Raw genomic sequence first — 115,343 nt, forward strand, 5'->3', positions numbered from 1 at the left:
GTCGGTGCGCAGCTCCACCGTGTCGACCGGGAAGCCGTATTTGGGCAGCACGTTCCGGTTGGCCAGGTATCCGATCAGCTGGCGGCTGCGCAGGGTGGCGATGACCCGCTTGCACTGGCCCGCGAGGGCGTAGTTCGCCTCGGCCGCGGCGGTGCGTTCGCGTTCGGTGAAGTCCTCGACATCCTGCGCGAGCTGTTGCCCCGCCTGTTCGACGAGGTCCAGGAGGACCTCGGCCCAGGCGCCGGACTCGACGTCGATTTCAGCGGCGACGTCCGCGGGCAGGACCTCCAGCAGGCTGTCCCGGACCCGGCGGGGGACGGGGGTGAGGAACCGCCGCAGCTGGGCGACCGGGCCGACCCAGTCGGGCGGTGTGGGAACAGGCGGCAGGAAGAACTCGCCCGCGGTGGTCCACTCGCGGGCCAACTGCCGTTTCATCGTGCCGAAGAACGCGGCGATTGCCACGGAGTGGGCGTGCCTCCGGTCGATGCGCACGTTCGCCAGCGGCACGATCGGCGGACGCATCTCACCCGCGATCATCTTCTCCGGTTCGGCGAACCGGGTGAGGTCGTGCGACCGACGCTGAGCGTAGGTCAGCACGAGAGCGGCGGAGTCGGAGCGTCGGCCCGCCCGACCGGCGCGCTGGACATAGTTGGCGGTCGACGGCGGCATGTTGCGCAGCACCACCGCCTGCAGCTCGCCGACGTCCACGCCGAGCTCGAAGGTCGTCGAGCAGGAGAGCGCGTTGACCTCGCCCCGGACGAACTGCCCCTGGATCTCGGCGGCCTTCTGGCTCGTCCATTGGGCGGTGTGCTCCATGACCTTCATGGGCACCGGCTTGGCGTCGAGGTAGAGGTGCCGGTAGTGGTCGCGCTCCTCCGCGGCGCGGGGCCGGACCCACGGCTCGAGCATGCCGTCGCAGCGCAGCGTGGGGCAGACCCCGCGCACGGACACCCCGGTCATCCGACGGCACCGTTCGCACCGGAAGAGCTGCTCCTGTTCCTCGACCGGTCGGATTCGGAACCGTAGGTGGTTGAGCCTGCGCACGGGGCCGAGGTCCTTGGGCGAGACGACCGAGAACCAGCTGTGCGGGCCCTCCTTGCCCGGTGTGCCGACGGGGTCGAGCGCCATCCAAACCGCGTCGAGCAGCGCGCGCGGCGCCGCCGTCGATCCCACGGACTCCAGCACACGGGTGAGGTAGTCGATCCGCCGGTTGGTCCCCGTCGTCGGGAGCCAGCTCAGCACCTTCCGCTTGGCGTCGGAGCCGTCGCCGCGGACGTAGATGGGGCCGGTGCGCGGTTCGAAGATCGGCGAGTTGGGCGGTACCTCCTCGGGCATGTCGATGGCGCCCTGGAACCGTAGGGTGCGGACGAGCTCCTGCAGGAGGTCCCAGCCCTCCTCGTCGGGCAGGCCGAGGTCGGCCAGACAGCCCGGCAGCGCCCAAGAGGCCTTGCGGACCATCTCGACGCGCATCAGCCCGACGCCTTCGAGCGACTGGCGGTCGTCGAAGCTGATCGCCTCGTGGACCGTCCACTCGAGGGCCTCGCGGCGGGCGACGACGGAGGAAGCGTCCTCGTCGAAGACTCCCTCCCGCTTGGCAGCCAGGTAGGCGTAGTGGGCGAGGCCATCGAGCTTCGCCGGTTCTCGCTCCATCCGCTGGTGGTCGGCTAGCGCCATCGTGAGGATCCGGCGCTGTGCGAGTTTGCGGTGGGTGTCCTCCAGGTAGGGCGCGAAGTACGCGGCCGTCTGCCTGCTGTCGCTGAAGAACAGGAGCTTCCGACCGTTGCCGGGCAGATCCGACGAGGGCCCGTCCGCGGCGGGGAGTGCCTGATAGAGCGCGGAGCCGAGTACCGACGCCGAGGCCTCGCCGCCGCTCTCCAGGAGCCGGATCAACCGGGTGCCCCGCGCCCCGCACGCAGCACAGGAGCCGAGGGCCGCGGACTCGGACGACAGCAGCTGGACCGTCCGGAAGTCGCCGGCGGTGCAGTCGCCCGCACCACAGTTCAGCGGCTGGTCGAGGTGCACGGCTCCGCAGCCGGTGCAGAGGTAACGCCGGTCGCCCTCGGTGGCCTTCTCCTCCTCGAGTGCGGCGTCGTCCTCGTCGTGGGGCGTGCGATCGGTGCTGTCGCCGTCCTCCAGCAGTAGCCAGGCGTGGCGGCGGTGCCCGCCCGCCTTCCATGGGACGTGGCGGGGGACCGGGCCGCTGTCGTCGAGCGCGCCGTGCAGGTGGGCGGCACCGCAGCGCTGGCAGCCACCGAGCTCGAAGACGACCCGCTCGCACGTCTCGCAGCGTTCCCGACGGCTCAACCCGAGGTGGGGGCCGTCCGGGCCGAGGCAACTGAATGCGCCCTCGGTGGCGCGCACGAAGAGGTGGAACCGCGACGAGAGCGCCGGGGACCGGTCGGGGGCCCGTAGCGCCCCCGCCAGGCGGACGAGGTCGGTCAGGTGCCGCTCCTGCTCGACGTCCTCACCGAAGACCGTGCGGGCGACGTCGGCGAACGGGCGTGGTCCCGTGGACAGCGCGGTGCGGAACGCGGTCAGCCGGGACTCCGAGCGGAGGGCGGCGACCGCGTCATCGGGCCCGTCCCAGCCGTGGTCGCGGGCGGCCTTCAGCACGTCGGTGTGATCGACGTGCGCACCCAGCCGGGCGTAGTCGCCGGCGGGGAGCGGCCCCCACGTCGGTCGGTCCGGGGCCGCGACGACGGTCGAGGTCACGAGGTCCTGCCTGCCCGGTGTGTCGTCGTTCCACTCGAAGGGCAGGTCGAAGAGGTCGGTCGCGAAGCGGGTCACCGCGGCCGGGGAGTCCTTGGCCCCGACCGTCGCGCTCGTCGCGATCGCCTGCAGGTCCCGGCCCGACGACACCCGGTCGCGGAGCCTGCGCAGGAGCATCGCGAGCTCCGCCCCCTTGGCTCCGTCGTAGACGTGGGCCTCGTCGACGACGACGAACCGCCACTGCCCGGCGTGGTCGCCCTCGAAGAGATCGAGGTCCTTCGGCCGGAGCAGGAGGTACTCGAGCATCGCGTAGTTGGTCAGCAGGATGTGCGGCGGCGTGGCGCGCATCTCGGCGCGGCTGAGCAGCTCGTTGGGCAGCCGGCGTTCGTGTGGATGGAGCTGGGCGAAGGTCGCCTCCGCGTCCCGCACGGAGTCACGGGTCTCGCCGGTGTAGCGGCCGAAGGTGATCTCCGGCGAGTCCGCGAGCAGGTGCCGGAGCCGCTTCATCTGGTCGTTGGCCAGCGCGTTCATGGGGTAGAGCAGCAGCGCTCGCACACCCGGCCCGAGCCGACCGGCGGCGGACTCCTCGGCGAGGTGGCCGAGGATCGGCAGCAGAAAGCTCTCGGTTTTGCCCGAGCCGGTGCCGGTGGCGACCACGACGTTGCGTCCGGCCCGGACCTTGCGGATCGCCTGCTCCTGATGCCGGTAGAGCGGGCGGTCCGCGGGGAGCTCGGGCCCGGTGAGGGATATGAACCTCTCCGGGAGCACTCCCTCGGCCACGAGCTCCGCGAGGGTCGCGCCGGGCATATAGGCGGGCGTCGCCTCCAGCAGCGGTCCCTTGGTCAGCAGCGGGCTCGTGTCGATCATGTGCTCCAGCGCCGAGGCCAGGGAGGCGTCGCGCAGGGGAAGCAGGGAACGCAGGTATCGGCGGTAGCCGAGGGTGATCTCCCGGCTGGACTCCAGCGGATCGAACGTCACCGTTGCTCCTTCGCGGTGTCAGGCACGGTGGGCGTGCCAGTGGGAGACGAGGTACTCGGCCAAGGCGAGGTCGGAGGCGGCCGTGCCGGGGTCGGCGGCGACGACGGCGAGCCAGGCGACACGCAGGCCGGGCTCGGCCTCCGCCGCGTCCGGGTCCCCGTGCGCGGCGAGCCGGGCGACGATCGCGAATCCGAGCGAGACCTCCCGCGGGGAGGAGGCTCCGGGTGCGCGCACGTGCGTGAGCACCGAGAACAGCTCGCCGAACGCTGAGGCGTGCGCGAACGCGCGCAGCTCGTCCAGACCGGTGAGCGCGGTGGTGGCGGCAGGAGATGGAGCGTCCGTCACGTCGAGAAGCGGCTTCGGGGGCACGGGCCCGTCCCACCGTCGCTCGCCGGTCAGGATGTCCAACCCCGCGGGACTGGCATATCGTTCCGCGGCGTCGAGGAGCAGGGCCTCCTCCGTGCTCAGCTCAGCGGGAGACCAGTCCACGGCTCCGCTGCGGTAGGGCAGCAGCGGTGAGGTGAGGAGCAGCGACAGCAGGGGGCTGCTCTCCCAGAGCAGCGTGATCGCCTCGGGCCGGTCGACCCGGGCGAACCGGTGGGCGGCGAGCCCGGAGCGGACCAGGATGGGCACGGTTCGGTGCGCGGGCATCGCCGTACGGGCCCCGGCGACCAGCGCGGCGTACGGACGCTCGCCGAGGACCGCGGCGCACTCCTGGGTGACGAGCGCTCGGCTGCCCGCGTCGGTCGCGGGTCCGCCTGCGTCCGCAGCCGCCCAGAGGAGGCGGTAGGCGGCGATCCCGGTGGGCGGGGGCGCCTGGCCGGCCAGGTAAGCAGCCGCCTGGAATTCCACTCCGGACAGGGCGGTCGGCACCCGGTTCGGGTCGCCGATGCGGAAGGACCGGTCTGTCCGGCTGGCGAGGTGGGGTGCGCCAACCCGGACGTCCAGCAGCCCACCGTGGACATAACCCGGGCCGAGCGGCACGGCGGACTCGCCGGGCGCGACGGTGACCTCCCACGGCCGGAGCCATGGCGTAAGCGGCGACGTCACCCGCACGACGAGCTCCGGTGCGGGGTCCCGGTCGACCAGACGCAGCTCGTCGCCGCGGCGGAGCACCGCCTCGGCCACGGCGGAACCGCGGATCCGGGCGACCTGCGCGGTGAAGCCGTCGCCGAGCACGAGCGAGAGCGCGAGGCTGCCGTCGGAGCGCACAGAGTCGAGCAGCGCGGCGAGCCGGTACCGGTACACGCCGTCGGCCACTCGGGCTCCGCGGACCAGCTGGTCACGGCCGCCCGCGGGATCGGTGGCGACCAGCGCGGGGACGTGACCGAGCGCCTCGCGGAGGCGGGCGGGCAGCTGCACGTCGAGGCATGCGCCGTGGGCAAGGTCGTCGAGGGTGAAGGCCTCGGGCCGGACGCCCCAGACTCCGTTCTCTCCCGCCACCCGGCGCCGCAGCGCGCAGTGGGGGAGTTCGACCACGGCGTCCAGGCGGTGCGTCGAGTCCGCGGCACGGATCGTCACCGATGTCCGCATCTCGATGGACTTCAGCGACACGACGGAGGGGACCAGCACCCCGGCGGGGGCGCTGAGCTTGACGTCGGCGGAGGTGAGTCCGCCGTTCTCGCGAAGCAGCCGCAGCCGGCGCCTCGCCGTCAGCGAGACGCCCTGGGCGAGGGTTACCGATGCCCGCACCGGCGACTGCCCCGGCGCCGAGGCGGCGACGCGGAACCGCCCCACCAACGGCCCCGTCGACCCGTCCGCGAGTGAGACGACGGCACCACCGAAGGCGGTCCACCGCCGGGGGAGCGCCGCGCCGTCGCGGAGCAGCTCGATGGTCCAGGTCTGACTCGCGCCCCCGGGCAGACGGAGCCGCGGGGGCTCCCCGTGGACCGGCTCGCCGTCCGGCCCCAGGAGCCCCTCGATGGGTTCGCCGAGCAGCAGGTCGGCTTGTGCGGTGCTCTGCACCGGCCGCCAAGGACCCGGCGGCGGCCCGAAGTCCACCGCCGAGCGGATGGCAGCCGCGCCGGCGAGCGACACCCGCGCGAGCCACCACCGGGACCACCCGACGGGCGGCGTCGCGTGCTCCAGGACCTGCCAGGTCCCGTCGACCGCCTCCGCCGTGGGGGTACCGAGGTGGAGAACCCAGACCTCGCCTGCGGGTAGGGCGGCACCCGCGGGCAGCCGGGATCCTGTCTCGTCGAAGACGATGAGCGGGTCCGTGATGTCGACGACGTCGACGACGTGGACGCCACCGAGCACGTCCGTGCAGGTCGCGATCCGCGAGGGCCGCGCCAGCAGGAACCCGTTACCGGCGCGAGGACACTCGCCCCCGCCCACCAGGACGGAAGCCCCGTGGCGTTCGTCGGGGAAGGCGACGACGAGTGCGCCCCGTTCGAGATCAAGCCGTAGGAGTGGAGCACCCACCACCGACCCGACGGCGCCGCTGGCCCGCACAGCAGCGGTCAGGCCCGGCAAGTGAATGTGGCCTCGCAGTTCCGGGCGCATGTCCCATGCGTGAGCCCATCCTGCGAGCCAACCGGTCGCCGGACCGCCGAGCAGCGCCGCCAGGGAGGCCGTGAGATCCTCAGCGCGCCGGGCCAGCCACGCCGTCGCGACGAGAGTGCAGGCGGGCCACCTGGCGAAGACCGTGCCGGGATCCGAATCGGGCGCCTCGCGGAGACGGAGCCGCTCGTACGCCGCGAGCGCTTGGAGGAGGAGTTCACGGCGGTGGGCTTCGCCCGGGTCGGGGTCGGCGCCGATCGCGTCGACGAGATCCCCGTCGTACAGATGCTCGGAGTCGTCGAGCAGGTCACGAGGCCGAACGGACGCGGACGTGGGCGCTTCGTGATCACGAAGCGTCGGCAGCCTCATGCCCGTCCCCCTTGACCGTACCCCTACCGCGCCACGCATGATCGACCTAGCGCGGACGCGCGGCAGAGTGTGATCGTTCCACCCCTGCGGGTGACAGTCTTGTGCAGGGGCCATACGGGAACGGCGAGCCCTCGACGAAGGACCCGTCCCACTGTCTTGCGCTGAGCCGAACTGGCTCCGAGGGCGAGGGGCCCGACCACTGACGCCACGGGACGTCGGGGACCTCCACGGACCGGGATCGGCCACTCGAACCGCGTGACGGTGTCGAACCGGCAGACGTAGGCACCGGCTGGACTCCACATGGGTCGCGGTTCCGAACGCACCGAGTGGTCATCAGCCGACCTGCACGAGGGTGCCGGGGCGGCTGGACGAGGTCGGATCGGCTGCGTCGGCGAAGGACCACGAGGTGATCGTCGCCGAGGACGGAACGCGGTAGACGTAGGTCATGTCGGCCTCGAAGCCGGGCTGCACGGCGTCGCTGCAGTAGGGGTTGCCCTGGATCTTGTAGAGGCTGTCGAGCGCGTCGAACTTTCGTCCACGGTCGTCGATGAGCGCATTCGTGATCGCCGAGCCGCAGGCGAGGTCGATGCTCTGCTGTCCGTCATTGACGACGTGAGTCCGGACGGCGAAGTAGCGGGCGCCGTCGCCTGGTCCCTGAGGTGCGTAGGTCGCCGAGGCCGACCCTGCACTGTCGGACACCATGACGTCCGGCACGAACTCCGCGGAGGTCACGGTCACAGTGATGCCCACATCGGTCAGCTGGTCGCCCACCTCACCCTGCGCTGCGGGGGCGGCCGCGACCGGAGTGCCGCCTCCGCCGGTCGGGGACGAGGCCGACACCGTCGGGGCGGACGCCGTGGGACCTGCTGCTGGTGTGCCGGCAGGCGCCAGAGTCAGGGCGACGATCACCGCCGGCACGGTAGCGATCACCCCGCCGAGCGCCATGCCGCCGAGCAGCAGAGGCCACCGGCGTGGACGAATCGGGGCGGCGAGCGCCGCCGGTTCGTCGGGCCCCGAATTCTGCGGTGGGACTGTCGGCGCGACGTACCCTGTGACGAACGAGTCGGTGGAAGGCTGCTGGGTGGTCTCGGACATCCCGTGCTCCTTGGGCCTGGCGGCCGGACGTGCTGCGGCCGAATGGCCGGTTCACCCTCGTGTCGCGCGATACCGTTTGCCCGTTTCTACGTGGTCAAGTCCGCTGGCGTGGTGTGTGACGACTGCCGCGTGATCTTCTGTTCTGTCAGGCGCTGAGCGCCGGGATCGTGTGGGTGGGGGTCACCTCCTCGGTGCCGGTCGGGGTGTCGGGGACGGGTGTGACGCGGGCGCGGGCCAGGACGTCGAGGCCGAGGTAGCGGCGTCCTTCGGCCCATTCGTCGTGCTGTTCGGCCAGAACGGCGCCGACCAGGCGGATCAGGGAGTCGCGGTCGGGGAAGATCCCGACGACGTCGGTGCGGCGACGGATCTCGCGGTTGAGTCGCTCGCTGGGGTTGTTCGACCAGATCTGGCGCCAGACCTCCTTCGGGAAGCTGGTGAAGGCCAGGACGTCGGCACGCGCGGTGTCGAGGTGCTCGGAGACCTTCGGCAGCTTCTCGCAGAGTGCGTCGAGGACCCGGTCGAACTGTGCGTGGACGCTCGCGGCGTCGGGCTGGTCGTAGACCGAGTGCAGCAGCGCCCGCACCCACGGCCAGGAGGACTTCGGGGTCGCGGCCATCAGGTCGCCGCGTAGTGGGTCCTGCAGCGCTGCCAGGCCGCGCCGGGCAACGTCGCCCCGATCGCGGCGACAAGGCCCTGGTGGGCGTCGCTGGTGACGAGCTTGACCCCGGACATACCGCGGGCGGTCAGGTCGCGGAAGAACCCCAGCCAGCCGGCGCCGTCCTCGGCGGAGGTGACCTGCAGGCCGAGGATCTCCCGGTGCCCGTCACCGTTGACCCCGGTGGCGAGCAGGGCGTGGAGGTTGACCACCCGCCCGTCCTCGCGCACCTTCACGACCAGGGCGTCAGCGGCGACGAAGGTGTAGGGGCCCTGGTCGAGCGGGCGGGTCCGGAACTGCTCGACCTGGTCGTCGAGGTCGGCGGCCATGATCGAGACCTGGGACTTCGACAGCCGGGTGATGCCCAGGGACTCGACGAGCTTCTCCATGCGCCGGGTCGAGACCCCGAGCAGGTAGCAGGTCGCGACCACCGTCGTGAGCGCTCGCTCGGCGCGGCGGCGGCGTTCCAGTAACCAGTCGGGGAAGTAGGAGCCGTTGCGCAGCTTCGGGATTGCCACGTCGATGGTGCCGGCGCGGGTGTCGAAGTCGCGGTGGCGGTAGCCGTTGCGGGTGTTCGTCCGCTGCTCGGAGCGCTGGCCCCAGGCGGCTCCGCACACCGAGTCGGCATCGGCGGACATGAGGGTGTTGATGAACGTGGTCAACATCTGGCGCAGCAGGTCGGGACTCGCCTGGGACAGCTGCTCGTGCAGGAACTCGGTGGGGTCGATACTGGAGGGCGCGGTCATCGCGTGATCCATCTCCTGTTGGCTGTGAGAGGCGTTCAGAAGATCACGCGGTGGCCGCCCTACACGATGCCTCGCCCGTCACCGAGCCGGTCGCACACCACCTTGGTGGACGCCACTTTCTACGTTCATCACTTTCGATGACGGTCGCGCTCGTCTTCGGGCGAAGCCTCGCTGCGCCGCTTCCGGTGTGATAGCCCCGGTAGAGCACCCGCTGCAAGCCAGCGCCGCGTCGCGCCGAAAGGTGCTGGTCAGTTCAGTCCTGCTTCTGTTGGCGGTACTGAACGCCCGCCACGAGAACGGGTGTGGCGGGCCTGCTCGTAGCAGCGCGCTGCTGCTAGACCCCGCGCTGGATCACCGACAGCTCGTCACGGGCTCGGGTGGCGGCGACGTAGGTCAGGGAGCGGGTGCGGAGTTCGGCATCGTGGCGGCCGGACTCGTCGAGGACGGCAAGGCGGGCGGTTTCAGCGGCAGTACGCTGCCCGACGTCCGCGAGGACGACCTTGGTGAACTCCATGCCCTTGGCCCGGTGCATGGTCATGACCAGCGGCTTTCCCGCGGTGGGCTGCTCGCGGTCCACCGCGCGGACCGGGACGCCGCGTTCGGTGAGGCCGGTGACCACGCGTTCGCGCTGGAAGCGGTCCTGGACCAGGACCGCGATGGTCTCGGGGGCCTCGCCGGCCGCGAGCCAGCCCGTCAGCCGGGCGGCGATAGTGTCGAGCTCGCCGGTCAGCGACGTGACCTGGTCGATCCTCGGGTTCGGGCCGGAGCGGGCCGACCGGTAGCCCGTCGCCTCAGGCTCCTCCTCCAGGTCCACATAGGAGCCGCCGTCGAGGATCGAGAGCGCGAAATGCAGGTTCTGGGCGGTCGTGCGGTAGTTGAGCGTGAGCCGCCGAGAGCGGCCGACGATCTTGATGCCGTAGCGGCTCAGTACCGTCCGAGGACCGTAGATGCGCTGGTGGGAGTCCTCGGCGATGAACAGGTCGTCCGCTCCGTCGGCTGCCAGCGCGCGGAGTAGCTGCCAGTGGGCGGGGGAGAGGTCCTGGCCCTCGTCGACCAGGACGTGGTCGGCGAGCGGGCCGGTCTCCCGCAGGCGCGCGGCGGCGACGGCGGCGGCCTCGCCGAAGTCCAGCGTCCCGTCGATGCGGTTCTGGGCCCGGTAGGCGGAGATCAGCGACCAGACCGCGGACCGCTTGGCCCGGTCGAGCGCGACGCCGCGCCCGGGGCGCCGCACGCGGAGGTACTCGGCCTCGGTGCCCACGGCGTGGGGCAGGACGATCAGCGAGTACTCGGTGGCCAGGAACGTCTCGTTGGCGATCTCGGGCGGCAGGTCGGTGCCCGCCGTGTCGAGGACGGCCCGCCAGCGGGTGCCGGGGACGCGGCCGTTCGGGCTCGACCGCTCCTCTCCCAGCGCCGCCTGCACGGCCTTCGCCACGTCGCCGCCGCGGATCACCGCGGCGGCGAGAGCATCGACGCCCGCGACGAACACACCGGGATCGCCGAGCTTCGCGGCCTGTGGCACCCGCGGGTCGAGCTGCGCCAGGCTCTCGCGGAGGGCGTCGGCCAGGTTCGTGGTGAACGTCGTCAGAACGATGCGGGCCTGCGGGTTCTGCCGAGCCAGCCGCCGCGCGCGGTGGACGAGCACGACCGTCTTGCCGGTCCCCGCGCCGCCGGACAGCCGGAACGGCCCGTTGTAGTCCTTCGTGACGTAGGTGCGCTGCTCGGGATGCAGGAACACCCGCCACGCGCCGAAGTCCCTGTCCTCGATGACCCGACGCAGCTCGTCCTGGTCGTCGATGAAGGCGAACTGGGCCGCGGCGGCGGGCTTGCGCAGCGAGACGAGGAGCTGGTCGTCCTCGGTGCCGGTCGTCGGTGCCGGGTCGTCCAACTGGAGCTTGTCGTGGATCTCGTCGATCGAGTCCGTGCTGGTCAGGTCGACGAGCAGGAGCCCGATCCAGCCCTCGTGCCGCTGTGCGAGGGCGAGGACGGCGTCCTCGTCCGGCGCGGCCAGGGCGGCGTCGGCGATCTCCTCGGGCAGGCCGAGCCGGTCGACGAGTGCGGTCCGCGTCCGCCCGCGCCGAACCAGCAGAGGCTTATCGACGACCGGTTCGTCCGCCTGCACGACGGCCTCCGGTTCGGCGACCACAGTGGCGGCCGGCTCCCGCACCGTCGGTTCGGGCACGGCGGGTGCCTCCGTCCCCGCGGGCGTCTCCTCGATCTGCGGTAGCCCGTTGATCGGGTTGACTTTCAGCCGGACGCGTTCGGCGACCTTGTTCGCCTCGTCGTGTGGCCAGACGCCGTGGATGACGTAGTGCCGCTCCCCGTCGCCGTCGAGGCGGAACATGACCGCGCGCCAGAAGTCGTCCACCCGGCCGGTGCGCACCCGCGGGTCCGCGGACCCCTGGATCGGCTCGACGTGCAGCCCCGGGACGGTGTCGTCCGCCGACAGCTTCTGCAGGAAGGCCATCGCCTTCGACCGCACCGAGCCGTCGAGCTTCTTCGGCCACTTGGTCATGATGAGCGTGGGCACTTACGCCTCCCCGGCATTGCTGAGCTGCGCGATGATCGCCGCCGGATCGGGCGGGACGACGACCCAACCGGCCGCCGCCAGGTCCGTGCGGTCCTCGGCGGGCATGTCCTCGGTCTCGACGACGACGTTCAGGCTCGGCCAGGCGACGTCGATCATGATCCCCTCGGGGCTCTCCCCGCCGATCGCGGGCGCCAGCGGGGCGCCCGCCGCGGCGAGGGCGAGCACGAGCTCACGCTCCGAGCCGGCCCGCGCCTGGTCGGCCGCCCTCGCCCAGTCCTCGGGGAGCTCGGGAAGATCGGCCGAGGCTGCGGGCGCCGTCACCGGGACGGCGGCGGGCGTGGCGCCGAGCGTCGTCGTCGAGACAGCCGTGGGCCAGTCCCGCAGCGCGAGCGCGTTCGAGAGCCGCAGCCACTCCCGCCACGAGTCGCCGTGCGCGGCGTCCAGCACCTCGGCGCGGTCGTCGAGGACGAGCGCGGTGGCGACGAGCGCGCCGTCCAGCTCGATGGCGACTGCGCACGACCCGGAACGCCAGACCATCGCCTTGCGCGGACCCGAGGACGCCGCGTCCGTGCCCAGCAGCACCCTCCGGGCCGCCTCGGAGAGCTCGGCCTCCGCCGGGAGCAGGACGACCGTGGTCTGGGCCAGCAGGAACATCGGCACCGCCCGCGCAACCGACCGGACGTGCACCGGCTCGGGGGAGGACACCCAGCCGAGCAGCCAGTCGACCGGGCCCGAGCGCAGCGCCTGGTAGGCGGCGGGCGAGGCCATGAACTGCGCGTTCGCCATCAGCTGTCCGACGGTGGCGTCCGAGTACCAGGCCGGTGCAGTCACAGAGCCCTCTTCCGCCGCGACCACGTCCCGCGCCGACACCGAGATCACCACCCGCCCGGTGTCCCGCAGGATGTGCCGCTTGGCGGCGTCGTCCGCCAGCCGGTTGTGCGCCACGGTGGCGTGGAAGGTGAGCCCATCGGTGAAGATCGCGACCGTGGGCACCGACGTGTCGTTGGTCTCCAGCACGAAGTCCGGGCGCGAGTTCTCGACGTTCACCTGCGGCGTCAGCGTCCACTGCCGCGGCTGCCCCGGGATCGTGAACCGCACGGAGTTGCCGAACGGGCCGGGGACCTCCTGGGTCGCTGCGCCGATCTTCTTGAGCCGCTCCACGAACACCTTCCGGAAGCGCTGTTCGAGGTGGGACTCGGGATCCTCGGCCGGCGGGACCTCGGTGATCGTCCAAGCCGGCACGTCGTCGAGGCTGGAATCGTCAGGCCGAAACCCGAGCAGCGTGCGCAGGTGCCGCTCCGCCGACGCCCGAGATGCCCGTCGGACCTGGCCGGGCGCGATGAACGGGAGCAGGCAGCGGTGGCAGGCCAGACGAGGCTCGGTTCGGCACTCGCAGTCCCGCACCCGCTTCCACGCCGTCGCCAGCAGCGATCGCAGTACGTCAGACTGGACGAGCTCCGCCAGATAGCCCGTCCCACCGGGGACTGCGTCGTGCAGCAGGATCGCCTCGTGGTTGTCCGAGCCGTCGCTGAGCGTCGGGTCGACGACGTGTTCCACCCGGATGTGGTCCGGATGCCCTCCGAGCTGCTCACGTAGCCCGAGCAGCAGCGCGGCGGCCAGGCTGGGCGCGGCGAAGTCGTCCCCGATGGTCACCGCGCTGGGCAGCCGCAGCAGCAGGCCCTGCGTCCGTAGGGTCCGGGACAGGGCGACGGTGGTGGTGTGCTCGTCCGTCGAGGTCCGGTACCGACACCACGGCCGGTGCTCGTGGGCCTTGTTCTGGCCCGCGTCCGTGTCCAGCTTCCCGCAGCCCTCGCACACCCGGAACAGCGCGCCGGAGATGTCCTCGCCGGCGATCGTGCGGGTGGCGCCGTGCCCGGCGGTACCGAGGTTGACCCACCGGATCGTGAGCGCCTTCAGATACGTGCAGCCGAGCCCGATGTCCTCGGCGAACCACCGGTCCCCGAAGTCCGCCGGATCCACGTCCGCCGCCGTGACGACCTGGAAGTAGCGGTTGTCCCGCTGGTCGCGGCGGTCAGTGATCGTCGCCTCGTCCCGCCGGATCTCCGCGGTGACGTGCGCCAGCTCGACGACCCCGAGCCGCTGCCCCATGTCGCCGACCCCGCTGCTCCCGCACCGCGGGCACGTCGGCACAGACTTGGTCTTGCCCTCCGCGTCGACGTCCACGGCGTAGCCGCAGGCCGGGCAGAACACCCACGGTCGGATCGCCACCCCGTCCACCCCGAGGTCGACGGCGTCGATGGTGATCTCCAGCCCCCGCGCGTAGAAGCGGGCGCCGGGCGCGAACTCCCGGATGGCCTGCGCCGAGCCGCGCTGGATCCGGGCGTGGTCGGTCTGGAACTCCTTCGAGTCCGGGTTCATCCAGCTCAGCCCGACGTCGAGGGTGACGTTGTCGTCGAGCAACGTGTAGTTGGGCAGCAGCCCGTACTCCTCGAGCACCCCGATCCAGTACTCGCCCTGCAGGTGCGCGAGCTGCCCGGAGGTGAGCTTGCGCGCGGTCTCGGCCGAGCGCTGCGCGCGGCGGTCGTCCTCGGTGGCGGCGCTGGACTGGGCCTGCGCGATCAGCGCGGGCAGGGCGTCGTCGATCGCCTGCTGCCGGTGCTTCAGCTCCTCGACGGTGCTCTGCCAGCGGCCGCTCGCGGCGTGCACCTGGGCGGCGAACGCACTGGTCCCGGGCCCGTTCGGCGTGGCCAGCCACGCCCGCAGCGCTCCGACGACGTCGCCGGACAGTGCGCTGAACGCGCCGAGGAAGCGGTCGAGATGCGCCGCCGCGTGCGTCTCGGCGTGACTGATCAGGTCGCCGAGGAAGGTGCCGGGCTGACTCGACCCGATGGCGCTCCGGGCCCGACGGGGGTGGGGCCGGGTCTCGTCGCGAGCGAACTCGTCCGCCAGGTGTGCGGTGTACTGGCGGCGCAGGATCTCCTCGGCGCGCAGGTAGGTCGCGGGCGGCCGGACCTCGCCGTTGATCACCGACAGCGGGTCGCCGAGCTTGGGCAGCTGCTCGCCGCGCCCGGTGATGAACGCGAGGTTGAGCGCGTTGCCGGTGAGCCGGCCCGCGCGGCCGACGCGCTGCAGGTAGGAGGCGACGGTGCGGGGGAGCGAGGCCAGGACGACGGCGGAGAGATCGCCGATGTCGATGCCCATCTCCAGGGTCGGGGTCGCGACCAGGACGTTCGGCGCCGCTGGGCTGTCCTGCGCGCCCTTGAACCCGTTCTCGTAGGCCAGCCGGACCTCGTCTTCCAGCAGGCTCGTGTGCTCCCGCGCGACGACCCGCCGCATGTCCGGGGAGGCGTAGAGCCGCTGGTAGAAGTTCTCCGCGAGCGGGCTCGTTTGCAGCCGCCCGGTGCAGCTCACGAGCATGCACGGGGCGCCGGTGAGCTGCTCCACCGTGGTCGTCGACCCGGTGACCGGAGCCCGGCAGGTGCCGCAGACCAGCAGGTTCTGCCCCGCTGCGAGGTCGTCCGCGGACGTCGGGCTGACGACGACGCCGCCCGCCGGGATGGCGAACACCGCGGCCCCGGAGGTGCTGGTGATCGAGGTGAGCACCCCGTCGCGGGTCAGCTGTTCGAGCAGCAGACGGGCCAGCCGGCCGCCGTCGGTGGGGCTGACGTCGAGCACCCGGGAGGTCCACTGCGCGTACCAGGACTTGGGCGTGGTGACCGGCTCCAGCCCCTCGCCCGCGGGGTCCCCGCTCCCGCCGATCCGGGGGTAGCCGGGCGCCGGGCGGCCCCTGGGGAAGGCGGGCATCCCGTCGCCGCGCGGGCGGCCGCCGGAGACCCACCAGCGGTTGCCGTCCTCCTGGCGGTAGCGCTCGAACCACGGGTGCTCGACGGCGCCGAGCGATCGCATCCGGTCCAGCAGCCCGCGCACCCACTGCAGCAGCACGGCGTCCGGCTGCTCGCCGTCCGCGGTGTCCGATCGGGTCTGGACGGCGACGCCGGACAGCACCTTCCGCGCCGCAGCGATCATCTTGGGCGGCTGCCCGGCCTCGACGCCGACGGCCGCGGAGCCGGTGAGCTCCAGGGTGCGGCCGGTGCGTGAGTTGAGCCCGAACTCCAGCATCGCGTCCAGCGCGAGCCGCTTCTGCACCCGCGACCGCACGGCGATCGGGATCTGACGGTACTTCTCGGCCGTCCAGAAGGGAGTGAACGATTCGCGATCCGCGCAGTCTGGCGCGAGGAGGCGGTAGCGGGCCGAGGCCTTGTCTCCTGCGCTGCGCATGACCTCGTCGACCAGGCCGTCGAGCGTGAGCGGCCCGTCCGCGACGGCCTCGCGCAACACCGCACGCAGGGTCAACGTGTGCGAGCGGGCCTGCACGAACCCGGCGCGGTGCGCGGCGTCCTGTACGGAGTCGGTGAAGACCAGCGCCTTCTTCTCCCCGGGCGCCACCCGTGCCGACCCGAACAGCGTGGACAGCGACACCGACAGCAGCGTCGCGATCGCGCTGCCCAGGAACCGGATCCCGTCCTCCTGCCCGCAGGCGGGGCAGGTGTCCTTGCGGGAGTCCTCGTCCGCCTCCTGCCCGGCGTGGGTGAGCACGGGAAGCACCCACCCGTCCCGCAGGTCGGGATCGTCCTCGGCCGGGGTGGCGGTGAGCAGCTCGCGGGTGCGGACCGAGAACCAGGCCAGGCCGGCCGCGGGCGGCTCACCGCCAAACACCGCATCCGCCTCGGTGGCCGCGGACATGAGCGGCCGGAAGCGGCCTTCGCGGCTGGCGTGGTCGCGGCGAATGGAGTCGTCGTTCGCGGCGAGGCTGCCGCCGACCGGCGCCAGCCCGACGCCCCAGCCGGAACGCCCGCACCGCCGGCAGTACAGCGCGGGGAACGACGGCCGGACGTCCTCGGCGTCGTGCACCCCGGTCGGCGGGCCGTCGTCTCCCCACCGGAACACGGCGGTCGGGTCGGCGGCGCGGTCGATGCGGGTCAGCTCGCGCACCCACAGGTGCGCCTCCACGGACAGCGCGTCCCGCCCCATCGCGGCCCGAACGTGCCCGAGCGCAGCGACCACGCGGGACAGCAGGCTCTCCCACGCCCGGTCGCGCCCGGTCGCGGCGAGGCTCGGCGTGGCCGTCTGCCCCACGACCCGCTCGACGAGCGCGCTCAGGCTGAGTGCGTCCCCGGACTCGCGTGCCATGGCCGCGACGAGCGGATGGGCCTGGCTCAGCCGCAGCAGCAGGTCCGCGACCGCGGTGCCGAACTCACCGGGCTCCTTGCCGTACAGCAGTGCGAACACGGCCCGCGCGAGCTCGGCGCCGTCGGGATCCTCGCCGAGCAGGTCGAGCGCGGTGTTGATCTCGGCGACGCGCAGCTCGGATATGGCGGTGGGTTCGAGGCCCATCGCGGCGAGCACGGAGGCCGAGCCCTCGGCCCACTCGTCGTGGGTGAGCCGCGACTCCGTGACCACCGCGTCCGGCCCGAACGGCTCCCCGAACACGGTCTCGGCGAACCCGAGCATGACGCCGGGATCGCCCTTGTCTCCAAGGGTGGCGGAGGTGGCGACGGGGGTGATCCGGCCGAGCGGCCGCGCCCGGTCCTCGGCCGTGATGCGGGGGTCGGTGTCGCTCCAGTAGCTCTTGAGCGTCATCCCGAGCCGCCGCAGCAGCATCGCGACGTCCGTGCCCTGCGCGCCGTCGTAGGTGTGGAACTCGTCGAGCACCAGGTAGCGCAGGCTCGTCGCGGACGCGCGCCAGATGTTGCGGTCCGCATGCCGCAGCAGGAGCTGGTCGAGCATCTTGTAGTTGGTGAGCAGGATGTCCGGCGGCTCGTCCTGGATGATCCCGCGGTCGGTGATCAGCCCGTCCTCGGTGACCATGGTGCGGGGCGCGTCCTTCTGCCCGGTGTAGAGCGCAGCGGTGATCGAGCGCAGCGCGGAGTTCTGGGTGACGAAGCTGGTGAGGCGGGCGGCCTGGTCGTTGGCCAGGGCGTTCATCGGGTAGAGGATCAGTGCCTTCGTCCCGGTCACGCCCTCGCGCTTCGCCCGTAGGACGTGGTCGAGGAGCGGGTAGAGGAACGCCTCGGTCTTGCCGGACCCGGTGCCGGTGGTGACGAGGGTGGGCAGCGGTCTGGGGTTCGTGAGAGAGGAGAGCCGCGCGAACGCCGCCGCCTGATGCCCGTACGGCGTGTGCCCCTCGTACCACTCCAGGCTCTGCCGCCAGCCCTCGTCGGCTGGCCGGAACGGCAACCGCAGCCGCACATAGGGCCCCTTGAACATCCCGGACTCGGGATCGCCGAGGAAGCGATCCAGGGCGTCGCGCGCGCCGGGATCGGTGAGGCCAAACGTCGTGGTCAGGTAGTCGACCAGGCTGTGCCGGATGCTCCCGGCCTGGATCGTGGGGAGGAGCTCACTCATGAACGCTCCGCAAGCCGCCGCTCGAACTCCGCATACGCGACCCGCATGTCGTGCTCACGGTCGAGGGTCTGGAACGGGAGTTCGTAGATGTAGGTGTTGCCCGCCTGGTTGGTGGCGGTGCGCTCCTCCTCGGAGATCCGCTCACCCTTTCTGCGCCAGACGGTGAGCACGGAGTTCGGCACCAAGCGACCGTTCGCGTCGTAAAAGTAGGTGTTGCGGTCGTAGCCGTAGAGAACAGCGAACTGGGTGCGGTAGATGGTGCAGAGTTCGTCGGCGGTAAGGCCGAGAGTGAGTGCGACGATCGCGTCGATCTCGACGAGTGCCTGACGGCGGTCGGCGGCGATGCGGAGCGGGGTTTCGCCGGTCCACGTGGGGCCGGGGGTGCCCAACTGGTGACGGCGTGCGTGTGGAATCCCGCTAGCCCAGGAGTCACCCGAGAAGGCCGGATCCCAGCATTGCGCCCACAGTTCAGCGTAGGCGTCGGTTACCACGTTCAGGCGAAGAGTGCGCAAGATCAGACCGTTCTGAAGCGGGCCCGGTGACCAGGGCAACCTACTGACGGTGCTGGTGCTAATGCCTGACTTCGGTGCAACACGAACTGAAAAATCGCTAATTATTGAGCTGAGGAATCCGCTGGCTGCGACCAGGTCCTTCAATTCTCCGTCAGGTTTTCCGAGCGCTGAAACAGTGTGAATGTGTGCAGATCCCGGCGGAATTATCGCTGGTGCGAGAGTTCGCTCACCTGTGTTGGCCGCCATGGCGCGCCAGGCGATTCGATAGTAATCACGTGCAGGTTCGGGCTTGGTCGGATCGCCCCAGTCTGTATATTCGCGACTATAGCGGTTGCGGTCACCGGTCGGCTTATAGGCGGTGATCGGGATGGTTTCTGGGGAGGTGGCCTCGAAGTCTGTGTTTGACCAGTCTTGATTGTGCAGCATGGTCTTGTTAGGGACCTTGTAGAGCGGAGTGCCAACAAAGAAGTGTGGGCCTTGGAGAATTACGTCGTCCCAAGATTTGGGTGCCCCCCACTCGGTCTCGAAGCGTCCCTTCTTCCGGTCACCAGTCTCGTGCCAGCCTGTGGACACGCGCATCTCCAGATTTCCTATGCGGGGAGATTGGGCCAGCTTGTCGAGCGCGGACGCTACTGCTCGGTTGACTGCGTAGACCATTCGAGTTTGAGGTATTGGAGTCGAGGATGCTTCGAGGAACGCGTGCCAGGTCGCAAGAACCGCATCGGTGACGTGAGTAATCCGCCCACTGTGTGGACGAAGGTCCCATTCGTCAGCGTCATTCTTCATTCCAGGTTCGGGGCCGCTGCCATCGTGCATGAGTGACCGGATGGCGGTTTCTGGATGGTAGAGCCAGCAAGCTTGAAGGAAGCTCGACTCTTGCCTTCGGGCGCCGTGGACTGTGACGCCATAGATCTTTTCGTCTTTAATCTCAAACAGCATAAGTTTGTTCTGGAAGTGCCAATGCCTCCGTAGTCTTCGGTAAAGTTCGGCGCGAAGCGGGCCGGCTTTGTCGTCGGTGAAATGTGACTCAAGGTGAATCATTGCCATAGTGCCGGAGCGCGAGCCGTGCTGCCACATTCTAGCCATAAAGCAGCGATACAGGTCGGGCTGCAGGCCTTGGAGGTAGGGGTATTGAGTCAGTGAGCCAACAAAATCGGCTGTGGCGACAATGTCTGTCGTCCCTGCTAGCAATAGATCAATGGTCTCCGGGTGAGATAGTGACTCCTCGCGTTTGGCGGCAATTTGGGCCTGTGTCGGCTTCACCGTAAGCTTCCACCACGGATCGCTTTCCGCTAGCAGCCCGTCCACGTCGACGATAGGTCGCACCCACGGCGGGTTCCCCACCTGTAGGTCGAAGCCGCCGCCAGCAGCAAACACCGTGGCGAAGTCGATGTTCCAGTGAAAGAAGCCTTGCTGCTGCGCGACTCGCTCGCACACCACCAACCACGGGTGCTCGACCAGCAGCGCCTTGATCGGGCGGGCGCCGGCGAAGTCCAGGGCCAGTTCTTCGGCCTCGCCCAGCTCCTCCCAGCTCGTCGCCTCGCCGAGCGAGATCTGGCCAGCGGTCCGAGCTGCGCTCTTCGTGTGCTCCTTGCCGAACTCTGGGTTGCGGCCGATCAGCGCCTGGAGCCCCGCGATCCACTGGTCCACAGTGGGCGGTTGGACTCGCACACCGTCGACCGTGACCGCAGCGTCGGTGAGGGGCCAGAACCACAGGGCGGTCCAGGCGTCCATGACCCGCCGCAACCGGCGGTAGGCACCGGACTCGTCGGCGAGCGACGCTTCGATCTCCTCGCGCGTGACCTCACCACCAGCAGGGAGCGAGCCCGCGCCCCAGACCGGGATCGACCGGCGGATCTGCTGCTCGGCGATGTGCAGGCGTCGGTAGCTGATCTGCCACAACGCTTCCACCCGGTTCGCCAACTCCGCCAGGGCCGCGACCTGCGCCTTCGACGGCTTGGTCTTCGTGGACCCGCGCCAGGTCTTGAGCTTCTTCACCGCGTCCGGGACCAGGCTCGCGGCCTCCTTGGCGTCCGCGGCCGCGCCCCAGCCGTCGGCAGGCAACAAGAAGTGGTGGATGCCGTCGCCGAGGTCGGAGGCGATCCGGCCGGCCTCGATGTCCGCGGGCAGCGAGGTGAGCGGCAGATCCTTCGGGACTGCGGAGAGCCAGCTCTTGTCCGCGACCTGGCTGCGGCGATAGATCGCGCGGCGGGCGCCGATGAGGGAGTTGCCGCGTTTGAGGTGCAGGCCGAACCATGGGGCGGAGAGTCCGGAGACCATGGTGTCCAGCCACAGAGAGATCTCGGCGAGCTCGACCGCGGTGGCGTTGAGGTCTACGCCGTAGATGTTGTGCAGGGCCAGGTAGGCCTTGACCTCCTGCAACCGGCGCGGGTACTCGTCCGGGTCGATGCGCTCGCCGAGCTCCTCCTGTCGGCGCTTCAGGTACTGCTCGGCGAGCTGCCGTACCGCCTCGATGGCGAACGCGCCCGAGCCCAGCGCGGGCTCGCAGACCGTCAGCCCGAGGATCTCCTCGGCGCTGGTCCGCTCACCGTCCTGATCGAGCAGCTCCTCCAGCGCCTGGCCGACGGTGAAGCGGGTCAGCACCTCTGGCGTGTAATAGGAGGCGGACTGCTGGCGCTCCCGGCCCGCGAGCCGGAACACGAACGACCCTGCCTGGTGCAGGACCGGCTTCTTCTCGCCCGTCCGCGGGTCCTCGGCCTTCACGAAATCGTTGGCGGCGATGCCCTCGGACCGGCTCACCGGCACGACCCACGAGCCCTTGCTGCTGTCCCCGCCCTTCGCGACCTCGTAGAGATCGGTCTCGGCGAAGAAGCCGGTGTAGGACATCAGCCCCTCGTACACCGCGCCGAGCTGGTTGATGCCGAGCTCGGCGTAGGAGATGAAGCCGCGGTCCTTCCCGCTGCGCTCCTTGCTGAGCAGCAGATGGGCGAGCACCTTCTGCAACGCCGCGTTCCCCAGCCCGACGGCGTCGATGAACCGCGTGGCCTTGGGCAGGAACAGGTCCGCGCGAAGGGCATTGAAATGCAGCCCGTCGGAGGGGCCGGCGCCGTCCTCGTCGTCGGACTCGGACGTGACCACCACGGGTGCGTGCCCGGTGTCGACCAGCCCGAACAGCACCGACAGCGACTCGTAGAGGTGTGTGCCCGCCTGTGCCCGCGGGGTGGCGAGCTCGACCTGCACCAGCTCGCGGAGGCGGTCGAGGCTGTAGCCGGCGTCGTACTCCGCGGCACCGGCGGGCAGCACGCCCAGCTCGGGGGACGCCTCGGCGTAGAGCAGGAACAGCACGCGATAGAGGAAGCGCAGGGACTGCTTGGCCAGCTCGTTGGCGTCCGCACCCGGGAGCGGTTCGAGGCCCTGCGCCTTGCGCCGGGCCACCACCTCGTTCGCGATGATCTCGATGGACAGCCGCACACCCTCGCGGAGATCCTTGGACACCCCGACGGTGTGCTTGACCGACTTCTCGAGGGTCTCCAGCCACCAGAGCTTCCCGGCGGCGTCCGGCGCGACGGACTCGGCGGACAGGCAGGTCAGCGCGCGGTCGATCTCCCCGCCGCGCTTGGTCTCGTTCCGCTCGCAGATGAGCTGCAGGTCCACAGCGAGGTAGCGGCCCTCGGCCCACCGCTCCTGCTCCGCGAGGATGATCCATCGCCCGGCCAGGATCAGGGCGAGGTCCGGGGCGGCGGACTCGTCGACGAACAGCGCCGACACCAGCCGCGCGGCGGAGGTGAACTCCGGCCCGTCGTCGGTCAGGGCGAGCGGCTCCAGCAGCGTGGGCTGGTCCTTCGCCAGGGCGTCCTCGTGCGTGACCGCGGGGCGGGCGAGCACCACGGCCAGCGGCGCCCGCTCGGTGATGCCCGCCGCGGAGATCCGCCACAGCGGCCCGGTCTCGGCGACCTGCAGGCCGTGTTGGCGCAGCTCCAGGACCTGCACGATCTCGGCGTAGACGTCGCGGGCGGCCTTGGCGACGGTTTCGGCGTCGTGCACCACGGCGGACTCGCGGTCGGCGAGCTCGGCCAGCGCGGCGAGGTCGACCTCCAGCTTCTGCCGGACCTTCGTGAACCGGGTGCGCGGGGTGGGGCGGTCGGCCTTCTCCTCGGCATCCCACGTCTTGCGCCGGGCCAGGACCTCGGCGTGGAACGACTGGGCGGTGGCCTCGGAGCCGAAGTAGTGCTCGGAGATCCAGCTCTCGCCGACGAGGATCGCGTCCGAGCCGCTCACTGCTGCGCTCCCATCTCCGGAACGACGACGAGCAGCGGCCGCACCAGCTGCCGGTCCGGTCGCATCGCCTCCACCAGCTCCTTCTCCTGCGCCACCGTGACCCGGCGCTGCCGCAGGCCGGCGTTCTGGGTGGCCTTCTCCGCCTCGGCGTCCCAGCGGTCGAGGCGCTGCGACCAGGAGTCCACCCGGCGGGCGACGTCCGCCTCGTTGGCGGCGACCAGCGACCCCATCTGTGCCTGTGCCTTCTCGACGGCGGGAGTCACGAGCCGCTGGAGGTCCGCGACGTTCTCGACACCCCCGGGGTTGTCGCGCCTGCGGTCCCAGCCGACCGCCGCGAGCATCGCCGCCGCGGACTCGTGCGGGGTGAGCAGCGCGAAGTCCGGGACCGGGAAGGCCACGCTCAACCAGGTGGCGGCCACGATCTCGCCGCCGCGGTTGGTGAGGGTGCCGAGCAGCAGCACCGTCGGGTCGTCGACCTCGCCGCGCACGGCGAAGATCTCGTTGCGGCCCAAGGAGGACAGCGCCCGGTCCGCGGCCCAGCCGAGGACGGGGTGCAGCGGGCTGAGGTAGTGGGCGTCCGGCCAGTTCGAGCCGGTCTCGTCCTTCAGTGCGGCGGCCAGCCGGTCCTTCCCGCGGGAGGTCGTCGTCGCCAACATGAGCCGCGAGGTGACCTTGCGGTCGGTGAGGTAGGTCTGGGGGAGGACCTCCAGACGTTGGGCGAGATCGTCCGGCGGGACGAGGGACGCCGTGCCGAAGGTCGTGTCCGGCCGCCACTCCACGCCGTCGTTCGAGACGGGGTTGGTGGGATCGGTGAACGCGGCGGCGAGGGCGGTGTCGAGGTAGGCGAAGTCGTCCTCGAAGAGGCCGGTGCCCGCGGTCGGCACGACCGTCGGGGCCGGCTCGGGCGCGGAGGCGGCATTGCTGAGCTGGGCGAACAGGCTGGAGAGGTCGCTCCCGGCCTGGACCTGCGCGGGTGTGCGGACGACGTCGTCGAGAGACTTCTCCCGCGCCAGCACGCTGCGGATCTGCTCCTCCTCGGCCTTCACGTCGTAGGAGCCCATGAGGGAGGCCGCGTCACCGAGGGCGGTGTGCGCCTCGTTCTCCTTCTCCATGAGGCTGCGCAGGATGCGGACGTCCCCGGCGAAGCGCTCGCTCGCCGGGTCGAGGAGCAGGGCGGTGATCCGCGGTGGGTGCTTCTGGCCATAGCGGTCGATGCGGCCGTTGCGCTGCTCGATGCGGATCAGGCTCCACGGGATGTCGTAGTGCACCAGCTCGTGGCACTGGGCGTGCAGGTTCACGCCCTCCGAGGCGACGTCCCCGGTCACCAGGATCCGGACCTTCGCGCTCTCCTGCTTGAACTCGCGGACCACGCGCTGCTGCTCGTCGTCCGCCAGGCCGCCGTGCATGATCTCGACGGCATCGGCGGGGAGCCCGAGATCCTTCGGCAGCTTCTCGGCGAGCCAGCGGAGGGTCTTGACGCGTTCGGCGAACACGACGGCCCGCTTCGGGGAGTTCTTACCGACGCCGGTGCTCTTCAGGTGCTCGACGAGTGCCGTGTACTTCGCCGACGGCTGCGCGAGGGCGTCCTCGGTGAGATCCATGAGGCGCTGCAGTGCCGCGCGTTCGACGTCCGCATCCGGGCCAAGGCGGTTCGTGCGCTCCTTGATCGACTCCTGCAACGCCGCGGGGGAGGAGAGGAACGCCTTCGCCAGGGTCCAGGGGAACAGCGCGGAGTTCTTGCCGGAGTAGGGGCTCGCGTCCTGCGGCCACAGCCAGACGTCCTCGAGCTCGCGGGCGATCGCGTTCTCCGCGGGGTTCGCCGGCACCAGGACGTTGTGCGGGGGCTGCCGCTCGGCCCAGTCCGCGCCGACGACGGACTCCACCTCGGGGCTGTGCCGGTGGCGCCGGATGACGAGATGCTCGATTTCCTTGGCGTTCAGCTCGCCGGACGGCGGCACCGCGGAGGGGTCCAGTAGGCGGATGAGCTCGGAGAACGACTCCGCCTTGCCGTTATGCGGGGTGGCGGAGGCCAGGATCAGCGCCTCGGCGTTGCGGGCCAGGATGCGCGCGAGCCGGTTGTTCTGCGTGGCGTTGTTGGCGAGGTTGTGGGACTCGTCGATCACGACGGCGTCCCAACGCTGCTTCTTGAGGCTCGCGAGGTAGCGGTCCGACTTGAGCGTGTCGATGGAGATGATCACGCGCTTGAAGTACGTGAACGGATTGCGTGTGGCGGGCAGCTTCTGGCGCACTCGCTGGATGCCCGCCGAGTCCAGCCGGACGAAGGGCAGCGCGAACCGGGTCCACATCTCGTGCTGCATCTGCTCCAGCACGTGCCTCGGGGTGACGATCAGGATCCGCTCGCCCCGCCCGCGTCGGACCAGCTCGGAGAGGATCATGCCGATCTCGAGGGTCTTGCCGAGCCCGACGGCGTCCGCCAGGAGGATTCGGGGCCTCAGATTCTCTGGGTCTAAGGCTCGTCGGACGGCGGACTGCTGGTAGCTGAGCGCGTCCGCCAGACCCTGCGTCGCGACGGTGAGGGAGCGGTCGCCGAGCGGGATCGGGGTCTTGCGGAAGGTGGACTCCACCCACAGCCGCGCGGTGCGGTAGTGGGGGCTCGCGTCTGCGACGACCTGTGCCTGCGCGGGATCCAGCGGCTCGATCTTGTCGAGGCTCGCGTAGAAGCTGGCGGTGGTGTCCCGCACCAGCTCGGTGAGCCCGCGGACGTGGACCAAGAGCCCGTCCGCCGTCTGCTCGGTGGACTGGACGAACCAGTCCTCGTCCCGCACGACCACCACGGAACCGGGCGCGAGCGCCTGCCGGACCTGGGACTCACTGGTCGCTGTGATGGCGGCTCCCCCTTCGTGCGGAGAGACTTCTGGCGAGATACACCACCGAGCCCCCCAATATCGTCCGTGTCCAACTTAGTGGGGTCGTCACGTGATGCTCACGGGGGCTCACGATCGGGTGAACTCCACTCGTCGAGCGGAGTGACTTCCCCAGCTCCGGGCCGAATTCTGGAGGAATGGGGGGAAGCGGACATCGCTGCGGGGCCAGGAACAAGGAGGCCCCGGGTTACTGCCGGAGACGGGTGGTCGAGTCCTGGGACCGGTGCTACCAGCACCAGACCGCATGGTCGTGGGGAGTCGGCTGGTATCGGACGAGGCAGGCCGAGCGACGGCGTCAGCGCGCGGCCATGGCTCGCATTCCGCGACCGAGGGGGCCCGTTCCGGCCGGTCGGCTGACAGAACGGCAGAAGGCGGAGATCGCTCGTTCCGTGCTGACCGTCGGCTGGCAGCGGACGGTCGCCGACCAGCTCGCCACGGCGCTGAACGACGACGTATGGCGGTCCGCCCCGCGGTGGCGGGTCGGCCGAGTCGACTGTTCTGCCCTCGCCGACCTCGCGGACCAGGTGGACGACGCGAAGAATGCCGTGCACGACGCCGTCGGGACGGTGGCGGCACGAGCGGCGAAGCGCCTAGGCCGCGGCTCGCTCGAACGGGAGATTCTGGCGGCGTTCGCGCGACGAATCCCACTGCCCGGGGACGAGCAGGCGGACGCGGTCGTGCACGGGCTGCGTGTGACGGGCGTCTTCGTGTGCCTCGTCGGGAACGGTGACGTCCTCTCGTGCCCGTGCTTCCGGGCGTTGGCGAAGGACCGGACGAAAGAGGAGCTCACCGAGCTGCTGGAGCGGCGGCTAGACGAGATCGTGGCCGAATACCGAACCCGGTGGCAGCAGCCATGATCCGAGCTCTGCGAAGATCGAGGGATCGGTGATCGTCTGAGGGGGAGCTGATGGCGGACGCTCAGGCCACGGTGGCGGCCGCTCGCGACTTGGCCGCGCGCGGCACCGCCCTGCTCGGTCGGGCCGAAGAGCTTCGCGCTCGTGCCTCACACCAGTTGGACGCCCTGAAGGCGGACGAGGTTCAGCGGCGGCTCCAGGCCATGCCGGTGTCCGTGCTGAAGGAGGCGGCCGGCCGGGGCGTCCGATGGGCCGCGATCGAGCAGGCCGGGCTGCGCAGCGTCGCCGACGTGCAGAGCATGCGCCTCCTCGTCGGGGTGCCCGGCGTGGGGGAGCGGTCCGCGGAGCAGGTGACGCGCGCCGCGCGGGCCGCGGCGGTCGCGGTCCGGGCCGAGACCCGGTTCCGGTTCGATCCTGACCGCGCCACGCGGGCACAGGCCGAGCTCCTGGCCACCGTCGCCGCGTTGAGGGCCGCCGAGGAGGCGCAGACGCTCCGGCCGCACCTGGATCGGCTGCTGGACCGCACCGAGCCGCTCGCCGACCAGGCCGCGCTGCTCGGCAGCTGGTGGAAGCGGAACCTGGCCGGGCGGCGGCGGCGCGCCGAGGCCCAGCGTGCGCTCGACGACCTGGCGGGCCTCCTCGCCGAACCCTCGACGAGCGCGGTGGTCGCGGGCATCGCGGAGCACGAGCAGCGTGTGGATCCAGGCGCCTACCGGCAGCGGCAGCTGTGGGCGGACTACGGGCGGGACGCCGCGGCCGTCAACGCGCTGCTGTCCACGATGGACGACCGCGTGGACGAGGCGTCTGCGCAGGGGTTCGTGCCGGACGAGCTGCGGCAGCGGATCGTCGCCGTGCCGCTGGACACCTCGCTCCTGCGTGCGACCCTGCGCGGCTACCAGCAGTTCGGCGCCCAGTACGCCCTGCATCAGCAGCGGTCGATGCTCGGTGACGAGATGGGCCTCGGCAAGACGCTGCAGGCCCTGGCGACGATGTGTCACCTCGCCGCGAACGGGCAGCGCCAGTTCCTGGTCGTCTGCCCGGCCAGCGTGCTGGTCAACTGGCTCAAGGAGACCGAGCGGTTCACGACGCTGTCCGCGTACGTGCTGCACGGGCCCGAGCGGGAAGACGCGGGTGCCCGCTGGCTGCGGGACGGCGGGATCGGAGTGACGACGTTCGGCACCCTGGCGCGGCTGCCCGAGGCGGTGCGGGACGCCGAGACCGCCCTCCTCGTGGTCGACGAGGCGCACTACGCGAAGAACCCCGCCGCGGCACGTACCCGGGCGATCGCCGCCGCTGCGGGCCGCGCCCAGCGCGCCCTGTTCCTCACCGGCACCCCGATGGAGAACCGGGTCGAGGAGTTCCGGGCGCTCGTCGGGCACCTGCAGCCGCGGCTCGCCGCACGGATCGACGCCCGGGACGCGCTCGCCGGCGCCACGGCCTTCCGCCGCGCGGTCGCGGACGTCTACCTCCGACGCAACCAGGACGACGTCCTCGACGAGCTGCCGGAGCGCATCGAGACCGAGGCGTGGGTGCAGCTGACCGCGGACGACGCGGCGCGCTACCGGGCGGCGGTCGCCGCGGGCAACGTGATGGCGATGCGACGGGCTGCCCTGGAGTCGGCCCACTCAGCGAAACTCGAGCGGATCAAGGAGATCGTGGCCGAGGCGGCGGACGACGGGATGAAGGTCCTCGTTTTCAGCACGTTCCTCCCGGTGCTGGACCTACTGGCCCGGGAGCTGCCCGCGGTGTGCGGCCGCATCGACGGCTCGGTTGCGCCTGCAGCGCGCCAGGAGCTCGTTCAGGACTTCGCCGACCGCGCGGACCACGCCGTCCTGCTCAGCCAGATCGAGGCCGGCGGGGTGGGCCTGAACATCCAGGCCGCGTCCGTCGTCGTTCTGGCAGAGCCGCACTGGAAGCCGAGCGTGGAGGAGCAGGCGATCGCGCGCGCCCACCGGATGGGCCAGGTCCGGCCCGTCCATGTACACCGCGTCCTGGCCAAGGACTCCATCGACGAGCGGATCGTCGAGATCCAGCAGGGCAAGACCCAGCTGTTCGACGCCTTCGCTCGGCGCAGCGAGGCCAAGGAGCGCGACGATCGTGCGATCGACCCCGGCTCAGTGGAACGGCAGGTCGTAGCCGCTGAGCGCGAGCGTCTGAGGCTGTAGATGGTGACCGGTAGTCGTCCGGTCGATCAGGTCCGCCAAGAGAGCCTCCGCTTCATCGAGCGGGCGAGGCCGCTCAGCGTGGCCATCTCCGCAAGCGAACGTCCTTCAGGGGAGGGCGGCCGCCGAATGGGCACGCAGTATGACCCGGAGCCCCCGTTCGACGCCGGCACCCGGACACGGCGCCCCCGGAGGTGCTGGCCCGAGTGCGGGAGGCCCAGGGGGACCTCACCGCGCGCCGGGCCGCGGAGCGTCTCGGTGTCCGGCCCGTCCCGGCGGCCGGGGCTGAACCGCGCCCGGTCGCGGAAACCCGCTGGCCGCCATCCGCGGCCCGCACTACCGTTCTCGTAGCCGTGCACCGAACCGAGGAGGTGGGACCCGTGACCGCAGCAGACAGCCGGGTGCCCCCCTCCGGGGACACGGCCGGGCGGTAGGTCGCCCGGGAGCGCCCTCTCCCGAAGGGCACGACCATGCGACTTCTCACCGAACAGCGCCACGACGACCTGGTCGAGACGGCGTTCTCCCTCGACGACGACCCCGGCATCCTCTGGACGCCGACCACCCCGGCCGCAGCGACCACCCCGTCCCGCTGGTCCTCCTTGGCCACCCCGGCGGCCTGAGCCGGACGCACCCCCGGCTGCTCGCCCCGGCCCGATCCTGCGTGGCGGCCGGATTCGCCGCGGCGACCCTCGAACTGCCGGGAACCGGTGAGCGGCCCCGCCACCCCGACGCCGACCGGGCCCGGGTCGACCTGCGACGCGCGGTACGGGCCGGTGTGCCGGTGCCCGACGACGTCGTCGACCGGCTCGTCCTCCCGTTGGTCGAGCAGGCGGCCCCGGAGTGGCGGGCCGCGCTGGACGCGCTGCTCGCCCGGCCGGACCTGTGCGGGCCGGTCGCCTGGTCGGGCGGGATCATCTCGCTCGGCGTCCGGATGGCCGTGGTCGAGCCGCGCATCGCGGCCGCGGTCCTGTTCGCCGGGAGCTACGTGACCCGCGCGATCGTCGAGGAGGCCCGGACGGTCACCGTCCCGCTGCTGGTGCTGCTGCAGTGGGACGACGAGGGCAACGACCGGCAGCAGGCACTAGGCCTGTTCGACGCCCTCGGCAGCCGCGAGAGGACGCTGCACGCCAACACCGGTGGGCACACCGGCGTCCCCGCCTTCGAGGGCGACGACGCCGCCCGGTTCCTCACCCGGCACCTGAGACCCGGCGCCTGAGGTGAGTGGTCAGCCGACCTCGCTCGGGACCGGCCGCGGGAACCGACGGGCCGACACCCGGCACAACCTGGTGCTCTGCCCCGACGTGTCGGTGCTCGCCGTCGTACCGGGCCGCGGCGACGTCGTCCGGCTCACCGGCACCGCCCGGGTCGACGTGGACCCGGGGCTGCTCGCGACGATGGCACTGCGCGACACGGCGCCCGACGCGGCCGTCGTGCTGGGAAGCCGGGAGCGCCGAGCTCGTGCGGTGCCCCGGCCCCGCACCGGAACCGGTGCGGCTGGCCGTGCGCGGCTGGCTGTCGTTCCTCGTCGCCGTCTGCCTGGACTGGCTGGAGAACCCCGTCCTGGACCGGACCGCGGTCCGCGAGCTCTGTGCGGACACGCTGACCGGGGCGCTCGGTGCGAGCGGCCACGGGGCGCCGCCCACCGCGCCGGACCCGGACCTCCGCGCCGCGCCCCCCGACTAGTACGTGCCGGGTCAGCCGACCCGGGGGATCCCCAGGATCCGGCGGCGCAGCGCGTCCCGGTCGCCCTCGGCCGGTGCGGTCCCGTCGACGAAGTCCCGCAGCAGCCCCACGAACCGGTCCGGCTGCTCGGCGTGCGGGAAGTGCCCCGCACCGTCGAAGACCTCCAGCCGGCTGTCGGGCAGCCGGTCGTGCGCGGCGAGGGTGTGGGCGAGCGGGATGACCCGGTCGCGGTTCCCCCCGACCAGGAGCACGGGCACCTCCTCGAGCAGGTGCAGGCGTTGCGCCCCGTCGAGGCGCTGGCCGGACGGCTCCAGCGCACCCCGCGCGGTCTGGACGAACGCGCCGCGGGTGCCGCGGTCGGCGAAGGTCTCCAGCGCGGTGTGCACACCGTCGATGTCCGAGCGCGGTGCGGCCCCGACCCGGTGGGCCAGCCGGTGCGCGGCGCGGCGCATCCACGGCGGGGTCAGCGACGCCGCCGAGCGGAGCACCAGCTCGGTGCCCGGCAGGCTCGCCGCGCGCAGCGCGAGGGTCAGGTCGTGGCCGAGGCCGCCGGAGGACACGAGCACGACCCGCTCGGTGAACTCGGGGAACTGGTGCGCGAACTGCATCGCGATGCCGCCACCGAACGAGTGCCCCACGATCGTCGCCCGCTCGACGTCGAGCGCGGCCAGCAGGTCCCGCAGCCCGGTCGCGTACCCGCCGAGGGAGTAGTCGCCGCTGCGCGGGGCCTCGCTGGCGCCGTGGCCGAGCAGATCCGGCGCGATCACGTGCAGCCCGCCGCCCAGCGCGTCGAACACCGGGGCCCAGGTGCGTGAGCTCGCGGCGAGACCGTGCACGAGCAGGACCGTCGGGCCCTCGCCGCGGCCGGTCTCGCGGTAGCTCACACGCTGTCCGTGCAGCAGGATCTCGCGCTCCTGGGGGGACTGGTCCGCCACTGGGCACCTCCGTACGTCGACGTCTCCATGATCCCCTCCGGACGGGCCCCCGGCGGTGGGGTCCGCCGGTGTCCTGGAGGCGTCGGCGAGGGGGGCTGTCAGGGGGTGGCCGCGCCGTCGAACGACACCCCGGCCCGCTGCTGAGACAGCTCCCACACCCGGCGGGCGGCGTCGGCGTCGCGCAGTGGGCGGTAGAGCTCCTGCTCGGCGGGTGGTCCGCCCACCCGGCCGGGCCCCTTCGGCCCGTAGAACACGGCGTGCCCGGCGTCCGGTGCGGTCGCGGCGAGCAGCGCGGGCAGCCCCGCCGAGTCGGCGGTCCCGACCAGCAGACCGGCCCGGGACAGCGCCCCGATCACCCGTCGACCGGCGGACCGCCGTTCCCGGCCGAGATCGGGCCGAGCGTTCAGGAGGTTGGTCGGCGCGACTCCCGGGTGCGACAGGTTCGCGGTGATGCCCCAGCCCGCGGCGCGGCTGCGCCGGTCCAGCTCCAGGCCGAACAGCCCGAACGCGATCTTCGAGTGCCGGTAGGCGGCCATGCCGTCGTAGGACCGCTCGGAGTCCGGGTCGTCCCACAGCACCGTGCCGCGGGCCGCGGCGACGCTGATCTGGCAGACCACCCGGGCGCGGCCCTCGCGCAGCAGCGGCAGCAGGTGCGCGACGAGCGCGACGTGACCGAGGTGGTTGGTGCCGAACTGCAGCTCGAACCCGTCGGCGGTGGTGCGCCGCTCCGGCGGGGTCATCACGCCGGCGTTGTTGATCAGCAGGTGGACGGGGCGTCCCTCCGCGCGCAGGGTCTCCCCGAGCGCGGCGACCGAGGACAGCGAGGACAGGTCGAGCTCGCGCAGCGAGACGGCGGCACCGGGGTGCCGGTCGCGGATCCGGTCGGCGGCGGCGGCGCCCTTCGCGGCGTTGCGGACGGGCAGCACGACCTCGGCACCGGCGGCGGCGAGCCGGTCGGCGATGCCGAGCCCGACGCCGTCGCTGCCGCCGGTGACGACGGCGCGGCGCCCGGTCAGGTCGGGGAGGGTGAGGTCAGGGGTGCGTGGCATGGGGTCCAGCCTGGCCGGGTCGCGGCGCGGTATCCACGGATCGTCGATCCGTGGTTGCGGGCGCGGCGCGCGCGGTAGGACCGTCGGGAAGCCGCGGTCGCTGTCGGTGGCCGGGGACCGCGCGACACCGCGCTGCGGCCCCGGCCGTTCGCAGCCGCGAACGTCGGCAGACCTCCTCCGGGGTGCTGCGCGGACCCGCCGTACCCCGTTGTCACCTGCGGCAACACCTGTGGCGACAGGAGTCACACGTTAGGTGTGTGATCATGTCCCCCGATCGACGTGATACCGGCAACGTCGGTTGCAGAGGGTCCCTGCCTCGGTAGCGTTCGGACCGTGTCCACTCCGATCAGCCCGCGCAGTCGTCGTCGCGTCCTGCTCCCCGTCGCGAGGACGGCGACGTCGCTGTTCGTCGTCGGCGCGGTCGCCGCGGCCGGGTGCGTGGGCGCGGTGGGGGCCACGGCGACGCCGGTCGCACACGCCGCCTCCACGTCGGTCCCGGCGGCGGGCCTGTCCGTCGCGGCGACGGTGACCATCGACGGCACGCAGTACCCGAACCCGCTGCGCCTGCTCGACGGCACCGGGGTCACCGACGTGGCCCGGTGGGAGGGCACCCGGCGCGCGGAGCTGCTCACGGCATTCCGCGAGAACGTCTACGGGCAGCCGTTGCCCAGGCCGACGAAGCAGACCGCCGACGTGCAGACCACCGAGGACGGCGACGTGGTCAGCAAGAAGGTCACGATCGGCATCACCGGTCCGGAGGGCACCGGGTCCTTCCCACTGCGGCTGTTCGTGCCGAAGGGCCAGACCCCGCGCGGCACCTTCCTGATGATCGACCACCGAGGCTCGGTCTCCGACGACCCGGGGCAGTCCTCGGACTACGCACCGGTCTCGACGATCACGAAGGCCGGGTACGCCTTCGCCCAGATCGACGCCAACGACATCGCCCCGGACGACAGCGGCAGCTACCGCAGCAAGATGATCAACCTGTTCCACCCGTCCGGGAGCGACCTGCCCGACGACGCCGGCCGGGCCGTCGCCGCCTGGGCCTGGGGCGCGAGCCGGGCGATGGACTATCTCCAGACCGACAAGGACATCGACCCGTCGAAGATCGCGGTCATCGGGCACTCCCGCAGCGGCAAGGCCGCGCTCTGGGCCGGCGCCCAGGACCCGCGCTTCGCCGCGGTCATCTCCAACAACTCGGGGTCGACCGGCGCGAAGCTCGCCCGCCGCGGCGACGGGGGAGTGGGCGCCGAGACGGTGTCGCGGGTCAACAGCTCCTTCCCGTACTGGTTCCCGAAGACCTACCAGGCCTACGGGGACAAGGTCGACGAGCTGCCCGTCGACCAGCACGAGCTGATGGGGCTGGTCGCGCCGCGCAGGCTGGTGATCGCCAGCGCCAGCGACGACTCCAACGCCGACCCGGAGGGCGAGTTCCTCGCCTACGAGGCGGCGAGCGAGATCTACGACCTGTACGGCCTCGGCGACAACGGACTGGGCACGACGGGCTGGAAGCCCGCCACCGACACGGCCTTCTCCGGGCCGGCGATGAGCTACCACCTGCGTTCCGGTGGGCACGGCCTCAAGGCGGCCGACTGGAACATCTACCTGAAGGGCGATCTGTTCACGCAGGCGTCGCCGCGCTGACCGCCCATGATTGGTACGCCCGTACGTGAATGTCGTTTCAGGCGATCTTCCTGGAATGCACACGTCGAGCGTTTGACGTCCCGGAGAAGTGTGTCGCCGTCCCCGGAGGCGGGGACGGTCGGTCCGCGATCCCGCGGTCCCGCAGGTGGAGCGCACGCCGGCGGTGTCCGCGCCCCGTTTCCGATGCGATTCCGGTGCATTCTTCAGAGTTACCGGAAAACGGGTCCGTGCGCTGTCGGATTCGGTGTCCCGGGCTCGGTGGTTGTCGTCGCGATAACGACGGACATTCCGCGGGAAGACAGGCGGAGAATGCGCGCGGACGGTGGTTTCCTGCGCGACGGGTGGTCCCGCGTCGTGGCGATCGGGTTCCACGACGTGGGACGGTGCCCGACTCGCCGTCCGGTGTCGGTGCGTTTCCGTGAGGTGCCGTCGCTGCTCACGGGCTCGGACTGACTCGTAGATGTGGCACTCGTCACATACTCGACCGACTAATTGCGATGCGCAATGCAATGTTGCGTAGCGGAAGAATGCACCGGAATGCGTCCGACCTGCGCCGATGTGTTTTCCGTGAGGATCGGGCCGGACGGGACGTCGCGATCCGCTCACCGACCGTCGCGCGCAATTCCGTGTTGCTCGGCGCAATGGCGGCGGGCGCAATGGATTCGTAACCGGAGAACCGCGATGCTGTGGTTACCGTGCGACCCACCACCGAACCGCACCGGCCGCCTGCACACCACGCGGGGAGCGGCCGTCCCGGACAGACAGGACTCTGATGCGATCACCTCGAGTCGCGGCGCTGCTCGCGCTCTCCCTGACCTCCGCGCTGGTGCTCAGCGCCTGTGGCGGCGGGGGAGGCGGCACCACGGGCGACGCCCAGGGCGCCCCCACGATCTCGGTCTACGGCACCGAGCCGGAGAACGCCCTGCTGCCGGGTAACACCCGTGAGGTCGGCGGTAGCAAGATCCTGGATGCGCTGTGGTCCGGCCTGGTCGACTACAACCAGCAGGGCGAGCCGGAGAACAAGGTCGCCGAGTCCATCGAGTCCCCCGACTCGCAGAACTGGACGATCCGCCTGAAGGAGGGCTGGACCTTCCACGACGGCACGCCCGTCACGGCGAAGAGCTTCGTCGACGCGTGGAACTACGTGGCCCTGAAGACCAACGCGCAGTCCAGCTCGGAGTTCTTCTCCAACATCGCCGGGTTCGACCAGGTCAACCCGGACGAGGGTGAGCCCACGGCGCAGGCGATGTCAGGTCTGCAGGTCGTCGACGACCGTACCTTCACCGTCGCGCTGACCGCGCCGTCGCCGATCTTCGTGAACACCCTCGGCGACGTGGCGTTCTACCCGATGCCCGAGTCGTTCTTCGCCGACCCGGCCGCGTTCGAGGCGAACCCCGTCGGCAACGGCCCGTTCCGCTTCGAGGCCCGCGTCCCCGATCAGAACGTGACCGTGACCCGCTACGAGCAGTGGGGCGGCGAGCAGCCGGTCTCCGTCGGCGGCGTCGAGTTCCGCTTCTACGCCGACAGCGAGGCCGCCTACCAGGACGTCGTCAGCGGCAACCTGGACTTCCTCGAGTCGATCCCGGGCTCGTTCCTGATCGACAACCTGTACCAGCAGGACCTGGCCGACCGGAACGGCAACCAGCCCTACGCCGGCATCAACACGATGACCTTCCCGATCTACGACCAGCGCTACGCCGACCCGCAGCTGCGGCAGGCGATCTCCATGGCCGTCGACCGGCAGGCGATCATCGACAACGTCTACAACGGACTCGTCCAGCCGGCCACCGGGTTCATCCCGGAGGGCGTGCCCGGCAAGGTCGACGACCAGTGCGGCGAGCTGTGCACCTTCTCCCCGGAGCGGGCCAAGCAGCAGTTCGACGCCTCCGGCTTCACCGGCCCGATCGAGCTGATCTCGAACGTCGACTCGGCGATCAACCGCGAATGGATGCAGGCCGCCTGCGTCAGCATCAGCAACACCCTCGGCGTGCCCTGCAACTTCGTCCCGGTCCCGACCTTCTCGGAGTTCCTGGACCAGCGCCGGGCCGAGAACCTGACCGGGATCTTCCGCTCCGGCTGGGTCGCCTCGACCCCGACGATGGAGTACGTGCTGCGCCCGCAGTACACGACGGGAGCGGCGAACAACAACAGCGGCTACACCAACCCGCGCTTCGACGCCCTGGTGAACCAGGGTTCGACCGCGGCCACCGCCGAGGAGGCCTACGCGCTGTGGGCCGAGGCCGAGCGCGTCCTCATCCAGGACATGCCCGCCGTCGCGATCAACGACCAGTCCGCGCAGTTCGGCTGGTCGCCGCGTCTGCAGAACGTCGAGCTGACCTACGGTCGTGAGCTGGACCTGGAGAGCGTGACCGTCCAGGAGTGACGCCGTCCCACCACCACACCGGCGGCCGGGCGACCCCCGGCCGCCGGTGCACGTGCCCGGCGCGAACCGCCGGACCCCGAACCCGGAGGTGACCCGTGGGGCGCTATGTCCTGCGACGACTCCTGCAACTCGTGCCGGTGTTCCTCGGCACCACGTTCCTCATCTACTTCATGGTCTGGGCGCTGCCCGGCGACCCGCTCGCCGGCAAGTGCGGTGACCAGGCCTGCCCGCCCGCGTTCATCGAGCGCATGCGCGAGGAGTACGGGCTCGACCAGTCGATCTTCGTCCAGTACGTCACGTACCTGGGCAACCTGCTGCAGGGCGACTTCGGCGAGAACTTCCGCGGCCAGGAGGTCGCGACGCTGATCGCGAACGCCTACCCGGTCACGATCAAGCTCGCGGTCGTCGCGCTGGTCATCCAGGCGATCATCGGCCTGACCGCGGGCGTGCTCACCGGGCTGCGGCCCGGCGGGTTCCTCGACAACGTCGTGCTCACCGCGACGCTGTTCCTGGTCGCCGTGCCGGTCTTCGTGACCGGCTACGTGCTGCAGTCGGTCCTCGGGCTGCGGCTGGGCCTGATCCCGCCGACGGTCCCGGCGGACCCGGGGTTCCTGGACCTCGTCGTGCCCGGCTACGTGCTCGGCAGCCTGTCGCTGGCCTACGTGGCCCGGCTGACCCGGACGTCGATCGCGGAGAACCTGCGGGCCGACTACGTCCGTACGGCGACCGCGAAGGGCCTGACCCGGCGTCGCGTCGTCGGGGTCCACCTGACCCGCAACTCGGCGATCCCGGTGATCACCTTCCTCGGCGCGGACTTCGGCACGCTCATGGGCGGAGCGATCGTCACCGAGGGCATCTTCAACATCCGCGGGATCGGTGGGCTCATCTTCGGCTCCATCCAACGGCTCGACGGGGTGGTCGTCACCGGCGTCGTCGTCCTGCTGGTGATCGTCTACCTGCTCGCGAATCTCGTCGTGGACGTCACCTACGCGCTGCTCGACCCGAGGATCCGCCTTGACTGACCCCACCACCGCCACCGCCGACAAGCCCGTCGCCGCCGCCGGCCGCGCCGAGGCGACGGCCCGCACCCGCAGCCTCAGCGGCGACGCCTGGCACGACCTGCGTCGTCGCCCGCTGTTCCTCGTCGCGGCGGGCCTCATCACGTTCCTGCTGGTCATGGCCGCGTTCCCGCAGCTGTTCACCTCGGTCGACCCCACCCTCGGTAACCTGTCCCGGGCCCGCGAGGACCCGTCGGCCCAGGCCTGGTTCGGCTACGACCACCTCGGCCGTGACGTCTACGCGCGCACCGTCTACGGGACCCGCGTCTCGATCGTCGTCGGGGTGCTGGCGACGACGGCGGTCGTGGGAGTCGGCGCCGTCATGGGCCTGATCGCCGGGTTCGCCGGCGGCTGGGTCGACTCGCTGCTCGCCCGCGTCGCCGACGTCTTCTTCGGCGTGCCGTTCATCCTCGGCGCGATCGTCGTGCTCTCCACCTTCCGGGCGTCGGTCGGGCAGAGCGTGATCGGCATCAGCGGCCTGGTGATCGGCACGATCGGGCTGCTGTCCTGGCCGATCGTCATGCGGATCATGCGGTCCGCCGCGATCGCCGCCCGCAACCAGGACTACGTCAAGGCCGCCCGCGCGCTCGGTGCGAGCCCGTGGCGGATCATCCGGCGGCACATGCTGCCCAACACCATCGCCCCGGTGATGGTGTACGCGACGATCGCGCTCGGTGCGTTCATCGGGGCCGAGGCCACGCTGTCGTTCCTCGGCGTCGGCCTGCGCGACCCCGTCGTCTCGTGGGGCGTGATGATCAGCGAGGCGCAGAGCTATCTGCGGACCTCGCCGCACCTGCTCCTGTTCCCCGGCGCGTTCCTCGTCGTCACCGTGCTGGCCTTCGTGCTGCTCGGCGACGCCGTGCGCGACGCGTTCGACCCGAAGGGCCGGTCATGACCCCGCTGCTCGAGGTGGAGGGCCTGCACGTCGAGTTCGGCACCCGCGACGGCGTCGCCCGGGTGCTGAACGGCGTCGGCTACCAGGTGCACGCGGGGGAGACCCTCGCCGTCCTGGGGGAGTCGGGGTCGGGGAAGTCGGTCACCGCGAACACGGTGATGGGCATCCTGCCGACCCCGCCCGCGACCGTCACCGCGGGCTCGGTCCGCTACCGCGGCGAGGAGCTGCTCACCGCGACCGAGGAACGGCGCCGCGAGCTGCGCGGCGAGAACGTCGCGATGATCTTCCAGGACGCGCTGTCGGCGTTGAACCCGGTGTTCACCGTCGGGTTCCAGATCGGGGAGCAGCTGCGGACGCGGCGTGGGATGAGCAAGCGCGACGCGCGGGCCCGCGCCGTCGAGCTGCTCGACCTCGTCGGGATCCCCGGGGCGGCGCAGCGGGTCACGAACTTCCCGCACGAGTTCTCCGGCGGGATGCGCCAGCGCGTCATGATCGCGATGTCGCTGGCGCTGGACCCGGACGTGCTCATCGCCGACGAGCCGACGACCGCGCTCGACGTCACCGTGCAGGCCCAGATCATGGACCTGCTCGCCGAGATCCAGCGCGAACGGGAGATGGGACTGGTCCTCATCACCCACGACCTCGGCGTCGTCGCGGAGGTCGCCGACCGGATCGCGGTGATGTACGCGGGCCGCATCGTCGAGCAGGGCGACGTGCACCAGCTCTTCGCGAACCCGGCCCACCCGTACACCGAGGCGCTGCTCGCGTCGATCCCGCGGCTCGACAGCAAGGGCACCGAGCTGCGCGCGATCACCGGGCTCCCGCCGACGCTCACCGCCATCCCCGACGGCTGCCCGTTCCACCCGCGCTGCCCGCGCGCGGTGGAGCGCTGCCTCGGCACCGACCCGCCGCTGATCCCGCTGCCCGGAGCGCGGGCGTCGGCGTGCCTGTTCGCGGAGGACCTCGTATGAGCGAGCCCGTTCTCGAGGTCGACGACCTCGTCAAGCACTTCCCGGTGAAGGTCGGCGCGGTCGTCAAGCGCACCGTCGGCCACGTGCGCGCCGTAGACGGCGTCTCGTTCGCGCTGAACAAGGGCGAGACGCTGGGCATCGTCGGCGAGTCCGGCTGCGGGAAGTCGACCCTGGCCCAGGTGCTGATGCGGCTGGAGCCGCCGACGTCGGGCTCGGTGCGCTTCCACGGCGAGGACATCTTCGCCCGCCGCGGAGCGGAGCTGCGGGCGCTGCGCCGGCAGATGCAGATCGTGCTGCAGGACCCGTACACGTCGCTGAACCCGCGGATGACGGTCGCCGACATCGTCGGGGAGCCGTTCGAGATCCACCCCGAGGTCGCGCCGAAGGGGGAGCGACGGGCGAAGGTGCAGGAGCTGCTCGACGTCGTCGGGCTCAACCCCGACTTCGTCAACCGCTACCCGCACCAGTTCTCCGGCGGGCAGCGGCAGCGCATCGGGATCGCCCGCGCGCTCGCGCTGCGCCCGGAGATCATCGTGTGCGACGAGCCGGTGTCCGCGCTCGACGTGTCCATCCAGGCGCAGGTGATGAACCTGCTCGGGAACCTGCAGCGCGAGTTCGGGTTGTCCTACATCTTCATCGCCCACGACCTGTCCGTCGTGCGGCACCTGTCGGACCGGGTCGGCGTGATGTACCTGGGCAAGATGGTGGAGCTCGGGACCGAGCAGGAGATCTACACCCGGGCGTCGCACCCGTACACCCAGGCGCTGCTCTCCGCGGTGCCGGTGCCCGACCCGTCGGTCCGGGAGGGGCGCACGCGGATCCGGCTCACCGGTGACGTCCCGAGCCCGGTGGACCCGCCGAGCGGCTGCCGGTTCCGGACGCGCTGCTGGAAGGCCACCGACATCTGCGCGACCGAGGAGCCGCCCCTGGTGACGCGGCCGGGTGGGCACCATCCGAGCGCGTGCCACCACGCCAGCGAGGAGTACCTGCTGCCGACCTGAGACACCGAACGGAGCGGGCGGCGGCCGGACCCCCGCAGACGGGGGCCCGGTGTCCGCCCGGTGCCGCGGACACCGCCCCGGCACCGGGCGCGACCGGGTATGCCGCGATCAGTCCGGACCGCGGTAGGTGTGCCCGGTCGGAGTAGTGGTGACGACGGCCCCGTCGGGGGCGCGAGCCACGTGCCAGCCGGGTTGCTCGCGGACGTGGTTGTGGAACTCGCACACCCCGCGCCCGTTCTCCAGCTCAGTGCGTCCGCCGTCGGCACCCCGATGGATGTGGTCGAGGTGGCGGACGGGTGCGTCGCAGTAGGGCTCGGTGCACCGGTTCTGCGCCCGGGCTTTGACCAGGGTGGCGAGCAGTCCGGTGAAGATGCGCTGTCGGGAGTCGCCGCCGATGACCAGACCGTGGTCGGTGAGCAGGCGGCGAAGCGATTTGGTGCCCTCGGGATTGGCGAGCAGGTCGGCGGGAACGGGTCCGAGGCCGGGGATCTCGGCGGGTAGCGGGGACCGTGGGTCGAGCAGGGCCTGGATCGGGACGGTGACCTGGACTTCGAGGTTCACGGCGGTCGCGGTGGCCTGGCCGGTGACGCGTTCGACGAGGGTGTCGGCGAGGACCTGTCCGCGGGTGCGGGTCAGGGGCCGCGGGTCGACCTGGATCTCGACGAAGGCCTTCTGCAGCGCGGCCAGGCAGGCGGCGCCCTGTTCGACCGGGACGTAGGCGGTCAGGTAGCTCATCGCGTCCGGCGCGGGTCGCAGGGTGACCCGTCGTTCGGCCTTGGCGGCGTGGACGCGGGCGCGGAAGCGCTCCGGGGTGATCTCGGCGACCAGGCGGCGGGTCATCGCGCGCAGGCGCCCGATGCCGTACCGGGTCAGGTCTCGGTTGGTGGCGAGGCGGGCGTCGATCTGCGCCCGCTGGATCGTGTCGAGGTCGCGGCACTCGACGGCGATCGCCGTGGCCTTGGCGGCGCTGAGCTGTCCGGCTTCATGGAGGCGCCGGACGTCGTCGAGCCCGGCGTGCAGGTCGCGGGCGTCGGCGACGCGGGTGCGGGCCTCGGTGGTGGAGACCCGGCAGGCCAGTTGGATCTGGGCGACGACGCTGCGGTGGATCTTGTCGACGTCGATCCGGTCGTCGACGCGGTGGCTGTCGACATGGGCCTGGGCGAAGGCGCGGATCCGGTCCGTCTGGAGGGCGGCGAGGGAAGCCCGGAGAGTCTCGATCTCCTGGATCTGGTCGATCAGCTCGGTTTCGGACAACGTGGAGGTGTCGGCGGCGAGGGCGTGGTCGACGAAGAACCGGAGCAGCGTGAGATCACCGGACGGGAACCCACCCGCGTGCACGCCGGTGGCGTGGGCGGGCGGGTCCTGGGTCGCGGTCACGCCACCCATAGTACTCGAACTTATGTTCGAGTATCAAGTTTCCGCTTGCGATTGCGAACTGCTGAGCTGCGACGACGGTCCTGCCTCGGGTTGCGGCCTCGGGGTGGACGGCGGTGCTGCGCCTCGCCTGCCGGAGGGCGGGCCCCTCGCCGTCGCCGTGGACGTGGGCCACCCGGTGCGTCCACCCGTGCGACGGGGTGTGGAGCGGCATGGCGGTAGTAGAGGGAGTGCCGCCGTGTCGCGGGGGAGGCCGCTCCTCAGGCCCGCGCGCCGTACCGGCGGGCGTCGTCGCGGGACAGGGTCCGCCCCGCCCCGCACACGGGACACCGCATCTCGTAGCGGCTGCGCAGCGGCAGCACCGGCACGAAGAACAGCGTGAACCGGGTCCTCCGGTGCACCGCGGGCTGCGGACCCGCGTGACCGCAGGTCCCGCAGCCCAGCGCGACCAGGCCCAGCGGGCGCTCCTTGCGGGACAGCCCGAAGATGACCAGCACGACTCCAGGTTAGAGGCGTGCCACCTCCCGCAGCGCGGCGAGCGCCCCGGCCTCGACGAGGTCGGCGTTGATCGCGGCCCCCGCGAACGCCCCCGCGGCCGCCGCGGCCCCCACCTGCGCGCTCAGGTCGGTGATGTTGCCCGCGACCCACACGCCCTCGACCGTGCTGCGGCCCATCGCGTCGGCGACGAGGTGCTGCCCCATCCCGCTCGGGTGCTCGGCCGGGACGAGGCCCAGCTCGGCGAGGAAGCCGGCGCGGGCCTCCATCCGGGGCGCCACCGCGACGACCTCGCGCGCCAGCACGCCGGTCGGCGTGACCAGCCCGGTGATCGCGCCGCCGGACCGCACGACCTCGCTCACCGGCCCGTCGACGACGGCGATGCCGAGCGCGGCGAAGCGTTCCCGCTGCTCCGCGGTCGGCCCCGTCGAGTGCGACACGTAGACCACGTCCGCGCTGAGCTGCCGGAACAGCAACGCCTGGTGCGCGGAGCCGGGGGCGGTCCCGAGCACCGCGATCGGGCGGTCGCGCACCTCGTAGCCGTGGCAGTAGGGACAGTGGACGACGTCGGCGCCCCACCCCTGCGCGAGTCCCGGCACGTCGGGCAGCACGTCGACCAGTCCGGTCGTGACGAGCAGCCGCCGGGCGTCGAGGGTGGTGCCGTCGGCGAGGGTCACGGTGAAGCCGTCGCCGGTGCGGCGGGCGCCGACGACCTCGCCGTCGACGAGCGTGCCGCCGTAGCGGCGGACCTCCTCACGGCCGGTCGCGAGCAGCTCGGCCGGGGCGACGCCGTCGCGGGCGAACAGGCCGTGCGCGGCGGCGGCCGGGGCGTTGCGCGGCGAGCCGGAGTCGACGACGACCACCGACCGCAGGGAGCGGGCGAGCATCATGGCCCCGTTGAGTCCGGCCGGGCCGCCGCCGATCACGACGACGTCGTGGCGCTGTGCTGTGTCCATGTCCCCAGCCTGACGAGCAGCCGCACGCAACGGCAAGTTTCCTTGCTGAAACGGCAAACGTGCAGAATGGGTGCATGTCCCTGTACGTGCACCACGCCGGCGACCCCGCCGGGCCGCCGGTCCTCGCGGTCCACGGCGTGACCGGCCACGGTCTGCGCTGGCGGCCGCTGTTCGCGGCGCTGCCCCGGCTGCGCTGGATCGCCGTCGACGTCCGCGGCCACGGGCGGTCGCCGTGGGCGCCGCCGTGGAACCTGGAACGCCACGTCGCCGACCTGGTGGAGGTGCTGAACGCCGAGGGGGTCGGGCGCGCCGCCGTCGTCGGGCACTCCTTCGGCGGCGCCGTCGCCACGCACCTCGCGCGCACCGTTCCCGACCGCGTCGACCGGCTCGCGCTGCTCGACCCCGCACTCGGGCTGGACCCGCAGGACATGCTCGACGCGGCCGAGGACACCCGCGCCGACGTCACGTTCCCGACCCGCGACGCCGCCCGCGCGACCAAGGCCGAGAGCTGGGCCGACGTCCCCGGCGCGCTCGTCGACGCCGAGGTGGACGAGCACCTCGAACAGCGCGACGGCGCCTGGCGCTGGCGCCTGAGCCAGGCGTCCCTGGTGGCCGCGTGGGCGGAGATGGCGCGCCCGGCGGTCGTCCCACCGGCGGGTCTGCCGACGCTGGTCGTCCCCGCCGGCCGGGCCGACTACGTCTCCGACGACTGGATCGCCGCCTGCCGCGACGCGCTCGGCGCGGACCTGACCGTCGCCCCCGTCGACGCGGGCCACATGGTCTACCTGGAACGCCCGGCCGAGGTGGCGGCGCTGCTGCGGGAGTTCCTCGGGTGAGCGACCGCGACGACGGACACCTGCGCGAGCTCGTCCGGCTCCGCCGGGTCCGGGACCGGATCGACCGCGAGTACGCGCGTCCGCTCGACGTCGCCGAGCTCGCCCGCGCCGAGCACGTGTCGGCCGGGCACCTGTCGCGGGCGTTCCGCAGGGCCTACGGCGAGTCGCCCTACAGCTACCTCATGACCCGGCGGATCGAACGTGCCATGGCGCTGCTGCGACGCGGCGACCTCACCGTCACCGAGGTCTGCTTCGCCGTCGGCTGCTCCTCGCTCGGCACCTTCAGCACCCGCTTCACCGAGCTCGTCGGGATGCCGCCGTCGGCGTACAAGCGCGCCGCCCGGGACGGCACACCGGGGCTCCCGGCGTGCGTCGCCAAACAGGTCACCCGACCGGTCAGGAATCGAGAAGCACCGGGACCCGCGACCTCCCTAGCGTGAGCGTCATGACCGGACCCGCCATCACCATCCACGCCGGATTCCTCCCGCACACCGACCCCGAGGCCTCCCTCGCCTTCTACCGCGACGGCCTGGGCTTCGAGGTCCGCCTCGACGTCGGCCAGGGCACCATGCGCTGGCTCACCGTCGGCCCGCCCGACCAGCCCGACGTCTCGATCGTCCTCGCCCCGCCCGCGGCGGACCCCGGCGTCACCGACGACGAGCGCCGCACCATCACCGAGATGATGGCCAAGGGCACCTACACCGCCGTGCTGCTCGCCAGTAACGACCTCGACGCCGCGTTCGACAGGCTCCAGGCGAGCGGGGCCGAGGTCGTCCAGGAACCGGTCGACCAGCCGTACGGGGTGCGCGACTGTGCCTTCCGCGACCCCGCGGGCACGATGGTCCGCATCCAGCAGCGGCCCTGACACGGGCCGGACGGGGGATCCACCATGCACGCAGCCGACAGCCACGACCTCATCCGCGTGCACGGTGCGCGCGAGAACAACCTGCGCGACATCTCCGTCGAGCTGCCCAAACGGCGGCTCACGGTGTTCACCGGGGTGTCCGGCTCGGGCAAGAGCTCCCTGGTGTTCTCGACGATCGCCGCCGAGTCCCAGCGGATGATCAACGAGACCTACAGCGCGTTCGTCCAGGGCTTCATGCCGAACCTCGGCCGCCCCGACGTCGACGTCCTCGACGGCCTCACCACCGCGATCATCGTCGACCAGGAGCGCATGGGCGGGGACGTGCGCTCCACCGTCGGCACCGCCACCGACGTCGGTGCGCTGCTGCGGATCCTGTTCAGCCGGCTCGGGAAGCCCTACGCCGGCCCGGCGAAGGCGTTCTCGTTCAACGTCGCGACGATCAGCGGCTCCGGCGCGGTGACCGTCCGCAAGAACGGCCGGCAGGTCAAGGAGCGCCGCGAGTTCGAGATCGTCGGCGGTGCCTGCCCGCGGTGCGAGGGCCGCGGCTCGGTGTCCGACGTCGACCTCACGGCCCTGTACGACGACTCGAAGTCGATCGTCGAGGGCGCCCTGACGATCCCGAACTACTCCGTCGACGGCTGGTACGGCCGGATCTTCGCCAACTCCGGCTTCTTCCCCGGCGACAAGCCGATCAGCAGCTTCACGAAGCCCCAGCTGAACGCACTGCTCTACAAGGAGCCCACCCGGATCAAGGTCGACGGCATCAACGTCACCTTCGAGGGGCTGATCCCGCGGATCCAGAAGTCGTTCCTGGCCAAGGAGCGGGAGGCGATGCAGCCGCACATCCGGGCGTTCGTCGACCGGGCCATCGTGTTCCAGCGCTGCCCGGACTGCGACGGGACGCGGCTGTCCGAGCTCGCCCGCTCCTCGAAGATCAGGGGCATCTCCATCGCCGACGCCTGCGCGATGCAGATCTCCGACCTCGCCGACTGGGTCCGGCAGCTCGACGAGCCCTCGGTCGCGCCCTTGCTCGGCTCGCTGCGCCACACACTCGACTCGTTCGTCGAGATCGGGCTCGGCTACCTGTCCCTGGACCGGCCGTCCGGGTCGCTGTCCGGCGGCGAGGCCCAGCGCACCAAGATGATCAAGCATCTGGGGTCGTCGCTGACCGACGTCACCTACGTCTTCGACGAGCCGACCATCGGCCTGCACCCGCACGACATCGCCCGCATGAACGACCTGCTGCTGCGCCTGCGCGACAAGGGCAACACCGTGCTCGTCGTCGAGCACAAGCCGGAGACGATCGCGATCGCCGACCACGTCGTCGACCTGGGGCCGCGGGCGGGCGCCGACGGCGGGCACGTCGTCTACACCGGCGACCTCGACGGGCTGCGGGCCTCGGGCACGCTGACCGGCCGGCACCTGGAGTACCGGGCGTCACTCAAGCCGTCGGTGCGGACCCCGAGCGGGTACCTGGAGATCCGCGGGGCGGACCGGCACAACCTGCGCGGAGTCGACGTCGACGTCCCGCTCGGGGTGCTCACCGTCGTCACCGGGGTCGCCGGGTCGGGCAAGAGCTCGCTGATCCACGGCTCGATCGCCGGGCGCGACGGCGTGGTCGTCGTCGACCAGGGGGCGATCAAGGGGTCGCGGCGCAGCAACCCCGCCACCTACACCGGGCTGCTCGAACCGATCCGCAAGGCCTTCGCCAAGGCCAACGGCGTCAAGCCCGCCCTGTTCAGCGCCAACAGCGAGGGCGCCTGCCCGAACTGCAACGGCGCCGGCGTCGTCTACACCGACCTGGCGATGATGGCCGGCGTCGCCACCACCTGCGACGTCTGCGACGGCCGCCGCTTCGACGCCTCGGTACTCGGCTACACCTTCGGCGGGCGCGACATCAGCGAGGTCCTCGCCATGCCGGTGGCCGAGGCGGAGAAGTTCCTCGGGGCGGGCGAGGCCCGCACCCCGGCCGCGCACAGGATCCTGGAGCGCCTCGCCGACGTCGGGCTCGGCTACCTGACCCTGGGCCAGCCGCTGACCACGCTGTCCGGCGGCGAGCGCCAGCGGCTCAAGCTGGCGGTGCACCTGGGGGAGTCCGGCGGAACGTTCGTCCTCGACGAGCCGACGACCGGGCTGCACCTGGCCGACGTCGAGCAGCTCCTCGCGCTGCTCGACCGGATCGTCGACGGCGGCCGCTCGGTGATCGTCATCGAGCACCACCAGGCCGTGATGGCCCACGCCGACCGGATCATCGACCTGGGCCCCGGTGCCGGGCACGACGGCGGCGCGGTCGTCTTCGAGGGGACGCCCGCCGAGCTCGTCGCGGACCGGTCGACGCTGACGGGCGAGCACCTGGCGGCCTATGTCGGCGCCTGAGGACACCCCGCGGCACGAGGTCGCGGTGCTGGTCCGCCCGGGGGTGCGGCCGATGGAGCTCGGCCTGGTGCACCAGCCCTCGGCCGCACCCGGCCGGACCGGGAGTGGCCCGCGGGCCACCTCGCGAACGGATCGGGCCGTCCGGGGTCAGCCCCCGGTGCGTGCCCCGTTCCCCAACGCGTCCCGGATCTCGCGCAGCACCGCGGTCTGCTCCTGCACCGCGGAGATCAGCACTGCGAGCTGGTCGTCGCCGTGGCGCATCTCCTGGTACAGCGCGCTCACCGCGTAGGCGGTGGCGGCGGTGTGGCCGTCGGTCGCCTGGGGGTAGTCCTGCGCCTTGTCGGCCGCCTCCAGGAGGTCGAGCGCGTGCTCGATGACGTGCTGCCCGCTCTCGCGGTGGCTGTGCGGTTCCGGCATGTCCGAATCGTACTCATTCCGGGTGACGCGGCCCGGCGACTTCGGTCGCGCTGCGCACGACCTTCGGCGGGTGCGCCACCGTCGCGCCGCCCGGCAGGCTGACGGTCGATCCCGGGGGGTCGGGAGACGGGAGGGGACCGGTGGCCGTCCCGTTCGAGCGGAAACCTGCTGGACGGCGCCGGTCCGCCCCCTATGGTCGACGTGTGCCGGTCCGCCCCGCCGTGATCTCCGCCGTGCTGGTGGTCGCGGTGCTCACCGCCGGGCTCACCGTCGCCGAGACGCAGGCCACCGCCGGGGTGCTGCAGTGGACGCTGCTCGTCGTCGGGCTCGCGATGATCGGCTCGATCGCGGTGCGCTACCGGTCGCCGCGGGTGTTCGCGGTGCTGGCCGTACTCGGCCCGCTCGTCTCGCCCGTCGCCACCTACCTGCCGCTGGTCGGGGTGTTCGTGATCGCGACCCGGCGCCGCGCGGTCGAGACGCTGCCGGTGCTGGCCCTGGCGGTCGGGACCGCCGCGGTCACGCTGTACCGCAACGTCCCCGACGGGCCGACGGTGCTCGTGCTGCTCGGCGGGGCCGTGGCGTTCCAGGCCATCTCGGTGACCGCGGGCCTGCTGACCGGGATCCGCCGCGCGATGGTCGACGACCTGCGCGAGCGGCTCGCCCGCGCCGAGGCCGAGCGCGCGGTGCGCGAGGAGCAGGCCCGCGCCGACGAGCGGCGGAGGATCGCCGGGGAGATGCACGACCGGCTCGGGCACCGGCTGTCGTTGCTGTCGGTGCACGCCGGGGCGCTGGCGCTGCGCGGGGACCTGCCCGCCCGCACCGTCCGCGAGACCGCGCGGGTGCTGCGCGACACCACCCACCGCGCGATGGAGGACCTGCGCACGATCGTCCAGGTGCTGCACGAGCCCACCGGCGACGTACCCGACGAGGTCGACGACCTCGGTGCGGTCGAGGAGCTCGTCGCCGAGGCCCGCGCAGTCGGCGCGGACGTCCGCCTCCGGTCGACGGCGCTGTTGACGGTGTCCCCGCCGGGGCGTCCGCTGGCCGGCGTCGTGCACCGGGTGGTGCGCGAGGGCCTGACCAACGCCGCCCGGCACGCACCCGGGGCCCGGGTCGAGGTCGCCCTCGACGGGCGGCCCGGCCGGGACCTCACCGTCACCGTCACCTCCGGGCCGTCCGCGGCCGGTCCGACGCCCGAGGGTGCCGGGACCGGCCTGGTCGGGCTGCGCGAGCGCGTCGAGACCCTCGCCGGCGGGACGCTGACCCACGGCCCGACGCCGTCGGGGCACCTGCTGCGCGCGGTGCTGCCGTGGCGGGAGGAGACGGGATGACCGCGACCGCGATCCGGGTGCTGCTCGTCGACGACGACCCGCTCGTCCGCTCCGGGCTGCGGGTGATGCTCGACGGGCACGCGCTGCCCGGCGACGGCACCGGACCGGTACGGCGCATCCAGGTGGTCGGCGACGCCGGTGACGGTGACGAGGTGCCCGCCGCCGTCGCCGCGGGTCGGCCGCACGTGGTGCTGATGGACCTGCGGATGCGCCGCGTCGACGGCGTCGCCGCGACCCGGGAGGTGACCTCGCGGCCCGACGCCCCGACCGTCGTCGTGCTGACCACGTTCGACGCCGACGAGCACGTCGTGCGGGCGCTGCGCGCCGGGGCGAGCGGGTTCCTGCTCAAGGACGCCGCGCCCGAGGGGATCGTGGAGGCCGTCCGCGCCGCCGCCGACGGCGACGCCGTGCTGTCCCCGGCGATCACCCGGCGGCTGATCGGCATCGTCCGCGGCGACGGCGCCGGGCCGGTCGACCGCAGGCGCGCCGCCCGGGCCCGGCTCGACCGGCTCGCCGACCGCGAGCGCGACGTCGCCGAGGCCGTCGCCCGCGGCGGCTCCAACGCCGACATCGCCGCCGAGCTGCACATGTCGGTGGCGACGGTGAAGTCCTACGTGTCCCGGCTGCTGCGCGAGCTGGGCCTGGACAACCGGGTGCAGATCGCGCTGCTCGTCCGCGACGCGGCGGACTGACCCGCCCGGCGGACTAGCGTGGCCGGTGTGACGACGAGCGAGACGGTCGCCGCGGCGATGGCGGACGCGGCCGCGGCCTGGCTGGACACCCTGGACGACGACCGGCTCGCGACCGCCCGCGGCGACGGCCCGTCCGGCGACTCCCGGTCCGACGCCGAGCGTCGTCGCTGGTTCTACACCCCCACCGACCACGGCGGGCTGACGCTGCACGCGCAGACCCCGGTCCAGCAGCAGCGCGCGATGCGGCTGGTCGCGTCCGGTCTGTCCGAGGCCGGCTACGCCACCGTGGCGACGGTCATGGGGCTGGAGAACGTCCTGGACCGGGCGCAGGACTGGCCCACCCGGCCGCACCGGGAGCGGTTCCGGGACCCGGCGCTCTACCACCTGCGGATCTTCGGTGACCCGGGCGCGCGCACCTGGGGCTGGCGCTTCGGCGGGCACCACGTGTCGGTGAACGCACTCGTCGTCGACGGGCGGGTGGCCGCGGCCACGCCGTGCTTCCTCGGCGCGAACCCCGCGACGACACCGCTGCTCGGCGGGGGTGTCACGCGCCCGCTCGGCCCGACCGAGGACCTGGCCCGGGAGATCGTCCGCGGGCTCCCGCCCGAGCTCGCCGGGGTCGCGGTCCTCTCCGCCGGGGCGCCGCCGGACCTGGTGACGGCGAACCGGCCGCTGGTCGCGCCGGGCGACCGGCCGCTGCCGACCTCGGCGATCCGGCGGGAGAGCCCGCCCGGGCCGGTGGACCCGGTCGAGGGCACCGAGGCCGTCGCGCTCACCGGCGCGCCGCGCGGTGTCCCGGCGAGCGCGCTCGACGACCGTGGCCGCGACCTGCTGCGCCGCCTGCTCTCGGCCTACCTGGACCGGGCACCGGCCGGGGTCTCACCCGCCGCCCGGTACGACGACGACGCCGCCCTCGACGAGGTGCACCTGGCCTGGGCGGGGTCGCTGGAGGCGGGGGAGCCGCACTACCACCGGCTGCAGGGGCCGCGGCTGCTGCTGGAGTGGGACAACACCCAGGACGGCGCGGACCACGCCCACTCGGTGTGGCGCGACCCGGAGAACGACTTCGGCGTGGACCTGCTCGACGACCACCACCGGGCCTTCGCCCACCGGTGAGTCCCCTCACGACGACCTGCGCCGCGGGGGATCCGGCGGCGAGGATCGGGGCATGTACCCGCCCCCGCCCGAGCTCGCCGCGCACGCCAACGTCACCGCTGCGGCCTACGACGAGGCCGCCGCCGACCCGGAGGCGTTCTGGTGCGCGCAGGCCCGGCGCCTGGAGTGGGACCGCGCCCCCGCGCAGGGCTACGACGGCAGCCGCTGGCCCGAGGTCACCTGGTTCGCCGACGGCACGCTGAACGTCGCGCGCAACTGCGTCGACCGGCACGTCGAGGCCGGTGCCGGGGAGAAGGTCGCCCTGCACTGGGAGGGCGAGCCGGGGGACCGGCGCACCGTCACCTACGCCGACCTGCAGCGCGAGGTCGCCCGCTGCGCGCATGCGCTCACCGCGCTCGGGGTGGGGCGCGGCGACGTCGTCGTCGTGTACCTGCCGGTGCTGGTCGAGACCGTCGTCGTGATGCTCGCCTGCGCCCGGATCGGGGCGGTCCACTCGCTGGTCTTCGGCGGGTTCTCCGCCTCGGCACTGCGGTTCCGGCTCACCGACGGGTCGGCGAAGCTGCTCGTCACCACCGACGGCCAGTACCGGCGCGGGAAGGCCGTCCCGGTCAAGGTCAACGCCGACGAGGCCGCGTCCGGGGTGGACTCGCTGGAGCACGTGCTGGTCATCCGGCGGACCGGCTCGGAGGTCGACTGGACCCCCGGCCGCGACGTGTGGTGGCACGACGTCGTCGACACCGCACCCGAGGTCCACGAGGCGCAGGCGCACCCCGCCGAGAGTCCGCTCATGCTCGTCTACACCTCCGGCACCACCGGGACCCCCAAGGGTCTGCTGCACACCATGGGCGGCTACCTCACCCAGGCGTCGTGGACGGCGTGGGCCTGTTTCGACCACAAGCCCGACGACGTCTACTGGTGCACCGCCGACCTCGCCTGGGTCACCGCACACACCTACGAGGTCTACGGCCCGCTGTCCAACGGCGTCACGCAGGTGATCTACGAGGGCACCCCGGACACCCCCGAGCCCGGCCGGCACTTCGAGATCATCGCGCGGTACGGCGTCACCGTGTACTACACCGCGCCCACCCTGGTCCGGACGTACATGAAGTGGGGCCCGCAGGTGCCCGCGGCACACGACCTGTCGTCGCTGCGGCTGCTCGGCACGGTCGGTGAGGCGATCAACCCCGAGGCGTGGCGCTGGTTCCACACCGAGATCGGCGGCGGCCGCTGCCCGATCGTCGACACCTGGTGGCAGTCCGAGACCGGCGCGGCGATCTGCGCGCCGCTGCCCGGGGTGACGTCGCTGGTCCCGGGCTCGGCGACCCGGCCGCTGCCGGGGCTCTCGGTGCGGGTGGTCGACCGCGACGGGCGGACCTGCGACCCCGGCGAGGGCGGCATCCTGGTGATCGACCGGCCGTGGCCGTCGATGGCACGGACCGTGTGGGGCGACCCGGAGCGGTTCCGCGCGTCGTACTTCGCCGACTACGCCGAGCAGGGCTGGTACAAGGCGGGCGACGGCGCCGTCGTCGACGAGCACGGGTACGTGACGCTGCAGGGCCGGATCGACGACGTCATGAACGTGTCCGGACACCGGCTCGGCTCGATCGAGCTGGAGTCGGCGCTGGTGTCGCACCCGCGGGTCGCCGAGGCGGGCGTGGTCGGGGCACCGGACGCGACGACCGGGCAGGCCGTCGTCGCGTTCGTGACGGTCACCGACGGCCCGACCGAGGGCCTCGCCGACCAGCTGCGGGCACACGTGGCGCGTGAGATGGGGCCGGTCGCCCGGCCCCGTGAGGTCGTGCTCGTCGCGGAGCTGCCGAAGACCCGCTCGGGCAAGATCATGCGACGGCTGCTGCTCGACGTGACCGCCGGGCGGGAGCCCGGCGACACGACGTCGCTGGTGGACCCGGCCGCCTTCGCGGAGCTGGCGGCCGGGTACCGGCAGGGCTGAGCTCAGGCGATGCGGCGCAGCTTCTGGATCACGAGCTCGCCGTCGAGCAGGTCGCCCATGATCCCGACGAAGTGCACCAGGTGCGGGGTCTGCAGGTGCGCGTCGAGCTTCGCCTCGGACTCCCAGTTCTCGTAGAAGAAGAACACCGCGGGGTCGTCCCAGCCCTGGTGGAGGTCGTAGTTGACGTAGCCGTCCTCCTTCGACGTCGGCTCGATCAGCTTCTCGAGCTCCGCCTTCAGCTCCTCCTCCTTGCCCGGCTTCGCCCGCATCCGGGCGATCACGGTGAGCAGGTCGCGGTTGTCGTCGGTGGGAGTGGGCATCGTTGCCTCCGGCTCGATTGATTGTGCACAACGAGTATGGCGCATCCCGCCCCGCGGAGTCTGCCCGCAGTCGCTACCGTCGGCAGGATGATCGGTGCGGCGGACACCCGGGCGACGGCGGACGCGATGGCCGGGGCCGCGTCGGCCTGGCTGGACACCCTCGACCCGGCGCAGCGGGAGGTCGCCGTCGGGCACGCCCCGACCGGTGACGGCGACGCCGACGCCGAGCGCCGCCGCTGGTTCTACACCCCCACCGACCACGGCGGGCTCACCTTCCACGACCAGCTCCCGCCGCAGCAGCGCGCCGCGATGAAGCTGGTCGCGTCCGGGCTGTCCCGGGCCGCCTACGTCACCGTCGCGACCGTGATGGGGCTGGAGAACGTCCTCGACCACACCGAGGGCTTCGTGACCCTGTTCGACCGGACCCGTGGCCGGGACCCGCAGATGTACCACCTGCGCGTCTTCGGCGAGCCGGGGGACACCGGCACCTGGGGCTGGCGCTTCGGCGGGCACCACGTGTCGGTCAACCTCCTCGTCGTCGACGGCGTCGTGGTCGCCTCGACCCCGTGCTTCCTGGGCGCCGACCCCGCGACCTCCGAGCTGCTCGGCGACGCCGTGCTCCGCCCGCTCGGACGGGTCGAGGACCTCGCCCGCGACCTCGTCCGCTCGCTGCCCGCCGAGCTGCGCGAGCGTGCGGTGCTGCTGGACAAGGCCCCGCCGGACCTCGTCGCCGCGAACCGCACCGAGCCGCAGGAGGGCGACAACTGGATCCCGCTGGCCGGGATCTGGCGCACCGAGTCCTTCGCCGACCCCGAGCAGCAGCGCCGGCTCGACGACATGAGCGAGGCCATCGAGGAGCGGGCCGCGTTCACCGACGCGCAGAAGGAGACCGTCGCGCTGTCGCGCACCCCGGCCGGCGTGCCGGCGTCCGACCTGGACGCCGGGGGTCGCGAGATGCTGCGCGCGTTGCTGGGCACCTACCTGAAGCGGGTCGCCGAGCCGCTGCAGCCGATCTCCCGCTACGACGACGACGCCGAGCTCGACGCCGTGCACCTCGCCTGGGCGGGGCCGCTGGAGGACGGCGCCCCGAACTACTACCGGGTGCAGGGCCCGCGCCTGCTCATCGAGTGGGACAACACCCAGCGCGACGCCAACCACGCCCACTCGGTGTGGCGCGACCCGTCGACGGACTTCGGCCTGGACGTGCTCGGCGCGCACCGGGCGGCGCACCACCTCGGCTGACCCGGCCGCCGCGGACCGGTGCCGTCGAACTGTGGGTCCGGTCAGTCCCGGTAGGCGGGCGCCCGGCTCGGGCCCTCGCGGTGGTCGCGCTCCAGCAGCGGCCGCCAGCGCGGCGCGACCAGGGTGGACAGCACCACCACGCTGGTGGAGCGGGCCACCAGCGGTGAGCGGCCGAGCGCGAGCAGGGTGTCCTGCAGGTCCTCGTGCGACGACGCCGCCAGCCGGCACATCACGTCCGACGAGCCGGTCGTCGCGTACGCCTCGGTGACCGCGGGCAGCGCGGCGAGCTCGGCGGCGACGTCGCCCAGCTCGCCCTGCGCGATCTCCAGCGTCACGAACGCCTGCACGCCGTACCCGGCCGCCGGGAGGTCGACGTCCGGGCCGTACCCGGTGACGACCCCGGCACGCTCCAGCCGGTCCAGTCGCGCCTGCACCGTCCCGCGGGCGACCCGCAGGGTGCGCGAGAGCTCCAGCACCCCGGCCCGCGGCCGGTCGCGCAGCGCGGCGAGCAGGTCGACGTCGAGGGCGTCCAGGGGCAGCACCCGGCGAGCCTAGCCGCGGCTCAGCCGGCCGGGGCGGGCTCGCGACGGGCGAAGTCCGGGGCCCGCTCCGGCCGGAAGCCCACGCCCACCAGGTAGGCGGGCACGATCTGGGCAGCCGGGACCGCGCGCATCAGCCGCAGCAGCGGAGCCGGGGGACCGTCGAGCCGTCCCGCCAGCGCCGGGCCGGCGATGTTGCGGTGCATGATCCGCTGCAGGCCCTGGACCAGCACCGTCGGGAGCAGCCTGCGGTTGCGGACCCGGCCGAGGTCCCGCTCGGTGAGGGTGCCCCGCTGCAGCGGGGCGGCGAGCAGGGTCGCGGCGGCGACCGCGTCCTGGATCGCGAGGTTGATCCCGACGCCGCCGATGGGGGACATCGCGTGCGCGGCGTCGCCGATGCAGAGCAGGCCGTCGACGTGCCAGCGGCGCAGCCGGTTGAGCTTCACGTCGAGGTGCTTCACCTCGTCCATCGACGCGATCTCGTCGACCCGGTCGGCGTACTCCGGCATCAGGTCGGCGATGTCGGCCCGGAACGCCTCGACGCCCGCGGTGCGCAGCCGCGCGTCGGCGCCCTTGGGGGCGAGGTAGCCGATCTGGTAGTAGCCCTCGCGCGGGATCACCACCGCGAAGCGTCCCTTCCCGATCCGCGGGCGCAGGGTGGCCCGCTGCTCCTCGGGGCGCCGCGGCAGCCGGAACCACCAGGTGTCGAACGGGACGTCGTACTCGGTCACGGGCAGGCCGGACCCGGCCCGCAGGACCGAGTGCCTGCCGTCGCAGGCGACGGTGAGGTCGGCCCGGATCTCGCCGGTGGTCTCCTCGCCGGGCGCGGTCGTCGTCGCGTACCGGACGCCGACGACCCGACCGTTCTCCCGGACCAGCGACGTGGCCCGGGTGTCGAGCCGCAGGTGGAAGGCCGGCTCGTCGGCGGCGACCTCGGCCAGCAGGTTCAGCAGGTCCCACTGCGGGACGAGTGCGACGTAGGGATGACGCACCCCGACCCGGCGCAGCAGGGACATGTTCCCGATCCGCTGCGCACCGCCCCGCTCGTCGGGGATCACGACCTCGTCGACCCGGCTCTGCGGCAGCGCGGCGAACCGCTCGCCGAGCCCCAGGTCGTCGAGCAGGTCCAGGGTGGTGGGGTGCACGGTGTCCCCGCGGAAGTCCCGCAGGAAGTCGCCGTGCTTCTCCAGCACGGTCACCTCGACCCCGGCCCGGGCCAGCAGCAGCCCCAGCATCATCCCGGCCGGGCCACCACCGACCACGCAGCACGTCGTGCGCTCCGACATCGCACCCACCTCATTTCAACTGTTGTTGAATTAAAGTAAGTATGCGCCTGCAGGGACCGTCCCGCAATGGGTGTGACGAGCTGTACCGAACCGGCCCCGGGATCAACGGCCGCTCGTCCCGGACCCGTCGCGTGCCGAAAAGTCGAGCCGCGTCGTGCCGATGACGGGCCGGATGGCAGCGGGCTCGGTCGCCCGGACGCCCGGGGCGTTCAGCTGGGCCGGGTGGGGTTGAGGACGACCTTGGTCCAGCCGTCCTCGCGGGCGTCGAAGTGCTGGTAGGCCTCCGGCGCCTGGTCGAGGGTCAGGTTGTGGGACACGATCCAGGACGGTGTGATCTTGTCTTCGGCGATGAGGTCGCGCAGGTGGCGGTTGTAGCGCTTGACCGGGGCCTGCCCGCAGCCCATCTGCTGGCCCTTGAACCAGAAGGAGCCGAAGTCGAAGCGGGCCTTGCCCTGCTGGGCCAGCTCATCCGGCGCGCCGGGGTCCTGGGGGACGAACACGCCGACGGTGCCGAGGCCGCCGGTGAATTTCACCGAGGCGACCAGGTTGTTGAGGGTCAGCGCGTTGTCCTCGTTGCCCTGCGGGTCGTGGGCCTGGTAGCCGACGCACTCGGCGCCACGGTCGGCACCGCGGCCGCCTGTCTGCTCCATGACCTGGTCGACCGGCGAGCTCTTCGAGTCGTCGATCGGGATCGCCCCGATCTGCTCGGCCAGCTTGAGCCGGTCGGGGTGACGGTCGACGACCATCACCTTCGCCGCACCCTTCACCGACGCGGACAGCGCGGCCATCAGACCGACCGGACCGGCCCCGTAGATCACGATCGATTCGCCGGGAACCAGACCGGACATCTCGACCGCGTGCCAGCCGGTGGGCAGGATGTCGGAGAGCATCGTGTAGTCGTTCTGCTTCTCCTTGGCGTCCTCGGGCAGGCGCAGGCACTGGAAGTCGCCCCACGGGATGCGCAGGTACTCGGCCTGCCCCCCGGCCCAGCCGCCCATGTCGGCGAACCCGTAGGCGCCGCCGGCCATGCCGGGTTCGTTGGCGGCCAGACAGTAATTGGTCAGTCCGTGTTCGCAGTTGCGGCAGTGCCCACAGCTGACGTTGAACGGGACGGACACCATGTCCCCGACCCGGACCTTGTCGACGCCACCGCCGACCTCGACGACCTCACCGAGGTTCTCGTGGCCGAAGATGCGGCCCTCGTCGAAGTCGGTCCGGCCCTCGTACATGTGCAGGTCCGACCCGCAGATGTTGGTCGATGTGATCTTCACCAGGACGTCGGTGGGCTTCTCGATCCGGGCGTCGGGGACCTCGTCGACGCTGACCTGGCGCGGACCGTGATAGACGAGTGCCTTCATGAGCAAACTCCTTCGCTTGTTTCGGGTGCCGTTCGCGAACGGCGGTGGTCGGACCGCAGCCGATGCGGTGGTGCGGCGAAGTGCGAGGGTGAGCGGCTGGCGGGTGCGGGCGGACCAGGCGCCGGAGTCGGGCCACGGTGTCCGCGCCGAACCGCCGTCCGGGACGGCTCGTCGTCGTGCCGGGAGGTCAGTCGGCGACACCGTTGGTCTGGTCGACCACGGTCTGGCGCTCCGGCGTGATCCACCAGATCACCCGCTCGGACTTGATCGCCTCAGGCGGGTAGTCCTGCCCGGTGTACTTCTGCGCGAGCCGGTCCACGTGGGCGCGGGCCTGCTGCCCGGTCGTCGTGTCGGTGACCCGCCCCCGGACCTCCGCGTAGCGGTAGGGGTCGGCCTCGTCGCGGATCAGCACCGTGACGCGCGGATCACGGGTGATGTTGTGGTGCTTCACGCGGTGCGACTCGGTGTTCAGGACGATCTTGCCGTCCTGCGCGTGTACCCAGATCATCTGGTTCTGGATACGGCCGCTCGGCAGCACCGTGGCGACCGAGGCGAAGTTCGCGCCGGTCGCCAGCTTCTCGGTCATCGAGTGCAGATCGGGCCCGTCGGTCGTCTCGGCCGGCATGACGCCTCCTTCGATGGGTGGTGGGAACGGTGCGGCGACGGCCAGGCTGCCCCTCCGTCCTCGACCCGCACGTTTTCGAGATCTACGTCGTCGGGCCGGGTGCACCCGTGTGGAGCGCGTGCCCGGCCGGTCGGGGCCGAAACCTCCGGGCGGGTGGAGCCGGCCGGGGACATGGGGGTGCCGCCGAGCGACGCCATGTTCCCGCTGACGGGGCGACCCCGCGGCAGGCGACGCCGGGACGGCCTCCGAGTGCGCGGAACAGCTCGACGCTCGAACGGTCCGGCGTGTGCGGTCCGGCGAGAAGGGTAGGCCTGCGGTATGGCCATCGCGACGACGAATCCCGCAACCGGAGAGACGGTCCGGGAGTTCGACTCCCTCACCCAGCAGGAGCTCGAGGACAGGATCCAGCGGTCCTGGGACGCGTTCCAGGGCTACCGCGACACGACGGTCGAGCAGCGAGCCGGGTGGATGCGCGCCGCCGCCGACATCCTCGACGCCGAGACCGACCGTCTGGCCGGGCTCGCGACCCTGGAGATGGGCAAGACCTTCGTGGCGGCGAAGGCGGAGGTCGGCAAGTGCGCGCTGGGGTGCCGCTGGTACGCCGACCACTCCGCCGAACACCTCGCCGACCACCCGTGGGAGCCCGCGGACGCACCGTCGAACGCCCGGGTCTTCACCCGGTACCAGCCGTTGGGTCCGGTGCTGGCGATCATGCCGTGGAACTTCCCCTACTGGCAGGTCTTCCGTTTCCTGTGCCCGGCCCTGATGGCCGGCAACGTGGGCCTGCTCAAGCACGCCTCGAACGTGCCGCAGGTCGCGCTGGCCATCTCCGATGTGCTGGTGCGGGCAGGCTTCCCGCGCGATGTGTTCCAGACGCTGCTCATCGGTTCGGAAATGATCGAGGCCGTGGTCGACGACGACCGGGTGCGTGCCGTCACCCTCACCGGCAGCGAGCCCGCCGGGCGTGCGGTCGGTGCCCGCGCCGGGCGCAACGTCAAGACCAGCGTGCTCGAGCTCGGGGGCAGCGACGCCTTCGTCGTGATGCCCTCTGCCGACCTGGACGCCACCGCCGACGCGGCCGTGGCGTCGCGTACCCTGAACAACGGCCAGTCCTGCATCAACGCCAAGCGGATCATCGTGCACGAGCAGGTCGCCGACGAGTTCCAGCGGCTCCTCGTGGAGAAGATGGAAGCGCTCACGGTCGGCGACCCGATGGACGAGGACACCGATCTCGGGCCGCTGTCGGGACCGCAGGGCCTCGAGGAGCTCGACCGGCAGGTGCGGGACTCGGTGGCCGCGGGTGCGTCGCTCCTGACCGGAGGCACGCCGCTGGGCGGTAAGGGCAACTTCTACCCGGCGTCGGTGCTCGCGGACATCCCGAAGGACGCGCCGGCCTACTACGAGGAGCTCTTCGGCCCGGTGGCGCTGCTCTTCCGGGCGACGGACCTCGACGAGGCGATCGCGATCGCCAACGACTCGAGCTTCGGCCTCGGCGGAAGCGCCTGGACCCAGGACGCGGGCGAGGCGGAACGCCTGGTCGACGAAATCGAGACCGGCATGATGAACATCAACAAGATCACCGCTTCGACGCCGGAGGTCCCCTTCGGCGGCGCCAAGAACTCGGGCTACGGCCGCGAGCTCGCGAGCTTCGGCACGCTGTCGTTCGTGAACGCCAAGACGGTGTGGATCCAGTGACCGGGAGCGGCACGCCCACCTTCACCCACGTCGCCCATGTCGCGCTCGTCGTGCGCGACATGGGCGACGAGCGTGGCGTTCTCCGAGCGCGTCCTGGGTTCGAGCAGGCGGGCGAGCGACACGAGGGGCCGCCCGGGGTGCGGCACCCCCGCCACCCGCTCGGGCCGGCGCCGAGCGGCTGCACCGAGGACGAGCCCTCCGGCTACTCGGCCGAGCGGCTCGACCGAGGCGCAGGACACCTGGCAGGCCTCCGAACCGAGGACGGGCCGGCCGGCCCCCGAGGCGAGGCACGGTCCTCGGCGACGCAGGAGTGCACCGCGGCGCGGAAGGAGTGCACGAGCGCGGGTCCCTCGGGCCCGTCCCACATCACCTGGGTCAGCAGCAGCGAGATCACGCCGGTCGACGGGTCGGAGCGCCACCCGGTGCCCAGGCCGCCGTCCCAGCCGTAGCGGCCGCCGTCCTCGACGGCCAGGCCCAGGCCCCAGCCGCAGCCGTCGTCGAGGAACGGGGCGGCGCCGGCCCGCTGCGCAGCGCTCAGCCGGTCGGTGGTCAGCTCGGCGACGGCGCCGGGGGACAGGACCGGGCTGCCGCCCCCGCGCAGGGCCCGGGAGAACGCGAGCAGGTCGTCCAGGGTGGAGACCAGTCCGCCGCCCCCGGACGGGAACACCGGCGGGGCCGCCCACGCGCCGTCGACCGGGTCGGTCACCGTGAAGCCGCCGCCGGGTGCGGCGGTCAGCAGCGGGACGAACCGGTCCCGGTCGGCGACGGGTACCGAGAAGCCGGTGTCGCGCATGCCGAGCGGGGTGAACACGCGCTCGGCCAGCACGGTCTGCAGGTCGGTCCCGCAGCGGCGGGCGAGCAGGACGCCGAGCAGGTCGCCGCTGGTCTGGTAGAGCCAGCGCGATCCCGGCTGCGCGACGAGCGGCACCGCGGCGAGCCGTGCGGTCCAGGTGTCGGGGTCGGGCAGCGGGTAGCTGCCGGGCGGCCCGTCGCTGCCGAGCCCGGCGGTGGCGCGCTGCACGGGCAGATCGGCGCCGGGCCGGGGGAGCATCCCGGTCCCGCAGCGGTAGGTCAGCAGGTCGTGGAGGGTGATCGGCCGGCGCGCGGGGACGGTGTCGTCGAGCTCGGCCGCCTCGTGACGCAGCACCCGCGGCGCGGCCAGCTCCGGGAGCCACGCCGCGACCGGCCCGTCGAGGTCCAGCATCCCGTCCTCGACGAGTGCGAGCGCCGCGACCGCGACGACCGGCTTGGTGATCGAGGCGATCCGCACGACCGTGTCGCGGCGCAGCGGGTGTCCGGCGCCGTCGTCGCCGAGGACGTGCACCGTGGTGCCGTGCCGGGGGTCGTCGACGGCGGCGACCACCCCCGGGACGCGCCCGGCGTCGACGGCGTCGTGCAGGAGCGCGGCGGTGCGGTCCAGGGGGACGGGCACGGGGGCCTCCCGGGGTCGGTGGGTCTCACCCGTTCCGACCGCGGCGGCCCCGCGAACTCATCGCTTGATGCCGACCCCGCCGACGATGCAGCGCTGCACCGGGTCCTCGGTGCGCAGCTGCGGGCCGTCGGGCCACCACCGGTAGCAGGGGACGATGCCCGGGTCGACCAGCTCGAGCCCGGGGAACAGGCCGCTGATCTCGGCGTGCGTGCGGAACCGGCCGCTGCCCATCGGGCTGTGGACGAAGACCTGCTCCATCCGCCGGGCCAGCTCGCTGTCGGCGTTCTCCGGGTCGAAGAAGTGCGCGATCGCGACGACGCTGCCGGGGGCGAGCCGCTCGATGTAGCGCGCCATGATCGCCTGTGGGTCCACGGCGTCGTCGAAGTGGTGGATGGTGCCGATCTGGAACAGCGCGAGTGGCTGGTCCAGGTCGAGGAAGCCCTGGACCGTCGGGTCGGCCAGCACCGTCTCCGGCTCGCGGATGTCCGCGGCGGAGAAGCGGGTGAACTCGTTGTCCTCCAGCAGCGCCTGGCCGTGCGCGATGACGGTCGGGTCGTTGTCGACGTAGGCGACCCGGGCCTCGGGCTGCAGCCGCTGCACCACCTGGTGGGTGTTCTCCGCGGTCGGCAGGCCGGAGCCGCAGTCCAGGTACTGGGTGATGGAGGTCTGGGTGGCGACGAAGCGCGCCGCCCGGATCAGGAACGCCCGGTTGTCGATCGCGAGCATGTTGACCTCGGGGGCCACCTGCCGGACCCGTTCGATGGTCTCCCGGTCGACGTCGTAGTTGTCCTTCCCGCCGAGCGCGTAGTCGTAGACCCGGGCGATGCTGGCCTTGGTCGTGTCGATGTACGCGGGAGCGCGACCCTCGGTCGGCTGGGCCATCGGCGGAGTCCTCACTGCGTCGTCGGCGCCGTCGCGCCGGGTCGTCGGTCGGTGCCCGGACGGCGCCCCGTCGTGGTGCCGATCACCGGTGCGGCCACCGTAGCGGACCGGCCCGACGGGCACGCACCGTCACCGTCCGGAAGTGCCCCGTGATCGAGACCGCGGACGACCTGCAGAACCGTTGTGTAGGCTGGGTCACCCGATCGGCAGTCCCCGCAACCCGCAGGAGCCCGTCCCGGTGGTCCCCAGCCCGAACAGCCCCACCCCGCCCGGTGCCGACCGCGGCCCGACCGCGCGGCGCATCGTTCTCGGTTCCCACCTGCGCCGGCTGCGGGAGCGCGCGGGCATCTCCCGGGCCGATGCGGCGTACGCGATCCGCGGCTCGGACTCGAAGATGAGCAGGCTGGAGTCCGGCAAGGTCGGGTTCAAGCAGCGCGACGTGGCCGACCTGCTGACGATGTACGGCGTCGCCGAGGGCCCCGAGCGCGAGCAGGTCCTGTCGATGGCCGAGGAGAGCAACTCCAGCGGCTGGTGGGCCCGGTACAACGATGTCGTCCCCGGCTGGTTCGAGGACTTCGTGGGTCTGGAGGCCTCGGCGTCGCGGATCTCGTCCTACGAGCTGCTGTTCGTCCCCGGCCTGCTGCAGACCGAGGACTACGCCCGCGCGGTCGTCAGCGGCGGCCACACCGATCTGCCGCCCGCCGAGCGGGCCGACGTCGAGAAGCGCCTGGAGGTGCGGCTGCGGCGCCAGCGCGTGCTGCACCGCAAGGACGCCCCGACCTTCTGGACCGTGCTCGACGAGGCCGTGCTGCACCGCCCGGTCGGCGGGGAGGCGGTCTTCCGCGCCCAGCTCGACCACCTGGTGGAGCTGTCGTCGCTGCCGAACGTCATCGTCCAGCTGCTGCCCTGGGACCTGTCCGGCTACGGGGCCGAGCACGCCTTCACCATGCTGCGCTTCGCCGAGCCCGAGCTGCCCGACCTGGTCTACCTCGAGGAGATGACCGGGTCCTCCTATCTGGACAAGCGGGCCGACGTCGAGCGCTACGGCCGGTCGATGGACCGGCTCACCGTCGACGCGCTCAGCCCGGAGCAGACCAAACAGGCCCTGAGCAAGCTGCGCGCCGAGCGCTGACCTGCACCGACGTCGCTCCCGGGCGACGAACGGCACCGGTGTCCCCGGCAGTGGGGGGACACCGTCCGATGCCGACCGCCCACGGCCGGTGCGGCGCACTCGGGCGCGGCCGGGCGACCGCCGGGCGCGTCCGTCCTGTTTTGCACGACCGAACCGTTCGCCCCCTGCTAGCGTCGTCGCAACGGAGAATGCACGTGCAGATGAGGTGAGCATTCGCATGGAACAGATGCACCTGAGCGGCCCCGCGGCGATCGATTCGCTGGCGTGGCGCAAGAGCGTGCGCAGCGGCTACCAGGGCAACTGCGTCGAGCTCGCCGTCGTGGCCGGGGGGACCGTGGCCGTCCGCAACTCGCGGGACCCGCACGGCACCGTGCTCGCCTTCCCGGCGACCGAGATGGCTGCGTTCCTGGCCTCGATCAGGAACGGCGAGCTGGACGACCTGGCTTGAGCCGTCCCCGCTGACCTCCCGCGGGCGGCCGGCCCGACCCCGGCCGCCCGCGGTGAGCCGAAATTGATCTTCTCGGTGTAGGAAGGAACGGTGAGCCGTTCCGAGCAGGCCCCGTCCTACCGCGGCGCGAGCGCCCATTACCTGTCCCCGTCGCGACGGGACCCCGTCAAGGTCGGCTCCGAGGAGCCGGTCACCCGGCGGGTCATCGCGGGTGCGCTGGCCGCGCTGCACCTGCGGCCCGGATCCCCGGTCGCCGTGCTCGACGTCGGGTCCGGCACCGCCGACGGGTTCGCCCTCCTCACCCGCCCGGCACCGGACGCCGCGCCGATCGTCGCGGAGGACCGGCTGCGCTACGTCGGGCTCGACGTCGATCCGGAGATGGTCGCCACCGCGCGGGACACCGTCGGTTCGCCGTCGGCGACGTTCGTGCTCGGCGACGTGCGCGACGCGCTGCCCGACGGCGCATTCGACCTCTACCTGTCCTGCGGGGTGCCGTACTCCCACCTCACCCGCGACGAGCTCGTCGCCGCACTGGGATCGGTGCTGACGGCCGTCGCGTCCCGGGGGCGGCGCGCCGCGGTCGTCGTCGACGTCCTCGGCCGGTACTCGGTGGAGTGGCAGCCTCGCTGGGGCACCGAGCGCTGGGACTACGCGATGAGCTTCTTCGCCGGCGGCGGCGGGCCCATCTCCGAGCCGATGACCTTCTACGGCCGCGCCGAACTCGACGCCACCGTCGACGCCGCGCTGGCCGGCAGCGGTGTGCGGCTGGTGTCGCGCACCGCTGTCGACCGGTCGGTCCTGGTCGGACGGCACACCGCCACCGGCACCTTCCACCCGGCGGTGCCGCGCTTCCGGACCCTGGTGAACGACCTGGTCCGCGACCCGTCCCGGGTCGACCCCGACGACCTCCGGTTCAGCCCCGCGACCGGAGGCGCACCGGAGGAGGTGCTGTCCTGGCTGCGCGGGTTCGCCGGCCGCTGGAACGCCGCCCTGGAGCCGTACCGGGGGGCGGGACCGCTCGCCGACGCCGACGCCGACCGGCTCGCCGGGGCCCTGCTCGGACTCGAACGGGCCGCGGGCCCCGGCCTGGGCCTCGGCCACTCGCTGACCATGACGCTGGTGGCCGAGCCCGCCTGAGCGCCGCCCCCCGCGGATCAGTGGTGCTTGTCGGTCAACGGCGGGAAGCGGTTCGGGCCCTCGTCCTGCTCGAACATCTCCGCGGCGGGCCCGACGATCAACCGGTCCGGCGGGGACGCCGCCCCGGTGTCCTTGCCGGGGTAGTCGAACAGGCCCAGGACGTGGCGCATCGCCTCGAGCCGTGCGCGCTTCTTGTCGTTGCTCTTGATCACCGTCCAGGGAGCGTCCTTGGTGTCGGTGTAGAAGAACATCGCCTCCTTGGCCTCGGTGTAGGCCTCCCACTTGTCCAGTGAGGCGAGGTCCATCGGGGACAGCTTCCACTGACGCACCGGGTCGACCTGACGGATCAGGAAGCGGGTGCGCTGCTCGTCGCGTGACACCGAGAACCACAGCTTCACCAGGTGGACCCCGGACCGGACGAGCATCCGCTCCAGCTCCGGGGTGGCCCGCAGGAACTCCATGTAGGAGCGGGGGTCGGTGAAGCCCATGACCCGCTCGACGCCGGCCCGGTTGTACCAGGACCGGTCGAACAGCACGATCTCCCCGGCCGAGGGCAGATGCTGCACATAGCGCTGGAAGTACCACTGGCCGGCCTCGCGCTCGGTCGGCTTCTCCAGCGCCACCACCCGGCAGCCGCGGGGGTTGAGGTGCTCGGTGAACCGCTTGATCGTCCCGCCCTTGCCCGCGGCGTCGCGGCCCTCGAACAGCACGACGATCCGGTTGCCGGTGTCCTTGACCCAGTTCTGCAGCTTCAGCAGCTCGATCTGCAGCAGCCGCTTCTGGCGCTCGTACTCCAGGCGGGACAGACGGTCGTCGTAGGGGTAGCCCTGGCGCCAGGTGTCGACCGGGCTGCCCTCGGGGCCGACGAGGGTCGGGTCGTCGTCGTCGGAGTCGTCGACCCGGAAGTGCCCGGGGGCGGCCGCGGCGGGGTGCGGGATCAGGGGGTCGGGGGCGTCGGCCTGAGGCTCGACCGGGGTCTCGTCCACGTGTGGCAACGCTGCGCGCCGGTCATGGCCGCGGGGCCACGCCCGGATGACGGCCGGGTGATCAGCGGGCAGCGGGACGGGGCCGGTCGTGCCAGTAGCCCTGCGCGTGGACCCGGTCCGGGGCGACGCCCGCCTCGTGCAGCAGCGTCCGCACCCGCGCCACCCGCGTGCTCTCGGTGGCGTTCCAGGCGTAGAAGTGCTCGCCGAGGCGGGCGGCCGCGGCACCGTGGGCGTCGGCCCAGTCGGCGACGGCGTCGAGCAGCGGGCGCCCGGGCCGCCGGCAGACCTCCACCGTCACCCCCGGATGGGCGTCGGTGAGCCCCACGGCGTCGGCCGGGTCGCCGACCTCGACCAGCACCCGGCCCCGGTGGTGCGGCGGGAGCACGGCGAGGATGCCGCGTACGGCGGGCAGCGCGGTCTCGTCGCCGGTGATCAGCACCTCGGTGGCGGGGCCCGGGTCCCACTGCACGCCGTGACCGGGGTTGCCGCGCCGCACGTCCGGCCCGGAGAGCAGGACGGGGTCGCCGGGGAGGGCGACCGCGGCCCACGCGCTCGCCGGGCCCGGCCGGGAGTGGCGGAACACATCGAGGTCGACCTCACCGCGCCCCGGCCGGACCGCGGCCGGGGTGTAGCTGCGCAGCACCGGCCGCGTGCCGGCGGGCAGCTTCCGCAGCCGGGCCCGCCACTCGCGTTCCGGCAGGCCGGAGGTGAGCGAGGCGGGGTAGCCGTCGTCCGGCGGGACCAGCAGCTTGACCCGCTGGTCCCGGCCGTGCGGGGCGAACCGCGACAACTCCGGACCACCCAGCATGATCCGCCGGAACCCGGGGGAGGGCACGCCGACGGCGAGCACCCGGGCGGCGAACAGGACGTTCGGCGACCCCGACAGGGGGCTCACCGGTCCAGCGTCCGCTCGATGTCGTCGAGCACCCTCTGCCCGCCGAGCGGCCCGACGCCGGTGATCCAGACCGACTGGTCGACCGGGTGCAGCCGCGGGAAGACCTGCGTGCGCACCGCCTGGACGGCCGGCGGCACCGCCGACGGCGACGCCGGGTCGGTCGCGGTCAGGAACACCTCGTCGGCGCGGGCCTGCTGGACCAGCTCGGGGGACAGGTCCACCGAGATCGAGTTCTCCCAGTCCCGGGGCGGGATGGTGAACCCGGCGCACTCCAGGGTGCTGCCCGCGAACGACGTCGGCCCGTACAGGGTGAGCAGACCGTCGCGGGGGCGGATCATCTGCGCGGTCCGCCCGGCCGTGTCGTGGGTGCGCGCCACCTCGGCGCAGCGGTCCCGGTAGCGGATGAGCAGCTGCTCGGTGTCGGCCTCGCGGCCGAGCGCCCGGCCGACGAAGCGGACGTTGTCCTGCCACGGATCGGCCTGCGAGGCCATGAAGGCCGTCGGCGCGATCGCGGTCAGCCGGTCGTACAGCGCGGCGTGCCGGGACTCGGTGCCCAGGATCAGGTCGGGCCGCTGGGCCGCGATCCGCTCCAGGTCGGGCTCGGCGACGGTCCCGACGACCGCCACCTGCGCGCCGGCGTCGCCGAGGTAGGCGGGCACCCCGGTGCCCTCGGACAGGACCCCGGCCCCGACCGGCGGGGCGTCGAGGGCGACGGTGGTGTCGAGCTGCACCGGCTCCAGCACGACGACCCGCCGCGGCGCGGCCGGGACCGTGACCTCGCCGCGTGCGGTGGCGACCGTGCGGGTCTCCCCGCCGTCGGTGGGGCCCGAGCCGGGCGCGGAGCACGCGGCGAGGAACAGGGTGAGCAGGGCGGCGAGGGCCACCGCGGCCCGGGGCGGCGTCACGGACGATCTCCTTCGGTCAGGTGAGGCGACCCTAACCCGGGACCGGTTCGGGATGGAGTGTCCGGTTCGACGGGAAACCGGTCGCCCGCGACCGCGCCACCGGGGCACCCTGTGGCGTGATGATCGAGCAGTTCGTCCGCGAGGGCTGGAGCCCGCGAGCGAGCCGGCGTCCGACCTGGTGGCCGGGACCGCGCCCGCCGAGCGCGTGGTGCGCGAGGCGCTGGGGTGAGGGGGTCAGAGCTGCACCCCGCGGGTCAGTGCCCCGTCGACGACCAGGTTGGTGCCGCTGATCCGGCTCGCCCGCGGGCTGACCAGCGAGACCACCGCGTAGGCGGTCTCCTCCGGGGTGCCCATCCGGCCGGTCGGGTTGAGCCCCATCGCGTGCGCGTACAGCGCGGGGTCGTGCTGCTCCACGTTCGCCCACACCCCGCCGGGGAAGTAGACGTTGCCGGGGGAGACGGCGTTGGCCCGGATGCCCTTCGGTGCCAGGTCGAACGCCAGGCCGGAGACGTAGTGCACGAGCGCGGCCTTCATGACGCCGTAGGAGCCGTCGGCGAAGTCGATCTCGCGGCCGGACACGCTGGACACCGCGGTGACCGAGGCGGCGTCGCTGCGCTCCAGGTGCGGCAGCGCGGCCTCCACCAGGCGCACCGTGTGCAGCAGGTCGACCTCGAAGCTCGAGCGCCAGTTCTGCTCGCCCGGGCCGATCGCGAGCGCCGAGACGTTCGCGACGACCGCGTCGACGGCGCCGAACCGCTCGGCGGAGGCGGCGACCCAGCCGGCCAGCGCGTCGCCGTCGGCGACGTCGACCGCGGTCCCGGCCACCTCGCCGGCACCCGCGGCGCGCAGTTCCTGCTCGGCCGCGGCGACCCCGTCGGCGTCGCGGGCGCAGAACGCGACCCGCGCGCCCTCCGCCGCCAGCCCGGCGACGACCGCACGCCCGATCCCGCGCGACCCTCCGGTCACGAGCACGACACGACCGTTCAGCAACATGTCCATGGAAAGGCCTCTCTTACAGGGAGCGGGCCTGCTCGCGCAGGTGACGGTGGACGCCGCCGTAGGCCGCGGCGGCCGGGAGCAGCGCCTTCGCGATCTTGGTGACGGCGCTGTAGTTGGTGTCGACGACGTTGGCCAGCGGCGACTCCGCGGCCTGGGTGAGCAGCTGGTAGGCGTCCAGCCGGTCCAGCCCGTACAGCTCGCCCAGCCAGGCGATCATCCCGACCTGGCTGGCCCGCCACGCGTCCTCCAGCGGACGGGAGGACCCGACGACGACGTAGTGGGTGTCGGTCTCGATCCGCGGCCACGCCGGGACCGGGGCGTTCTTGATCAGCTCGACGATCAGCACGACGTCCATCGCGCCCTCGACGGCCGTGCCGCAGCTCTCGCCCTCGCCCTGGCGGTAGTGGCCGTCGCCGACCGAGAACAGCGCACCGGGAACGTTGACCTGCAGGTAGCAGGTCGCCCCGGCGCGCATCTCCGGGGTGTCCATGTTCCCGCCGAACACGTCGGGCACCAGCGAGCTGCGCACCTCCCGCCCGGGCGGGGCGACGCCGACGGTGCCGAGCATCGGGTTGCACGGCAGCTCCAGGCGCAGGTCCGCGCTCGTCGCCTCGAACAGCACCGTCCCCGCGGCCCGGTCGAGCTGGTAGATCCAGGTCCGCTCGGGGAGCGGCTCGTGCAGCAGCGCGGTGCGGTCGGTCGTCGACAGCGCCCCGAACAGTGGGATCAGGGTGGAGGCACCCCAGTCCCGGGCCGGGGTCAGCTCCACGAGGTGGACGGCCAGGGTGTCGCCCGGCTCGGCGCCCTCCACGTGGAACGGCCCGGTCTGCGGGTTCACCTCGCTCATGTCGAGCACCGCGCTCGGACGGTCCGAGGTGGACGTGAGCCGCCCGGAGAACGCGTCCTCGGTCCACAGCCGCAGGCAGGTCCCGGGCGCGACCCGGCGCACCGGGGGCACGCCACCGAAGGTCCAGGCGAACTCGTGCCGTTCCGGCCGGTATTCCACGACGTGCATGGATCGCATCCTGGCCCCCTCCGCGCGTCGCGGGCAACGGTTTCCCGCCGCACCGAGACCACCCGGTCGTCGAACTCCCCGGGTGGGCCGCCGAGCCGGTACGTTGCCGCGATGGCCCGGTACTTCGACGTGCACCCGCAGAACCCGCAGCCGCGCAGCATCGGACAGGTCGTGGACCTCGTGCGGTCCGGCGGCCTGATCGCCTACCCGACCGACTCGTGCTTCGCGCTGGGCTGCTCGCTGGGCAACCGCGACGGCCTGGAGCGGATCCGGCAGATCCGCAAGCTCGACGACCGGCACCACTTCACCCTCGTGTGCGCGGAGTTCGCGCAGCTCGGGCAGTTCGTCCAGATCTCCAACTCCGTGTTCCGCGCGGTGAAGGCGTCCACCCCGGGCAGCTACACCTTCATCCTCCCGGCCACCAAGGAGGTGCCCAAGCAGCTGCTGCACCCGAAGAAGAAGACCGTCGGCGTGCGCATCCCCGACCACGCCACCACCCAGGCGCTGCTCGCCGAGCTGGGGGAGCCGCTGCTGTCCTCGACGCTGCTGCTGCCCGGCCACGACGAGCCGATGACGCAGGGCTGGGAGATCAAGGAGGAGCTGGAGAACCAGGTCGACGCGGTCATCGACTCCGGGGACTGCGGCACCGAGCCGACCACGGTCGTCGACCTGTCCGGCGACGAGCCGGAGATCGTGCGGCACGGCGCGGGGGACCCGTCGCGGTTCGAGTGAGGACCCCTCCGGCGCGGCCGCCCGGCCGCCCGTCGTGCCCGTCCGGGTGCCCCCGGTGACCGCCCTGCGGGGGTCGCGCCGCCCGCCCGTCCACGATCCACCGCCCACCGCATCAGAGCGAGCGCTGGGCGGACCGACGAGTAGGCTTCGCAACCGTCCCGCCCGCTACCCGAGCGGGTACTGACGTGGCGTCCGATCCCGGGCGCCGTCCGAACGGTTCGGAGGACGATCGCGTGGCGCGAGACGACCCGCCGCCCCACCCGTCCGGCCCGGCGGGTGCCTCGGCCGGGGACGCGGTGCTGGCCGCGATCGCGCACCGGTTGCGGGCCCGTTCGGAGCGCCAGCAGCTGCTGACCGAACGGCTGCGTGCCGGTGAGCTGCGCCCGGGTGCGCTGGCAGACCTCGCCGAGCTGGCCGCGGCCGCCCGTCGGGGGGCCCGCGACGGCGACCACATCCTCGTTCTCGCCGGCGCCCCCCGCGGGCCCCGGCTCGCGGCCCCGTCGACCCCGCTCGGTCAGGCGCTCAACACCGTCGTCTCCGCGAGTGAGGCGGCCTCGCGCACGATCGTCCCGCCGACCCCGAGCGTCTCGGTCGACGCCACCGCCGAGCCCGTCCTGGGCCAGATCCTGGCCGAGCTGCTCGCCCACGCCGCGAGCGCCACCCCGGCCGGGGAGCGTATCGAGCTGCTGACCCGCTGGGGTCCCGACGGCGGGATCGTCGTCGAGCTGCAGGGCACCCAGTCCCCGCGCCACCGCACCCCGGTCGAGGAGTTGGACCGCGCGCTGGGCTCGGCGACGCCCGGTGGCCCGGTCGCCCCGCAGGAGATCGGCCTGCACGTGGCCGCGCGGCTGGCCCGCGCCATCGGCGCCCGGCTCGGCGTCCGCGCCCCCGCCGGGAACTCCGCGATCGCCCCGATCGCCGTGCTCCACCTGCCGTCCTCGGTCCTCGGCGGTGGCCGCTCCGAGTCCGCCGCGCCCGCCGCGGAGCCGCAGCCGGCCGAGTCCGTCGAGCAGGCCGGGACCGGGACGACGGCGTCGCTGCGCCGCCCGGCACCCGATCCCGCCCCGGCCGCGGCGGCGGACGTGCCCTGGCCGCCCCGGGAGAACCCGCCGGCGGAGCCCGAGCGCAGCTGGCCGCCGGTCGCCCCCGAACGGGTCGAGCCCGCGGCCTCCGCCGGGCTGCCCCGCCGTGCCCCCCGCCCGGCCGGCGGGATCGCGGCCGCGGCCCCCTTCGCCGGCTCCGGTGCCCCGGCTGCCCGTCCGCAGGCCCCCGGCCCGGCCGGTCCCGGACCGAACGGGTCCGGGCCCGGTACGCCCGGCCCGGGCCCGCGCCCGCCGTACGGGCCGCCGTCACCGGCCACGGGCCCGGCGCGCAACGGCGCCCCGCCACCGCCGCCCGCGCCGGAGGATCCCCCGGCCACCGAGGCACTGCCCGTCACCGGCGCGGCGGGGACGACCCCGCCGGTGGAGCTGTTCGGACCGTTCGACTCGGAGGTGCCGGTGCCCGTGGACGACGCGGACGACACGCCGATCTTCGCGGCGGTCGCCTCGGCCTGGTTCCGTGAGCCGGGATCGACCGAGACGACGGCGCTCCCGGTCACGCAGAACGACAACTGGCGCACCGCGGGCGACGCCGAGTTCGACGCCGCCCGGATCCGGGCCGACCGGGTCGTCGACCTGCCGACCACCGCGCAGGGCCTGCCGCAGCGGCTGCCCGGGCAGGCGATGGTGCCGCCGTCGTGGCGGGACACCCCGAACGGGCTCGCACCGACCGGGTCGCGGGAGCGCCAGCCCGACCGGGTGCGCAACCGGCTGGCCAGCTACCAGCGGGGTCTGCGCGAGGGCCGCCACCGCGCCGCGGAGGACCACGGCCCGCACGGACCGGCCGGTGGTGCGCTGAACGGCGCCGTCAACGGCGCGCCGGTGCCCGGCGGGCACCGCAACGGCCACCACCTCGACGACGGCGACGACCGCAGCGTCGGCTGATCACCACTCGTGCGGCGTCCCGGCGGCCCAGCCGTCCGGGTCGTCCCACGCCTGCAGGGTGCGGCCGCTGACGAAGCGCCGCCGCGCCCCGGTCACCGGGTCGTCGAACTCCAGGGCACGCGAGAGCAGCTGCAGCGGGCGGGTGAAGTCCTCCGGCGCCCGCCGGTGCAGCTCGGGGTAGACGTCGTCGCCGAGGATCGGCACGCCCAGCCCGTTCAGGTGCACCCGCAGCTGATGGGTCCGCCCGGTGCGCGGGGTCAGCCGGTACAGGGCCCTCTCGCCCCGCTGCCCGGCGAGCTCGACGCGGGTCTCGGCGTTCGGCTCGCCGTCCTCGGTGACGGCGGCGAACACCCCGGGGCGCTTCACGATCCGCGACACCTCGGTGCGCGGCAGCTCCAGGTCCGGGTCGAACCGGGCGAGCGCCTCGTAGGTCTTCGTGACCCGGCCGCGGGCGAACAACGTCTGGTAGGCGCCGCGCAGCTCGGGGCGCACCACCAGCAGCAGGACCCCCGCGGTGGCGCGGTCGAGCCGGTGCGCCGGGCTGAGCGCGGGCAGCCCCAGCTCATGGCGCAGCCGCACCAGCACGGTCTGGCGGACGTGGCTGCCCCGCGGGATCGTCGCGAGCAGGTGCGGCTTGTCGACGACGACCACGTCGTCGTCGGCGTACAGCACCGGCAGCCCGAACGGCACCGGCACCTCGTCGGGCTCGTCGCGGTAGAGCCACAGCGTCGTCGACGGCGTGTACGGCGTGGCCGGGGTGACCGGGCCGGCCGCGGTCACGATCTCCCCGGCGGCCAGCCGTACGTCGATCCGCTCCGCGACGTGCGGGAACCGGTCGACGAGGTGATCGCGCATCGTCGCCCACCCGCCGGTCGCCGGGGTGCGGACGCGGGCCGGCGCGAGGCCGTCGACCGTCGGGAGCGGGGACGCCTCCCGGGACGTGCGGCGCCGGCGGGATCTCACGGGGCAGCAGCCTACGATGGCCCCTCGTGAGCTGGACGTCCTACGGTGCCTACCTGTTGATCGTCGTCGGGCTGGTGCTGATGCCCGGCCCGGACACCTTCGTGATGCTGCGCGCCTCGCTGGTCGGCGGGCGCGCGGGCGGACTCTCGACGCTGGCCGGGGTGTTCACCGGCAACGCCCTGCAGGGCGGCGCCGCGGCGTTCGGGCTCGGTGTGCTCGTCGCGAGCTCGCACACCGCGTTCACCGTGATCCGCTGGGCCGGGGTGGTCTACCTCTGCGTGCTCGGGGTGCAGGCGCTGCGGGCCGCGCGTCGCGGCGACTACCCCGTGGTCCCCGACGGTGGTCCGCGGGTCCCGGCGCGGCGGTCGTTCCTGGTCGGTTTCGGTTCGAACATCACCAACCCGAAGGTGCTGGTCATGTACCTGTCGGTGCTGCCGCAGTTCCTCGTGCCCGGGGTGACGACCACCGCCGACGCGCTGCTGCTGGCGCTGTCGGTGGCGGTGCTCGGCGGCGTCTACGGGGTCGGCCTGGTCCTCGCCGTGCACCGGGCGCGGGCCTTCTTCACCCGGCGCCGCGTGCGACGCGCCGGTGACGTCGTCGCCGGGGTCGCGCTGATCGGGTTCGGCGGGGCGCTGGCCGCCGCCTGATCTGCGGGGTTGCCCGCATGGTGGGTCTGAGTTCATGATGTGGGTACGACATCGTCGTCGATGCCCAGGGGGATCATCGTGTCGGACACCGTCATCGTGGTGAACACGGCCGTCGCCGTGCTCGCCGTCGTCGTGTTGATCGTGAGGTTCCGGCTCAACCCGGTGATCTCCCTCGTGATCGGCGCCGTCTACCTGGGCCTGACCGCCGGCCTGGGGGTGACGGGGACGGTCGACGCGGTCACCGGCGGGTTCGGCGACATCCTGGCCGACGTCGGGCTGCTCATCGCCTTCGGTGTCCTGACCGGCGCGATGCTGCACCACGCGGGCGCCATCGAACGGCTGGTCTCCGCGCTGCTGACGGCCTGCGGCCCGCGCGGGATGCCCTACGCCACCGCCGTCACCGTCTCCACCGCACTCCAGTCGATCTTCGTCGACGTGTTGCTGGTCATCTCCGCACCGCTGGCCCGGCGGATCGCTCCGCGCATCGGGGACAAGGGGCTGCCGCGCATGGCGACCGCGCTCGCGATCGGCCTGGAGTGCGGGATCGTGTTCATGGTCCCCGGTGTCGGTGCGGTCGCACTCGCCGGTGTGCTCGGGGTGCCGCTGGGCCAGATGCTGATCCTGGGCCTGGTCGTCGTGGTGCCGACCGTGCTCATCGCGACCGGGATCATGTCCGTGCTGCTGCGCCGCGGCTGGTGGGACCCGGCCCGCGACGAGCAGGAGCCGGTCGCCGCGGGCGTGCCCGCCGGTGCGGAGGCCCACTCGCCGGACACCGACGCACCCGAGGCCGGGAGCGCCGGGGGACAGCCCACCGGTACCGGTTCCCCGGACGGCGGGGGCACGCACGGGGGAGACGGAGCCGGGCCCGGCGGGGGCGCGGTCCCGGCCGCCGTCGGTACCGCGGTGTCCGGCACCGCGCGTCGCGAGCTGCCGCTGGCCCTGCTGTTCGGGCCGCTGCTGGTGGGCCTGCTGCTCATCGCCGCGGGCGCCGTCCTCGACGCGGCCGGGATCACCCACCCCGTCATCGCGTTCCTGGGCGAGCCGGTGATCGCGCTGCTGCTCGCGCTGATCGGGACCACCGCCGTCATCGGGGTCGCCCACGGGCGCGGCATGGTCGAGTCCGCGGTCTCCGACGGGTTCCGTGAGAGCGGGCAGATCCTGATCCTCACCGGCGTGGGCGGCTCGCTCGCCACCACGATCTCCGACGCCGGGCTGGGCGAGATCCTCGGCAGCTTCTTCTCCGCCGGCACCGCTGCCCCGCTGCTGATGGTGTGGCTGATCGCCGCCGTACTGCACGTCGCGATCGGGTCGGTGACGATCTCGGCGATCACCGCGGCCGGGGTGCTCGCCCCGGTCGCCCCGGTGATCGGCCTGGCCCCGGTACTGATCGCGCTGGCCGCCGGTGCCGGGGCGCTGTTCGCCGTCCACGTCACCTCGAACACGTTCTGGCTGCTGCAGTCGCTGCTCGGACAGTCCGTGCGCGGGACGCTCAAGACCTGCTCGGTCGGGGTCTCCATCGCCTCCGTCGTCGCGATCCTGGTGATCCTGCCGCTGTCGCTCGTCGTCTAAGGAGAGTCGTGTCGCAACTTCCGCTGTCCGGGGTCCGGGTGCTCGAGCTCGGCAACTACATCGCCGCTCCCACCGCGGGACGCCTGCTCGCCGACTTCGGCGCCGAGGTGATCAAGGTCGAGCGCCCCGGTACCGGCGACGAGATCCGCAACTGGCGGCTCTACGCCGGGGACACCTCGATGCTGTACCGGACGCTGAACCGCAACAAGCGCTCCATCACCCTCGACATGCGCTCGGCCGCGGGGAAGCAGGCCGTGCTGGACCTGGCCGCCCGCTCCGACGTGGTGCTGGAGAACTTCCGGCCCGGCACACTGGAGAAGTGGGGGCTCGGCCCGGCCGAGCTCGACGCCGTCAACCCCGACGTCGTGCTCGTGCGGATCTCGGCGTTCGGGCAGACCGGGCCGCTGTCGTCGCGGCCGGGGTTCGCCGCCGTCGCCGAGGCGATGGGCGGGCTGCGCGCCCTCGTCGGGGAGGCCGACCGGCCGCCGTCGCGGACCGGGGTGTCGATCGGGGACTCGATCGCCGGGCTCTACGGCGCGTTCTCCGCGATGATGGGGCTCTACCAGCGCGAGAGCCGCACGGACCGGCCTGCGCTGGACCGGCGCTGCATGGACGTCGCGCTCAACGAGGCCGTGTTCTCGATGATGGAGTCCCTCGTCCCCGACCACCTCGCCTACGGCGTCGAGCGGCGCCGCGTCGGCGGGCGGATGGAGGGCATCGCCCCGTCCAACGCCTACGTCTGCGCGGACGGGGGCAGTGTCGTGATCGCCGGCAACGGCGACTCCATCTACGGCCGGTTCATGACCGTCATCGGCCGCGCGGACCTGGGCGGCGACCCGGAGCTGGCCTCCAACGCGGGCCGCTGGGCGCGCCGCGACGAGCTCGACGGCGCCATCGAGACCTGGACCCGCTCGCTGCCCCGCGACGAGGTCCTCGCGAAGCTGGAGGAGGCCGGCGTCCCGGCCGGGCCGATCCACTCCGCCGCCGACATCGTCGCCGACGAGCAGTTCCGCGCCCGCGACATGGTCCAGTACTTCGACGTCGACACCGGCGGCGCCGAACCCGCACGGGTCGGGTTCCCCGGCATCGTGCCGGTGCTCGACGGCCGGTCGGTCCCGGTCCGCTCCGTCGGGCCGGACCTGGGCGCCGACACCGCCGCCGTACTCGGCGGGCTGCTCGGGTACACCCCGGACACGATCCGGGCCGCATCGGGGGAGGACGCATGAGCACCGACGGGGTCGTCCTGCGGGACGTCACGCTGCGCGACGGGCTCCAGCTCACCGGCAAGCCGCTGCCCACCGACCGCAAGGTCGGGCTGGTCCGCGCGCTGCTCGGTGCGGGTGTACCGGAGCTGGAGATCGGGTCGCTGGCCCGCGGCGACCTGGTGCCGCCGCTGGCGGACACCCTCGACGTCGTCGCCGCGCTGACACCGGAGGAGCTGGAGCGCTGCTGGGTGTGGGTGGCGACGCCGCGGCACGTGCAGAAGGCGGTGGCCGCCGGGGCCCGCAACGTCCAGTACTGCTTCTCGGTGTCCGATGCGCACAACAACGCCAACATCGGCCGTGACACCGCCGTCTCCCTCGACGCGATGCCGCAGGCCGTCGAGTACGCGCGTGCCGCGGGCGGACGCATCCAGCTGTGCCTCGCGACGGCGTTCACCTGCCCGTTCGACGGGCCCGTCGACCCGGACCGGGTGGTCGAGATCGTCGCCGACCCGCGCACCGCGGGCTCCTGCGACGTCGTCGTCTGCGACACCCTCGGGCAGGCGAACCCCGCCGAGGTCGGGTCGCTGATCGGGCGCGTCGCGGCGGTCGCCGACGGCCGTCGCGTCGCCTTCCACGGCCACGACACCTGGGGCCAGGGCGTCGCGAACGCACTCGCCGCGGTGCAGAACGGTGCGACCGTCCTCGACGGCGCGCTGGGTGGACTGGGTGGCTGCCCGTTCGCGCCCGGGGCCAGCGGCAACACCGCCAGCGAGGACCTGCTGTTCGCGCTGCGCCCGGGCTGGCTGACCCCCGCGGTGCTGGCCGACCTCGTGACGTGGTCCGAGGACCTGCTGGCCGAGCTGGGGGAGCCCATGCGCTCGGCGACGGCGCGCGGTGTCCGCTCGAACGCCCAGGCCTTCCCGTGGACGGCGGGGCCACGCTGACACCCCGCTGCGCCCGTCCCCGTCCCCGTCCGGGACGGTCGGTCAGTACCGCATCGCGTAGGCCGTGGGGGGCTCACCGAACATCTCGGTGAAGTCCCGGGTGAGGTGGGCCTGGTCGGCGTAGCCGAGCTCGACGGCGACCTCGGCCCACCGGACCGGGCGCCCCGCCGCCATGAGCTCGGTCACCTCGTGCAGCCGGTAGCGGCGGATCACCCACTTCGGCCCGACGCCGACGTGCTCGTGGAACAGCCGCTGCAGGGAGCGGACGCTGGAGCCGGTGCCGTGGGCGAGCACATCCACCCGGACCACTGATCGGTCCTCGGCGATCGCGGCGACCAGGTCGCGCGCCTCGGCGGCGGCCCGGTCCGGGCCACCGGCCGGGAGCCTCCCGCGCAGGTATGCGGCGAGCCCGTCCACGTCGGCGGTGACCGGGCAGACGACCGGGTCCCGACGATCGGTCACACTCGCGACCGGCGCTCCCACCAGCGCCCGCGCGGTGCCCGCCCGGAGCGCTGCACCGACCACCCGGCCGGTTCCCTGCAGCTCGCGGTGGACGTACCGGGTGGCGGGCCCGGCCAGCACGGCGGCTCCGCCGGGCTGCACGGTCAGGTGCACCTGGGGATAGGGGACGACCTTCTGCCGGTAGGGCCGGTCGTAGTCCCACTCGACGACCCAGAACTGCTCGACGAACCCGGCCAGGTCGACCGGCGGTGCCACGGTGCGCGAGCGCTGGTGGCGGGCCCGCGCCCCGGGGAGCCTGCGGGGGTCATGGTCCACGGTGGTGAGTATGCCGCGGCCCGGGGCGTGGCCGGCGGGTCTGGCGCGTTCGTCCAAGACCCGGCACCGGCCCGGGCCCTAGCGTCCCGGCCATGCACCGTCACATCGCCGCCGCTGCGGCCGCACACCTCCCGCTGGTCGCGGCCGCGTCCCGTGTCCCCTCCTCCCGGCCGACGCCGTGCGCGGGCTGGGACCTGGCGGACCTGACCGGCCACCTGCTCCACTGGACACCCGTGCTCGCCGACGTGGGACGGCGCACCGGGACCGGACCGGCGACCGACCCCGACGCGACGGCACCGATGACCGGCGACTGGCCCGCCCGGCTCGACGCCGCCCGGGACGACCTGGTGACCGTGTGGTCGGACCCGGCGACCTGGGAGGGCGCGGTGACCATGGGTGAGCGGCTCCCGGCCGCCGTCATCGGCGGGATGGTGCTGGGTGAGCTCGTCGTGCACGGATGGGACCTCGGCCGCGCGGTGGGCGTCGAGCCGGTGTGGCCCGACGACGTCCTCGAGGCCACGCTGGCCGCTGTGTCGGCGATGGCCGAGCAGGGGCGGGGGATGGGTGTGTTCGCCCCGGCCGTCGTGACCGCGCCCGGCGCGACCACGATCGAGCGAATCGTGGCGACGACCGGCCGAGACCCCGCGACGCGGTGCTGAGCCGCAGGCGTGGTGGGCCGCGGCCGGGCTCACCCCGGAGGGCGGCCGCCGAGGGTCCGGGTCAGCCGGTCCGCGGCGCCTGCCAGCAGATCCACGCTCTTCTCACACTCCGACCGGCCGAACCGGAGCGTGGGGCCGCTGATCGTGAGCGCCGCGGTGACCTCGCCCGCGTGGTCGAAGACCGGTGCGGACAGCCCCGAGCCGCCGTCGTCGCGCTCGGCGACGGTGATCGCGAACCCGTCGCGGCGGGTGTCGTCCAGCAGCGCGCGCAGCGTCTCCGGGTCGGTCACGGTGTACTCGGTCAGCGACGGCAGCGGGCCGGCCAGCACCTCCGCGGCCAGCTCGGGGGCCCAGGCGAGCAGGACCCGGCCCGCCGAGCCGGTGTGCAGCGGGATGACCTTGCCGACGTGCATCTCCCGGCGCAGCGCGTGCCGGGTCTCGGCGACGGCGACGCACACCCGGTGCCGCCCCGCCTCGGCCCGGAACAGCGACGCGGTCTCCCCGGTGGTGTCGCGCAGCTCACGCAGCAGCGGCCCGGCCAGCTCCAGCAGGTCCACCCCGCGGGCTGCGGCCCCGGCCCAGTAGGCCATCCGGATCCCGATCCGGACCCGGTCCCCGACCCGGTCCAGCAGCCCCTCGGCGACCATGTTGGACACCAGCCGCTGCACCGTCGAGGTCGGGATGCCGGTCGCCTGCTGGATCTCGCCCAGCCCGAGCACGGGGCGCTGCAGGGTGAACGCGTCCAGGATGTCGGTGATCTTGCCGAGGACCAGGAGCCGCTTCGGGCCCTCGCTGGTCATCCCGTGACCCGGTCCAGGAAGGCCCCCGCCGCCTCGCGGTAGCGCTCCCAGGCCGCCGGTGCCGGGTCGGCCTCGTAGCGTGCCGGATCGGCGCCGGCGCTCCACGACGGCGGCGTCGCGCCGCCGTGCAGCGCCCACGCGGCCTGGCGGGCGGCGCCGTCGGCCACGTACTCGCCGGGCTCGGGCACCCGCACCGGCACCTCGAAGACCTGCGCGGCGATCCGGCAGACCGCCTCGGAGCGGGCCGCCCCGCCGACCAGGGTCACCCCGGACACGGTGACGCCCTGCTCGCGCAGCGCCTCCAGTCCGACCCGCTGCGCGGACAGCATGCCCTCGACCGCGGCCCGGGCCAGGTTCTCCCGGGTCCCCGACGCCAGCGTCCAGCCGTGCAGTGCGCCGGTCGCGTCGGGCAGGTTCGGGGTCCGCTCGCCCTCCAGGTAGGGCACCACGACCAGGCCGTCCGCGCCCGGCTCGGCGGCCAGCGCGAGGCGGCCCAGCTCGTCGTGGTCCACGCCGAGCAGCCGCCGGGTCGCATCCAGCACCCGGGAGGCGTTGAGCGTGCACACCAGCGGGAGATAGGCGCCGGTGGCGTCGGAGAACCCGGCGACGATCCCGGAGGGGTCCTGGGCGCGACGTTCCGAGCGGGCGAACACCGTCCCGGAGGTGCCCAGCGAGACGACGACGTCGTCGCCGGCGTCGACACCCAGCCCGGCCGCCGCGTTGTCGCCCGCCCCGGCGCCGACCCGGATCCCGCCCGGGCCGTCGACGGACTCGGCCGGACCGAGCAGCCGCGGCAGCGCCGGCGTCGAGCCGAAGAAGCGTTCCAGCAGCTCGGGGCGGTAGTCGACGCCGTCGAACCAGCCGGTGCCCGAGGCGTCGGACCGGTCGGTGACCAGCTCGTCGAGACCCGCGCCGCCGGCGAGCCCGCCCCCGCGGAGCTTCCAGGTCAGCCAGTCGTGCGGCAGGCACACCGCCGCGGTGCGGGCGGCGTTCTCCGGCTCGTGCGCGGCGAGCCAGCGCAGCTTGGCCAGGGTGATCGAGGCCACCGGGACGACGCCGGTCGTCTCCGCCCACCGGTCCGCGCCGAACTCCTCGACGAGCTCACGGGCGGCGGCGGCCGAGCGGGTGTCGTTCCACAGCAGCGCGTCGCGGACGACCTCGCCGCGCTCGTCGAGACAGACCATGCCGTGCTGCTGGCCCGCGACCGACAGCGCCGCGACGCCGTCGAGGCCGCCCGCGTCGTCGATCGCGGCCTGCAGCGCCTCCCACCAGAGCCGGGGCGCGATCTCCGTACCGTCCGGGTGTGCGGCGCGCCCGGAACGGACGAGCTCGCCGGTGTCGGCGTCGCGGACGACGACCTTGCAGGACTGGGTGGAGGAGTCCACCCCGAGCACCAGTGCCATGCCCCCCAGCCTGCCATCGCCGGACCGGCGCGGCGGGAGACAGGCGGGGTGGATCGGTGCCAGGGTGGTCCCATGAGCGACGAGCAATGGTTCTACTGCCTCAAGCACGGCACCGTGGAGACCGCCGACGGCTGCCGGTCGGCCGACCGGCTCGGCCCGTACCCGGACAAGGCCACCGCGGCCCGCGCGCTGGAGATCGCCAAGGAGCGCACCGAGTCCGAGGACCGCAAGGACCGTGAGTGGAACGCCGGGGGCTCCGGGGCGTCCTGAGATGAGCGCGTCGAGCGACGGAGGCCGGGTCGTCGTCGTCACCGGCGGGAGCCGGGGGATCGGTCGGGCGGCGTGCGCGGCGTACGCGGCCCGCGGCGACACCGTCGTCGTCGCCAGCCGCAGGGCCGAGGCGTGCACCGCGCTGGCTGCGGAGCTGACCGCGGAGCACGGCACGCCGGCACTGGGCGTCGGCTGCCACGTGGGCCGCTGGGCGGACTGCGACGCCCTGGTGGACCGGGTGCTCGCCGAGCACGGCCGGATCGACGTGCTGGTCAACAACGCCGGGATGTCCCCGCTCTACGGGTCGCTCACCGAGGTCACCGAGGAGCTGTTCGACAAGGTCCTCGCGGTGAACCTGCGCGGTGCCTACCGGCTCGGTGCCCGCTGCGGAGAGCTCATGGCCGCGGCGGGCGGCGGCGCGATCGTGAACGTCTCCTCGGTCGCGGCGGTGATGCCGGGCCCCGGCGAGCTGCCCTACGCGCTGGCCAAGGCCGGGCTCAACGCCCTGACCGTCGGGCTCGCCCGCGCCTACGCGCCGTCGGTGCGGGTCAACACGGTGATGCCGGGCCCGGTCCGGACCGACATCGCCGAGCACTGGACCGAGGAGTTCCGCACGCGGATCGCCGGCACCGTCCCCGCCGGACGGGTGGGGGAGGCCGCCGAGGTCGTCGGCGCGATCCTCTACCTGACCGGCCCGGACGCCGGCTACACGACCGGCGCGACGATCAAGGTCGACGGCGGGATGGCGTGGTCGACGTGAGGTCCCCGGCCGACGTCGTCGACCGTGCCGCGCTCGGGGCCTGGCTGCGCGACCAGGGCCTCGGCAACTGGTCCGGCGAGCTGGAACCGGTCGGCGGCGGCACCCAGAACGTGGTGCTGCGCACCGTCGTCGACGGCAGGCCGCTGGTCCTGCGCTCCCCGCCGGTGCACCCGCGGCCGGGGTCGGCCCGCACCATCGCCCGTGAGATCACCGTGCTCGGCGCGCTGCGCGGCACCGACGTGCCGCACCCGGAGCTCGTCGCCGCCTGCACCGACGCCGAGGTGCTCGGCAGGCCGTTCTACCTGATGTCCGACGTGGACGGCGTCAACCCCGGCGAGCGGGTCTCGCCCGAGCAGGCCGCGACCACGGCGCTGAGGCACGGCGCGGTGCTCGACGTGGCCCGGGCCGCGGCACGGCTGGGACGTCTCGACCCGGCCGCCGTCGGGCTCGACGGGCTGCGCCGCCCCGGCCCGTTCCTGGAACGGCAGGTGCCGCGCTGGACCGAGCAGCTGGCGTCCTACTCCGAGGTGCCCGGCTACGACCCGGGCGACCTGCCCGACGTGGCCGTCGCCGCGGACTGGCTGACCCGCCACCGGCCGCCCGAGCCGGAACCGGGCGTCGCGCACGGGGACCTGCACCTGAACAACGTGCTGCTGGACCGGACCCGGCCGCGGGTGGCCGCGCTGGTCGACTGGGAGATGTGCACCGTCGGCGACCCGCTGCTCGACCTCGGCTGGCTGCTGGTCACGTGGCCGGTCGACCCGGTCGGGTTCGGCGCCGGGACCGAGCTCGCCGGGTACGGCGGGCTCCCCACCCGGGCCGAGCTCGTCGCCGCCTACGCCGACGCCGGCGGCCGCGACACCACCGGCATCACCTGGTACGCGGGGCTGGCCGCGTTCAAGCTCGGCGTCGTGCTGGAGGGCACCTGGGCGCGGGTCGCCGCGGGCGAGGCGGACCGCGCGGTGGGGGAGCGGCTGCACGGCGCGGCCGTCGCGCTGCTGGCGCTGGCCGTGCGGATCGCCCGCGACGAGTGGGCCGTCAGCGCGGGGTGAGCCGCACCGGGATGCCGCCCACCGGCACCGGCAGCGACGTGTTGTCCCAGCGCAGCCGGTAGGAGGGCTCCACGCTCCACCGGTAGCGGCGCAGCATCTCGTGCAGGATCGCGGTGACCTCCAGGGTCCCGAAGTGCAGCCCGATGCACTTGTGCACGCCACCGCCGAACGGGATCCACGCGTCGCGGTCGGAGCGGTCCTCGCGCCGGTCCGGGCCGAACCGCTCGGGGTCGAAGCGCTCCGGGTCGGTCCAGCAGGACCGGTCGTAGTGGTTCACCGCCTGCGCGACGACGACCCGCGTCGCCGCCGGCACGTGGTGCCCGGCGACCGCGGTGTCCTTCACCGCCGTCCGCATGACCAGCGGTACCGGCGCGTCGAGCCGCAGGGCCTCCCGGATCACCAGGTCCAGCGAGGTCAGCTCGCGCAGCTCGGCCACGGTCGGGGCGCGGTCCCCGATCCGCTCGGCGAGTGCGTCGGACTCGGCGCGGCAGCGCTCCTGCCAGACCGGGTGGCGCGCGAGGTGGTGCGCCGCCGACGCCGTCGTGGTGGTCGACGTGTCGTGCGCGGCCATCATCAGGAAGATCATGTGGTTGACGACGTCGTCGTCGGAGAACGTCTCGCCGTCGTCGGTGCGGGCGTGGCACAGCGCGGAGAACAGGTCGGTGCCCTCGCCCGCGCGCTTGGCCGCCAGGTTCTCCCGGAACCAGTTCTCCAGCACCACCCGCCCGCGCAGCCCGCGCCGCCACCGGGTGCCGGGCAGGTCCTTGCGGACGAAGGAGTTCGCGGCCCGGACGCAGTCGACGAACGCCCGGTTCACCGCCTCGGCCTCCGGTCCGGAGCGGGCGTCCATGAACACCGCCTGCGCGACGTCCAGGGTGAGCCGCTTGAGCGCCGGGTAGAGCCGCAGCCGCTCCGGCCAGGTCGGCAGCACCTCGCGCACGACGGGGGTGGTCGCGGCGACGTAGCTGGAGATCCGGTCGGCGGTGAAGGCCTCCTGCATGATCCGCCGGTGCGCGCGGTGCTCGTCGAAGTCGAGCAGCATCAGGCCGCGGTGGAAGAACGCGTCGACCGTCGCGCGCCACCCCTCCTGGGAGAACGCCTTGTCCCGGTTGGTGAGCACCTCCCGGGTCGCGGCCGGGCCGGTCACGACGATCGCCCGGCCGACCGGGGACCGCATCCACCACACCGGGCCGAGTGCCTCGGTGCGGGCGCGGGTGAAGCGGTGCCCGAACCGGATGTAGGCCAGCGCGTGGCCGAGCAGCGGCATGCCCTCGTCACCGGGGACCTCGGCCAGCCCGTGCGGTGCCGGGCCGAACGGCGCGGGACGGTGGCTCCGGGCGCCGGTGGCGAGCAGCGCGTCGTCGAGCCGGTCGGGCGCGGGCAGGGTCAGGACGGACGACCAGCGCTCACGCGCCTGCTGCACCAGCTTCACGGTACTGCTCCTCGGGCCTCGACGTCGGTGTCCCCGCCGAAGTTAGACACATCCGGCAGAACTGTCCAGGTGATGGACGGGTCGTGTCATGATGTCTTCCATGAGCGAGCGGCGGACGATGGCGCGGCGGGCCCGCGACGAGCTGCGCGGTGAGGCCCTCGACGTCGCCGAACGCCTCGCGGTCGCCGGGGAACGCCCGTCGATGCCCGAGCTCGCCCGCCGGGTCGGGGTCAGCAGGCAGACCCTCTACAGCGAGTTCGGCGACCGTGACGGCCTCGCCGCGGCCCTGATGCTGCGCGCCACCGACCGGTTTCTCGACCGGATCGAGGCCGCCCTCGACGGAGAGTCCGACCTGTACTCGGCCTGGGTCGCCGCGGTCGACGCCGCCCTCACCGAGGCGGGGGAGAACCCGCTGATCAAGGCCCTGCTCAGCGGCGACGCGGCGGTCCCGTCCGCGTTCGGCGCCGACTCCGGTCCGATCATCGCGGCCGCGGCCGAGCGGTCCGCGGGCTACCTGCGCCGGGTCAGGCCCGGGGCCCGCGAGCAGGACGTCCGGCTCGCCGCCCAGACCGCCGCCCGGCTCACCGTCAGCCACATGGTGCTCCCCACGGGCCCGGCCGCGCGCTCGGCGGAGGACATCGCGACGGTGGTGGTGCGGACGCTCGGTGCGGCCTAGCGGAGGCGGACCGTGCGGCCGTCCCCGAGTAGGGCCGGGGCGGACGTCGTCGGCTCCCGGCGATGACGATGCGGGTGCCGTTTACATTCGTCGGAGAATCGCGGCCTTTTTTGCCTCGTGTTCGGAGACACTGAGCAGGTCTGCAGAGTGCAGATCGCGCAATTTCGATAATAGATCTACAAGGCTACTCATGTCGTGGTCGGTGGCAGGGGATGGCCTGGCGCGACCAGCATGAGTCGACGCGTCAGCGTCGGCACGAAGAGAGTCAAGAAGTCGCTGAGCATCCACCCGCTTCGACGGGCCGAGTTCGATGCTGTCCGTCCCCGTGTGGACGTTCAGGTATGCATATACGTCGTTCCCGGTTAATTTGCTGGACGTCACCGACGAGGTCGCTATGTCCACGAGGCGATTGAGTACGGTGGCCTCCCACTTGATGAGGCGGCGATCGGTGACGATGTTGAAGTCTGCGCGATGGCCATAAACAGGTGCGACCGCGACTACATGCTCGTTGCTGCCGCTAACCCCTGATGATGCGAGGCGTCTGGCTGATTCTCTCACCATCCACCCTTACCTCAGCATGGGTTTCACCGGATGCAATGCCTCGTCGACATCATGTCGGCCCAAATCCACATCGATCATGTCATCACCCTTCCCCCGACGGAACAAATCTGCTGGGTCGTACTACGGCGTTTGATCGGCCCAGGCGAAGCGATGTCAGCATCCCTGAGCGTGGGGGAACTGCAGGCAGAACAGCTCCGTACTCCCGTTCGGGACGGAAGACGGCGGCGGGGAGGTCAGTGAGGACAACCGACCAAGAGGGCTCTCTTCCCAGGCGGTCTGCAGCTGGTTGATCTTGACGGCGACCCAGAGGACGACGACCAAGAACGTGAGCGAGGCGAGGCTGGCCAGGATGTAGGTGACCACGCGCAACACACTCAGCGCGGCCGAGCCGTGCTGGTTGGGAAGTGCGGTTTGGCCAGGAGTCGGCGGTCGGTGGGAGGGCATGTACTGGGGGGATGTCATCTCGCAGATCCCTTCGACGAAGCCACTCCGATCTCGGGAATGGCACAACGGCTGGTCAGGACAGAAAGGACGCGGCCCGAGCCCGCGCTAACAGATCGTCCAGGCCGAGTTCGAGTTCTGGGGCCATGGCGTCTGGGGCACTGTCGCGCGGCTCCCGGATCGACCGGTGCGGTCAGTCAGTCGGCCGGACCGGTCGATCCGGGTGCCAAGGGCGGGCGCATGGTCTCCAGCGTGTCGCTGAGTTCTAGGATCCTCGCCCGATGCGTAGCCCACGCCCCAACGGCCGCCGCGACCATGACGACGAACCACACCCAGGGCGCGGTCAGAGCGGCGAGGACGAGACCCGCGACGAACCCGAGTGCCAGGACCTGGTTGGCACGCTGCCGGGCCTGCCGCTCGCCCTCCTCGCGCACGCGCTGGACGTCGAAGACGTAGTCGGCCTCGGCGCGCTGCGCCGGGGTCATGGCGGCCCGCCGCATGACCTCGGCTCGCTCGTGCAACGCGTTGGCCCGGGCCAGCTTCTGCTGGATGCGAAAGTTCGCCCGTCGACCCATGACCAGTCCTCGCCTCCCCAGCGCAGCCAGCCGGCGGCGCAAGCCACTGACCTATCGGCCCCTGGAGGGGGTCCGTTCCGCGGCGCTCGTCCGCATCATCAGAACTGATGAGCCAGGGCACGAATGAGGTCGACCGCGCCGGCGTCGGGCCATGGCCAGCGCCGGCCGGGCAGCTCGACCGGGAACAACTCGGTTTGCTCCGCCACCACGGCTACCGGCCCGGCGCGCATCGCGCACTTCAGGCACGGGATCGCTGGTGGCGAGCAGGTCGCCGGCTGCGGCGAATCCGGACCAGCCCTGGTGACAGGCCGGGACCGGCAACGTGAGGTCGCCGAGCCAGGAACGGAAGGCGACAGCGGGCACGACTCGGGAACGGCCGATGCGGAGCTGGTGACCAGTGAACCGTCCGACCTGGGCGCGAGCGAAAACCTCCGGATCCACCCGGCGGGGGAACAGCTCCAGGGCGAGGGTCACCGCTCATCTCCTTCCACCCGCAGACCGAGCTCGCCTCGAAGCGTGGCACAGGGGACCGACAACCACTGCCGCGCCGACCGCGCGGTAGCCGGCGTCTCCGGGGGCCGGTGTGAGCGGTGGGTCAGGCCGGGGGCGGTGCCGCCTGCCAGTCGTAGAACCTCTGACGCGCGCGTCGCCGTCGCGCCCGTGCCGGGCGTCCTCGACTGCGGATCAGCTGGGGCCGGTGGTCTTGATGTCTTCCCTACCGGCTGCGGCCGTCGGCGATGTTCCGATCTCGACGGGCGCTGTGGAGTATCCGAGGCTGCGCATCCTCTCGATCATGGGGTCTGGTTCCCCACGTAGCTCGGCGGCGTAGCGCTCGACGCCGGCGCGGAACCAGATCGCGACCCCCTCGCGGACACGCGGGGGGAAGCCGTCGCGGGAGGTGTGGCGGTAGGCCATGGCTCGTTTCACGCCGAGGATCTGGCAGACCTCGTCGATGCCGACAATGTCGGGGAAGCGGTCGATGGCCAGGCGGCGATCGACCTCGTCGAGTGTGAGGACTTCCAAGGCGACGGTGCGGACGCGGCCGCGGTTCTCCGGGGTCGTCAGGGGGACGACGCGTTCGAGACCCTCGCGAGCGGCGGCCTCCAAGACGCGTGCGAAGTCGGCGAGGTCGCTGCCCATGGTGCGATTGGTGGTGGGGATGACCCAGCCGAGGCGGCCGATCGGCCTACCGCGAACGGGGGCCGTGGTCATCGCGACCCCGTCGTTGCCGATCCTTGCGGCCACGGCCTGGCCGATCTCGTGGACATCGGTATCGGCTGGGATCGGCGGGTCGATGGCCAGAGTGATCGACAGGGAGAGGTATCGGACGGCGGGGGAGGAGTCCACGCTCCGAACTTACGACTATGATAGAAAATTGTCTACTGCCGTGAGTGCGGCGGCGATCTTCCTGAGGGTCGCCCCACGTCGGTGGTCCAGCCTCAGGTCCCTACGCCGCGAGGGGAACGCCCTGTGGAACGGGAGGAATCGGTCGGCTGAGGGCGCGGAGGGCCCAACCGCCGACGTCAGGTCAACGGTGCGGCGCCAGCCGCACCGAGTGCACGCTCGCGGCGCAGTTGTCGAACAGCCGAAACCACGCCGGTCACTGTCACGGCGGTCGCGGCCAGCAAGATCGCCCACCACCAGATCTCTCCGGCCGGTCGGGACAGGAGCTGGCTCCAGACCAGCACGGTGATCGGACCGAGGGTGATGAGCTCGCGGCGGCGCTGCGCAACCCGGGCACGTGCATACGACGGCCATCCCGCGGCGGCCTCCGCATCGCCCCGCGACAAGGACCGGTCGATCTCCTTCCTCCGCGCGTGCCCTGGGTCAACCCCCGTAGTGGTGAGCACAGCGGCAGACGGACGAGGCGTACCTGCCAGGTGCCACGCGATCACACCCAACACAGGCGCCGCGATCAGCAGCATCCAGGCGACGATCACCGAGCCGACCTCTACGGGCACTCGCGGTCCGACGACGATCTCGACGGCAGGCCACAGCGCTATGCCCGTAACGCCCACGATCCAGCTCCGCCACAGGCGTCGGCTCAGGCCAGACGGCGGCTCCAGCTCACTCTCCGACACGTCCACACCCCCCGCCCTGCGACTGCCCCGTTCTCCAGGATGCGCCCCGTTGCGGCACCTCGGTCAACCCCGATCTATATACGCACAGCCGGGGCACACCGGCCCGTCGAGGCGCCACCCTGCCACGACGAGCCACTGCTGCGCGGCCGCGGACAGTACGTCGTCGGCCCCGGCGGGGTCGGCAGCGAGGTCCCCCACGAGCAAGGGGCCGTCGCCGTAGCGCGCGCAGGTCAGGTCGGTGATCGGCCCGGCCGGCGGGCAGGCCCGGCAGTAGCGCGCGGTAGTCGGGCCGTCGGGGTCGGGGACCAGCTACACGCGTACCAGCGGCTCGACAGTGGATTTCGAAGAATCAACCAGAAGATCCCTCGGAAACTCATTCGAACATCTTCATGCACACGTACATCCACGTTACGAATGGGAGCCTCCCGGGCATCGCCACAGCCCGCTCTGGACCTACCCCGACCGCAATTCGCCCCGCTACGCACTGTCAACTCGTCACCAGTCCCTGCACAAGGCGATCACCGCCGAGCTCCAGCAACTCCCGCGGGCGGCGTGCTGCTGCGACGTCGACGCGGCGGTCATGAACCCGGGCAGGTCCCGTCCGGGCATGCGTTCACGATCCGGAGCACCAAAGCCGGCAGGCGGTGCAGCCAGCCGACGTTGACCACCGGGAACGACCACGGGACGGCCTCGTCCGTCGGGACGAACGCGACACCGTAGGCCGCCGTCGGGGGTCCAGCCGGGCATCTTCTGGCCGGCGAACCGATCCACCGCGCCCTGGATCAGCCCATCCACTGACCCGTGCGCGGATATCGCTGCCAGAACAGCGATATCCGCGCACGGGGGTCAGCGTCCCTCCCAGACGGGCGCCCGCTTCTCCACGAACGCGGCCACCCCCTCGACGCGGTCCCGGCTGGTGTAGGGGTCCGGGCCGACGGACAGGCGCAGCGCCGAGGACAGCGGCAGCTCCCCGCCCCGCCCGATCGCGGCCTTGTAACGCTGCACGGTCAGCGGCGCGTTCCCGGCGATCCGCCGGGCCAACGCGTCCGCTTCGGCCGCCAGCGCTGCACCGGAGACGACCCGGTTCACCAGGCCCCAGCGGTGCGCGTCGGCGGCCGAGAGGTCGTCGCCGGTGTAGAGCAGCTCGTAGGCGATCCCGCGCGGCACGATCCGGGACAGCAGGTGCACTCCGAAGTTCGCGCCCATCCCGCGCTTGGCCTCCGGCAGCCCGATCCGGGCGTGCTCGGCGGCGAGGCGGACGTCGCAGGCCAGCGCGAGCTCGCAGCCGCCGCCCATCGCCCACCCGTTGAGCGCGGCGACCGTCGGCTTGCCGCACTCGAGCACCGTCTCGAACACGTTGCGGGAGAACCCGGCCATCGGCCGCAGCCCCGGGCCCGGCCCGGTGTCGGCCTCCCGGACCTCCTTGAGGTCGACGCCCGCGGAGAACGCCCGGTCCCCGGCGCCGGTGAGCACGACGGCCCACACGTCGTCGTCGGCGTCGAAGCCGTCGAAGGCGCGGACCAGGTCGCCCTGCAGTCCGGTGGACAGGGCGTTGAGCCGCTCCGGGCGGTCCAGGGTGACGGTCGCGACTCGGCCGTCCACGACGACGTCGAGCCCGTGCTCCGTCCTTGTGTGGCCGCCGGTCCTCACGCGGCGGCCCCGCGGGCGATCGCCGGCCACAGTGCCCCGGCTCCGCCCTCGGTGAGGGCGGCCCCGAGCCGGGTGCTCCACACCCGCTCGCCTCCGTACTCCTCGCGCCAGGACCACAGCCGCCGGGTGAGCTGACCGAGCTCGTACTCGCGGGTCATGCCCATCGCGCCGGTCGCCTGGTGCGCGGCGGCGGCGATCAGCCCGGCCGACTCGCCGGCCACCGTCGCGGCCGCCGCGATGTCGAGAAATGGCGGCTCGGCGCGGGTGTTGGCCGCCGCGACGCGGGCCGCCATCCGGACCGTCTCGGTCTGCTCGGCCAGGCGCACCAGGTGCGCCGCGACCGCCTGGAACCGAGCGACCGGACGTCCGAACTGCTGGCGCTGCCCGGTGTAGGTGACGGTGATGTCGAGGATTCGCCCGGCGGCGCCGGCGATCAGCGCCGCCCGGGACAGCGCGCCGCGCAGCAGCAGCGCGTCGTGGCTGACACCGTCCGGCGCCGGCGCGACCTCCCCGCCTCCGGCCCCGCCGACCGGCACGTCGTCGAGGTGCACGGTGTCGCGCGGCTCCGCGGCGAGGTTGGTGCCCGGCGTGATCCGCGCCGCGCCCGGGTCGAGCGCGACGACCTGCAGCCCGTCCGGGGAGTCGGCGAGCAGCACGATCCGGGCCGCCTCCCGTGCCCACGGCACCCGCGCGACGCTGCCCGCGGCGACCCAATCGCCGTTCTCCTGCCGCAGCGACACCGATGCCGGCCTCCGGCCTTCCTCGCCGGTGTCCGCGGACGACGTGCCGGACCAGCCGGCCGTCGCCGCCGTGGTGACCGGCCCGGACGGGATCTCGAACCCGGCCGCCGCGAGCAGCCACCCGCCGAGCAGCCCGGTCTCGGCCACCGGCAACGGCGCGGCGTAGCGCCCGACCTGCTCCAGCACCGCGCACGCCTCGGCCACCGAGCCGCCGACCGCGACGCCCCCGGCCGCGTCCTCGGGGACCGAGACCCACGGGAACCCGCCGGCCGCGACGGCCGCCCACAGCTCCGGGGCCCACCCGGTGCGCTCGGCCGCGGCGACGACGTCCTGGGGGCATCGTGCCCGCAACACCTCACCGACGGCCTCGGCGACCAGGTCCGCGTCGCTCGGGGCGCTCATCGGCCGGCCCCGGTCAGGCCCTTGGCCGCGATACTGCGCAGCACCTCGGTGGTGCCGCCGCGCAACGTGAACGACGGCGCGGTCTGCACCGCCTCGGCGAGCAGCCGCTCGAACAGCCCGGGCCCCCCGGGGTCGATCTCCTGACCGGCGACGTGCCGCAGCACCTCCACCACCTCCTGCTCGTAGAGCGTCCCGATGTCCTTGACCAGCGCCGCCTCCACCGCGGGCGCCGCACCCCGCTCCAACGACCGGGCCACCGCCAGCGAGAGCTGCCGGATCGTCCAGAGCTTCGCCGACGCCCGCCCGACCGCGGCCCGCGCCGTGTCGTCGAACGTGACCCCGAACTCCCGGTGCTGATGCTCGTTCCGCTGGCGCTCCTCTCGGACGAAGGCGGCGAGCAGCCCGAACGCGGACAGGTAGCGGTCCGGGCCGGAGCGCTCGTAGGCCAGCTCCGAGGTCACCTGGTGCCAGCCGGAGCCGACGTCGCCCAGCACCCGGTCGTCGGGCACGAACACGTCGGTGAACACGACCTCGTTGAAGTGGTGTCCGCCGTCGAGGTAGTGGATCGGGGACACCTTCAGCCCGGGCGCGTGCAGGTCCACGATCAGCTGGGACAGCCCGCCGTGCCGGTCGTCGGACGGCGACGTGCGGCACAGCACCACGAAGAAGTGGTTCAGGTGCGCGGCACTGGTCCAGATCTTCGTGCCGTTCAGGACCCACCCGCCGTCGACCTTCGTCGCGGCCGTGCGCACCGAGGCGAGGTCGGAGCCGGCGTCGGGCTCGCTCATCCCGAGGGAGAACCAGCACTCGCCGGCCGCGATCCGCGGCAGGAACCAGCGGCGCTGCTCCTCGGTGCCGAACGCGAGCAGCGTCGGCGCGGTCTGCCGCTCGGCCACCCAGTGCGCGACGATCGGCGCACCCGCGGCCAGCAGCTCCTCCACCACGACGAACCGCTCCACCGGCGTCGCGCCCTGCCCGCCGTACTCGCGCGGGATGGCCATCCCGACCCAGCCACGCGCGGCCAGCCTGCGGGAGAACTCCGGGTCGTGGCCGCCACCCAGACCCAGCCCGGGCCGGAAGTCCGGCGGCAGCTCGGCCGCTAGGAACTCCCGCACCTCGAGCCGTAGGCGTTCCTCGGTCTCGGTCAGCACGGTCGGCGCGAAGATCATGCGGTGCTCCTCCTCGAAGCTGCGGTGTCGCCTGCGGTGTCGGCTGAGGCATCGGAAAGGGGCGCGGCCACCGCGGCGCCGGAGCGCAGCAGGCCCTCGACCTCGCCGGGGGTGAAGCCGAGCTCGTCGAGCACGGCGGTGGTGTGGGCGGCGAACGCCGGGGACGGCCGGGTGGGGTCGGACGGGGTGTCGCCGAAGCGGATCGGGCTGCCCAGGCCCCGGTAGCGGCCGATCGCCGGGTGCTCGACGTCGGCGACCAGGCCCTCGGCCTCCACGTGCGGATCGGAGAGGACCTCGTCGAGCGCGCGGACCTCGCCGCACGGGATCGCCGCCGCCCGCAGCTCGGCGATCCACTCGGCGCTGGTGCGGGTGGCGAACAGCGCCGTCAGCCGGATGCGGACGGTGTCCGGGTCGGTGCCCAGCAGTGCGACCGGCAGCCCCGCGATCGTGGCCAGGCGCTCCTGGGTGGGCGGGCTCCCGGCACCGACCGAGATCGCGCCGTCCGCCGTGCCGAACACGCGGTAGTGCGCGGTCAGGGTCAGCCGGTCGCTCTGGTGCGCGGCACGGGCGGCGTCGATCCGGTCCCGGCCCGCACCGCCGCGGCGCAGCGCGGGCAGCTCGTCGGCGACGAAGCCGGCCCGCCACCCGTCGACGGACTCGACGTGCGAGAACTGGTTGTTCTGCATGGTCAGCGCCGCACCGAGCAGCGAGACGTCGACCTGCTGGCCGCGCCCGGTGCGGTCACGGGCCAGCAGCGCCATCGACACCCCGGCGAGCAGCAGCAGCGACGACGCGTAGTCCGCGACCTGCACCTCGCTGTGCCGCGGGACCCCGTCGGCCTCCGCGCCGAGCGCGGCGACCAGCCCGGAGTGCGCCTGCATCACCACGTCCATGCCGGGCAGCCCGGCGTCGGGCCCGACCGTGCCGTATCCGGTGACCAAGCCGTGCACCAGCCGCGGGTGCCGCGCCGAGAGGGTCGCGAAGTCCAGGCCGCGACGGGCGACCGCGGCCGGGCTCATGTTCACCAGGACGACGTCCGCGGCCGCGGCCAGCCGGTCGACCACGTCGGCCGCGCCGGGGTGGGCGAGGTCCAGGGCGACCGACTCCTTGCCCCGGTTCTTGATCGCGAACTGGCGGCTCTCCCGCGGCGCGAGTTCGAGCGCGCGGCGGTAGGAGTCCCCGCCCGGCGGCTCGACCTTGATCACGCGGGCGCCGGCGTCGGCCATCAGCTGCGCGCAGAACGGGACGGACACGAACTGCCCGAACTCGACGACGGTGATCCCGTCCAGGGAGCCGGTCACGGCGCCACCCTCGGCGCCGCGTCCACCCCGCCCACCCCGCCCGCCCCGAGCGGTCTACCGGCCAGCGCCGGGCCGGTGGTCTGCAGGTGACAGGCCACGTCGCCGCCGCCCTCGACCGGCGTCACGGCCGGCGCCACCTCCCGGCACACGTCCATCGCGAACGGGCAGCGGGTCACGAACGCGCATCCTTCGGGCGGGTTCGCGGGGTCGGGCAGGTCCCCGGTGAGCAGCATCCGTTTCCCGGTGCCGGCGTCGCACGGATGCGAGGCCGGGATCGCTGAGAGCAGCGCCTGTGTGTAGGGGTGGGCGGGGGAGTCGTAGACGCGGTCGGTCGGGCCGCTCTCCACGACGTGCCCGAGGTACATCACCGCCACCTCGTGCGCGATGTGGCGCACCACGGCCAGGTCGTGCGCGATGAACAGGTAGGACAGCCCGAACCGGCCGCGCAGGTCCTCCAGCAGGTTGATCACCTGGTTCTGGGTGGAGACGTCGAGCGCGGACACCGCCTCGTCGCAGACGACCAGGCTCGGGTTGAGCGCGACGGCGCGGGCGATCGCGACCCGCTGGCGCTGACCGCCGGAGAACTCCGCCGGGTAGCGGTCGGCGTGGCTCGCGGGAAGCCCGACGACGTCGAGCAGCTCGGCGACCCGGGCCCGCGCGTCGCGGGGTGTGAGGCGTTCCTGCTCGCGCAGCGGTTCGGCGATGCTCTCGCCGATCACCGAGCTCGGGTCCAGCGAGGAGTACGGGTCCTGGAAGACCATCTGCATCGTGCGGCGCATCTCCCGCAGCGCCCGCCCGCGCAGCGCGGTGACGTCGGTGCCGTCGACGCGTACCCGCCCGCCGCGGATCGGGACCAGCCGCAGGACGGCGCGCCCGAGTGTCGACTTGCCCGAGCCGGACTCGCCGACCAGGCCCAGGGTGCGGCCGCGCCCGACCCGCAGGTCGACCCCGTCGACGGCGTGCAACACCCGGCCGCGCCCGCGCAGGCCGGGCGAGCCGAACGTGACGCGCAGGTCCTCGACCTCCAGCAGGTCATTGCGGGTGTCCACCGCCGTCGAGTCGCTCATCGGGCACCTCGCAGGGTCAGCTCGTCGTGGCGCAGGCAGCGCGAGAGATGGTCGGGACGGGTGGTGAGAAGCGACGGCGGTTCCTCGCACGCAGGCAGGGCATACTCGCAGCGGGGCGCGAACCGGCAGCCCGGAGGCATCGCCCACGGCTCCGGGGTCCGGCCCGGGATCGACGGGAGCCGGTGCCCGCGCGAGCCGAGCTGGGGCATCGCGGCCAGCAGCCCCTCGGTGTAGGGGTGGCGGGGGTGATCGAACAGCTCGCCGACCTGCGCCTGCTCCACGACCTGCCCGGCGTACATCACCACGACCCGCTCGCACACCTCGGCGACCACGCCGAGGTCGTGGGTCACCAGCAGGACGCTCATCCCGAGCTCGGCCTGCATGCTCGCCAACAGCTCGAGGACCTGCGCCTGGATCGTCACGTCCAGGGCGGTGGTCGGCTCGTCGGCGATCAGCAGTGACGGCTCGCAGCTGACCGCCATCGCGATCATCGCGCGTTGCCGCATGCCGCCGGAGAACTCGTGCGGGTAGTCGTCGGCGCGGCGCCGGGCGTGCGGGATGCCGACCAGGTCGAGCACCTCGACCGCCCGGTCCCGGGCCGCCCGCCGGGAGCCGCCGCGGTGCAGGCGCACCGTCTCCGCGATCTGGTCGCCGATCCTGAACGCCGGGTTCAGGCTGGTCATCGGCTCCTGGAAGACCATGGCGACCTCGTTGCCGCGCACCGAGCGCAGCTCCCGCTCGGAGAGCCCGAGCAGGTCCCGCCCGCCGAGCGTCACCGATCCGGACGCGACCCGTCCGACGCCGCGGGGCAGCAGGCCCAGCACCGAAAGCCCGGTGACGGTCTTGCCGGAGCCGGACTCGCCGACCAGGCCGACGATCTCGTGCTCGCCGACAGAGAACGTCGTCCCGGCCACGACGGTGGACCAGCCGTGGTCGGTGGCGAACTCGACGCGGAGGTCGGACACGCCGAGCAGGGTGGAGGTGGTGGCGGGTGCACTCATGGGGCGGCCTTCCGGATCCGGCGGCCCAGGGCGTCGCGCAGCCCATCGCCGATGAGGTTGAACGACAGGGTGGCCACCGCGATCGCGACGCCGGGCCAGAACACGAGCAGCGGGGTGGAGCGGATCTCCTTGAACCCGCTGCCGAGCATCACGCCCCAGCTCGCGGTGGGCGGTACGACGCCGAGCCCGAGCAGGCTCAGCGCCGCCTCGGCGAGCAGCGCGGCGGCCAGCATCACCGAGACCTGCACCAGCACCGGAGAGGCCACGTTCGGCAGCACCCGCCGCGCGATGATCTTCCACGCCGGGGTTCCGATGCTGATCGACGCCTCCACGTAGGTCTCCGCGCGGACCCGCAGCGTCGCCGCGCGGGTCACCCGGAACAGCCGCGGTGCGTAGACGATCCCGAGCGCGACCATGGCGTTCTGCAGACCGGGGCCGGTCGCGGCGATGATCGCGATCGCCAGGATGATCGCCGGGAACGTCATCAGGACGTCGCCGGCCCGCCCGAGGAGCCAGTCCACCTTCCCTCCGACGTAGCCGGCGAGCAGGCCCAGCGGGACGCCGACCGCGGTGGCGATGGCCACGGCCAGCGCGGCCGCCATCAACGACACCCGGCCCGCGTAGAGCAGCCGGGTGAACGTGTCCCGGCCGAGCGAGTCGGTGCCCAGCCAGTGGTCCGGGGTGGACAGCGACAGCCGCCGCGGGACGTCGATCGCCTCCGGTGCGTAGGGCGCGATCAGCGGTGCGGCCAGCGAGGCCAGCACGAGCACGGCGAGCACGACCAGGGCGACGAACGCGGGACGGTTGTCCCGGAAGCGGCGCCAGAAGCCGGGCCGGTCGGGCCCCGGCGCCGGTGCGGACGACGGCGGCGCGGCCGGTGGCGGGGTCGCGGCGGGTGCAGTGGTGGTCATGACTGCCGGATCCTCGGGTTGAAGTAGCCGTAGGACAGGTCGACGAGCAGGTTGATCAGCAGCACCAGCGCCGCGACCACGAGCAGCACGCCCTGCACCATCGGGAAGTCCCGGGCGAACACCGATGTGTAGGCGAGGTTGCCGAGGCCGGGCAGGGCGAACAGCTGCTCGATCACGACGGTGCCGCCGATCAGGCGGCTGGCCTCGAGCCCGAACGCGGTGACGACGGGCACGGCCGCGTTCTTCAGCGCGTGCTGCCCGACCACGCGCGCCGGGGGCAGCCCCTTCGCCGTGGCCGTGCGCACGTAGTCCTCACACAGCACGCCGGTCATCCCGGCCCGGGTCTGCCGGGCGATCACCGCGGCCGGCGCCAGCCCCAGTGCCGTGGCCGGCAGGAACAGGTGCAGGAACCACTGCAGCGGGTTCTCGGTGAGCGGCACGTAGCCGACCGCCGGGAAGATCGTCAGGTTGATCGCGAACAGCAGCACCAGGATCATGCCGACCCAGAAGTACGGGACGGCCACGCCCAGGCTCGCCGCGAACGTCGCGACCCGGTCGATCCAGGTGCCCGGACGCATCGCGGCCAGCACCCCGACCGCCACCCCGAGTACCAGCGCCACGGCGAGGCTGAGCAGCGCCAGCGACAGGGTGGCGGGCAGCCGGGAGAACACCGCGTCGGCCACGGACTGGCTGGAGAACAGCGACTGGCCCAGGTCACCCTGCAGGACCCCGCTGAACCAGTGCCAGAACTGCACCAGGAACGGGTCGTCGAGGCCGAGGCGCTCGCGCACGGCCGCGATCTGCTCCGGGGCCGGGTTCTCCCCGGCGAGGGCGACCGCGGGGTCGCCGGGGACCAGCACGATCAGGCTGAACACGCAGAAGCTGACCACGACCAGCATCGGGACCGTGAATGCCAGCCGGCGGGCGAGAAGACCGAGCATCAGAACCTCCCTCAGGGGTTGATCGCCGCTCCGCGGAACTGGCGGGACGCGTCGGCGTAGATCTCGACCCCGCCGACCTTCGGGTTCTGCACGTAGGGGGTCGTCAGGTTGCACAGGGTGATGTGCGGCGCCTGCACCTCGGCCACGCGGTCGAACAGCTTCGTGAACTGCGGTGCCCGGTCGGCCGGCGTCGCACCGCGGGAGGCGGCCTCGTCGGCGACGACCATCTCCGGGTCGTTGAACCCGCCGGGGTTGTTGAACCCGTCCGGGCGGTAGTACTCGGCGGTGAGCACGCTCGCGTCCGACTCGGCCTTCTGCTCGAACAGGATCGCGTCCACACTCTTGGACACCGAGAAGTCCTCGGCCAGCTTGTTCAGGTCCACCGGAGTGATCGACATCGTGATGCCGACCTCTGCGAAGTTCGCCTGCATGATCTGCGCGATCTGCTGGTAGACGTCGAGATTGACGACCTCCAAGTCGAACGAGAACCCGTCCGGCAGGCCGGCCTCGGCGAGCAGCTGCCGGGCCCGTTCCGGGTCGTGCCGCGGCGGCGTCACGTTTTTCGACGACGCGTAGTAGAAGTCTGGGAACATCTGCCCCGCCGGCTGGCACAGGCCACTGACCAGCAGGCTGATCGACTGCCGGTCGACGGCGACGTTCATCGCCTGGCGGACCTTCTCGTTGCCGAACTCCGAACGCGCGGTGTTCAGGTTCAGCGTGTAGCTCGACAGCGAGGGCTGCTGGCAGATCGTCAGGCCGGATTCCTGGGCCGGGCGCAGCATGCTGGCCCGCAGGAACGTCACGTCCGCGGCACCGGTGGTGACGGCGTTGAGCCGGGCGTTGTCGTCACCGGAGATCAGGTAGGTCATCTTCGCGAGGCGGGCGGCGTCCGGGTTCCAGTAGCCCGGCACCCGGGTGTACTCGACGCGGTCGCCCGGGACGTAGCGGCTCATCGTGTACGGGCCGGACCCGCCGGTGGGCTTCACGTCCTCGCCGGGCTTGTCGAACGTGGCCGGGCTCATCATCATCCCGGCCGAGCCGCCCAGGATCGTGATCAGCGGACCGGCCGACGTGTCGGTGACGAGGCGGACCGTGCGCTCGTCGAGCACCCGAACGTCGGTCAGGGACTCCAGCCGGTTCGCGTTGAACGAGCCCTCGGAGTCGCGGTGGCGCAGCAGGTTGGCGCGCACCGACTCGGCGTCGAACGCGACGCCGTCGTGGTAGCGCCAGTCGGGGATCAGGCGCATGTCCACCGACCGGCCGTCCGGGGAGAGCTTCCAGGACTCGGCGAGCATCGGCTCGGCCTCACCGGCGGCGTTGACGTGCACGAGGCTGTCGTAGATCGGGTAGAGGTACATCTGGCTGTTGTTGGTGGTGATCTTGTCCGGGTCGAAGCTCGTGTTGTCGACCGAGTAGATCCAGGTCAGCTCCGCGTCGCGGTCGGTGCGCGGCGCGACCGGCGGGCAGTCGATCGGGCCGGTGTCGGCCTGCGGGATGGCGCCGGTCCCCGCTCCGCACGCGGTCGCGGCGACGAGCAGCAGGGGCAGCATCAGCACCGCGAAGCGGCGCGGCGTCACGTGGCGGGTGGTGGACGGGCGCACGGGGACCTCCTTGTCCGGCGTCGACCCCTCAGGGGCGCGTCAGCGCGAGTTTCGACGGCGCTGGGACCACATCTGGGTGGCGCGTTCGAACTCGACGGCTGCGTCCCAGCCGATGCCGGGCGGGCCGAGCTCGGTGCGGAACGACCGGACGGCCTCGCGGGCCAAAGCCGGGTCCTTGGCCGGTTCGGCGGCGAACCGGTGCGCGGTGTCCTCGACGTCGGCGTCCGGGACCGCGGCCCAGGCCATCCCGATCTCGGCGGCGCGGCGGCCGTCGACCTCCTGGCTGAACAGGCCCATCGCGGCGGTGGCCTCCCGCCCGGCGGTGCGCCCGGCGATGGTGAAGAAGCCGCCGCCGGGGTGCAGGCCGATCCGCAGGAACCCGGCGAGCAACCGGGCGTCGGTGGCGACGACCCGCAGGTCGGTGGCGAGCATCAGGTTGATCCCGGCGCCGACGGCGGCCCCGCGGACCGCGGCGATCGTCGGCACGGCGAGGTTGCCGACCCGCACGAACGCCTTGTAGACGGCGCCGGTCTCCTGGAACGTGCCGTCGGCTGCCTGGTCGGCGCCGGGGTTCCAGGTCCGGCGGTCCGCCCCGGAGCAGAACGTGCCGCCCGCCCCACGGACCACGGCGGCCCCGATCTGCGGGTCGGCGTCGATCTCCTCGCAGGCGGCGACGAGCTCGCGCCCCATCTGCGGCGTCAGCCCGTTCTTCACCTCCGGCGAGTCGACGGTCAGGGTCGCGACCCCGTCGGTCTTGTCCAGGACGATCGAGCCCATCGATGTTCCTCCACGGTGCGGTTGGGTGCGGTCAGGGGGTGCGGGTGGCGACGAGGACGTCGACGGCGACGGCGCCGGTCGGTCCCACGATCAGCGGGTTGATCTCCAGTTCGGCCAGGTCGGGGCGGCGGGCGACGACGGCGCCGACCCGGACGATCGCCTCGACGACGGCGTCGACGTCGACCCCCGGGGCGCCGCGGTGCCCGGCCAGCAGCGGCCAGCACCGCAGCTCGCGCAGCAGGGCGTGCGCGTCGCCGGGGGTGATCGGGGCCAGCGCGGTCGCGACGTCGCGGTGCACCTCAGTGGCGGTGCCACCCAGTCCGACCGTGAGCACCGGCGGCCATCCGTCGCGCCCGCCGCTCGCGCCGACCAGCAACTCCACGCCGCCCGGGACGGCCTGCTGGACCAGAACCCCGGCCAGGCTCGCGACAGTGGTGGCGAGCTCGTCGAACACGGCGGCGGCCCGCTCGGCTGCGACGCCGAGCCGGACGCCACCGGCCTCGGTCTTGTGCTCCAGCCCGGGGGCGACGGCCTTCATCACGACGGTGCCGCCGGCTCCGGCCAGCGCCCGGGCCGCGTCGGTGGCCTCGGCAGCGGTGCCGGCGTGCACCGACGCCGGGGTGTCGACACCGATCGCGTCGAGCAGCGCCCAGCCACCGTCGGTGGCCGGGTCGAGGTCGTCCGCCGCTTCCGGGAGCCACGGCAGCGGCGCCCTGCCCGGCGCCGTGTCCGGCATCCGGTCGGAGGTCAGCGCACCGGCCACCCGGGCCGCGACGGCGATCGAGGAGAACACCGGGATCCCGGCCTCGCGCAGGATCGCGCGGGCGCGGGTGGTCCGGTCCTGCCCGGCCAGCCACACCACCGAGCACGGCACGCCGCTGCCCGACATGGCGGCCGTCAGGTCCTCGGCCAGGTCCGCGGCCTCGTCGCCGACGACCATCGTCAGCAGGACCAGCAGGGCGTCCACCGACGGGTCGGCGCAGACGATCGAGCAGACGTCGCCGAACGCGCGCTCGCCGGTATTGAACAGCTGCGCGGTCACGTCGACCGGGTTGGCCAGCGCCCCGAATGCGGGGACGAGGCGGGAGAGCTTGTCCTGGGTCTCCGGCGCGAGCTCGGGCAGGGCCAGGCCGTGGCCCTCGCAGCGGTCCGCGGCGAGGATGCCCGCCCCGCCGGACGTGCTGACCGCGGCGATCCGCCGACCGGCCGGGCGGGGCTGCCCGCGCAGCACGGTGGCCGCCGCGAGCAGCTCCTCGACGTCGTCGACCAGCACGACGCCGTACCGGCGTGAGACCAGGCGGAACGCGGTGTCGTCGCCGAGCATCGCCCCGGTGTGCGAGACGGCGGCGCGGCGCCCGGCGCCGGACCGGCCGGACCGCAGCACCACCAGCGACGTCCCGGCCGCTGCGGCCTCGGCGGCGAGGCGCTCGTAGGCGGCGCCGTCGCGGACCGACTCCGCGTAGACGGCCAGGACCGAGATCTCCGGGTCCGCCGCGAGGTACCGGCCGATCTCGGTCAGGTCCACGTCGGCCTGGTTGCCGGTGCTCACCCAGGCGGTGAGGTCGAGGCCCTGCTCGGCGGCGATGTCGAGCACCGAGCCGCCAACCGCGCCGCTCTGTCCGACGTAGGCGATCCCGGAGCTGCCCCGCAACGGCCGGTCGGCCGCGGCGGTGAACGTGGCGAACAGGCGGGTAGGCGCGTAATAGATGCCCTGACAGTTGGGGCCCAGGACCCGGACGCCGGACTCCCGCGCGGCTGCGACGAGCTCGTGCTGCAGCTCAGCGCCGTCGGTGCCCACCTCGGCGAACCCGGAGGCGAACACAACGACCGCGGCCGCGCTGGCGGCGCCCGCTTGGCGTACCGCGTCCGGGGCGTGCGCGGCCGGGACCAGTGCGAGCACCAGGTCGACCGGGCCCGGCACCGCGTCCAGGGACGCAAAGCAGGGCAGCCCGGCGAGCTCGTCGTACTTCGGGTTGACCGGCCACACGTGCCCGGAGAACCCGCGCTCGGCGAGCCACCGCAACGGGCGCGCCATCGGGCTGTCCGCCCGCCCGGTCGCGCCGAGCACAGCGACCGCGTGCGGCCGGAACACTCGGTTCCAGTCGGTCGGCGGCGTAGCCTCCGGCCCGTTCGGCCGGGTCGCGTCGACGGTCTCCGTCACAGGGTGGACCTCCTCGTCCGCGGGGCACGACAGGGGACCCGTCACACGGACGGGCGCCGAGGTACGTGCTGGTCTCCGGTGCGGTGGCGGCACTCGGCCACAGTGACCCGGTTCACACACGGTAAGTCGACATCCGTGTCGACTACAAGTCTTTCCGCAGCCGATTTCGTATGCGATCCTTCGCGGCGACCGGAGGAGCCCCTGGTGAGGGAGCAGGTGACGGGTGACGGAGCGGGTGGCGGGCGAGGCGCGCAGCGGCGTGGGCAGCCGCAGGCGGGCGAGCATTGGGGCCACGCCGAGCACCGCGCGCGGCCGCCGGACCCGGGCGCTGCTGCTGCAGGGCGCGCGGACGGTGTTCGAGCGCGACGGGTTCCTCGACGCACGGGTCGCGGACATCGCCGCCGCCGCGGGCACCGGACACGGCAGCTTCTACACCTACTTCGACTCCAAGGCCGACGCGTTCCGCACCCTGGTCAACGAGGTGATGGAGACCGGGCTCTACGCCCCGGCGCGGCCGCCCAGCCCGCGCAGCGGGGACGGCCGGGCGCCGACGGTGACCGAGGCGTGGCGGCGGATCGAGCAGGGCAACCGGCGCTACCTGGAGCTGTTCCGTCGGGACAGCCGGTTGCTCGCCCTGTTCGAGCAGGTCGCCTCGTTCGACGAGGAGCTGCGACGCTACCGGCTCGAGCTGCGCGAACGCTCAGTCGCCCGGGCTGCGGCCGGGATCGCGAGATTGCAGGAGTGGGGCCTGGCCGATGCCGACCTGGACCCGGTGCTCGCCTCGCACGCGCTGAACTCGATGGTCACCCAGTACATCTACTACTGGCTGGTGCTGGGCCAGGAGCACACCGAGGCGGACTCGGTGCGCACCCTGACCCACCTGTGGGCTCGCTCGATCGGCTTGCCCCCTCCGCCGTAGATCACGACCCGTCACCACCACGGACACGCGGCCGTCCGCGGGCGACAGACCGGACGTCGGCACGCATGCTGTGGTGGCTCGGACCGGTCCGGGCTGGTCGGGTCAGGCAGGTTCTGCAGGGCGTGGAAGAACCGGATCGCGGCCATGCGCCAGCTCATCGAGGAGACTTTCGCCCCGGCCTGGGCGAGTGTTGTCAGGTAGCCGCTCACCGCGGCCGGTGGGGCCGTTGACGGGTCGTGGTGCTCGCTGGTGCACCAGTCGCAGAACTCCTGCCAGCCGGTGCGGCAGGCCTCGATCGTGGCGGAGGCTTTCGAGGCCTGACCGTAGGCGATCTCTTCGGCCGAGAGCGGGCTGTCGTCGAGGTCGGTGACGGGTACCAGCCCGGCCGCCCGATGGTCGTGCTCGTCGGACCCGGCCAGGCCGGCGACGCCCCGATGTTTCTGCACCTGATGAGTCATCTGCGCATCGACCGGGCCGGACCGGGCCGGCCGCGGACCCGCCCGCAGCGGGTCCGCGGCGACAAGGCCCACTCCTCGCGCGCGAGCCGCCGTCACGTGCGTGAGCGCGGCATCGTCGCGGTCATCCCGGAACCCTGCGACCAGCAGGGGCACCGGAAACGACGCGGTTCCCGCGGCGGTCGGCCACCGGCGTTCGACCGCGACGACTACCGCGGCCGTAACGTCGTCGAACGCGGCTTCTGCGAGGTCAAACAGTGGCGCGGCCTGGCGACCCGCTACGACAAACTCACTCTGACCTACCGCGGCGGGGTCGTCCTGAAGACCATCGTGACCTGGCTACGCGCGTTAGGAGGCACGCCCTGGCTCCGGACGGCGTCGCCCGCCCCGCGGGGCAGCCGCGGCACGTCCGGCGCCACCACCAGCGCCGGCCCCGCCGGAACCGTCAGCTGACGATCACCACGTGCAGTGTCCGCGGCCCGTGCACGCCCTCCACCCGGTCCAGCTCGATGTCGCTGGTCGCGCTCGGCCCGCTGATCCAGGTGTGCGGCCGCGCCGGGTCCAGCGCCGCCACCGCCTCCGGCACACCGGCCACGACCTGGTCGGCGCGGATCACGCAGACGTGCAGGTCGGGGACCAGCGTCGCCGCGCGCCGGCCCTGGCCCGGACCGTGGTCGAGGATGATCGTGCCGGTCTCGGCGATGCCGACCGCGGCCGTCGACAGCACGCCGTCGCAGCGGTCCAGCTCCGACACCGCGACGTCCGGCCCGTCCGGGACGACCTCGACGTCGTCGGGCACCAGACCGGCCGGGAAGCCCGGCGGCACCAGGATCCGCAGCGGGCCGGAGCCCGCGAGCGGGGACCGGCCGGCCAGGGCACCGGCGACCCGCGCCGCCGCGGTGCCCGGGTCCGCCCGCTCGACGACGGCGCGGTAGTCCGCGACCCGCTCGTCGAACAGGTCGACGACCTGCGCGTGCGGCAGCGACCGGTCGGGGACCGGCCGGACCACCTCGACGTCGAGCACCGGCTCGACGTCGGGCACGTCGGTCAGGGCCCGCCGGGCCTTCGCCAGGATCGCCTCGCGCGCGCTCATGCCCCGTCCCCGTTCCTGCGCCCGCCGTCGGTGTCGTCGCTCCGGCTCCGCCCGCCGTCGGTGTTGTCGCTCCGGCTCCGCCCGCCGTCGGTCCTGGTCCACCACTCCCGGAAGGACTCGGCCGCCGGTACCGGCACGTCGCGCGAGTCGGACCAGGCGCTCGCCGGGCCGGGGACCGCACCGAGGATGCTGCGCCCACCGGGCGCGGTGCGGCCCAGCCGTCCGGCCAGCTTCCCGCCGATCCCGGCGACGCGTTCGGCCGCGCCGGTGCGCGCGGCCGAGGACAGCGTCCACGACGCCGCCTTCATCGCGACGTCCTGCACCGACGGCACGCGGCTCGCCTTCCGGTGGGCGTCGACCACCTCGGCGCGCAGGTGCACCAGCACCTCGGGGATGTCGATGCGGACCGGGCAGACCTCGAAACACGCCCCGCACAGGCTGGACGCGAACGGCAGCGAGTCGGTCTGCGGGTCGGTGCCCACCCCCCGCAGCTGCGGGGTGAGGATCGCGCCGATCGGGCCCGGGTAGACCGAGCCGTAGGCGTGCCCGCCGGTGCGCTCGTAGACCGGGCACACGTTCAGACAGGCCGAGCAGCGGATGCAGCGCAGCGCCTGCCGCCCGGTCGGGTCGGCGAGCACGTCGGTGCGGCCGTTGTCCAGCAGAACCACGTGCACCTCCTGCGGCCCGTCGCCGGGGGTGACCCCGGTCCAGGTGGAGGTGTAGGGGTTCATCCGCTCCCCGGTCGAGGACCGGGGGAGCAGCTGCAGCATCACGTCCAGGTCCTGGAAGGTCGGCAGGACCTTCTCGATCCCGACCACCGACACCAGCACCTCGGGCAGGGTCAGGCACATCCGGCCGTTGCCCTCGGACTCGACGACGGTGAGCGTCCCGGTCTCGGCGACGGCGAAGTTCGCCCCCGAGACCGCCACCTTCGCCCGCAGGAACTTCTCCCGCAGGTGCTCCCGGGCCGCGGCGGCCAGGCGCGCCGGTTCGTCGGTCAGGTCCGCCGGGGCGGCGCGCCCGGCGCGGCCCATCTCGCGCAGGAAGATCTCCCGGATCTCCGCGCGGTTGCGGTGGATCGCCGGGACCAGGATGTGGCTGGGCAGGTCGTCCCCGAGCTGCACGATCAGCTCGGCGAGGTCGGTCTCCCAGGCGTGGATGCCCGCGGCCTCCAGCGCTGAGTTCAGGTCGATCTCCTGGGTGGCCATCGACTTGACCTTGACGACCTCGTCGGTGCCGTGCCGCCGCGCGATGTCGACGACGACCGCGTTCGCCTCGGCCGCGTCGCGCGCCCAGTGCACGGTGGTGCCGGCCGCCGTCAGCGACCGTTCCAGCTGCTCCAGGTAGTCGGGCAGGTGCCGCAGCACCCGGTTCTTGATGGCCTCACCGGCCAGGCGCAGCTGCTCCCAGTCGTCGACCTCGCCGACGACGTTGCCGCGCTTGGTGCGGATGGTGGACGTGGCGTGGGCCAGGTTGCGGCGCAGCTGGGAGTCCTCCAGTGCGGCGCGCGCCGCCGCCGGGAACGCCGGTGTGCCGAGGAACGTGCCGCTCATCGGACCGCCTCCGTCGTCGCGTCCGGGACCGCGCTGCCGACGCTCGTCGGGTCCGCGGCCCGCTCGGTGCGCCGCTCGACCACGGGCTCGGTCTGCGCCAGCACCTCGGCCAGGTGCATGACCCGCATCCCCGACCGCTGCCGCGACAGCAGCCCGCCCACGTGCATCAGGCACGAGTTGTCCCCGGCGACGAGCACCTCCGCGCCGGTCGAACGGACGTGGCGGGCCTTGTCGTTGCCCATCGCGATCGAGGTCTCGGAATTCTTCACCGCGAACGTCCCGCCGAACCCGCAGCACTCGCCCGAGCCCGGCAGGTCGAGCAGGGTCAGCCCGCGGACCGCGCGCAGCAGCCGGGTCGGCCGGTCGCCGACCCCCAGCATCCGCAGCGAGTGGCAGGTCGGGTGGTAGGTGACGCGGTGCGGGAAGTAGGCCCCGACGTCGACGACGCCGAGGACGTCGACCAGGTACTCGCTCAGCTCGTACACCGGCGGTGCGGACTCGACGCCGCGGACCAGGCCCGGGTCTCCGGAGCGGCGCGCGACCAGGCCGTGCTGGTGGCGCACCGAGCCCGCGCACGACCCGGACGGCGCGAGGATCGCGTCGTACCCGGCGAAGGCGTCGAGGTGGTTGCGGACGAGCGGGACGGCCTCGTCGAGGTAGCCGGTGTTGACCATCGGCTGCCCGCAGCAGGTCTGCGCGGCGGGGAACTCGACGTCGACGCCGAGCCGGCGCAGCAGGGACACGACGGCCCTGCCGGTGTCCGGGAACAGGGCGTCGTTGAGACACGTGACCATGAGGCCGACGCGGGGCCGGGGGATCGGCATGGCGCCTCCGGTGAAGTGGTGGGACGGAGGGTGTGGTCCGACCAAGGTAGCGGTATGGTCGGACCACACACAAGCAGGAGGACGACGTGCGTGTTCCCGCCGCCCACGAGATGGTGCTCGCCCACGTCGAGGAGCGCCTGACGAGTGGCGAGTGGCGCCCGGGGGACCGGCTGCCGCCGGAGCGCGAGCTCGCCGCGACGCTGGGCGCGTCCCGCCAGGCGGTCCGCGAGGCACTGCGGGTGCTGCAGGCCCAGGGCGTGATCCGCTCGCAGGTGGGCACCGGCGCGGACTCCGGGACGGTCGTCGTGCCGGCCCCGGCGCGGGCACTCGGCCGGGTGCTGGCCCTGCACCTGGCGGTCGACTCGTTCCCGGTGGACGACGTCACCGAGGCCCGGGTCATGTTCGAGCGGTTCTCCGCCGGGCTGGCCGCGCGCCGGCGCTCGGCGTCGGACCTGCTGGAGTGGACGGCCGCGCTGGAGGTCATGGACGACGACCTCGACCCGGCCGCCTTCAGCGACGCCGACATCGCCTTCCACGTCGCGATCGCCGCGGCGGCCGGGAACCGCCTGGTGGGGGAGCTGACCCGGGCGATCCGGGAGTCGGTGCGCGGGATGCTGCTCGACGCGATGCAGACCCAGGGGGACTGGCCCGCGCTGCGCGAGCGGCTGCGGGCCGAGCATCGGGAGATCCACGCGGCGCTCGCCGACGGCGACGAGACGCTGGCCGCGGACCGGATCGAGGCGCACATCCGCGCCTTCCACGGCCGGGTCGGACCTGCCTAGGCTCACCGCCGTGACCACCTCCGACCTGCCCGACGCCGCCGTCGTCGCGGTGTCCGCCCGGTACCGTCGCGAGTTCGCCGACCTCGTCTCCTCACTCGACGCCGCGCAGCTCGCGGCGCCGAGCCTGTGCGCCGGGTGGGACGTGCGGACCGTCGCCGGGCACCTGGTGTCCGCGCTGACCACGACGGTGCCGTCGTTCCTGGTCCAGGTGCTGCGGGCGCGCGGGAACGTGGACCGGGCGGTCGACCGGGCCGCGCGGCGGGACGCCGCCCGCCCGGTCGAGGAGCTGGTCGCGGTCCTGCGCGACCGTGCCGACAGCTCCTTCGCCCCGCCCGGCATCGGTGCGCGGGGCCCGATGACCGACGCGATCGTGCACACCGCCGACGTCACCGTCCCGCTCGGGCTGCCGTTCGACCCCGACCCCGTCGACGTGCGCATCGCGCTCGACTTCGTGGTCGGGACGGTCCCGCTCGGGTTCACCACCCGGTGCCGGCCGGCGGGCCTGCGGTTCGTCGCCGACGACGCCGGGTTCGCGCGGGGCGAGGGCGCGGAGGTCCGGGGACACGGCGTCGACGTCCTGCTGGCCGCCTGCGGACGCCCGGCCGTGCTGGACCGGCTGACGGGGGACGGCGTCGCTACGCTCGCCGCCCGGCTGACCGGGCGCTGACGCCGCAGTCCTCCGGTCATCCCGCATCCGTCGCCCCGGTCGACGCGTCGCTCCGTTCACGCGTCGCTCCCGCGGCCGGTCCAGGCGCCGGTCCCGCGTCCCGTTCATGTGCGCCGAACCGGAGAACGCGCGCTCGATCGGGCGCGCGTTCTCCGGCCCGGCGAGCGGACCGGTGTGCGGGGCCGCGAGTGGCCCGGCGGGCCGGTGACCGGGGGACCGGATCGTGTGGGGCCGGGGCACCGGCGACCGGTGGGTCAGGCGTTCGCGTCGCGGTACAGGCCCAGCAGGTGGACGTAGGCGGCGGCCGACAGCGGGATCGAGTTCCGTTCGGCCTCGCCGAGCTCGCGACGCACCTTCCCCGGGACCCCGGCGACCAGCGACCCGGGCGGCACCACCGTGCCCTGGGTGAGCACCGCACCCGCGGCGATCAGCGACCCGGCGCCGACGTGCACCCCGTTCATGAGTACCGCGCCCATGCCGATCAACACGTCGTCCTCCACGGTGCAGCCGTGCACGACCGCGCGGTGGCCGATGGTGACGCCGTCGCCGATCGTCGCCGGGAAGCCGGGGTCGGCGTGCAGGACGGAGCCGTCCTGGACGTTCGTGCGGGCGCCGAGGGTGATCGGTGCGAGGTCGGCCCGGACCACGCACGTGTACCAGATCCCGGTCTCCGGACCGACGCTCACCTCGCCGGCGAGCACGGCGCCTGGCGCCACCCAGGCCTGCTCGTGGACCTGCGGGGTGTGGCCGTTCACGGTGATCATGGGGTCAGCCTAGGGCGGTCTCGAACGCGGCGAGGACGTCGTCGCTGAACAGGACGAACCGGACCTCGGCCACCGCGGTGCCCGTCGCGGCGACCTCCCGGACGGTGGCGACCGCGATCCGGGCGGCGTCGTCGAGCGGCCACCCGTAGATCCCGGCCGAGACGGCGGGGAACGCGACGGTCCGGGCGCCGAGGGAGTCGGCGACCCGCAGCGACTCGCGGTAGGCGCTCGCCAGCAGCGCCGAGCGGTCCTCCCGCTTCGCGTACACCGGCCCGACGGTGTGGATCACCCAGCGGGCGGGCAGGTCGCCGGCGGTCGTCGCGACGGCGTGGCCGGTGGGGAGCCCGTCGGGCAGGTCGCCGGCGCGCAGCCGCTCGCACTCGGCGAGGATCGCGGACCCGCCGCGCCGGTGGATGGCGCCGTCGACGCCTCCCCCACCACGCAGACCGGAGTTGGCGGCGTTGACGACGGCGTCGACCCGGGCCTCGGTGATGTCCCCGCGCTCGCAGGCGATCCTCATGTGCGTGCCTCCTCGCGCAGCCGTCCCAGCAGCGGGATGGCCGCGATCTTGTCCTCGGTGAGCGAGTCCCAGACGATGCCGCCGTCCGGGCGGGACCGCCGGTGCTCGCGGCAGTCGACCACTCGGTCCGGGGTGACGACCAGGTCCACCGGGGCGTCGTGCGAGGCCCACGGGATCACCCCGGCGTCGCGTAGCTGCAGCTCGTGGACCGTGGTGACGACCAGCGTGTCGTCGGAGATCAGTCCGGCCTCGCGGGCCAGTGCGAACTCCAGGTCGGCGAACCCGCCGCCCTTGCCCAGCCGCGCCCCGTCGGCGCCGACCGCGACGCAGCCGGTAACGACGAGGTCGACCGGCTCCAGGTCCGCGACGGCGACCCGGCGCGCCGACCGGGTGGCGTTCTTGATCGACACCGCCAGGCGCGGCGGGTCGGCGAGATCGTCCGGGTCGAGCAGGAAGAACGGGTCGGCCTCGGCCAGCTTCGGGACGGCCATGTAGACGGTCTTACCGTCCTCCAGCGCGTACCGGCGCACCGGGAGCTGCGCGGAGTCCGGGTTGGACTTCACGGTGCGGCCGGCCCGCCACACGTCGAGCTCGCGCAGCCGGCGCGCCGCGGCCTCGGCCCCGACGAAGTTCGAGATCCGGTTGCGCGCCCCGGGGAACCGCGCGGCCTTCTGCTCGGTCAGCGCGGTCCACACCTCGTCGCGCAGCTCGGCCTTGCGGGCGAGGGTCCCGGGGTCGCCCCCGGCGTCGTGGTCGTGGCGGCGGCTCATGCCCGCGACCCTGCCAGGCCGCCGGTCAGTGCTTCCGCAGGGCCTCGATCAGCTCGTCCTTGGTCATGTCCGAGCGGCCCTCGATGCCGACCTTCTGCGCCTGGGCGTAGAGCTCGTCCTTGGTCTGGTTCTCGTAGTCTCCGTGCTCGCCGCCCCGCTTGCCGACGGTGTCGCGTCCCTCGGCGGCCGCGGCGTTCGCGATCCGCGCGGACTTCTCCTTGGAGTTGCCCTCCTCGCGGAGGCGCTCGTACATCTCGTCGTCCTTGATGCTGCTCGCCATGGCGGTCGACTACCCGCCGAGCAGCTCGGCCAACCTGTCCAGCAGCGGCACCTGCCCCTTCACGATCTTCTCCCGGGCGGTGGTGAGGTCGAACCACGCCGCGCGGTCCAGCTCGGGGAAGCGGAGGGTGCGCCCGGATCGGGGCGGCCACTCCAGCTCGACCCAGCTGCCGTCGTCGGGACGGTCGGCGACGGCGTCGGCGCCGGTGAAGCCGGACCCGTCCAGCGCGAAGGCGGTGACGGTCTTGCGGGACTGGCGGACCGTGCCGAGCCCGACCGGCTCGCCGTCGGGCGGCGGGGCGCCGATCTCCTCGGTGAACTCGCGGCGGGCGGCGTCGAGCGGGTTCTCATCGGGGCCGTGCTCGCCCTTGGGCATCGACCAGGCATGGTCGTCCTTGCGGGCCCAGAACGGCCCACCCATGTGGCCGAGCAGCACCTCAGGGCCGCCCGGCCCGGCCCGGTGCAGCAGGAGTCCGGCGCTGGTCACGGGAGGCACGCGGGGATCATCCCAGACGGGCCGGCCGGTCGAGCCGGTGCACGTGGGCCAGCGGAGGGTCGGCCGGGTTGTCCGGGGGCAGCTCGCCGGTCGCGACCCGGCGGAAACCGGCCTTCTCCAGCGCCCGGCACGACGCGCGGTTGCCCGCCGCGACCGGGACGACCACCGCCGTCGCCTCCGGGTAACGCTCCCAGCCCTCGGCGACGGCGGCGGCGATGATCCGCGGGCCCAGCCCGCGCCCGGTCAGCTCCACCGGCCCGATGAGGTAGTCGACGGTCAGCGCACCGTCCGGGATCGTCAGGATCGGCGCGATCGCGGCGACCTCCTCGGGGTAGTCGTGCCAGCGGGCGCGCTGGACGAGCCCGACCGGGACACCACCGAGCTCGGCGACGAGGTCCTCGCCCGGTTCCTCCCCGCGCAGCCCCGCCCCGAAGTCGCGTTCGAGCGCCTCGTCGGTGGTCTCGTGGAACCACCACCGGTGCACGTGCGGCGCGGCCAGCCAGCGCCGCAGGAGGGCCAGGTCGGCCCGCACCAACGGGCGCAGGGTGACGGGGGCGTCGAGCGACGGCCCGTCGGCCGGTGTGACGGACGGCGGCACGGGCGCGAGCGTAGCCGCGCCGCGGCCCGCCGCCGAGCGGTGTCCTCCTCCGCCCGGACGAGGACGGGGACGGTGGGCATCTCGTCCTCGCTGCGGATCCGGCCGTACCCCGGCCCGCCTAGGGTCGTGTTCCGATGGAACGCCATCGGACGAGGGGGACGACGATGACGAGCGACCACACCCGGCGGGCCGCACCGACGGGGGACGGCGGGTCCGCCGCGGACCACGGGGACGGATCCGCCCCGGCCGACCCCGGAGCGGCTCCCGCACGGACCCGGTGGTGGCGGCGCGACTACAGCCCGGAGGAGATCGAGGCGGGCAAGCAGGCCTGGCGCGACGCGATGCCGTGGGACCACCCGATGTCGCGCGGCGACAAGGTGCTCGTCTTCTCCACGCTCGGCCTGCTCGTGTTCATGCTGGTGACGATGCCGCTGCGGCCGTTCCTGCTGGCGTCGCACCCGGTGTGGCTCGCCGCGGTCACCGGCAGCCTCTCCGCGGTCGGCGCGGGCGCGGCGTTCGCCCGGATCGGCGAGGCGGACCTGTGGGTCGTCATCACCGCCGGGGAGTTCGGAATGATCAAGTTCGACTGGCTGTTCTGGCTGGCCGGGCGCCGGTGGGGCGAGAAGATCGTCGCGCTGTGGGCGCCCGGTGACCTCGCGAAGCGGTTCGTCGGCCGGATCCGCAGCTGGCCGCGGTGGGCGATGCCGATCGCCGTCGTCGCGGCCGCGCTGCCCGGCATCCCGGCCGCCGCGGTGTTCGCGGTCGCCGGACTGGGGAGGATGCGGCTCGCGACGTTCCTGCTCTTCGACGCGATCGGCGCCGCGCTGATCACCGGGCTCGTCGCCGGGCTCGGGTTCGGCCTCGGGCAGGACGCCGTCGACGTGGTGCTCGCCGTCGACAAGTACGCGTTGTGGATCAGCCTGGCGCTGGTCGTGTTCGTGTCGGTCCAGGCGAGCCGCAGGCAGAAGCAGCAGGCCCCGCCCGCCGCGTGACGGTGCCCACGCCGGCTCGGGACATCAGGTCCCGAGCCGCTGCTGCAGGCCGCTCGCGCGGCCGGCCGGGCGGCCGATCGCGGCGCGTACCGCCTCCTCGGTGCCGATGATCCGCACGGACTCCTTGGCCCGGGTGACGGCGGTGTAGAGCAGCTCGCGGGTCATCAGGGGCGAGTCCGCGGGCGGCAGCACCACGGTGATCCGCTTGAACTGGCTGCCCTGGCTGCGGTGCACCGTCATCGCGTGGACGGTGCCGACGCCGCCGAGGCGTGCCGGTTCGAATGCGACAGGAGCGTTGTCCCTGGCGAACACCGCGCGGCGCCCCGACGCGGTCCGGACCACGACGCCGGTGTCACCGTTGAACAGGCCCAGGTCGTAGTCGTTCGTGGTGACCAGCAGCGGGCGGCCCGGGTACCAGGGGGCCTCGGCGGCGAAGCCGGGGCGCTCGGTCTCGATCCATCGCTCGATCTCCGCGGTCCACCGGGTCACCCCGTGCGGGCCGCGGCGGTGCGCGCAGAGGACGCGATGGTCGTCGAGCACCCGCAACGCCTGCTCGGCGTCCCCGGCCTCGGCGGCCCCGATCACGTCCACCGCGGCCCGGGTCACGTCCTGGCGGAACGTGTCCAGCCGGCGCGGCTCGAGCTCGGCCGCGTCGCCGTCGACGAAGGACAGGTCGGCCGCGCCGCGGCGCAGCAGCGCGACGGCGGCGTCGGGATCGTCGCCCTGCACGGCCGCCGCGAAGTCCGCGATCGTGCCGTCGAAGCGCCAGTTGCGCTCCAGCCGCACCACCCCGTTGCGCACCACGACGGGCGGGCCCGGCTCGGCGGGCGCGGGGGCGCCCGCGGCGCCGGAGGCCGGCACGGGCCGGTCCACGCGGAACGCCCCGCAGGCGCTCAGCGCGTCCTGCAGGGCGGGCTCGGCCCGGCCGCCCGCGGCGGCGAGGTCGCCGAGCACCGCACCGGCCTCCACCGACGCGAGCTGGTCCGGGTCCCCGACCAGCACCAGCCGGGCGTCCGGTCGGACGGCCTCCAGCAGCCGCGCCATCATCGTCAGCGACACCATCGACGTCTCGTCGACGACCACGACGTCGTGCGGCAGCCGGTTGCCCCGGTGGTGGCGGAACCGGCCCGAGGTGCCCCGCGAGCCCAGCAGCCGGTGCAGCGTCGACGCCGTCGCCCCCGCGACGGCGGCCCGGTCGGTCTCCGGCAGCCGCCCGTGGGCCTCGGCGACGGACTGGGTCAGCCGGGCCGCGGCCTTCCCGGTCGGCGCGGCGAGCGCCACCCGCAGACCCGGTGCCCCGGGCGGGGCGGTCGCGCGGTGCAGGTCGTGCAGGACGGCGAGCAGGGCCGCGACCGTCGTCGTCTTGCCCGTGCCGGGGCCGCCGGCGATCACGGTGACCGGCCGCAGCGCGGCGACCGCGGCGGCGAGGCGCTGCCGTTCGGCGCCGGCGTCGCCGAGCAGCCGGTCCAGCACCGCGCACAGCCGGTCGGGGTCGACGGTCGCGACCGGTCCGGCGCGCGCGGTGAACTCGCGGCGGACCAGCTCTTCCTCCTGCCAGTAGCGCTCCAGGTAGAGCAGGTTCCCGAGCAGGCGCAGCGGCCGCCCGGCGGGGCCGTCCTCGCCGACGGCGACCAGCGGGCTGTCCGCGCAGGCCGCGCGCCACGTCGCGGGCTCCGGCCAGGGCAGCCCGGACACGTCGACGGCGACCTCGCCCTCGCCCGCGGTCGTGGCCGCGGCGCTCGCCAGGTCCACGCAGACCGACCCGTTGCGGATCGCGCGCACGGCCAGCGCGGCGGCGAGCACCACCGGTTCGGGCTCGGCGGCGGTCGGGTCGTCGGCGGCGGTCGGGTCGCCG

96 protein-coding genes and 1 pseudogene (2 of these 97 running past the window's edge) are annotated in these 115,343 nt (G+C 73.1%); 40 read left to right on the plus strand and 57 right to left on the minus strand.

Features of this window, described 5'->3' with window-relative positions; translation table 11 throughout:
- The 8 genes and pseudogenes from DMP15_RS13210 to DMP15_RS13245 form a co-directional block, all read right to left on the minus strand.
- Positions 1 to 3,687, minus strand: the 5' portion of a protein-coding gene (locus DMP15_RS13210) for a DEAD/DEAH box helicase (protein ID WP_337825952.1). The gene continues 1,020 nt to the left of window position 1, outside the view; 3,687 of the gene's 4,707 nt are visible here — the first part of the coding sequence; its start codon is at positions 3,685 to 3,687; its stop codon lies beyond the left edge, outside the window.
- Between the two features lie 18 nt (positions 3,688 to 3,705).
- Positions 3,706 to 6,111 carry a hypothetical protein gene (locus DMP15_RS13215; protein ID WP_337825953.1) on the minus strand — a complete coding sequence of 802 codons (2,406 nt, stop codon included), beginning with the start codon at positions 6,109 to 6,111 and terminating at the stop codon, positions 3,706 to 3,708.
- A gap of 780 nt (positions 6,112 to 6,891) precedes the next feature.
- On the minus strand, positions 6,892 to 7,653 hold the full coding sequence (locus DMP15_RS13220) for a hypothetical protein (protein ID WP_337825954.1): 762 nt from the start codon (positions 7,651 to 7,653) through the stop codon (positions 6,892 to 6,894).
- Between the two features lie 145 nt (positions 7,654 to 7,798).
- Positions 7,799 to 9,054: pseudogene (locus DMP15_RS13225) on the minus strand (IS256 family transposase).
- A gap of 334 nt (positions 9,055 to 9,388) precedes the next feature.
- Complete coding sequence (locus DMP15_RS13230; RefSeq protein WP_337825955.1) at positions 9,389 to 11,581, minus strand: UvrD-helicase domain-containing protein; 2,193 nt, start codon at positions 11,579 to 11,581, stop codon at positions 9,389 to 9,391.
- Positions 11,582 to 17,947, minus strand: coding sequence for a DEAD/DEAH box helicase (locus DMP15_RS13235; protein WP_337825956.1), 6,366 nt, complete (start codon positions 17,945 to 17,947; stop codon positions 11,582 to 11,584). It abuts the gene before it with no gap.
- Positions 17,944 to 22,698, minus strand: a complete 4,755-nt coding sequence (locus DMP15_RS13240) for a class I SAM-dependent DNA methyltransferase (protein ID WP_337825957.1) — start codon at positions 22,696 to 22,698, stop codon at positions 17,944 to 17,946. Before DMP15_RS13240 ends, DMP15_RS13235 begins: the two co-directional genes overlap by 4 nt.
- Positions 22,695 to 25,484, minus strand: a complete 2,790-nt coding sequence (locus DMP15_RS13245; protein WP_337825958.1) for a helicase-related protein — start codon at positions 25,482 to 25,484, stop codon at positions 22,695 to 22,697. The genes DMP15_RS13240 and DMP15_RS13245 overlap by 4 nt, the downstream gene beginning before the upstream one ends.
- A gap of 488 nt (positions 25,485 to 25,972) precedes the next feature.
- Between DMP15_RS13245 and DMP15_RS13250 the strand changes: the two genes are divergently transcribed.
- The 5 genes from DMP15_RS13250 to DMP15_RS13270 all read left to right on the plus strand — a co-directional run bounded on the left by DMP15_RS13250 (position 25,973) and on the right by DMP15_RS13270 (position 30,282).
- Complete coding sequence (locus DMP15_RS13250) at positions 25,973 to 26,440, plus strand: hypothetical protein (protein ID WP_073574110.1); 468 nt, start codon at positions 25,973 to 25,975, stop codon at positions 26,438 to 26,440.
- A gap of 200 nt (positions 26,441 to 26,640) precedes the next feature.
- Positions 26,641 to 28,602 (plus strand): DEAD/DEAH box helicase, encoded by a 1,962-nt coding sequence (locus DMP15_RS13255; RefSeq protein WP_083658056.1) that lies wholly within the window; start codon positions 26,641 to 26,643, stop codon positions 28,600 to 28,602.
- A gap of 467 nt (positions 28,603 to 29,069) precedes the next feature.
- Entirely contained in the window at positions 29,070 to 29,219 is a 150-nt protein-coding gene (locus DMP15_RS13260; RefSeq protein ID WP_337825959.1) for a hypothetical protein, read from the plus strand.
- Positions 29,220 to 29,260: 41 nt separating this feature from the next.
- Positions 29,261 to 29,815: an alpha/beta hydrolase gene (locus tag DMP15_RS13265; protein WP_337825960.1), complete on the plus strand. Its 555-nt coding sequence runs from the start codon at positions 29,261 to 29,263 to the stop codon at positions 29,813 to 29,815.
- Between the two features lie 272 nt (positions 29,816 to 30,087).
- Positions 30,088 to 30,282, plus strand: coding sequence for a hypothetical protein (locus tag DMP15_RS13270; RefSeq protein WP_073574108.1), 195 nt, complete (start codon positions 30,088 to 30,090; stop codon positions 30,280 to 30,282).
- A gap of 11 nt (positions 30,283 to 30,293) precedes the next feature.
- Here DMP15_RS13270 and DMP15_RS13275 read toward each other — a convergent pair whose 3' ends face one another.
- Both DMP15_RS13275 and DMP15_RS13280 read right to left on the minus strand, forming a co-directional pair.
- A complete protein-coding gene (locus DMP15_RS13275; RefSeq protein WP_251784960.1) occupies positions 30,294 to 31,217 on the minus strand; it encodes an alpha/beta fold hydrolase in 924 nt (307 codons plus the stop codon).
- A 98-nt stretch (positions 31,218 to 31,315) separates the two neighbouring features.
- A complete protein-coding gene (locus DMP15_RS13280) occupies positions 31,316 to 32,266 on the minus strand; it encodes an SDR family oxidoreductase (protein WP_337825961.1) in 951 nt (316 codons plus the stop codon).
- A gap of 333 nt (positions 32,267 to 32,599) precedes the next feature.
- Between DMP15_RS13280 and DMP15_RS13285 the strand changes: the two genes are divergently transcribed.
- The 6 genes from DMP15_RS13285 (at position 32,600) to DMP15_RS13310 (ending at position 40,218) form a co-directional block, all read left to right on the plus strand.
- Positions 32,600 to 33,910, plus strand: a complete 1,311-nt coding sequence (locus DMP15_RS13285; RefSeq protein ID WP_337825962.1) for a dienelactone hydrolase family protein — start codon at positions 32,600 to 32,602, stop codon at positions 33,908 to 33,910.
- A 772-nt stretch (positions 33,911 to 34,682) separates the two neighbouring features.
- Entirely contained in the window at positions 34,683 to 36,293 is a 1,611-nt protein-coding gene (locus tag DMP15_RS13290; protein WP_083658127.1) for a peptide ABC transporter substrate-binding protein, read from the plus strand.
- Positions 36,294 to 36,388: 95 nt separating this feature from the next.
- Positions 36,389 to 37,315 (plus strand): ABC transporter permease, encoded by a 927-nt coding sequence (locus DMP15_RS13295; RefSeq protein WP_073574469.1) that lies wholly within the window; start codon positions 36,389 to 36,391, stop codon positions 37,313 to 37,315.
- Positions 37,308 to 38,246: an ABC transporter permease gene (locus DMP15_RS13300; RefSeq protein ID WP_337825963.1), complete on the plus strand. Its 939-nt coding sequence runs from the start codon at positions 37,308 to 37,310 to the stop codon at positions 38,244 to 38,246. The genes DMP15_RS13295 and DMP15_RS13300 overlap by 8 nt, the downstream gene beginning before the upstream one ends.
- Positions 38,243 to 39,217: an ABC transporter ATP-binding protein gene (locus DMP15_RS13305; RefSeq protein WP_179762471.1), complete on the plus strand. Its 975-nt coding sequence runs from the start codon at positions 38,243 to 38,245 to the stop codon at positions 39,215 to 39,217. The genes DMP15_RS13300 and DMP15_RS13305 overlap by 4 nt, the downstream gene beginning before the upstream one ends.
- Positions 39,214 to 40,218: an ABC transporter ATP-binding protein gene (locus DMP15_RS13310; RefSeq protein WP_073574472.1), complete on the plus strand. Its 1,005-nt coding sequence runs from the start codon at positions 39,214 to 39,216 to the stop codon at positions 40,216 to 40,218. The genes DMP15_RS13305 and DMP15_RS13310 overlap by 4 nt, the downstream gene beginning before the upstream one ends.
- Before the next feature lie 108 nt (positions 40,219 to 40,326).
- On the opposite strand, the gene DMP15_RS13315 is transcribed toward DMP15_RS13310, so the two are convergent.
- The 3 genes from DMP15_RS13315 to DMP15_RS13325 all read right to left on the minus strand — a co-directional run bounded on the left by DMP15_RS13315 (position 40,327) and on the right by DMP15_RS13325 (position 43,043).
- Positions 40,327 to 41,595 carry an HNH endonuclease gene (locus DMP15_RS13315; RefSeq protein ID WP_337825964.1) on the minus strand — a complete coding sequence of 423 codons (1,269 nt, stop codon included), beginning with the start codon at positions 41,593 to 41,595 and terminating at the stop codon, positions 40,327 to 40,329.
- A 257-nt stretch (positions 41,596 to 41,852) separates the two neighbouring features.
- Positions 41,853 to 42,089 (minus strand): zinc-ribbon domain-containing protein, encoded by a 237-nt coding sequence (locus DMP15_RS13320; RefSeq protein ID WP_337825965.1) that lies wholly within the window; start codon positions 42,087 to 42,089, stop codon positions 41,853 to 41,855.
- Between the two features lie 9 nt (positions 42,090 to 42,098).
- Entirely contained in the window at positions 42,099 to 43,043 is a 945-nt protein-coding gene (locus DMP15_RS13325) for an NAD(P)/FAD-dependent oxidoreductase (protein WP_337825966.1), read from the minus strand.
- A gap of 74 nt (positions 43,044 to 43,117) precedes the next feature.
- On the opposite strand from DMP15_RS13325, the gene DMP15_RS13330 reads away from it, so the two are divergent.
- The 4 genes from DMP15_RS13330 to DMP15_RS13345 are packed head-to-tail and all read left to right on the plus strand — an operon-like array spanning position 43,118 to position 47,120.
- Positions 43,118 to 43,879 carry an alpha/beta fold hydrolase gene (locus DMP15_RS13330; RefSeq protein ID WP_337825967.1) on the plus strand — a complete coding sequence of 254 codons (762 nt, stop codon included), beginning with the start codon at positions 43,118 to 43,120 and terminating at the stop codon, positions 43,877 to 43,879.
- Positions 43,876 to 44,319 (plus strand): helix-turn-helix transcriptional regulator, encoded by a 444-nt coding sequence (locus tag DMP15_RS13335; RefSeq protein ID WP_073574476.1) that lies wholly within the window; start codon positions 43,876 to 43,878, stop codon positions 44,317 to 44,319. Before DMP15_RS13330 ends, DMP15_RS13335 begins: the two co-directional genes overlap by 4 nt.
- A 5-nt stretch (positions 44,320 to 44,324) precedes the next feature.
- Positions 44,325 to 44,744 (plus strand): VOC family protein, encoded by a 420-nt coding sequence (locus DMP15_RS13340; protein WP_337825968.1) that lies wholly within the window; start codon positions 44,325 to 44,327, stop codon positions 44,742 to 44,744.
- Between the two features lie 24 nt (positions 44,745 to 44,768).
- Entirely contained in the window at positions 44,769 to 47,120 is a 2,352-nt protein-coding gene (locus DMP15_RS13345; RefSeq protein ID WP_073574477.1) for an ATP-binding cassette domain-containing protein, read from the plus strand.
- 147 nt (positions 47,121 to 47,267) lie between these two features.
- Here the strand turns inward: DMP15_RS13345 and DMP15_RS13350 are convergent, their stop codons facing one another.
- Entirely contained in the window at positions 47,268 to 47,537 is a 270-nt protein-coding gene (locus DMP15_RS13350; RefSeq protein WP_073574478.1) for a hypothetical protein, read from the minus strand.
- 203 nt (positions 47,538 to 47,740) lie between these two features.
- Between DMP15_RS13350 and DMP15_RS13355 the strand changes: the two genes are divergently transcribed.
- The 4 genes from DMP15_RS13355 to acs are packed head-to-tail and all read left to right on the plus strand — an operon-like array spanning position 47,741 to position 52,627.
- Entirely contained in the window at positions 47,741 to 48,868 is a 1,128-nt protein-coding gene (locus tag DMP15_RS13355; protein WP_083658130.1) for a sensor histidine kinase, read from the plus strand.
- Positions 48,865 to 49,560: a response regulator gene (locus DMP15_RS13360; protein WP_062395884.1), complete on the plus strand. Its 696-nt coding sequence runs from the start codon at positions 48,865 to 48,867 to the stop codon at positions 49,558 to 49,560. The genes DMP15_RS13355 and DMP15_RS13360 overlap by 4 nt, the downstream gene beginning before the upstream one ends.
- 27 nt (positions 49,561 to 49,587) lie before the next feature.
- Positions 49,588 to 50,676 (plus strand): DUF3500 domain-containing protein, encoded by a 1,089-nt coding sequence (locus DMP15_RS13365; RefSeq protein ID WP_253068361.1) that lies wholly within the window; start codon positions 49,588 to 49,590, stop codon positions 50,674 to 50,676.
- Between the two features lie 52 nt (positions 50,677 to 50,728).
- Positions 50,729 to 52,627, plus strand: a complete 1,899-nt coding sequence (gene acs / locus DMP15_RS13370; protein WP_073574480.1) for an acetate--CoA ligase — start codon at positions 50,729 to 50,731, stop codon at positions 52,625 to 52,627.
- Between the two features lie 2 nt (positions 52,628 to 52,629).
- Here acs and DMP15_RS13375 read toward each other — a convergent pair whose 3' ends face one another.
- Positions 52,630 to 52,947 (minus strand): putative quinol monooxygenase, encoded by a 318-nt coding sequence (locus DMP15_RS13375; protein ID WP_073574481.1) that lies wholly within the window; start codon positions 52,945 to 52,947, stop codon positions 52,630 to 52,632.
- A gap of 87 nt (positions 52,948 to 53,034) precedes the next feature.
- Between DMP15_RS13375 and DMP15_RS13380 the strand changes: the two genes are divergently transcribed.
- On the plus strand, positions 53,035 to 54,189 hold the full coding sequence (locus tag DMP15_RS13380) for a DUF3500 domain-containing protein (RefSeq protein ID WP_073574482.1): 1,155 nt from the start codon (positions 53,035 to 53,037) through the stop codon (positions 54,187 to 54,189).
- A 41-nt stretch (positions 54,190 to 54,230) separates the two neighbouring features.
- Here the strand turns inward: DMP15_RS13380 and DMP15_RS13385 are convergent, their stop codons facing one another.
- The 4 genes from DMP15_RS13385 to DMP15_RS13400 all read right to left on the minus strand — a co-directional run bounded on the left by DMP15_RS13385 (position 54,231) and on the right by DMP15_RS13400 (position 57,997).
- Entirely contained in the window at positions 54,231 to 54,731 is a 501-nt protein-coding gene (locus DMP15_RS13385) for an Lrp/AsnC family transcriptional regulator (RefSeq protein ID WP_179762481.1), read from the minus strand.
- A gap of 20 nt (positions 54,732 to 54,751) precedes the next feature.
- Complete coding sequence (locus tag DMP15_RS13390; RefSeq protein WP_337825969.1) at positions 54,752 to 56,014, minus strand: FAD-dependent oxidoreductase; 1,263 nt, start codon at positions 56,012 to 56,014, stop codon at positions 54,752 to 54,754.
- Between the two features lie 209 nt (positions 56,015 to 56,223).
- The gene (locus DMP15_RS13395) at positions 56,224 to 57,372 is read right to left on the minus strand and encodes a glutathione-independent formaldehyde dehydrogenase (RefSeq protein WP_073574484.1); all 1,149 of its coding nucleotides are present in this window, start codon (positions 57,370 to 57,372) and stop codon (positions 56,224 to 56,226) included.
- A gap of 187 nt (positions 57,373 to 57,559) precedes the next feature.
- Positions 57,560 to 57,997 (minus strand): PPOX class F420-dependent oxidoreductase, encoded by a 438-nt coding sequence (locus DMP15_RS13400; protein WP_073574485.1) that lies wholly within the window; start codon positions 57,995 to 57,997, stop codon positions 57,560 to 57,562.
- A gap of 318 nt (positions 57,998 to 58,315) precedes the next feature.
- On the opposite strand from DMP15_RS13400, the gene DMP15_RS13405 reads away from it, so the two are divergent.
- Positions 58,316 to 59,692, plus strand: a complete 1,377-nt coding sequence (locus DMP15_RS13405; RefSeq protein WP_073574486.1) for an NAD-dependent succinate-semialdehyde dehydrogenase — start codon at positions 58,316 to 58,318, stop codon at positions 59,690 to 59,692.
- 202 nt (positions 59,693 to 59,894) lie between these two features.
- Here DMP15_RS13405 and DMP15_RS13410 read toward each other — a convergent pair whose 3' ends face one another.
- Positions 59,895 to 61,124, minus strand: coding sequence for a serine hydrolase domain-containing protein (locus tag DMP15_RS13410; protein WP_073574487.1), 1,230 nt, complete (start codon positions 61,122 to 61,124; stop codon positions 59,895 to 59,897).
- A 57-nt stretch (positions 61,125 to 61,181) separates the two neighbouring features.
- Positions 61,182 to 62,006, minus strand: coding sequence for an SAM-dependent methyltransferase (locus DMP15_RS13415; protein WP_073575238.1), 825 nt, complete (start codon positions 62,004 to 62,006; stop codon positions 61,182 to 61,184).
- Positions 62,007 to 62,244: 238 nt separating this feature from the next.
- Between DMP15_RS13415 and DMP15_RS13420 the strand changes: the two genes are divergently transcribed.
- The 3 genes from DMP15_RS13420 to DMP15_RS13430 all read left to right on the plus strand — a co-directional run bounded on the left by DMP15_RS13420 (position 62,245) and on the right by DMP15_RS13430 (position 64,723).
- Positions 62,245 to 63,138: a helix-turn-helix domain-containing protein gene (locus DMP15_RS13420; RefSeq protein ID WP_073574488.1), complete on the plus strand. Its 894-nt coding sequence runs from the start codon at positions 62,245 to 62,247 to the stop codon at positions 63,136 to 63,138.
- A 217-nt stretch (positions 63,139 to 63,355) separates the two neighbouring features.
- On the plus strand, positions 63,356 to 63,586 hold the full coding sequence (locus tag DMP15_RS13425; protein WP_073574489.1) for a DUF397 domain-containing protein: 231 nt from the start codon (positions 63,356 to 63,358) through the stop codon (positions 63,584 to 63,586).
- Between the two features lie 90 nt (positions 63,587 to 63,676).
- Complete coding sequence (locus tag DMP15_RS13430) at positions 63,677 to 64,723, plus strand: class I SAM-dependent methyltransferase (protein ID WP_073574490.1); 1,047 nt, start codon at positions 63,677 to 63,679, stop codon at positions 64,721 to 64,723.
- A gap of 17 nt (positions 64,724 to 64,740) precedes the next feature.
- On the opposite strand, the gene ppk2 is transcribed toward DMP15_RS13430, so the two are convergent.
- The 5 genes from ppk2 to DMP15_RS13455 form a co-directional block, all read right to left on the minus strand.
- Positions 64,741 to 65,709 (minus strand): polyphosphate kinase 2, encoded by a 969-nt coding sequence (ppk2, locus tag DMP15_RS13435; RefSeq protein WP_337825970.1) that lies wholly within the window; start codon positions 65,707 to 65,709, stop codon positions 64,741 to 64,743.
- Positions 65,710 to 65,770: 61 nt separating this feature from the next.
- Positions 65,771 to 66,604, minus strand: coding sequence for a siderophore-interacting protein (locus DMP15_RS13440; RefSeq protein WP_337825971.1), 834 nt, complete (start codon positions 66,602 to 66,604; stop codon positions 65,771 to 65,773).
- Entirely contained in the window at positions 66,601 to 67,509 is a 909-nt protein-coding gene (locus DMP15_RS13445; protein ID WP_337825972.1) for an iron-siderophore ABC transporter substrate-binding protein, read from the minus strand. Before DMP15_RS13445 ends, DMP15_RS13440 begins: the two co-directional genes overlap by 4 nt.
- 234 nt (positions 67,510 to 67,743) lie before the next feature.
- Entirely contained in the window at positions 67,744 to 68,481 is a 738-nt protein-coding gene (locus DMP15_RS13450) for an SDR family NAD(P)-dependent oxidoreductase (RefSeq protein ID WP_337825973.1), read from the minus strand.
- A 40-nt stretch (positions 68,482 to 68,521) separates the two neighbouring features.
- Positions 68,522 to 69,523, minus strand: a complete 1,002-nt coding sequence (locus DMP15_RS13455; RefSeq protein ID WP_073574494.1) for an acetamidase/formamidase family protein — start codon at positions 69,521 to 69,523, stop codon at positions 68,522 to 68,524.
- A gap of 111 nt (positions 69,524 to 69,634) precedes the next feature.
- Here DMP15_RS13455 and DMP15_RS13460 point away from each other — a divergent pair, with 111 nt between their 5' ends.
- On the plus strand, positions 69,635 to 70,255 hold the full coding sequence (locus tag DMP15_RS13460; protein WP_062395872.1) for an L-threonylcarbamoyladenylate synthase: 621 nt from the start codon (positions 69,635 to 69,637) through the stop codon (positions 70,253 to 70,255).
- Positions 70,256 to 70,488: 233 nt separating this feature from the next.
- A complete protein-coding gene (locus tag DMP15_RS13465; RefSeq protein WP_073574496.1) occupies positions 70,489 to 72,240 on the plus strand; it encodes a sensor histidine kinase in 1,752 nt (583 codons plus the stop codon).
- Here the strand turns inward: DMP15_RS13465 and DMP15_RS13470 are convergent, their stop codons facing one another.
- Complete coding sequence (locus DMP15_RS13470; RefSeq protein WP_073574497.1) at positions 72,241 to 73,203, minus strand: pseudouridine synthase; 963 nt, start codon at positions 73,201 to 73,203, stop codon at positions 72,241 to 72,243.
- A 26-nt stretch (positions 73,204 to 73,229) separates the two neighbouring features.
- Between DMP15_RS13470 and DMP15_RS13475 the strand changes: the two genes are divergently transcribed.
- The 4 genes from DMP15_RS13475 to DMP15_RS13490 all read left to right on the plus strand — a co-directional run bounded on the left by DMP15_RS13475 (position 73,230) and on the right by DMP15_RS13490 (position 77,568).
- Positions 73,230 to 73,850, plus strand: coding sequence for a LysE family translocator (locus DMP15_RS13475; RefSeq protein ID WP_073574498.1), 621 nt, complete (start codon positions 73,230 to 73,232; stop codon positions 73,848 to 73,850).
- 78 nt (positions 73,851 to 73,928) lie between these two features.
- Positions 73,929 to 75,419, plus strand: a complete 1,491-nt coding sequence (locus DMP15_RS13480) for a GntT/GntP/DsdX family permease (RefSeq protein ID WP_073575240.1) — start codon at positions 73,929 to 73,931, stop codon at positions 75,417 to 75,419.
- 8 nt (positions 75,420 to 75,427) lie between these two features.
- A complete protein-coding gene (locus DMP15_RS13485; RefSeq protein ID WP_073574499.1) occupies positions 75,428 to 76,645 on the plus strand; it encodes a CaiB/BaiF CoA transferase family protein in 1,218 nt (405 codons plus the stop codon).
- Complete coding sequence (locus tag DMP15_RS13490; RefSeq protein WP_073574500.1) at positions 76,642 to 77,568, plus strand: hydroxymethylglutaryl-CoA lyase; 927 nt, start codon at positions 76,642 to 76,644, stop codon at positions 77,566 to 77,568. The genes DMP15_RS13485 and DMP15_RS13490 overlap by 4 nt, the downstream gene beginning before the upstream one ends.
- A gap of 42 nt (positions 77,569 to 77,610) precedes the next feature.
- On the opposite strand, the gene DMP15_RS13495 is transcribed toward DMP15_RS13490, so the two are convergent.
- Entirely contained in the window at positions 77,611 to 78,345 is a 735-nt protein-coding gene (locus tag DMP15_RS13495; protein ID WP_083658428.1) for a DUF6597 domain-containing transcriptional factor, read from the minus strand.
- 92 nt (positions 78,346 to 78,437) lie between these two features.
- On the opposite strand from DMP15_RS13495, the gene DMP15_RS13500 reads away from it, so the two are divergent.
- Positions 78,438 to 79,004 (plus strand): TIGR03086 family metal-binding protein, encoded by a 567-nt coding sequence (locus tag DMP15_RS13500; RefSeq protein WP_073574501.1) that lies wholly within the window; start codon positions 78,438 to 78,440, stop codon positions 79,002 to 79,004.
- A gap of 29 nt (positions 79,005 to 79,033) precedes the next feature.
- On the opposite strand, the gene DMP15_RS13505 is transcribed toward DMP15_RS13500, so the two are convergent.
- Both DMP15_RS13505 and DMP15_RS13510 read right to left on the minus strand, forming a co-directional pair.
- Positions 79,034 to 79,804: an IclR family transcriptional regulator gene (locus DMP15_RS13505; protein WP_073574502.1), complete on the minus strand. Its 771-nt coding sequence runs from the start codon at positions 79,802 to 79,804 to the stop codon at positions 79,034 to 79,036.
- Positions 79,801 to 81,207, minus strand: coding sequence for a xylulokinase (locus tag DMP15_RS13510; RefSeq protein WP_073574503.1), 1,407 nt, complete (start codon positions 81,205 to 81,207; stop codon positions 79,801 to 79,803). The genes DMP15_RS13505 and DMP15_RS13510 overlap by 4 nt, the downstream gene beginning before the upstream one ends.
- 72 nt (positions 81,208 to 81,279) lie before the next feature.
- Between DMP15_RS13510 and DMP15_RS13515 the strand changes: the two genes are divergently transcribed.
- The 3 genes from DMP15_RS13515 to DMP15_RS13525 are packed head-to-tail and all read left to right on the plus strand — an operon-like array spanning position 81,280 to position 83,289.
- On the plus strand, positions 81,280 to 81,477 hold the full coding sequence (locus DMP15_RS13515; protein ID WP_073574504.1) for a hypothetical protein: 198 nt from the start codon (positions 81,280 to 81,282) through the stop codon (positions 81,475 to 81,477).
- Position 81,478: 1 nt separating this feature from the next.
- The gene (locus tag DMP15_RS13520; protein WP_073574505.1) at positions 81,479 to 82,237 is read left to right on the plus strand and encodes an SDR family NAD(P)-dependent oxidoreductase; all 759 of its coding nucleotides are present in this window, start codon (positions 81,479 to 81,481) and stop codon (positions 82,235 to 82,237) included.
- Positions 82,234 to 83,289 (plus strand): phosphotransferase, encoded by a 1,056-nt coding sequence (locus DMP15_RS13525; RefSeq protein ID WP_174565864.1) that lies wholly within the window; start codon positions 82,234 to 82,236, stop codon positions 83,287 to 83,289. Before DMP15_RS13520 ends, DMP15_RS13525 begins: the two co-directional genes overlap by 4 nt.
- Here the strand turns inward: DMP15_RS13525 and DMP15_RS13530 are convergent.
- Positions 83,276 to 84,721 (minus strand): cytochrome P450, encoded by a 1,446-nt coding sequence (locus DMP15_RS13530; protein ID WP_073574507.1) that lies wholly within the window; start codon positions 84,719 to 84,721, stop codon positions 83,276 to 83,278. The two genes, DMP15_RS13525 and DMP15_RS13530, sit on opposite strands and share 14 nt — an antisense overlap.
- Positions 84,722 to 84,821: 100 nt before the next feature.
- Here DMP15_RS13530 and DMP15_RS13535 point away from each other — a divergent pair, with 100 nt between their 5' ends.
- Positions 84,822 to 85,397, plus strand: coding sequence for a TetR family transcriptional regulator (locus DMP15_RS13535; RefSeq protein WP_073574508.1), 576 nt, complete (start codon positions 84,822 to 84,824; stop codon positions 85,395 to 85,397).
- A 714-nt stretch (positions 85,398 to 86,111) separates the two neighbouring features.
- Here the strand turns inward: DMP15_RS13535 and DMP15_RS13540 are convergent.
- The 15 genes from DMP15_RS13540 to DMP15_RS13610 form a co-directional block, all read right to left on the minus strand.
- Complete coding sequence (locus tag DMP15_RS13540; protein WP_139282714.1) at positions 86,112 to 86,321, minus strand: hypothetical protein; 210 nt, start codon at positions 86,319 to 86,321, stop codon at positions 86,112 to 86,114.
- Between the two features lie 275 nt (positions 86,322 to 86,596).
- Positions 86,597 to 86,974 (minus strand): hypothetical protein, encoded by a 378-nt coding sequence (locus DMP15_RS13545; RefSeq protein ID WP_073574510.1) that lies wholly within the window; start codon positions 86,972 to 86,974, stop codon positions 86,597 to 86,599.
- A gap of 684 nt (positions 86,975 to 87,658) precedes the next feature.
- Positions 87,659 to 88,321, minus strand: coding sequence for a helix-turn-helix transcriptional regulator (locus DMP15_RS13550; RefSeq protein ID WP_073574511.1), 663 nt, complete (start codon positions 88,319 to 88,321; stop codon positions 87,659 to 87,661).
- A 176-nt stretch (positions 88,322 to 88,497) separates the two neighbouring features.
- Positions 88,498 to 89,055 carry a hypothetical protein gene (locus tag DMP15_RS13555; protein ID WP_167379044.1) on the minus strand — a complete coding sequence of 186 codons (558 nt, stop codon included), beginning with the start codon at positions 89,053 to 89,055 and terminating at the stop codon, positions 88,498 to 88,500.
- A gap of 846 nt (positions 89,056 to 89,901) precedes the next feature.
- Positions 89,902 to 90,657, minus strand: a complete 756-nt coding sequence (locus tag DMP15_RS13560) for an enoyl-CoA hydratase-related protein (RefSeq protein ID WP_161152726.1) — start codon at positions 90,655 to 90,657, stop codon at positions 89,902 to 89,904.
- A 44-nt stretch (positions 90,658 to 90,701) separates the two neighbouring features.
- Complete coding sequence (locus DMP15_RS13565; RefSeq protein ID WP_073574513.1) at positions 90,702 to 91,847, minus strand: acyl-CoA dehydrogenase family protein; 1,146 nt, start codon at positions 91,845 to 91,847, stop codon at positions 90,702 to 90,704.
- Positions 91,844 to 93,016: an acyl-CoA dehydrogenase family protein gene (locus tag DMP15_RS13570; RefSeq protein ID WP_073574514.1), complete on the minus strand. Its 1,173-nt coding sequence runs from the start codon at positions 93,014 to 93,016 to the stop codon at positions 91,844 to 91,846. The genes DMP15_RS13565 and DMP15_RS13570 overlap by 4 nt, the downstream gene beginning before the upstream one ends.
- Positions 93,013 to 94,317 (minus strand): CaiB/BaiF CoA transferase family protein, encoded by a 1,305-nt coding sequence (locus tag DMP15_RS13575; RefSeq protein ID WP_073574515.1) that lies wholly within the window; start codon positions 94,315 to 94,317, stop codon positions 93,013 to 93,015. Before DMP15_RS13575 ends, DMP15_RS13570 begins: the two co-directional genes overlap by 4 nt.
- Positions 94,314 to 95,384 (minus strand): ABC transporter ATP-binding protein, encoded by a 1,071-nt coding sequence (locus DMP15_RS13580; RefSeq protein WP_073574516.1) that lies wholly within the window; start codon positions 95,382 to 95,384, stop codon positions 94,314 to 94,316. The genes DMP15_RS13575 and DMP15_RS13580 overlap by 4 nt, the downstream gene beginning before the upstream one ends.
- Positions 95,381 to 96,385 (minus strand): ABC transporter ATP-binding protein, encoded by a 1,005-nt coding sequence (locus DMP15_RS13585; protein WP_073574517.1) that lies wholly within the window; start codon positions 96,383 to 96,385, stop codon positions 95,381 to 95,383. The genes DMP15_RS13580 and DMP15_RS13585 overlap by 4 nt, the downstream gene beginning before the upstream one ends.
- On the minus strand, positions 96,382 to 97,296 hold the full coding sequence (locus DMP15_RS13590; protein WP_073574518.1) for an ABC transporter permease: 915 nt from the start codon (positions 97,294 to 97,296) through the stop codon (positions 96,382 to 96,384). Before DMP15_RS13590 ends, DMP15_RS13585 begins: the two co-directional genes overlap by 4 nt.
- Positions 97,293 to 98,237 (minus strand): ABC transporter permease, encoded by a 945-nt coding sequence (locus DMP15_RS13595; RefSeq protein WP_073574519.1) that lies wholly within the window; start codon positions 98,235 to 98,237, stop codon positions 97,293 to 97,295. Before DMP15_RS13595 ends, DMP15_RS13590 begins: the two co-directional genes overlap by 4 nt.
- An 11-nt stretch (positions 98,238 to 98,248) precedes the next feature.
- Positions 98,249 to 99,838 carry an ABC transporter substrate-binding protein gene (locus tag DMP15_RS13600; RefSeq protein ID WP_073574520.1) on the minus strand — a complete coding sequence of 530 codons (1,590 nt, stop codon included), beginning with the start codon at positions 99,836 to 99,838 and terminating at the stop codon, positions 98,249 to 98,251.
- Positions 99,839 to 99,877: 39 nt separating this feature from the next.
- Positions 99,878 to 100,615, minus strand: a complete 738-nt coding sequence (locus DMP15_RS13605; RefSeq protein ID WP_073574521.1) for an enoyl-CoA hydratase-related protein — start codon at positions 100,613 to 100,615, stop codon at positions 99,878 to 99,880.
- Between the two features lie 31 nt (positions 100,616 to 100,646).
- Positions 100,647 to 102,776 carry an acetate--CoA ligase family protein gene (locus DMP15_RS13610; RefSeq protein ID WP_202417784.1) on the minus strand — a complete coding sequence of 710 codons (2,130 nt, stop codon included), beginning with the start codon at positions 102,774 to 102,776 and terminating at the stop codon, positions 100,647 to 100,649.
- A gap of 223 nt (positions 102,777 to 102,999) precedes the next feature.
- Here DMP15_RS13610 and DMP15_RS13615 point away from each other — a divergent pair, with 223 nt between their 5' ends.
- Positions 103,000 to 103,695: a TetR/AcrR family transcriptional regulator gene (locus tag DMP15_RS13615; protein ID WP_083658135.1), complete on the plus strand. Its 696-nt coding sequence runs from the start codon at positions 103,000 to 103,002 to the stop codon at positions 103,693 to 103,695.
- Between the two features lie 11 nt (positions 103,696 to 103,706).
- Here the strand turns inward: DMP15_RS13615 and DMP15_RS13620 are convergent, their stop codons facing one another.
- Entirely contained in the window at positions 103,707 to 104,141 is a 435-nt protein-coding gene (locus tag DMP15_RS13620; protein ID WP_167379043.1) for a hypothetical protein, read from the minus strand.
- On the opposite strand from DMP15_RS13620, the gene DMP15_RS13625 reads away from it, so the two are divergent.
- Positions 104,130 to 104,603, plus strand: a complete 474-nt coding sequence (locus tag DMP15_RS13625; RefSeq protein ID WP_304580048.1) for a transposase — start codon at positions 104,130 to 104,132, stop codon at positions 104,601 to 104,603. The genes DMP15_RS13620 and DMP15_RS13625 overlap by 12 nt on opposite strands.
- Here DMP15_RS13625 and DMP15_RS13630 read toward each other — a convergent pair.
- From DMP15_RS13630 to DMP15_RS13640, 3 genes are read right to left on the minus strand one after another with little or no spacing between them, the layout of a single operon-like run.
- Positions 104,596 to 105,243 carry a LutC/YkgG family protein gene (locus DMP15_RS13630; protein ID WP_073574522.1) on the minus strand — a complete coding sequence of 216 codons (648 nt, stop codon included), beginning with the start codon at positions 105,241 to 105,243 and terminating at the stop codon, positions 104,596 to 104,598. The genes DMP15_RS13625 and DMP15_RS13630 overlap by 8 nt on opposite strands.
- A complete protein-coding gene (locus tag DMP15_RS13635; protein WP_073574523.1) occupies positions 105,240 to 106,796 on the minus strand; it encodes a lactate utilization protein B in 1,557 nt (518 codons plus the stop codon). The genes DMP15_RS13630 and DMP15_RS13635 overlap by 4 nt, the downstream gene beginning before the upstream one ends.
- Positions 106,793 to 107,620 (minus strand): (Fe-S)-binding protein, encoded by an 828-nt coding sequence (locus DMP15_RS13640; protein WP_167379045.1) that lies wholly within the window; start codon positions 107,618 to 107,620, stop codon positions 106,793 to 106,795. Before DMP15_RS13640 ends, DMP15_RS13635 begins: the two co-directional genes overlap by 4 nt.
- Positions 107,621 to 107,706: 86 nt before the next feature.
- Between DMP15_RS13640 and DMP15_RS13645 the strand changes: the two genes are divergently transcribed.
- The gene (locus tag DMP15_RS13645; protein ID WP_304580049.1) at positions 107,707 to 108,402 is read left to right on the plus strand and encodes a FadR/GntR family transcriptional regulator; all 696 of its coding nucleotides are present in this window, start codon (positions 107,707 to 107,709) and stop codon (positions 108,400 to 108,402) included.
- Between the two features lie 10 nt (positions 108,403 to 108,412).
- On the plus strand, positions 108,413 to 109,069 hold the full coding sequence (locus DMP15_RS13650) for a maleylpyruvate isomerase family mycothiol-dependent enzyme (protein WP_202417753.1): 657 nt from the start codon (positions 108,413 to 108,415) through the stop codon (positions 109,067 to 109,069).
- 254 nt (positions 109,070 to 109,323) lie between these two features.
- Here DMP15_RS13650 and DMP15_RS13655 read toward each other — a convergent pair whose 3' ends face one another.
- The 6 genes from DMP15_RS13655 to DMP15_RS13680 are packed head-to-tail and all read right to left on the minus strand — an operon-like array spanning position 109,324 to position 112,496.
- Positions 109,324 to 109,833, minus strand: a complete 510-nt coding sequence (locus DMP15_RS13655) for a gamma carbonic anhydrase family protein (protein ID WP_073574525.1) — start codon at positions 109,831 to 109,833, stop codon at positions 109,324 to 109,326.
- A 4-nt stretch (positions 109,834 to 109,837) separates the two neighbouring features.
- Positions 109,838 to 110,353: an O-acetyl-ADP-ribose deacetylase gene (locus tag DMP15_RS13660; protein ID WP_337825974.1), complete on the minus strand. Its 516-nt coding sequence runs from the start codon at positions 110,351 to 110,353 to the stop codon at positions 109,838 to 109,840.
- Entirely contained in the window at positions 110,350 to 111,123 is a 774-nt protein-coding gene (locus tag DMP15_RS13665) for a 5-formyltetrahydrofolate cyclo-ligase (RefSeq protein ID WP_083658137.1), read from the minus strand. The genes DMP15_RS13660 and DMP15_RS13665 overlap by 4 nt, the downstream gene beginning before the upstream one ends.
- A 25-nt stretch (positions 111,124 to 111,148) precedes the next feature.
- Entirely contained in the window at positions 111,149 to 111,403 is a 255-nt protein-coding gene (locus tag DMP15_RS13670) for a DUF7218 family protein (RefSeq protein WP_073574527.1), read from the minus strand.
- 9 nt (positions 111,404 to 111,412) lie between these two features.
- Positions 111,413 to 111,889 carry an NUDIX domain-containing protein gene (locus DMP15_RS13675; RefSeq protein WP_379673113.1) on the minus strand — a complete coding sequence of 159 codons (477 nt, stop codon included), beginning with the start codon at positions 111,887 to 111,889 and terminating at the stop codon, positions 111,413 to 111,415.
- 16 nt (positions 111,890 to 111,905) lie between these two features.
- On the minus strand, positions 111,906 to 112,496 hold the full coding sequence (locus tag DMP15_RS13680; protein ID WP_073574529.1) for a GNAT family N-acetyltransferase: 591 nt from the start codon (positions 112,494 to 112,496) through the stop codon (positions 111,906 to 111,908).
- A gap of 164 nt (positions 112,497 to 112,660) precedes the next feature.
- Between DMP15_RS13680 and DMP15_RS13685 the strand changes: the two genes are divergently transcribed.
- Positions 112,661 to 113,488 (plus strand): DedA family protein, encoded by an 828-nt coding sequence (locus tag DMP15_RS13685; protein WP_337825975.1) that lies wholly within the window; start codon positions 112,661 to 112,663, stop codon positions 113,486 to 113,488.
- 24 nt (positions 113,489 to 113,512) lie between these two features.
- On the opposite strand, the gene recD is transcribed toward DMP15_RS13685, so the two are convergent.
- On the minus strand, positions 113,513 to 115,343 hold the 3' portion of the coding sequence (gene recD, locus DMP15_RS13690; protein ID WP_083658140.1) for an exodeoxyribonuclease V subunit alpha. The gene runs 179 nt beyond the window's last position; only the last 1,831 of its 2,010 coding nucleotides appear in the window; its start codon lies beyond the right edge, outside the window; it ends in the stop codon at positions 113,513 to 113,515.

This window comes from Pseudonocardia sp. UM4_GMWB1, from assembly GCF_017312155.1.
Lineage (GTDB): Bacteria > Actinomycetota > Actinomycetes > Mycobacteriales > Pseudonocardiaceae > Pseudonocardia > Pseudonocardia alni.

Coding starts and splice junctions, on each gene's coding strand:
- DMP15_RS13220 (WP_337825954.1), bottom strand. CDS start 7,653: ATGTCCGAGACCACCCAGCAGCCTTCCACCGACTCGTTCGTCACAGGG.
- DMP15_RS13235 (WP_337825956.1), bottom strand. CDS start 17,947: ATGAGTGAGCTCCTCCCCACGATCCAGGCCGGGAGCATCCGGCACAGC.
- DMP15_RS13255 (WP_083658056.1), top strand. CDS start 26,641: ATGCCGGTGTCCGTGCTGAAGGAGGCGGCCGGCCGGGGCGTCCGATGG.
- DMP15_RS13260 (WP_337825959.1), top strand. CDS start 29,070: ATGCGACTTCTCACCGAACAGCGCCACGACGACCTGGTCGAGACGGCG.
- DMP15_RS13280 (WP_337825961.1), bottom strand. CDS start 32,266: ATGCCACGCACCCCTGACCTCACCCTCCCCGACCTGACCGGGCGCCGC.
- DMP15_RS13290 (WP_083658127.1), top strand. CDS start 34,683: ATGCGATCACCTCGAGTCGCGGCGCTGCTCGCGCTCTCCCTGACCTCC.
- DMP15_RS13305 (WP_179762471.1), top strand. CDS start 38,243: ATGACCCCGCTGCTCGAGGTGGAGGGCCTGCACGTCGAGTTCGGCACC.
- DMP15_RS13310 (WP_073574472.1), top strand. CDS start 39,214: ATGAGCGAGCCCGTTCTCGAGGTCGACGACCTCGTCAAGCACTTCCCG.
- DMP15_RS13325 (WP_337825966.1), bottom strand. CDS start 43,043: ATGGACACAGCACAGCGCCACGACGTCGTCGTGATCGGCGGCGGCCCG.
- DMP15_RS13330 (WP_337825967.1), top strand. CDS start 43,118: ATGTCCCTGTACGTGCACCACGCCGGCGACCCCGCCGGGCCGCCGGTC.
- DMP15_RS13340 (WP_337825968.1), top strand. CDS start 44,325: ATGACCGGACCCGCCATCACCATCCACGCCGGATTCCTCCCGCACACC.
- DMP15_RS13345 (WP_073574477.1), top strand. CDS start 44,769: ATGCACGCAGCCGACAGCCACGACCTCATCCGCGTGCACGGTGCGCGC.
- DMP15_RS13350 (WP_073574478.1), bottom strand. CDS start 47,537: ATGCCGGAACCGCACAGCCACCGCGAGAGCGGGCAGCACGTCATCGAG.
- DMP15_RS13360 (WP_062395884.1), top strand. CDS start 48,865: ATGACCGCGACCGCGATCCGGGTGCTGCTCGTCGACGACGACCCGCTC.
- acs (WP_073574480.1), top strand. CDS start 50,729: ATGTACCCGCCCCCGCCCGAGCTCGCCGCGCACGCCAACGTCACCGCT.
- DMP15_RS13375 (WP_073574481.1), bottom strand. CDS start 52,947: ATGCCCACTCCCACCGACGACAACCGCGACCTGCTCACCGTGATCGCC.
- DMP15_RS13380 (WP_073574482.1), top strand. CDS start 53,035: ATGATCGGTGCGGCGGACACCCGGGCGACGGCGGACGCGATGGCCGGG.
- DMP15_RS13390 (WP_337825969.1), bottom strand. CDS start 56,014: ATGTCGGAGCGCACGACGTGCTGCGTGGTCGGTGGTGGCCCGGCCGGG.
- DMP15_RS13395 (WP_073574484.1), bottom strand. CDS start 57,372: ATGAAGGCACTCGTCTATCACGGTCCGCGCCAGGTCAGCGTCGACGAG.
- DMP15_RS13400 (WP_073574485.1), bottom strand. CDS start 57,997: ATGCCGGCCGAGACGACCGACGGGCCCGATCTGCACTCGATGACCGAG.
- DMP15_RS13405 (WP_073574486.1), top strand. CDS start 58,316: ATGGCCATCGCGACGACGAATCCCGCAACCGGAGAGACGGTCCGGGAG.
- DMP15_RS13415 (WP_073575238.1), bottom strand. CDS start 62,006: ATGGCCCAGCCGACCGAGGGTCGCGCTCCCGCGTACATCGACACGACC.
- DMP15_RS13425 (WP_073574489.1), top strand. CDS start 63,356: ATGGAACAGATGCACCTGAGCGGCCCCGCGGCGATCGATTCGCTGGCG.
- DMP15_RS13455 (WP_073574494.1), bottom strand. CDS start 69,523: ATGCACGTCGTGGAATACCGGCCGGAACGGCACGAGTTCGCCTGGACC.
- DMP15_RS13460 (WP_062395872.1), top strand. CDS start 69,635: ATGGCCCGGTACTTCGACGTGCACCCGCAGAACCCGCAGCCGCGCAGC.
- DMP15_RS13490 (WP_073574500.1), top strand. CDS start 76,642: ATGAGCACCGACGGGGTCGTCCTGCGGGACGTCACGCTGCGCGACGGG.
- DMP15_RS13500 (WP_073574501.1), top strand. CDS start 78,438: ATGCACCGTCACATCGCCGCCGCTGCGGCCGCACACCTCCCGCTGGTC.
- DMP15_RS13505 (WP_073574502.1), bottom strand. CDS start 79,804: ATGACCAGCGAGGGCCCGAAGCGGCTCCTGGTCCTCGGCAAGATCACC.
- DMP15_RS13510 (WP_073574503.1), bottom strand. CDS start 81,207: ATGGCACTGGTGCTCGGGGTGGACTCCTCCACCCAGTCCTGCAAGGTC.
- DMP15_RS13515 (WP_073574504.1), top strand. CDS start 81,280: ATGAGCGACGAGCAATGGTTCTACTGCCTCAAGCACGGCACCGTGGAG.
- DMP15_RS13520 (WP_073574505.1), top strand. CDS start 81,479: ATGAGCGCGTCGAGCGACGGAGGCCGGGTCGTCGTCGTCACCGGCGGG.
- DMP15_RS13535 (WP_073574508.1), top strand. CDS start 84,822: ATGAGCGAGCGGCGGACGATGGCGCGGCGGGCCCGCGACGAGCTGCGC.
- DMP15_RS13545 (WP_073574510.1), bottom strand. CDS start 86,974: ATGGGTCGACGGGCGAACTTTCGCATCCAGCAGAAGCTGGCCCGGGCC.
- DMP15_RS13565 (WP_073574513.1), bottom strand. CDS start 91,847: ATGAGCGCCCCGAGCGACGCGGACCTGGTCGCCGAGGCCGTCGGTGAG.
- DMP15_RS13570 (WP_073574514.1), bottom strand. CDS start 93,016: ATGATCTTCGCGCCGACCGTGCTGACCGAGACCGAGGAACGCCTACGG.
- DMP15_RS13580 (WP_073574516.1), bottom strand. CDS start 95,384: ATGAGCGACTCGACGGCGGTGGACACCCGCAATGACCTGCTGGAGGTC.
- DMP15_RS13585 (WP_073574517.1), bottom strand. CDS start 96,385: ATGAGTGCACCCGCCACCACCTCCACCCTGCTCGGCGTGTCCGACCTC.
- DMP15_RS13590 (WP_073574518.1), bottom strand. CDS start 97,296: ATGACCACCACTGCACCCGCCGCGACCCCGCCACCGGCCGCGCCGCCG.
- DMP15_RS13595 (WP_073574519.1), bottom strand. CDS start 98,237: ATGCTCGGTCTTCTCGCCCGCCGGCTGGCATTCACGGTCCCGATGCTG.
- DMP15_RS13605 (WP_073574521.1), bottom strand. CDS start 100,615: ATGGGCTCGATCGTCCTGGACAAGACCGACGGGGTCGCGACCCTGACC.
- DMP15_RS13625 (WP_304580048.1), top strand. CDS start 104,130: ATGTTTCTGCACCTGATGAGTCATCTGCGCATCGACCGGGCCGGACCG.
- DMP15_RS13630 (WP_073574522.1), bottom strand. CDS start 105,243: ATGAGCGCGCGCGAGGCGATCCTGGCGAAGGCCCGGCGGGCCCTGACC.
- DMP15_RS13635 (WP_073574523.1), bottom strand. CDS start 106,796: ATGAGCGGCACGTTCCTCGGCACACCGGCGTTCCCGGCGGCGGCGCGC.
- DMP15_RS13640 (WP_167379045.1), bottom strand. CDS start 107,620: ATGCCGATCCCCCGGCCCCGCGTCGGCCTCATGGTCACGTGTCTCAAC.
- DMP15_RS13655 (WP_073574525.1), bottom strand. CDS start 109,833: ATGATCACCGTGAACGGCCACACCCCGCAGGTCCACGAGCAGGCCTGG.
- DMP15_RS13660 (WP_337825974.1), bottom strand. CDS start 110,353: ATGAGGATCGCCTGCGAGCGCGGGGACATCACCGAGGCCCGGGTCGAC.
- DMP15_RS13665 (WP_083658137.1), bottom strand. CDS start 111,123: ATGAGCCGCCGCCACGACCACGACGCCGGGGGCGACCCCGGGACCCTC.
- DMP15_RS13670 (WP_073574527.1), bottom strand. CDS start 111,403: ATGGCGAGCAGCATCAAGGACGACGAGATGTACGAGCGCCTCCGCGAG.
- DMP15_RS13685 (WP_337825975.1), top strand. CDS start 112,661: ATGACGAGCGACCACACCCGGCGGGCCGCACCGACGGGGGACGGCGGG.